This is a genomic window from Teichococcus aerophilus (assembly GCF_014490485.1).
Lineage (GTDB): Bacteria > Pseudomonadota > Alphaproteobacteria > Acetobacterales > Acetobacteraceae > Pseudoroseomonas > Pseudoroseomonas aerophila.
This window is the reverse complement of record NZ_JACTVA010000012.1, coordinates 1-95,238: the sequence shown is the minus strand read 5'-3', so window position 1 is coordinate 95,238 and position 95,238 is coordinate 1. Positions and strand designations below refer to the sequence as shown.

Annotated in this window: 77 protein-coding genes and 1 tRNA gene; 39 read left to right on the top strand and 39 right to left on the bottom strand. The window is 69.0% G+C overall.

The window, feature by feature from the left end; all coding sequences use genetic code 11:
- From IBL26_RS09365 to IBL26_RS09345, 5 genes are all read right to left on the bottom strand, one after another.
- Positions 1-634 (bottom strand): SH3 domain-containing protein (locus tag IBL26_RS09365; protein WP_194443553.1); only part of this gene is annotated, 634 nt, incomplete at its 3' end.
- Positions 635-799: 165 nt separating this feature from the next.
- Positions 800-1,339 carry a translation initiation factor IF-3 gene (gene infC, locus IBL26_RS09360; RefSeq protein WP_187784232.1) on the bottom strand — a complete coding sequence of 180 codons (540 nt, stop codon included), beginning with the start codon at positions 1,337-1,339 and terminating at the stop codon, positions 800-802.
- Between the two features lie 57 nt (positions 1,340-1,396).
- Complete coding sequence (gene thrS / locus IBL26_RS09355; RefSeq protein WP_187784209.1) at positions 1,397-3,349, bottom strand: threonine--tRNA ligase; 1,953 nt, start codon at positions 3,347-3,349, stop codon at positions 1,397-1,399.
- Positions 3,350-3,491: 142 nt separating this feature from the next.
- Positions 3,492-4,280 (bottom strand): CatB-related O-acetyltransferase, encoded by a 789-nt coding sequence (locus IBL26_RS25895; RefSeq protein WP_277817302.1) that lies wholly within the window; start codon positions 4,278-4,280, stop codon positions 3,492-3,494.
- Between the two features lie 191 nt (positions 4,281-4,471).
- Positions 4,472-6,217, bottom strand: coding sequence for a glucan ABC transporter ATP-binding protein/ permease (locus IBL26_RS09345; protein ID WP_187784207.1), 1,746 nt, complete (start codon positions 6,215-6,217; stop codon positions 4,472-4,474).
- A gap of 144 nt (positions 6,218-6,361) precedes the next feature.
- On the opposite strand from IBL26_RS09345, the gene IBL26_RS09340 reads away from it, so the two are divergent.
- The gene (locus IBL26_RS09340; protein WP_187784206.1) at positions 6,362-7,369 is read left to right on the top strand and encodes a Bug family tripartite tricarboxylate transporter substrate binding protein; all 1,008 of its coding nucleotides are present in this window, start codon (positions 6,362-6,364) and stop codon (positions 7,367-7,369) included.
- Between the two features lie 242 nt (positions 7,370-7,611).
- Here the strand turns inward: IBL26_RS09340 and IBL26_RS09335 are convergent, their stop codons facing one another.
- The 5 genes from IBL26_RS09335 to IBL26_RS09315 form a co-directional block, all read right to left on the bottom strand.
- Entirely contained in the window at positions 7,612-8,400 is a 789-nt protein-coding gene (locus IBL26_RS09335) for a class II aldolase/adducin family protein (protein ID WP_187784205.1), read from the bottom strand.
- A 411-nt stretch (positions 8,401-8,811) separates the two neighbouring features.
- Positions 8,812-9,726 carry a methyltransferase domain-containing protein gene (locus IBL26_RS09330; RefSeq protein ID WP_187784204.1) on the bottom strand — a complete coding sequence of 305 codons (915 nt, stop codon included), beginning with the start codon at positions 9,724-9,726 and terminating at the stop codon, positions 8,812-8,814.
- Between the two features lie 93 nt (positions 9,727-9,819).
- On the bottom strand, positions 9,820-10,935 hold the full coding sequence (locus IBL26_RS09325) for an ABC transporter ATP-binding protein (RefSeq protein ID WP_187784203.1): 1,116 nt from the start codon (positions 10,933-10,935) through the stop codon (positions 9,820-9,822).
- Complete coding sequence (locus tag IBL26_RS09320; RefSeq protein WP_187784202.1) at positions 10,932-11,720, bottom strand: class II aldolase/adducin family protein; 789 nt, start codon at positions 11,718-11,720, stop codon at positions 10,932-10,934. The genes IBL26_RS09325 and IBL26_RS09320 overlap by 4 nt, the downstream gene beginning before the upstream one ends.
- Positions 11,720-12,658 carry a 2-hydroxyacid dehydrogenase gene (locus IBL26_RS09315; RefSeq protein ID WP_367615399.1) on the bottom strand — a complete coding sequence of 313 codons (939 nt, stop codon included), beginning with the start codon at positions 12,656-12,658 and terminating at the stop codon, positions 11,720-11,722. Before IBL26_RS09315 ends, IBL26_RS09320 begins: the two co-directional genes overlap by 1 nt.
- Positions 12,659-12,938: 280 nt before the next feature.
- Here IBL26_RS09315 and IBL26_RS09310 point away from each other — a divergent pair, with 280 nt between their 5' ends.
- From IBL26_RS09310 to IBL26_RS09300, 3 genes are all read left to right on the top strand, one after another.
- On the top strand, positions 12,939-14,273 hold the full coding sequence (locus IBL26_RS09310) for an NAD(P)/FAD-dependent oxidoreductase (RefSeq protein ID WP_187784201.1): 1,335 nt from the start codon (positions 12,939-12,941) through the stop codon (positions 14,271-14,273).
- A gap of 215 nt (positions 14,274-14,488) precedes the next feature.
- Positions 14,489-15,961 (top strand): FkbM family methyltransferase, encoded by a 1,473-nt coding sequence (locus IBL26_RS09305; RefSeq protein ID WP_367615400.1) that lies wholly within the window; start codon positions 14,489-14,491, stop codon positions 15,959-15,961.
- A 14-nt stretch (positions 15,962-15,975) separates the two neighbouring features.
- The gene (locus IBL26_RS09300; protein WP_187784199.1) at positions 15,976-19,701 is read left to right on the top strand and encodes a glycosyltransferase; all 3,726 of its coding nucleotides are present in this window, start codon (positions 15,976-15,978) and stop codon (positions 19,699-19,701) included.
- Positions 19,702-20,112: 411 nt separating this feature from the next.
- On the opposite strand, the gene IBL26_RS09295 is transcribed toward IBL26_RS09300, so the two are convergent.
- Positions 20,113-20,943: a sulfite exporter TauE/SafE family protein gene (locus IBL26_RS09295; protein WP_187784198.1), complete on the bottom strand. Its 831-nt coding sequence runs from the start codon at positions 20,941-20,943 to the stop codon at positions 20,113-20,115.
- 77 nt (positions 20,944-21,020) lie between these two features.
- Between IBL26_RS09295 and IBL26_RS09290 the strand changes: the two genes are divergently transcribed.
- From IBL26_RS09290 to IBL26_RS09265, 6 genes are all read left to right on the top strand, one after another.
- Positions 21,021-21,779 carry a sulfite exporter TauE/SafE family protein gene (locus IBL26_RS09290; protein ID WP_187784197.1) on the top strand — a complete coding sequence of 253 codons (759 nt, stop codon included), beginning with the start codon at positions 21,021-21,023 and terminating at the stop codon, positions 21,777-21,779.
- Positions 21,776-22,492 (top strand): cysteate racemase, encoded by a 717-nt coding sequence (gene cuyB, locus IBL26_RS09285; RefSeq protein WP_367615398.1) that lies wholly within the window; start codon positions 21,776-21,778, stop codon positions 22,490-22,492. Before IBL26_RS09290 ends, cuyB begins: the two co-directional genes overlap by 4 nt.
- 3 nt (positions 22,493-22,495) lie before the next feature.
- Complete coding sequence (locus IBL26_RS09280; protein ID WP_187784196.1) at positions 22,496-23,347, top strand: LysR family transcriptional regulator; 852 nt, start codon at positions 22,496-22,498, stop codon at positions 23,345-23,347.
- A gap of 226 nt (positions 23,348-23,573) precedes the next feature.
- On the top strand, positions 23,574-24,011 hold the full coding sequence (locus tag IBL26_RS09275) for a DUF5991 domain-containing protein (protein ID WP_206684181.1): 438 nt from the start codon (positions 23,574-23,576) through the stop codon (positions 24,009-24,011).
- Between the two features lie 169 nt (positions 24,012-24,180).
- The gene (locus IBL26_RS09270; protein WP_187784194.1) at positions 24,181-25,407 is read left to right on the top strand and encodes an MFS transporter; all 1,227 of its coding nucleotides are present in this window, start codon (positions 24,181-24,183) and stop codon (positions 25,405-25,407) included.
- 3 nt (positions 25,408-25,410) lie between these two features.
- Positions 25,411-26,034, top strand: coding sequence for a trimeric intracellular cation channel family protein (locus IBL26_RS09265; protein ID WP_187784193.1), 624 nt, complete (start codon positions 25,411-25,413; stop codon positions 26,032-26,034).
- Between the two features lie 389 nt (positions 26,035-26,423).
- Here IBL26_RS09265 and IBL26_RS09260 read toward each other — a convergent pair whose 3' ends face one another.
- The 3 genes from IBL26_RS09260 to IBL26_RS09250 all read right to left on the bottom strand — a co-directional run bounded on the left by IBL26_RS09260 (position 26,424) and on the right by IBL26_RS09250 (position 29,980).
- Positions 26,424-26,846: a hypothetical protein gene (locus tag IBL26_RS09260; protein ID WP_187784192.1), complete on the bottom strand. Its 423-nt coding sequence runs from the start codon at positions 26,844-26,846 to the stop codon at positions 26,424-26,426.
- A 459-nt stretch (positions 26,847-27,305) separates the two neighbouring features.
- Positions 27,306-28,859 carry a M81 family metallopeptidase gene (locus IBL26_RS09255; protein ID WP_187784191.1) on the bottom strand — a complete coding sequence of 518 codons (1,554 nt, stop codon included), beginning with the start codon at positions 28,857-28,859 and terminating at the stop codon, positions 27,306-27,308.
- Entirely contained in the window at positions 28,856-29,980 is a 1,125-nt protein-coding gene (locus IBL26_RS09250) for a threonine synthase (protein ID WP_187784190.1), read from the bottom strand. The genes IBL26_RS09255 and IBL26_RS09250 overlap by 4 nt, the downstream gene beginning before the upstream one ends.
- Positions 29,981-30,034: 54 nt before the next feature.
- On the opposite strand from IBL26_RS09250, the gene IBL26_RS09245 reads away from it, so the two are divergent.
- From IBL26_RS09245 to IBL26_RS09235, 4 genes are all read left to right on the top strand, one after another.
- The gene (locus IBL26_RS09245) at positions 30,035-31,141 is read left to right on the top strand and encodes a M20/M25/M40 family metallo-hydrolase (protein WP_187784189.1); all 1,107 of its coding nucleotides are present in this window, start codon (positions 30,035-30,037) and stop codon (positions 31,139-31,141) included.
- A 234-nt stretch (positions 31,142-31,375) separates the two neighbouring features.
- The gene (locus IBL26_RS09240) at positions 31,376-31,582 is read left to right on the top strand and encodes a cold-shock protein (RefSeq protein ID WP_187784188.1); all 207 of its coding nucleotides are present in this window, start codon (positions 31,376-31,378) and stop codon (positions 31,580-31,582) included.
- 226 nt (positions 31,583-31,808) lie between these two features.
- The gene (locus IBL26_RS25890) at positions 31,809-31,934 is read left to right on the top strand and encodes a hypothetical protein (protein ID WP_277817301.1); all 126 of its coding nucleotides are present in this window, start codon (positions 31,809-31,811) and stop codon (positions 31,932-31,934) included.
- Positions 31,935-32,018: 84 nt separating this feature from the next.
- Positions 32,019-32,252 (top strand): hypothetical protein, encoded by a 234-nt coding sequence (locus IBL26_RS09235; protein ID WP_187784187.1) that lies wholly within the window; start codon positions 32,019-32,021, stop codon positions 32,250-32,252.
- Between the two features lie 174 nt (positions 32,253-32,426).
- Here the strand turns inward: IBL26_RS09235 and IBL26_RS09230 are convergent, their stop codons facing one another.
- Complete coding sequence (locus tag IBL26_RS09230; RefSeq protein ID WP_187784186.1) at positions 32,427-33,575, bottom strand: M20 family metallopeptidase; 1,149 nt, start codon at positions 33,573-33,575, stop codon at positions 32,427-32,429.
- 127 nt (positions 33,576-33,702) lie between these two features.
- Here IBL26_RS09230 and IBL26_RS09225 point away from each other — a divergent pair, with 127 nt between their 5' ends.
- From IBL26_RS09225 to pgi, 9 genes are all read left to right on the top strand, one after another.
- Positions 33,703-34,323 carry an LOG family protein gene (locus tag IBL26_RS09225; protein ID WP_187784185.1) on the top strand — a complete coding sequence of 207 codons (621 nt, stop codon included), beginning with the start codon at positions 33,703-33,705 and terminating at the stop codon, positions 34,321-34,323.
- The gene (locus tag IBL26_RS09220) at positions 34,320-35,246 is read left to right on the top strand and encodes a bifunctional riboflavin kinase/FAD synthetase (protein WP_187784184.1); all 927 of its coding nucleotides are present in this window, start codon (positions 34,320-34,322) and stop codon (positions 35,244-35,246) included. The genes IBL26_RS09225 and IBL26_RS09220 overlap by 4 nt, the downstream gene beginning before the upstream one ends.
- Positions 35,247-35,630: 384 nt before the next feature.
- On the top strand, positions 35,631-36,530 hold the full coding sequence (locus IBL26_RS09215; protein WP_187784183.1) for an alpha/beta fold hydrolase: 900 nt from the start codon (positions 35,631-35,633) through the stop codon (positions 36,528-36,530).
- A gap of 338 nt (positions 36,531-36,868) precedes the next feature.
- Complete coding sequence (gene ileS / locus IBL26_RS09210) at positions 36,869-39,715, top strand: isoleucine--tRNA ligase (protein WP_187784182.1); 2,847 nt, start codon at positions 36,869-36,871, stop codon at positions 39,713-39,715.
- On the top strand, positions 39,712-40,209 hold the full coding sequence (gene lspA / locus IBL26_RS09205) for a signal peptidase II (protein WP_187784181.1): 498 nt from the start codon (positions 39,712-39,714) through the stop codon (positions 40,207-40,209). The genes ileS and lspA overlap by 4 nt, the downstream gene beginning before the upstream one ends.
- On the top strand, positions 40,206-40,781 hold the full coding sequence (locus tag IBL26_RS09200; RefSeq protein WP_187784180.1) for a DUF3035 domain-containing protein: 576 nt from the start codon (positions 40,206-40,208) through the stop codon (positions 40,779-40,781). The genes lspA and IBL26_RS09200 overlap by 4 nt, the downstream gene beginning before the upstream one ends.
- A 191-nt stretch (positions 40,782-40,972) precedes the next feature.
- Complete coding sequence (locus IBL26_RS09195; RefSeq protein ID WP_187784179.1) at positions 40,973-42,385, top strand: M16 family metallopeptidase; 1,413 nt, start codon at positions 40,973-40,975, stop codon at positions 42,383-42,385.
- A complete protein-coding gene (locus IBL26_RS09190; RefSeq protein WP_187784178.1) occupies positions 42,382-43,641 on the top strand; it encodes a M16 family metallopeptidase in 1,260 nt (419 codons plus the stop codon). Before IBL26_RS09195 ends, IBL26_RS09190 begins: the two co-directional genes overlap by 4 nt.
- Positions 43,642-43,834: 193 nt before the next feature.
- A complete protein-coding gene (gene pgi, locus IBL26_RS09185; RefSeq protein ID WP_241749190.1) occupies positions 43,835-45,493 on the top strand; it encodes a glucose-6-phosphate isomerase in 1,659 nt (552 codons plus the stop codon).
- 209 nt (positions 45,494-45,702) lie between these two features.
- Here pgi and IBL26_RS09180 read toward each other — a convergent pair whose 3' ends face one another.
- From IBL26_RS09180 to IBL26_RS09165, 4 genes are all read right to left on the bottom strand, one after another.
- Positions 45,703-46,506, bottom strand: coding sequence for an ABC transporter permease (locus IBL26_RS09180; protein WP_187784176.1), 804 nt, complete (start codon positions 46,504-46,506; stop codon positions 45,703-45,705).
- Entirely contained in the window at positions 46,503-47,309 is an 807-nt protein-coding gene (locus tag IBL26_RS09175; protein ID WP_206684180.1) for an ABC transporter permease, read from the bottom strand. Before IBL26_RS09175 ends, IBL26_RS09180 begins: the two co-directional genes overlap by 4 nt.
- A gap of 151 nt (positions 47,310-47,460) precedes the next feature.
- The gene (locus IBL26_RS09170) at positions 47,461-48,618 is read right to left on the bottom strand and encodes an extracellular solute-binding protein (protein ID WP_241749189.1); all 1,158 of its coding nucleotides are present in this window, start codon (positions 48,616-48,618) and stop codon (positions 47,461-47,463) included.
- Between the two features lie 102 nt (positions 48,619-48,720).
- Complete coding sequence (locus IBL26_RS09165; RefSeq protein ID WP_187784174.1) at positions 48,721-49,764, bottom strand: ABC transporter ATP-binding protein; 1,044 nt, start codon at positions 49,762-49,764, stop codon at positions 48,721-48,723.
- 120 nt (positions 49,765-49,884) lie between these two features.
- On the opposite strand from IBL26_RS09165, the gene mutL reads away from it, so the two are divergent.
- Entirely contained in the window at positions 49,885-51,684 is a 1,800-nt protein-coding gene (mutL, locus tag IBL26_RS09160; protein WP_187784173.1) for a DNA mismatch repair endonuclease MutL, read from the top strand.
- Positions 51,685-51,987: 303 nt separating this feature from the next.
- Here mutL and IBL26_RS09155 read toward each other — a convergent pair whose 3' ends face one another.
- Positions 51,988-54,213 (bottom strand): M48 family metallopeptidase, encoded by a 2,226-nt coding sequence (locus IBL26_RS09155; RefSeq protein ID WP_187784172.1) that lies wholly within the window; start codon positions 54,211-54,213, stop codon positions 51,988-51,990.
- A 293-nt stretch (positions 54,214-54,506) separates the two neighbouring features.
- On the opposite strand from IBL26_RS09155, the gene IBL26_RS09150 reads away from it, so the two are divergent.
- Positions 54,507-55,505 (top strand): MBL fold metallo-hydrolase, encoded by a 999-nt coding sequence (locus IBL26_RS09150; protein ID WP_187784171.1) that lies wholly within the window; start codon positions 54,507-54,509, stop codon positions 55,503-55,505.
- A 489-nt stretch (positions 55,506-55,994) separates the two neighbouring features.
- On the opposite strand, the gene IBL26_RS09145 is transcribed toward IBL26_RS09150, so the two are convergent.
- Entirely contained in the window at positions 55,995-56,825 is an 831-nt protein-coding gene (locus IBL26_RS09145) for an alpha/beta fold hydrolase (RefSeq protein ID WP_241749186.1), read from the bottom strand.
- A gap of 295 nt (positions 56,826-57,120) precedes the next feature.
- On the opposite strand from IBL26_RS09145, the gene IBL26_RS09140 reads away from it, so the two are divergent.
- Together IBL26_RS09140 and IBL26_RS09135 are read left to right on the top strand one after the other, a co-directional pair.
- Positions 57,121-57,573: a MarR family winged helix-turn-helix transcriptional regulator gene (locus tag IBL26_RS09140; protein ID WP_187784169.1), complete on the top strand. Its 453-nt coding sequence runs from the start codon at positions 57,121-57,123 to the stop codon at positions 57,571-57,573.
- 55 nt (positions 57,574-57,628) lie between these two features.
- Positions 57,629-57,970, top strand: coding sequence for a DUF6525 family protein (locus tag IBL26_RS09135; RefSeq protein WP_187784168.1), 342 nt, complete (start codon positions 57,629-57,631; stop codon positions 57,968-57,970).
- Positions 57,971-58,225: 255 nt separating this feature from the next.
- Here IBL26_RS09135 and IBL26_RS09130 read toward each other — a convergent pair whose 3' ends face one another.
- A complete protein-coding gene (locus IBL26_RS09130) occupies positions 58,226-58,972 on the bottom strand; it encodes an IclR family transcriptional regulator (protein ID WP_187784167.1) in 747 nt (248 codons plus the stop codon).
- 147 nt (positions 58,973-59,119) lie between these two features.
- Here IBL26_RS09130 and IBL26_RS09125 point away from each other — a divergent pair, with 147 nt between their 5' ends.
- Genes IBL26_RS09125 through IBL26_RS09100 form a run of 6 tightly spaced genes read left to right on the top strand, consistent with a single transcriptional unit; the run spans position 59,120 to position 65,507 of the window.
- Positions 59,120-59,968 (top strand): MaoC family dehydratase, encoded by an 849-nt coding sequence (locus tag IBL26_RS09125; protein WP_187784166.1) that lies wholly within the window; start codon positions 59,120-59,122, stop codon positions 59,966-59,968.
- A 3-nt stretch (positions 59,969-59,971) separates the two neighbouring features.
- Positions 59,972-62,266, top strand: a complete 2,295-nt coding sequence (locus IBL26_RS09120; RefSeq protein ID WP_187784165.1) for a molybdopterin guanine dinucleotide-containing S/N-oxide reductase — start codon at positions 59,972-59,974, stop codon at positions 62,264-62,266.
- Positions 62,263-63,033, top strand: a complete 771-nt coding sequence (locus tag IBL26_RS09115) for a CoA transferase subunit A (RefSeq protein ID WP_187784164.1) — start codon at positions 62,263-62,265, stop codon at positions 63,031-63,033. Before IBL26_RS09120 ends, IBL26_RS09115 begins: the two co-directional genes overlap by 4 nt.
- Positions 63,033-63,746, top strand: coding sequence for a CoA-transferase (locus tag IBL26_RS09110; RefSeq protein ID WP_187784163.1), 714 nt, complete (start codon positions 63,033-63,035; stop codon positions 63,744-63,746). Before IBL26_RS09115 ends, IBL26_RS09110 begins: the two co-directional genes overlap by 1 nt.
- Before the next feature lie 37 nt (positions 63,747-63,783).
- Complete coding sequence (locus IBL26_RS09105) at positions 63,784-64,566, top strand: SDR family oxidoreductase (RefSeq protein ID WP_187784162.1); 783 nt, start codon at positions 63,784-63,786, stop codon at positions 64,564-64,566.
- A 5-nt stretch (positions 64,567-64,571) separates the two neighbouring features.
- On the top strand, positions 64,572-65,507 hold the full coding sequence (locus IBL26_RS09100) for a BKACE family enzyme (RefSeq protein ID WP_187784161.1): 936 nt from the start codon (positions 64,572-64,574) through the stop codon (positions 65,505-65,507).
- A 284-nt stretch (positions 65,508-65,791) separates the two neighbouring features.
- Here IBL26_RS09100 and IBL26_RS09095 read toward each other — a convergent pair whose 3' ends face one another.
- The 13 genes from IBL26_RS09095 to IBL26_RS09035 form a co-directional block, all read right to left on the bottom strand.
- The gene (locus IBL26_RS09095; protein WP_187784160.1) at positions 65,792-67,459 is read right to left on the bottom strand and encodes a long-chain-fatty-acid--CoA ligase; all 1,668 of its coding nucleotides are present in this window, start codon (positions 67,457-67,459) and stop codon (positions 65,792-65,794) included.
- A 71-nt stretch (positions 67,460-67,530) separates the two neighbouring features.
- Positions 67,531-68,307 carry an enoyl-CoA hydratase-related protein gene (locus IBL26_RS09090; RefSeq protein WP_187784159.1) on the bottom strand — a complete coding sequence of 259 codons (777 nt, stop codon included), beginning with the start codon at positions 68,305-68,307 and terminating at the stop codon, positions 67,531-67,533.
- The gene (locus IBL26_RS09085) at positions 68,304-68,684 is read right to left on the bottom strand and encodes a nuclear transport factor 2 family protein (RefSeq protein ID WP_187784158.1); all 381 of its coding nucleotides are present in this window, start codon (positions 68,682-68,684) and stop codon (positions 68,304-68,306) included. Before IBL26_RS09085 ends, IBL26_RS09090 begins: the two co-directional genes overlap by 4 nt.
- Entirely contained in the window at positions 68,681-69,994 is a 1,314-nt protein-coding gene (locus IBL26_RS09080; RefSeq protein WP_187784157.1) for a class-III pyridoxal-phosphate-dependent aminotransferase, read from the bottom strand. Before IBL26_RS09080 ends, IBL26_RS09085 begins: the two co-directional genes overlap by 4 nt.
- Before the next feature lie 504 nt (positions 69,995-70,498).
- Positions 70,499-71,968 (bottom strand): MocR-like pyridoxine biosynthesis transcription factor PdxR, encoded by a 1,470-nt coding sequence (gene pdxR / locus IBL26_RS09075; protein ID WP_241749185.1) that lies wholly within the window; start codon positions 71,966-71,968, stop codon positions 70,499-70,501.
- Between the two features lie 34 nt (positions 71,969-72,002).
- Positions 72,003-73,586 carry a hydantoinase B/oxoprolinase family protein gene (locus IBL26_RS09070; protein WP_187784156.1) on the bottom strand — a complete coding sequence of 528 codons (1,584 nt, stop codon included), beginning with the start codon at positions 73,584-73,586 and terminating at the stop codon, positions 72,003-72,005.
- Positions 73,583-75,583, bottom strand: coding sequence for a hydantoinase/oxoprolinase family protein (locus IBL26_RS09065; protein WP_187784155.1), 2,001 nt, complete (start codon positions 75,581-75,583; stop codon positions 73,583-73,585). Before IBL26_RS09065 ends, IBL26_RS09070 begins: the two co-directional genes overlap by 4 nt.
- Positions 75,584-75,742: 159 nt before the next feature.
- Entirely contained in the window at positions 75,743-77,296 is a 1,554-nt protein-coding gene (locus IBL26_RS09060; RefSeq protein WP_206684179.1) for an ABC transporter substrate-binding protein, read from the bottom strand.
- Positions 77,297-77,497: 201 nt separating this feature from the next.
- Positions 77,498-77,953: a MaoC family dehydratase gene (locus IBL26_RS09055; protein ID WP_187784153.1), complete on the bottom strand. Its 456-nt coding sequence runs from the start codon at positions 77,951-77,953 to the stop codon at positions 77,498-77,500.
- Entirely contained in the window at positions 77,950-79,674 is a 1,725-nt protein-coding gene (locus IBL26_RS09050; protein WP_187784152.1) for a dipeptide ABC transporter ATP-binding protein, read from the bottom strand. Before IBL26_RS09050 ends, IBL26_RS09055 begins: the two co-directional genes overlap by 4 nt.
- A complete protein-coding gene (locus tag IBL26_RS09045; RefSeq protein ID WP_187784151.1) occupies positions 79,671-80,516 on the bottom strand; it encodes an ABC transporter permease in 846 nt (281 codons plus the stop codon). The genes IBL26_RS09050 and IBL26_RS09045 overlap by 4 nt, the downstream gene beginning before the upstream one ends.
- Positions 80,509-81,525, bottom strand: a complete 1,017-nt coding sequence (locus tag IBL26_RS09040; RefSeq protein ID WP_187784150.1) for an ABC transporter permease — start codon at positions 81,523-81,525, stop codon at positions 80,509-80,511. The genes IBL26_RS09045 and IBL26_RS09040 overlap by 8 nt, the downstream gene beginning before the upstream one ends.
- 9 nt (positions 81,526-81,534) lie before the next feature.
- The gene (locus tag IBL26_RS09035; RefSeq protein ID WP_241749183.1) at positions 81,535-83,133 is read right to left on the bottom strand and encodes an ABC transporter substrate-binding protein; all 1,599 of its coding nucleotides are present in this window, start codon (positions 83,131-83,133) and stop codon (positions 81,535-81,537) included.
- A gap of 127 nt (positions 83,134-83,260) precedes the next feature.
- Here IBL26_RS09035 and IBL26_RS09030 point away from each other — a divergent pair, with 127 nt between their 5' ends.
- From IBL26_RS09030 to IBL26_RS09010, 5 genes are read left to right on the top strand one after another with little or no spacing between them, the layout of a single operon-like run.
- The gene (locus IBL26_RS09030) at positions 83,261-84,418 is read left to right on the top strand and encodes an acyl-CoA dehydrogenase family protein (protein ID WP_187784149.1); all 1,158 of its coding nucleotides are present in this window, start codon (positions 83,261-83,263) and stop codon (positions 84,416-84,418) included.
- The gene (locus IBL26_RS09025; RefSeq protein ID WP_187784148.1) at positions 84,415-85,200 is read left to right on the top strand and encodes an enoyl-CoA hydratase-related protein; all 786 of its coding nucleotides are present in this window, start codon (positions 84,415-84,417) and stop codon (positions 85,198-85,200) included. Before IBL26_RS09030 ends, IBL26_RS09025 begins: the two co-directional genes overlap by 4 nt.
- Before the next feature lie 10 nt (positions 85,201-85,210).
- Positions 85,211-86,353 carry an acyl-CoA dehydrogenase family protein gene (locus IBL26_RS09020; protein WP_187784147.1) on the top strand — a complete coding sequence of 381 codons (1,143 nt, stop codon included), beginning with the start codon at positions 85,211-85,213 and terminating at the stop codon, positions 86,351-86,353.
- The gene (gene hydA, locus IBL26_RS09015) at positions 86,350-87,729 is read left to right on the top strand and encodes a dihydropyrimidinase (RefSeq protein WP_187784146.1); all 1,380 of its coding nucleotides are present in this window, start codon (positions 86,350-86,352) and stop codon (positions 87,727-87,729) included. The genes IBL26_RS09020 and hydA overlap by 4 nt, the downstream gene beginning before the upstream one ends.
- Positions 87,726-88,715 carry a CobW family GTP-binding protein gene (locus IBL26_RS09010; RefSeq protein ID WP_187784145.1) on the top strand — a complete coding sequence of 330 codons (990 nt, stop codon included), beginning with the start codon at positions 87,726-87,728 and terminating at the stop codon, positions 88,713-88,715. Before hydA ends, IBL26_RS09010 begins: the two co-directional genes overlap by 4 nt.
- Positions 88,716-88,831: 116 nt before the next feature.
- Here the strand turns inward: IBL26_RS09010 and IBL26_RS09005 are convergent.
- The 3 genes from IBL26_RS09005 to IBL26_RS08995 form a co-directional block, all read right to left on the bottom strand.
- Positions 88,832-88,906 (bottom strand) — tRNA-Gln (locus IBL26_RS09005).
- Between the two features lie 24 nt (positions 88,907-88,930).
- A complete protein-coding gene (locus tag IBL26_RS09000) occupies positions 88,931-89,809 on the bottom strand; it encodes a 4-(cytidine 5'-diphospho)-2-C-methyl-D-erythritol kinase (protein WP_187784144.1) in 879 nt (292 codons plus the stop codon).
- Positions 89,806-91,494 carry a tetratricopeptide repeat protein gene (locus IBL26_RS08995; protein ID WP_187784143.1) on the bottom strand — a complete coding sequence of 563 codons (1,689 nt, stop codon included), beginning with the start codon at positions 91,492-91,494 and terminating at the stop codon, positions 89,806-89,808. Before IBL26_RS08995 ends, IBL26_RS09000 begins: the two co-directional genes overlap by 4 nt.
- 649 nt (positions 91,495-92,143) lie before the next feature.
- Between IBL26_RS08995 and IBL26_RS08990 the strand changes: the two genes are divergently transcribed.
- Positions 92,144-92,857, top strand: coding sequence for a Tat pathway signal protein (locus IBL26_RS08990; protein ID WP_367615397.1), 714 nt, complete (start codon positions 92,144-92,146; stop codon positions 92,855-92,857).
- Between the two features lie 528 nt (positions 92,858-93,385).
- On the opposite strand, the gene IBL26_RS08985 is transcribed toward IBL26_RS08990, so the two are convergent.
- Positions 93,386-95,008 carry an electron transfer flavoprotein-ubiquinone oxidoreductase gene (locus tag IBL26_RS08985; RefSeq protein WP_187784141.1) on the bottom strand — a complete coding sequence of 541 codons (1,623 nt, stop codon included), beginning with the start codon at positions 95,006-95,008 and terminating at the stop codon, positions 93,386-93,388.
- Positions 95,009-95,238: the final 230 nt, after the last annotated feature.

Sequence of the window (95,238 nt, the reverse complement as noted above, 5' to 3'; positions counted from 1 at the left end):
GGCCGTCCGGGCGGCCAGGGCCACCGCTCCATTGCCCGCCATGACCGGACGGGCCGCCATCCCGGTGGCCGAAGCCCGGCCCACCGGGCCCACGCCCGGGCGGGCCATGGCCATCCCAGCCAGGCCCGCCGCGCCAGTCGCGGTCGGGGCCGCCCCGCCAGTCACGATCCGGCCCGCGCCAGCCTGGGCCGGGGCCCGGCGGGCCGTCATGCCGCCAGCGGGGCGGCGCGTAGCCAACCCAGCGGTCGCGCTCCCGATAGAAGGGACGGCCGCGATAGTAGCTGTCCCAATAGCTGCCAGCGGCGAAGCCGATGATGGGCAGGCCGATGGCGGGGGCGATGCCGATCAATGGCTCCCGCCGCTCATAATAGGGGGCCTGCAGGTAGTTGCCGGGCAGCCAGCCACGGTCCCGCCCCACCATGGCATCGCACCAGCCATAGCCTTCCAGGCAACCCAGCACCTCCACCTGCACGCCAGGTTCCAGCAATGCGACGGCCGGATACTCGGTCGCGGGGCCGGAGCGCAGGCTGAGGCGGGTGGTGGTGAAAGCAGGGGCAGCCGAGGCCGCGGCCGGTAGCAGCATGGCGGCCAGGGCCAGGGCGAAACCGGATGGGCGAAAACGGCGGCGCGACATGGTTCGATCCTCCAACGCTCATCCATAGAACGCTGGAAATGGTGCCGATTTGCGGCAGCACCGGGGCCTAAAGATGGGCCCCCGAAAACGCCACCGCCCGGCCGGCCCACCGTGGAACGGAGGCTAGCCGGGCGATGAAAACCCGGATGGGTAGCGCGGCGGCCGTTATTTCGGCGCCAGCACCATGATCATCTGGCGGTTTTCCAGGCGGGGCATCTGCTCCACCTTCGCCAGTTCGCCCAGCTCGGTACGGATACGCTCCAGCACCTTCACGCCCAGATCCTGGTGCGCCATCTCGCGGCCACGGAAGCGCAGGGTCACCTTGACCTTGTCGCCCTCCTCCAGGAAGGACTTCGCAGAGCGCATCTTCACGTCATAATCGTGGTCATCAATGTTCGGGCGAACCTTGATTTCCTTGATCTCGACGATCTTCTGCTTCTTGCGGGCCTCGTTGGCCTTCTTCTGCTGCTCGTACTTGTACTTGCCGTAGTCGGTGATCTTGCAGACCGGCGGGACGGCGTTCGGGCTGATCTCGAGCAGGTCCATGCCGGCGTCATAGGCGCGCAGCAGGGCTTCTCGTGCGCTCATCACGCCGATCATTTCGCCTTCCTCGTCGATCAGGCGAACCTGAGGGACGCGGATGTCTTCGTTCACCCGCGGTCCGTCGCGGGGGGGAAGCTGGTTCGGAAGAGGGCCTCGGGCCAGAGTCGGCTCCTGTCACTGTGGGAACGAAATGCACGTCGCCTATTTATGGTGCAGCCGTCAGGCGACTGCAACATCCACAGGCTTCAAGTCGGGGGCTGCGGCCTCGGCGGCAAGGGTTGCCACCGCTTCGGCGAGCGTCAAAGTCACCTGCTCACGCCCCGGCAGCCGGCGCAAGACCACCTTGCCTTCCTCGGCCTCACGGCGGCCGATCACGGCCAGGACGGGCACCCGCTGCTCGATATGGTCAACCACCTTGCGGTTGATCTTCTCGTTGCGCAGATCCAGCTCGACCGAGAGGCCGGCCTTGCGGAAGGCGGCGGCCACCTCCTTGGCGAAGGGCGCTGCCTCGTCAACGATGGTGGCGACCGCGACCTGCACGGGGGCCAGCCAGAGCGGGAAGCGCCCGGCATGCTCCTCGATCAGGATGCCCAGGAAGCGCTCGAAGCTGCCCAGGATGGCGCGGTGCAGCATGACGGGGCGGTGGCGGTTGCCGTCCTCCCCCACATAGACCGCGTCTAGCCGCTCCGGCAGCACATAGTCTACCTGCAAGGTGCCGCATTGCCAGTCACGGCCAATGGCGTCGCGCAGCACGAATTCCAGCTTGGGGCCGTAGAAGGCGCCCTCCCCCGGGTTCAGTTCGTACTCGACGCCGGCCAGGCGGCAGGCCTCCTTCAGGCCGGCTTCCGCCTTGTCCCAGGATTCCTCACTGCCGGCGCGCTTCTCCGGGCGGTCGCTGAACTTCACGCGGAATTCGTTGAAGCCAAAATCACGATACACAGCGGCCAGCAACGCGACGAACTCGGCTGTCTGGGCCGGCACCTGGTCTTCGGTACAGAAGATGTGGGCGTCGTCCTGCGTGAAGGCACGCACGCGCATGATGCCGTGCAGCGCACCGGAGGGTTCGAATCGATGGCAGGCGCCGAACTCCGCCATCCGCATCGGCAGCTCACGGTACGAACGCAGGCCATGGTTGAAAATCTGCACATGGCAGGGGCAGTTCATCGGCTTCAGCGCCAGCATGCGGTCCTTCTCGGACTCGTCGTCGACGGTCGCGATGAACATGTGCTCGCGGTACTTCTCCCAGTGGCCGGAAGCTTCCCACAGCTTGCGGTCGACCAGCTGCGGGGTCTTCACCTCCTGGTAGTCGGCGGCATCCAGCCGGCGGCGCATGTAGTCCTGCACCGTGGTGTAAAGGCGCCAGCCCTTGGGGTGCCAGAAGATGCTGCCAGCCGCCTCTTCCTGGAGGTGGAACAGGCCCATCTCCTTGCCGATCTTGCGGTGGTCGCGCTTCTCGGCCTCTTCCAGCTGCAGCAGGTAGGCGTCCAGTTCCTTCTGGTCGCGCCAGGCCGTGGCGTAGATGCGGCTGAGCATGGCGTTGCGGTGGTCACCGCGCCAATACGCGCCTGCCACCTTCATCAGCTTGAAGGCAGCGCCGACATCGCCCGTGCCGCGCATATGCGGGCCGCGGCACAGGTCGAGCCACTCGCCCTGGCGGTAGATCGAGATCACCTCGGTCTCCGGCAGGTCGCGGATCAGCTCGGCCTTGTAGCGCTCGCCCTTCTCCTCGAAGAACGCGATGGCCTGGTCGCGCGGCCACTCCTCCCGCACGAAGGCGGCGTTGCGCGCGATGATCTCGCGCATCTTAGCCTCGATCTTCGGGAAGTCCTCCGGGGTGAAGGGCTCGTTCCGCGCGAAGTCGTAGTAGAAGCCGTTCTCGATCGACGGGCCGATGGTCACCTGAGTCCCGGGAAACAGCTCCTGCACCGCCTCCGCCAGCACATGGGCGGCGTCGTGCCGGATCATCTCCAGCGCCTCGGGGTCCTTGCGGGTGATGAAGCGGACCTTGGCGTCGCCCTCGATGGCGAAGGAGAGGTCGCGCAGCTGGCCGTCCACCTGCATGGCCAGCGCCGCCTTGGCGAGGCCCGGGCCGATGGCGGCGGCCACGGTCGTGCCCGTCACAGCCCCGTCGAACTGGCGGACGGACTGGTCAGGCAGCGTGATCGCAGGCATCGGTCGATATTTCCGTAAAACGGGGTCTCGGGGGCGCGGACCATGCGGGCCAGGGCCGGCGCCGTCAACGGATAAAGGGTTATGGGAGTCTTGCGATCCTCACGCGGCCTGGATGACCGCGGGCCCTCGCCTGCAGCGCGGATCAGTGCGCGAGCAGGGACGCGGCTTCCCCGACCGGGTCGAGCCCCGCCGCCTCGGCCGACCACTGGTCGATGCGCGCATGGAAGGCGGCGGTACTGTGGTGGGAGATCTCCCCCTGCCCGTTCACCTGCCCACCGGACATTGGGATCACCTCCAGCACACCGCTCGCCTGGCGTTCCTCCACCTGGCGGATGGCTGTGGCCACGTCCTGGAACGCCACGCCGGCCAGGCTGTCGGCGGTGTAGTCCCACCACCGCAGCCGCAGCAGGGCGACGATGGTCGCACGGTCGAACCGGTAGCGGATCACCCGGGCAGGAACGCCGCCGACGATGGCATAGGGCGGCACGTCCTTCGTCACCACCGCGCCGGCGGCCACGATGGCGCCGTGGCCAATGTGCACGCCTCGCATGACGATGGCGTTGGTGCCCATCCACACGTCGTTCCCGATCAGGGTGCGGGGCTTCAGCGGCGGCCGGGGATGCGGCGGCGGCTCCGCCAGCTTGGACCATCGATTGGCCACCCAGGCCTCACCATACTGGAACGGATGGGTGCTGAGCCAATCGACCGGGTGGTCGCCATCGCCGATCTCCACGCCCGTGGCCAGCGAGCAGTAGCGGCCGATCCCGGCCAGCCCCGCCAACAGCCGGCAGCGCGGGCGCACATAGGTATAGGCGCCGATCGGCCCCTTCATAGCGAGCTCGCCGGCCATGTTGACCGGGGCCTCGAAGATCACTGAAGCCGCGTTGGACATCTCGGCATCAGCGAGCAGCAGCACGCCGATCCTGGCCATGCTCCGCTTGTCCTGACGCCCGGCGCCATCGGCTGCCATGTGATCTCCAAAAATTGCTGCACCGCAATATAGGAGCCCAGGGCCGCCCGTGTCGATCTGCGTGGGGTCACGATAACCGGCGCCTTGGCCGGCCGATAAGCGCGACGGCCTGCCCGGTGACGGGCGGGCCGTCCAGGTCAGCCTGGCTGAGGCTAGGCCACCAGCGCCAGGGTGGGCGGCAACTGGCTGCGCACCAGGTCGGCGAAGACGCCGCCGTGGCGGACCAGGGTGTTGAAGTCGCCTCGCTCCACCACCTGCCCGGCATCGAACACCATGATCTCGTCCGCTTCGCGGATGGTGGAGAGGCGGTGGGCGATAATGAAGGTGGTGCGGCCGGCCATCAGCGCCTTCAGCGCCTTCTGTACCCGGGCCTCGGTCGCCGCATCCAGCGCGCTGGTCGCTTCGTCCAGGATCAGGATGGGCGGGTTCTTCAGCAGTGCGCGGGCAATCGCCAGCCGCTGCTTCTGCCCGCCGGAAAGCGCGCCACCGCGCTCGCCCACCAGCGTGTCGTAGCCCTGGGGCTGGCGGCTGATGAAGTCATGCGCCTCGGCCATGCGGCAGGCTTGCTCGATTTCTTCATCGGTCGCCTCGGGGCGGCCGACCAGCAGGTTCTCGCGGATGGTGCGGTTGAACAGCAGGCTGTCCTGGAACACCACGCCGACATTGCGGCGCAGGCTCTCCAGCGTCATGTCCCGCAGGTCCACGCCATCGATGGTGATGCGGCCCACCGCCGGGTCCCACAGCCGCTGCAGCAGCGCCATCGCCGTCGTCTTGCCAGCGCCGGTCTGGCCGACCAGGGCGACGCTGCGCCCGGCCTCGGCGGTGAAGCTGACGCCGGAGAGGGTGGCGACGGTGCCGGGATAGGCGAAGCCTACCTCCTCGAACCGCACCTCGCCCGTGGCACGGCCGAGATCGACCGCGTTCACCCGGTCCGGCACCGTGGTCTTGGCGTCGATGATGTTGAACATCTCCTCCAGCGCCGGGCGCTGGAACACCAGCCGGGCAACGAAGCCGACCAGCCCTTCCAGGCGGGAGATCAGCAGCATGGCGAAGCCCATGAAGGAGACGATCTCACCCACCGTCGCCTTGCCCTGGCTGTTCAGCCAGGCGCCGAGCACGAAGATGGCGATCACGCACAGCGTGCTGGCCGAGCGCGTCATGACCGACAGCACCGCCCACCAGTTCAGCACCGGGAACTGCCGGTCCAGCACCTGCTGCACGATGCCGGCGAACAGCTTCGACTCCGCCTCCAGCCGCGTGAAGGACTGCACGACCAGGATGTTGGAGAGCGTATCCTGCGCATTGCCGGCCAGCTGGGTGTGCAGCCCCTCCACCTGCGCCTGCGCCTTGTGGGTGCGGGAGACGACGAGGGCGGCCACGCCGCAGAACAGCACCACCAGGCCCACCAGCAGCAGGCCGAGGCGCCAGTTCATCATCAGGGTCAGCGGCAGCAGCAGGCCGGCGGTCAGCGCCGTCACCAGATGCTCGCGGAAGAAGGACAGCCACAGGTTGAACAGGTTATCGCTTCCGACCAGCATGACCTTCATCAGCCGGCCGGACTGCGTATCGCCGTGGAAGGCGGGCGGCATGGCCAGTACATGCTGGTAATAGCTGTGCATCACCGCCAGCCGGTTGCGGTGCGCCATCCGGTCCGCCAACAGCGCGATGGCCGCGCTGCAACCGATACCGGCCAGCCCCACCGCGCCCCAGACCAGCAGTAGCTCGAAGATACCGCTGCCCTGGCTGCCGGAGAGGACGTCCACCACCCGGCCGAACAGCACCGGCTCCATGAATTGCAGCCCGGCGACCATCAGCGCGGTGAAGGCGAGCCCGCCTGCCACTGCCCGATCCCGCCACAACAGCCCCAGAACACGCCCATAGATCCTGAAGAAACGCATCGATCCCGAGTCCCCGGCCGACCATGGGGATCTGGCCCCCACTCAAGCTGCTTGCAAGAGAACATGGGCTTGCGGCAGGAACAGGGCAGCCGGATCGCAATACGAAGGCAAACGACCCTCGGGATCCGGCAGAAGGAGAAGTCCATGCCGACACTGAATCGCCGGGCCATACTCGGCGCCGCCGGTCTGCTGCCTTTCGCCGGGATTCCCAGCCTTGCCCGCGCCCAGGCCAACTGGCCGACCCGGCCGGTGAAGTTCATCGTGCCCTTCACCCCCGCCGGCACCACCGACATCGCCGCCCGCATCCTGGCGGAGCGGCTGCACCACCGCCTGGGCCAGGCTTTTCCCATCGAGAACCGCGGCGGCGCCGGCGGCAATATCGGTTCCGACGTCGTCGCGAAGGCGGAGCCGGATGGCTACACCATCCTGATGCAGACCGTGTCCTCGGGCGCCATCAACTACGCGCTGTATGCCGGCAGCATCGGCTACAAGCCGTCCGACCTCGCCAATGTCGGGCTGCTGATCAAGGTGCCCAACGTCATCTTCGTGAACAACGACCTGCCGGTGAAGACGCTGCGGGAGCTGGTGGCGCTGGCCAAGGCCAAGCCCGGCACACTGAATATCGGCTCCTCCGGCGCCGGCACGTCCCTGCACATGACGGGCGAGCTGCTGAAGCTGGAGGCCGGTATCCAGCTGACCCACGTGCCCTTCCGCGGCGCCGGGCCGATGCTGGCCGAGATCATGGCCGGACGGGTGGAAGTGGGCGTGGACAACCTGCCCTCCGCCATCGGCCATATCCGCGATGGCCGGCTGCGGGCCCTGGCCGTGACCACCGCCACCCGCAGCGCCGCCCTGCCCGACGTGCCCACCACGGCCGAGGAAGGGCTGCCCGGCGTGGAAGCCACTGGCTGGTTCGGCGTCCAGGCCCCGGCCCGCACGCCCCGCCCGATCGTCGAGAAGCTGGGCGCCGAGATCAACGCCATCGTCCACGACCCGGAAACCTGGGCGAAACTGGCCGACCTCGGCGGCATGAAGCCGGACCTGACGCCGGATGGCGGCACCTCCCCCGCCGCCTTCGAGACTTTCGTCGCGGCGGAGGTGAAGAAATGGGCGGAAGTTGTGCGGCGCTCGGGCGCCAAGGTGGACGGCTGAGATCCGGCCAAAGGCTGGGGGAAGGAATTCCCCCAGACCCCCATCTTCTGTTTGCGAGTATGGGGGGTGGGGCCGGGGCGCGCCGGAGGTCCAGGACCTTCGGCGACGGAGGGTGCAGCCCGCGCTGCCTTTGGATTCTAATAGGGTGCCGCCACTAGCACCCTCACCTCTCCAAGCCCGAACCCAAGACTCGAGGAAAAAAGATGGGGGTCCGGGGGAACTCCTTCCCCCGGCCTTCCCTCTCAGGTGCGCCAGTCGATCTTGTCGCCCTCAATCAGGCGCAGCGCGCTCTGCCAGGCCCATTCGAAGTGGGCCAGCTTCTTCTCGCTCTCTTCCTTGGTCTTGCCATTGAACTGCGCGGCGGTCTTCAGGCGCACTTCCTCGGGCGGCAGGATCAGCTCGCTGCCGCCGGCCAGGGCGGCGACCTGGGCCTGGCAGGCGCGCTCCAGGTAATAGATCATGTTGAAGGCCTCGGGGATCGTGCGCCCCGTCACCAGCAGGCCATGGTTGACCAGGATCATCGCCTGGTGCTCACCGATATCGGCCACCAGCCGGTCCCGCTCATCCAGGTCCAGCGCCACGCCCTCATAGCCGTGATAAGCCAGGTGGCCGTAGAACTTCAGCGCATGCTGGCTGATCGGCAGCAGGCCGTGCTTCTGGGCGGAGACGGCGATGCCGGCGGCGGTGTGGGTGTGCACGACGCAGAACGCATCCTCCCGCGCCATGTGCAGGGCGGAGTGAATGGTGAAGCCCGCGGCGTTCACCGGCTTGGACTGCGGCTCGTCCTCGACCACATTGCCGTTCAGGTCGATCTTCACCAGATCGCTGGCGCGCATTTCGTGGAACAGCACACCGTACTTGTTGATCAGGAAGTGGTGTTCCGGCCCCGGCACCCGCGCGCTGATATGGGTGTAGATGAAGTCAGTCATCTTGTGGTGCGCCACCAGCCGGTACAGCGCGGCCAGGTCGCAGCGGACGCGCCACTCCTCTTCCGAGCAATTGATACGGCCAGGCGGCGTGGCGATATTCATCGAACCGAGATCCTCGTCTGAAGGCGGCGATGACAGACCCGCATGCTGCCCTGCGTCAATCGCGAAATGTCATGATCATGACAGTATCCTGGCCGGCGTGGCCGCTGCGGTGCTCGACCATCAGGCATAGGAGGCCGGGGAAAGAATTCCCCGGACCCCTTCTTTTCCTTTTCGAGTTTTTCGGGCGGGGCTTTTGAGAGGGTGTTCTTGGGAGACGGCTGGGTGCGCCGGAGGTCCTGGACCTCCGGCGACTGACGGTTCAGCCCTTGTGGCCCATGATTAAAATCATCAAGCAGCGTCCGCTCTCAGTCCTGAAGCGCCACGCCAAACTCGCAGAAATAAAAGAAGGGGTCCGGGGAATTCTTTCCAGGCCCTTCACTCCGGCAGATCACAGGACCACGAAGCAGCGCCTCAGCGCCCCCGGAACAGCGTGATCATCTCCCGGTCCGAGATCGGCGTCTCCCGCTTGCGGCCGAGGAAGTAGCAGGCGCAGGCGGAGTTGTAGGCGCTCTCGGTGCGGGAGAGCAGCGGGTCCAGGTAGCGCAGCGGGTAGGTGGCCAGCAGGGCCAGCATACGCAGGGCGGCGCGGACGCGGCGGCGGTCGGACAGGGCGGTCAGCAGGTTGCGGCCGAGATGGATGGCGGAATAGCCCGGCCCGCCGATCATGCCGCTGCGCAGGTCGTCGAACTGCCGGAACAGCCGCCGATGGCCGAGATAGGTGAAGCGGGTGAAGTCGTAGGCGCCCATATGCACCGGTTGCAGGAAGGGCGTGACGGCGTAGACGAAGCCTTCCGGCTTCAGCACGCGGGTGATCTCAGCCACCACGCGCTGCGGGTCGCACACATGCTCCAGCACCGCCTCGGCGAAGACGGCGTCGAAGGAAGCGTCGGGGAACGGCAGGTCGTGCGCGTCGCAGATGCAGGCGATGTTCTTGGCCAGGGCGACGTCGGTGTAGGTGACATTACCCTTCAGCTCCCGCTCGCCGGAGCCGATGACGAGAATCTCCGCATCCGGCTTCTGCGCCTGGATGATCTCCAGCGGATCGAAGCCCACGCCGGGCACCGGGGCCTCGGAAAGGCTGGTGGCGAAGCGGCGGTAGGCGCGCCGCAGCCCGGTGGTGCGGTCGGCGGAGCCTGCGTAGCCGCTGGCGCCTTCATAGCCCTGGCCGCCCAGGTAGTCTTCGGTGCGGAACACGCTGTTGGGCTCGTTCAGCAGCACCGGCACGCCATGCACGAGGGGGTAGTCCGCACCGCAGCCGGAGCAGTGCAGGCCCTGCGCGCTGGCAGCCAGGGGGGCACGGCACACCGGGCAGGCGAAGTTCGGCAAGGTGGGCTCTCCGGGGCAACGACAGCATGTTGTGTCGGCCCCGGACCATTACCTCACGATCGCGGAGCGTCAATGGCGATGAGGGGCCCCGCGTCACGCAGCGGCGGGCAGGTCCTCTTCCACCGGTACGGCGGCGTTGGCGGCCCAGCCCAGCCGGACCGGCAGACCCTCGGCCGGGGCGAAAGGCGCGTTCCAGGCCGGCAGGTTCACCCGCAGCGGGCCCAGATCCACCGTCGCCACTACCAGGGCGAAGCCGGCGCCCAGGTAGGACCAGCTCTCCACCGTGCCATCGACCATGTTCTCGGCGGTCTCGCCCGGTGCCAAGAGTGACACCTTCTCCGGCCGCAGGGAGAGCAGCACGTTGCTGCCCGCCGGCGGGCGAGCGGCGGCGGCCACGGCCAGCATGGTGGACCCGGCCAGGATGCTGAAGCCGCCCGCACCGCCCTCGGCCGCGCGCCCGTGCAGGAAGTTGGACTTGCCCAGGAAGTCGGCGACGAAGCGGGAGCGTGGCGCTTCGTAGAGCTGCGACGGGCTACCCTGCTGCACCAGCCTGCCATGGTTCAGGATGGCGATGCGGTCGGAAAGGCTGAGCGCCTCCTCCTGATCATGCGTCACGTTGACGAAGGTGCGGCCGACGCGGCGGTGCAGCGCCTTCAGCTCATCCTGCAACTCAGCGCGCAATTTCTTGTCGAGGGCGGAGAGCGGCTCGTCCAGCAGCAGCAGCGCGGGGTCGAACACCAGGGCGCGGGCCAGGGCCACGCGCTGCTGCTGGCCGCCGGAGAGCTGGCTGGGCTTGCGCTCGGCGAAGCGGGTCAGCTGCACCAGGTCCAACGCCGCGCGGACCTTCTCGGCCTGCTCCGGCTTGGGCATGTGGCGCACGCGCAGCGGGAAGGCCACGTTCTCCGCCACCGTCAGATGCGGGAACAGCGCGTAGCCCTGGAACACCATGCCGAAATTGCGCTTCTCGGGCGGCAGGGCCGTGATGTCGCGGCCATCCAGCAGCACCTGTCCCTCCGTCGGCTGCACGAAGCCGGCGATGGTCATCAGCAGCGTCGTCTTGCCGGAGCCGGAGGGGCCGAGAAGGGTCAGGAACTCGCCCTGCCCGACCGAGATGTTCACCCCTTCCGCCGCGGTGAAGGTGCCGTAGCGCTTGGTGACCCCACGCAGTTCCAGGGCATGCCCGCTCGTCCGTCCGCCCGCGGCGCTCACGCGCGGTAGTCCGGCTGCTCGCGGTCCATCTTGCGCTTCAGCGCCTGCCAGGGGAGCCAGCCCTTGACCGGGCTGTCCTTGGACTGGGCGCGGACGCGGGCGACCATCTCGGCCGAGGGCATGGACAGGGTGGCGCCGGTCGCCTGGGCCGCGACCTGGATGCGGCAGGCCTGCTCCAGGTAGTACATCCAGTAGAAGGCCTCGGCGACGGTGGCACCGATGGTCAGCAGGCCGTGGTTGCGCAGCAGCAGGCAGGGCTTGTCGCCCATGTCGCGCACCAGGCGCTCGCGCTCGTCCAGGTTATCGTCGGCGGCGATGCCTTCGTATTCATGGATGGCGACGCGGTCGGTGAATTCCATGCTCATCTGATTGAGCGGCAGGATGCCGCAATCGGTCGCCGCCACCGTCATGCCCGCCAGGGTATGGGTGTGCATCACGCATTGCGCCCGCTCGCTGCCCAGGTGCAGGGCGGAGTGGATGACGAAGCCAGCCGGGTTCACCGGCCAGCTCGTCTCCTGCGCCGGCTGCCCCTCGGCGTCCACCAGAACGAGGGAGGAGGCGGTGATCTCCTCGAACATCAGGCCGTAGGGGTTGACCAGGAAGCGGTGTCCCTCGGCCCCCGGCTCATTGGGCACGCGCACCGAGAGATGGGTGTAGACCAGGTCCGTCATGCCGAAATGGGCGAACAGGCGGTAGGCGCAGGCCAGGTCCTCGCGCAGTTCGCGCTCGGTGGCCACGCGGGTGGGGTCGGGGCGGACGGGCGGCAGCGGCGGCGGGGTGAGCATCAGTAGCCCCTCTCGGGATCGTAGACATTGGGCATCGGCAGGCCGGCCTCATGCGCCGCGATGGCGGCGGCGACATAGATGGCGCGGTCCTGCCGGTTGGCCATGGAGGCGACGTGCGGGGTGACCGTCACGGCCGGATGCCGCCAGAGCGGGTTTTCCGCCGGCAGCGGCTCCTGCACGAACACGTCCAGCACGGCGCCGGCGATGTGGCCAGAATCCAGCGCGGCGATCAGGTCGGCCTCCACCACATGCTGGCCCCGGCCGGCATTCACCAGCTGGGCGCCAGGCGGCAGCTGCGCCAGCAGGCGGGAATCGATCAGCCCGGCGGTCTCCGGGGTGGAGGGCAGCAGGCAGACCAGGATATCGGTGGTCGCCAGGAATTCCGGCAGCCCCTCCGCGCCCACGAAGCTGCGGACGCCGGGGATGTCCTTCGGGCTGCGCGCCCAGCCCTGCACCGGAAAGTTCAGCGCACGCAGCATGGTGGCGGCGGCGGCCCCCAGATTGCCCAGGCCCATGATGCCGACCCGGCGCCGCGGCGCGGAAGCCGGCGTCATCTTGTGCGCCCAGCGGCTTTCCGCCTGCGCCAGGGCGAAGTGGCGCGTCTCCCGCAACAGGCTGAGGCAGGACCAGACGATGTACTCGCCCATGCGCTGCACCGTCTCGTCGCCGCCCATGCGCACCAGCGGCAGGTGGCGCGGCCAGTCCGCCACCGCCGTCACGTGGTCCACGCCGGCGCCGGCGGAGAACACCGCCTTGAGGCCGCTCATCTGCGAGAGGCGGCCCGCATCGGGCTCCCACACCAGCACGTAGCGCACGTCCTCCGCCCGCACGGCGGGGTCGGTCCAGGACCGGACGTCCAGGCGCGGGTCGGCCGCCTTGAAGCAGGACTGCCATTCGGGGAGAGCTTTCTCTCCGCCGGACTTCACCAGGAGCAACACTCAGCCAGCCACTTTCCTGAAGGCGTGCGCCCGGTCGGCGCATGCGGGACACGCGAGAGCAGGCACACTGCCCAGGCCGCCCAGCCGGGTAAAGGCCCAGCCCGATGACATATGGCCGGTTTCCCGCCGCATGCCGGCCCTGGCCGACCGGGAAATGGTCACTCTGCCCAGCCGGACGGCATTTGCCGGGCCCACGCCGCCGGAAGGCGCGGCGCGGGGTCTTGCCAGATGCGCCACCCGGGGCAACCCTGGCCGCTTCCCTGCCCATGGCGTTGCCCCGATGACCCTGCCCGCTTCCCTCCAGGCCCCTGGCTTCGTCACCCGCCCCTATTGGTGGGATGCGGCGGAACCCCCGCGGCGGGAGAATGCCCTGCCGGCCCACAGCGCCGTGGCCGTCGTCGGCGGTGGCTATGCCGGGCTGTCCGCCGCGCTGACGCTGCGGCGGCTGGGGCATGAGGTGGTGGTGCTGGATGCCGAGCGGATCGGCTGGGGCGCGTCCTCCCGCAACGGCGGCGCGGTGTCGGGCGGCCTCAAGCTGGCCAAGACCGACCTGACCAAGAAGCATGGCGAGGCCCAGGCCAATGCCATCATGGAGACCGCCGCCGCCAGCTTCCCCTTCATCGAGGAGCTGATCGCGCGCGAAGGGATCGATTGCGACTACGTGCGCTGCGGCCGCTTCTCCCCCGCCTGGACCCCGGCGCATTATGAAGGGATGGCGGCGCGGGCGGCCCGGCTGGCCCAGCTGACCGGCCACCCGACCTACATGGTGCCGCGGGAGCGGCAGCGCGAAGCCCTGGGCAGCGACCACTATTACGGCGGCATGATCGCCGAGGGCGCCGGCAGCCTGCACCCCGGCAAATATGCCCGTGGCCTGGCCGAGGCCGCCGAGCGCGCCGGGGCGCTGCTGGTGGACGGCGTGCGTGTTTCCGGCATCCGGCAACAGGCCGGCGGCTTCCACATCGCCACGAGCCAGGGCGAGCTGACGGCCGATGCGGTGCTGGTGGCCACCAACGGCTACACACGCGGGCCGAACGGCGGCAGCGCCGGCGGCGCCATGCCCTGGCTGGCCAAGCGGCTGATGCCTATCGCCTCCTACATCATCGCGACCGAGCCGTTGCCGGTGGAGACGATCGAGCGGCTGTTCCCCCGCCGCCGCGTGGTCAGCGACAGCCGCCGGGTACTGAACTACTTCCGTTGCAGCCCGGATGGCAGCCGCGTCGTCTGGGGCGGCCGCGCCAGCTTCCGTGACGCGACGCCGGAGCAGGCGGCCCCTGCCCTGCATGCATCGATGACCACGGTGTTCCCGGAGCTGAAGGACATCCGCGTCACCCATGCCTGGAACGGCAACGTGGCCTTCACCTTCGACTTCCTGCCACATATCGGCGTGCAGGACGGCATCCACTACGCGGCAGGCTGCCAGGGCTCGGGCGTCGCGATGGCCAGCTGGATGGGCCATAACGCCGCGCTGAAGGTGGCCGGCGCCGGCAATGCGGGCTTCGCGCTGGATGGGCTGAACTTCCCCACCGTGCCGTTCTACGACGGCACCCCCTGGTTCCTGCCGGTGGTGGGCGAATGGTACCGCTTCCGTGACCGGCTGGACCGTCTGCGAGCCTGAAACGGGCCACAAGCCGGGCGCGTTATAGCAAAGGCATAGCTTGATACCGGTGACGCGGATGGGTTTTGCCTAATTCGGGTCACAAATTCAGGCTAGGTTGGCTATTGTAAAACCAGATTATTGCCCCTGCGTTAATCTTGCCCTGCTCGTTCGTGCAATGTTACGATAGTGCAGGAACTACTGCCTGTCGAAACTGTCATTTCATTGGGTTATGTATGCAACTGGCTTCGTCTGCACAAAATCAAGAAGACATCATGCTGTGGCGAGCGTTGCAACATGTTCAGAACGGTTTCTACATAGACGTGGGTGCAGCCGATCCTGTCGAGATGTCCGTCACCCGGGTGTTTTATGACCATGGCTGGCATGGCATCAACCTTGAGCCCAACGATGATTACTTTAATCTGCTTCAGGCGGCGCGGCCGCGCGACATCAACCTGAAGTTGGGCGCTGGGCAGGCTTCCGGCCAGCAGGTATTCCACAGCATTCCGGGGACCGGCCTCTCCACCTTCGACGCCGCCGTGGCGGCGCGCCACCGGCAGGATGGGTGGACCGTCACCGAACACACGGTCGAGACCCGCACCCTCGCCGAACTGTGCCGTCTGCACCGCCCGACCGGGCCGATCCATTTCCTCAAGATCGATGTCGAGGGCGCCGAGGCCGAGGTCCTGGCCGGCGCCGACTTCCAGGCCTTCAGGCCTTGGATCGTGCTGGTAGAAGCGACCGAGCCACTGTCCCAGGAACAGTCCCACGCCGCCTGGGAAGCCCACCTGACCACGCATGGCTATCAGTTCGTCTGGTTCGACGGCCTGAACCGCTTCTACCTGGCCGACGAGAAGATGGCCGAACTGGCACGGCATTTCCGCGTGCAACCGAATATCTTCGACGGCTTCGTGCCCGCGCCGGTCTTCCAGCGCCAGGCTGAGGAGAACTATAAGGCCGTGCTGGATGCGCAGGCGGCTCTGCATGAGGCGCAGGTGGCCCATTCATCCGCACAGACATCCTACCAGGAGGAGTTGGCGACCTCCCATGCCCGCTATGAGGCCGAGTTGTCCGAAGAACGGCAGCGCGCCCAGGCCGCCTGGCAGCGGATCAGCGAGACACTAAACCAGCAAAACCAGCGCGCCACCCAGTTGGAAAGCCGTGCCGCGACCGCGGAGAGGCTGGTCGCCACGTTCCAGGCCGAGCTGCATGAGCTCAGCCAGGCCAAGGCCGGCTTGGCGCAATTGCTGGCGAATGAGCAGCGCGCGGTCGTGGAAGCCCACCAGTCACTGCAGGCCGCCCAGGCCCGGCTGGCCGAGTTGCATGGCAGCACCTCCTGGCGCGTCACCCGGCCGATGCGAGTGCTGATCAACCTGATGCGCGGCCAGGTGAAGGCCAAGGCGCTGGCGCGTGAGGTGTTCCGGTGCGGCGTGCGGCGTGTCCTCGGCGCCCCCGCCGGCCGCCGGCTGGCGCAGAAGGCCCGCGCCACCGCCCCCGGCCTGGCCCAATGGTTCCTGTTGCGCTACCGCGCCTATGAGCAGAATGCCGCGGCTGTGCCTCCTGCCTACACCACCGACCCGGCCTCCTACCTGCCGGTCCCGATGGCGCAAGCCTGCACACTGGCTGTAGAGCTTGATCTGAGCGAGGAGGAAGCACGGCTGTACCGGTCCTTCGCCTCATATCGCCTGTCCCCTCAGGCGACGCGTTAAGGACGGACGAATCCATGCGGCTGGTTATCGATCTTCAGGGCGCCCAGGGCAGCAATCATGCGCGGGGCATCGGGCGCTATTCGCGGGAACTGGCGCTGGCCATGGCCCGGGAGGCGCGGGATCACGAGGTCATCGTCGCCCTCAACGGCACCTTGCTGGATACGGCGGAGAGCCTGCGCGCGCAGTTCAGCGACGTCCTGCCCGCTGCGCAGGTGAAGGTCTGGCATTCGCCGGCCGGCACCGCCACGATTTCCCGCTCCCCTCTGTTGGCCGGGGCGGAGGAAGTGCGCGCCCATTTCCTCGCGTCCCTCAAGCCCGACATCGTCCATGTCAGCAGTCTCTTCGAGGGCCTGGTGGATGACGCCGTGCCGCTGATGCCGCAAGGCGCGCCCCGGTTACCCGTGGTGGCGACCTGCTACGACCTGATCCCACTCATCCGCCAGGGCGAGTATCTGGACCCCGCCAAGTCACACCCCCAGATGGCGCCCTGGTACTATCGCAGCCTGCAGCAGGTGTTCCTTTGCGAAGGCCTGCTCGCCATCTCCGAATCCAGCCGGGACGAGGCGATCCGCTACCTGCCCTATGCGCCGGAGCGAGTGTTCAACATCCAGGCCGGCATCAGCGAGGCGTTCCGCCCCGCGCCGCTGGATGCGGCCGGCCGCGCGGCGCTGCTACGCCGCTACGGGCTGCGTGGCCCCTACATCCTGTTCCTCGGCGCTGGTGACCCGCGCAAGAACGAGGCCGGGTTGCTGGCCGCCTATGGCCGCCTGCCGCCGGCACTGCAGAAGCAATACCACTTGCTCATCGTCGGCCGGATCGACGAGGACCGGCTGCGCGTCACCGCCTCCAGCGCCGGCGTGCCGCAGGGCAATATTGTCGTGGCGCCCTTCGTGCAGGAAGAGGATCTCAACCCGCTCTACTCCGCCTGCTCGCTGTTCGTGTTTCCCTCGTTGCACGAAGGCTTCGGCCTGCCGCTGGCGGAAGCCATGGCCTGCGGCGCGCCCTGCATCGCCAGCAACACCACCAGCCTGCCGGAAGTCATGGGCCGGCAGGACGCGACCTTCGATCCGTCGGACGCGGATTCGATCGCCGCCCGCATGCGCGCGGTGCTGGAGAACCCGGAATTCCGGGCGGAACTGGCCGCCTTCGGCCCCGTGCAGGCCCGCCGCTTCACCTGGTCTTCCAGCGCCAACCGAGCGTGGGACGCGCTGGAAGCTGTCGATGCCCGCCTGAAGGCCGATGCTGTGCCGGACGTCACGCGGGTTGTCATGCCCAGGGGACCGCGCCCCAGCATGGCCTTCGTCGCACCCTTGCCGCCGCAACCCAGCGGCATTGCCGACTATAGCAGCGAGGTCCTGCCCGACCTCGCCCGCCACTACGACATCACGTTGGTCACGGAAGCCGATATCAGCGGCACCCGCCTGGGCTCGGCCTTTCCGCGCCTGAGCCCGGCGGCCTTCCAGCAGCAGGCAGGGCGGTTCGACCGCGTGCTCTACCAGGTCGGCAATTCCGAGTTCCATCGATTCCAGATCGAGACGCTGCTGCCGCAATGCCCTGGCGTCGTCGTGCTGCACGATGCGTATCTGTCCAATCTGGCCAACTGGCGGGCGCACACCCAGCACAGGCCGGATGATTTCCGCGCCGACCTGCTGGTATCCCACAGTTACCCGGCCCTGCGGCTGGAGTTGGAGCAAGGGCGTGACGCAGCAGTCGACACCTACCCCTGCGGGCTGCCGGTGCTGCGGAACTCCGTCGGTGTCATCATGCATTCGCGCCATGGGCGCGACGTATTGCAGCGCCATTTCGGCGAGCGGGCGACCAAGGACATCACCATCGTGCCGTTCCTGCGCACCATGCGGTCCATGCAGGACCGCACGGCGGCCCGGGTGGCCCTTGGCCTGACGCCGAATGAATGGGTGGTGTGCAGCTTCGGCGGCGTGACGCCGCACAAATGCCCGTCCCTGGTCATCGACGGCTGGCGCCGCTCCGGCATCGATGGCCGCCTGGTCTTTGCCGGCTCTCTGGGCGACATGCCCTGGAAGAGCGTCAACGATCCCGGCGCCGGCATCAGTTGCACGGATAGGCTGACGTCGGAGCAGTACAACCTCTGGCTGGCGGCAGCCGACATGGCGGTGCAGTGGAGGAAGGGTTCGCGCGGCGAATCTTCCGGCGCCATCACCGATGCGATGATGGTGGGGCTACCAACCATCATCAATCGGCACGGCACGGCGGCGGAACTGCCGGAAAATGTGGTGCTCGGCCTGCCGGACAAAGCCGATGCTACGGCACTGGCCGAGGCCTTGCGGAACCTGCGCCAAGATGCCCCGCAGCGACAGGCCCTGTCCAAGGCCGGGCGCGCCTATGTGGCGGGTGAGCTGAGCCCCGAGGTCGCCGCGCTGCACTACCGCGACGTCATCGAGCAGGCCTATGCCACCACCCAGGCCTGCCTGCTGGTCAAGGACATGGTGCCCTGCCTGCAGAAAGCGGCCACCGTGCCGGGGGGCGACATCGCCACATTGCGGGCGTTGTCCTCCAGCCTGCCCTCACCCTGGATCGGTGGCGGGCATCCGCGCATCCTGTTCGATATCTCGGAGCTGGCGCGGCACGACTACGGCTCCGGCATCCAGCGCGTGGTGCGGGAATTTGGCCGTAGGGCGCTGGAGAAGCCGCCCGCCGGCTTCCGCGGCGAAGCGGTCCGGATGCAAGGGGGCCGCCTGCGCAACACCTATGCGGCGCCACTGGCCTTCCTGGGCCATGCACCGCTGGGCATGCGGGAAACCCCCGCCGACGTGTATCCCGGCGACGTGCTGATCTGCGGCGACATCAACAGCCAGATGACCGACGAGGAATTCGCCGAGCTGCGCCGCCTGCGCCTGCAGGGCACGCGCATCCTGGTCGTCATCTACGACCTGCTGCCGATGCGGCATCCGCAGCTGTTTCCCGCCGGAATCACTGCCGTCCGCCAATGGTATACCCGCCTGCTCTCCATTGCCGACGGCGCGATCTGCATCTCCCGCTTCGGGATGGAAGACCTGGCGGCGTGGCTGGACGAGAATCCGTCCGAACGGGCGACGCGGCTGCCGCTGGGCTATGTGCATCTCGGCGCTGATTTCCGTGCCGCCGTGGTGGGGGACGAGATTTCACCCGCCGCGCAGGCAGCGCTGGATGCCGCCAGCCAGCGCCCGACCGTCATCATGACCGGCACGGTGGAGCCGCGCAAAGGCTACGTCCAGGCACTGGCCGCCTTCCAGCAACTATGGGACGCCGGCGTGGATATCGGTCTGACCATCATCGGCAAGCAAGGCTGGCAGATGGAGGAGTTCGCCGAACGCGCCCGTACCGCGACCGAAGCGGGCCGCCGCCTGCACTGGCTCTCCGGCTGCAGTGACGATGACCTACGGCGGATCTATCGCAGCGGCTGCGGGTTGCTGATGGCCTCCAACCACGAAGGCTTCGGGCTGCCGATCACCGAGGCCGCCCTGGCTGGCTTGCCCGTGCTGGCACGGGACCTGCCGGTGTTCGAGGAAATCGCCGGACCCAACGCCCGCTACTTCGGCGGGCAGGACCCGGCGGGCCTGGCCACGGCCCTGCGGGAATGGATGGAAGCCGGGTTCACCCCACCCTCCACCGGGCTCAAGCCGCTGGACTGGGACGAGAGCTACCGCCGCCTGTGCGACCTCATCGAAGGCCATTGGCACATGGTGTGGGAACCCAAGCAGACACCGCCGTCGCACCACTGAGCCCGCCGGGCGCGATTTGATGACAGGGGCCTGGGGAGAAGCTTCCCCAGGCTCTTTCTGTTTGGCCCGGACAAGGGCTGATGGAACGGCCTCGCGCAGCCGGGACGGAGAGCGGCGAGGAAGCGGCATTTCTGGCCGTCCCGACGCAACGTTGGCAGAAAGGCCGGGGAAGGAATTCCCCGGACCCCCTTCTCTTCTTTTCGAGTTTTCCGGTGCAGCTGCTGAAAAGTCAGTCTGTCTGGGACACCGCTGGGCGCGCCAAAGGTCCAGGACCTCCGGCGACTGACGGCTCAGTCCGTGTGGCCCATTTTTAAATTATCAAGGAGCCTCGGCTCTCAGCCCTGCAACGCCGACCCAGACTCGCAGACAAAAGAAGGGGCCCGGGGAAGCCCTTCCCTCCTTCTAAAAGCCTCATGTCACCAGCGCATAGATCATCCGTGCGGCGGTGATGGCCAGGAACACCGCGAAGGCGCGCTTCAGCATCAGCGGCGGGATGGTGTGGGCCAGGTGCACGCCCCAGGGCGTCGCGAGGATGGAGCTGGGGACGATCAGCGCGAAGCCGATCAGGTTGACGTAGCCCAGCGAATACGGCGGCAGGTCGTGCACGCCCCAGCCGCCATAGATGAAGCCGATGGTGGCCGGGATCGAGATGATCAGCCCGAACACTGAGGCCGTCGCCACCGCCGAGCGGATCGGTGTACCGAACATCGACAGGATCGGTACCCCGACCGTGCCGCCGCCGATGCCCATCATGGCGGAGACGGCGCCGATGAAGCTGCCGATGCCCCACAGGCCCGGCCCACGCGGCGTCTGCTCGCGGATTTTGAAGTCGACGCCGGTGAAGCCCATATTCAGCGCCACCAGCAGCGCAATGACGGCGAAGACGGCGGAGAGCGCGCTGCCGTGAAGCCAGATCGCCGCCACCGTGCCCAGCGCCACGCCGATGATCATGGAGGGCCAGATGGCGCGCAGCAGCGACGTATCGATCGCCCCCTTCGCATAGTGCTTGCGGGCGGAGACGATGGAGGTCGGGATGATGGTGGCCAGGCTGGTGCCGACGGCCAGCTTCATCTGCACCGCCTCCGGGATGCCGAACAGCGGCAGCACGTTGAACAGCACCGGCACGATGACGATGCCGCCACCGACGCCCAGCAGGCCTGCAAGAGTGCCGGAGACGATGCCGGTCAGTGCCATCGCCACGGCCAGGGCCGCGAGCCACATCGGGTCGGAAAGGTGTTGCATCAGGTTCAGGTGCCCTTGGCGGCTTCGGTTTGGACGTGCAGCATTGTCCTACACCCAGCCTCCGGTTCCGCAAGCCCGTGTCCCTCATCACCGACCCCTGGTTCTACGCGCTCGCCGTCCCGGCGCTGCTGATCACCGGCATCAGCAAGGGGGGTTTCGCCTCCGGCGGCGGCAACCTGGCGGTGCCGGCCATGGCACTGCTGGTGCCGCCCGCCCAGGCGGCCGCCATCACCCTGCCGGTGCTCTGCGCCATGGACCTCGCTGGGCTGCGGGCCTGGTGGGGCAAGTGGAACCGGCGGGAGATGCTGGCCATCATCCCAGGCGGCCTGCTGGGCATCCTGTTCGGCGCCTTCGTATTCGGGCTGATGAGCAACAATGCCATCAAACTGATGGTGGGCGCGATCAGCCTGATCTTCATCGCGCGCGGGCTGTGGGTGGCGCGGCACGGGCCGCCGCCGCCGGCCGCGCCCAACCGTGCTAAGGGCGGATTCTGGGGCATGGTCTCGGGCTTCACCAGCACGCTGGCGCATGCGGGCGGGCCACCGCTGGCGATGTACCTGTACCCGCTGCGGCTGCCGCGGGCGGAGCTTTCCGGCACCACGGTGGTGTTCTTCGGGGTGGTGAACTACGTCAAGCTGGTGCCCTATGCGCTGCTGGGGCAATTGTCCGCCACCAACCTGCTCACCAGCCTGGTGCTGCTGCCGCTGGCGCCGATCGGCGTGCGGATGGGCGTCTGGCTGCAGGGGCGCATCAGCGACAAGGTGTTCTATCGCGTGATCTACGTACTTCTCGGCGTTACCGGCATCAAACTGGTCATGGAAGGCCTGGGGCTGTGACCGCGCTGCCCGATTCCCGCATCCTCGGCGTGCTGGGCGGCATGGGGCCGTTGGCCAGCGCGCAGTTCATGCTGCGCCTGACCCTGCTGACACCGGCCGAGCAGGACCAGGACCACATCCCCGCCGTGCTGTGGTCCGACCCCCGGGTGCCGGACCGTACGGCGGCGCGGCTGGCCGGGGGCGAGGACCCGTTGCCCTGGCTGGCACGTGGCATCGCCGGCCTGCAGGCGGCGGGGGCCAGGGCCATCGCCATTCCCTGCAACACCGCCCATGGCTGGTATGACGAGCTGCGCGCGACGACCGAGCTGCCGATCCTGCACATCGTCGACGCCGCGGCGGAGGATCTGCGGCGCCAGGGCATCCATTCCGGCCGCGTCGGGCTGATGGCCACCGCTGGCACCCTGGCGATGCGGCTGTACCAGCCACGGCTGGAGGCGCTGGGCTACGAGGTGATCGTGCCGCCGCCGGCGGAGATGCAGAGCCTCGTCTCTCCCGGCATCGCGCTGGTGAAGGCGAACCGGGTGGCGGCCGCCTACATCCCGCTGGCCGAGGCGGCGCGCAACCTGCGGGACCGGGGCGCCAGCGCCGTGGTGCTGGGCTGCACGGAAATCCCGCTGGGTATCCTGGCCGGTCCCTATGCCGAGATCGGCGTGCCGATGGTCGATACCATCGATGCACTGGCGCTGGCGGCCATCGGCTGGGCCAAGGCTTAGCCCATGCGCGCCCCGGACCTGGACCTGGACCTGCTGCGCTGCTTCGTGCAGGTGGCGGAGCGGGGTGGGTTCACGCCGGGGGCCGCCGCACTCGGGCTGACGCAATCGGCCGTCAGCCTGAAGGTGAAGCGGCTGGAGGAGCTGGTCGGCAAGCGGGTGTTCGAGCGTACCAGCCGCAGCGTCGCCCTGACGCGGGATGGGGAGACGCTGCTGGCCTATGCCCGCCGCATGCTGGCGCTGAATGACGAGGCCGTCCGCCGCCTGGTGGCGCCGCCCATCGCCGGCCGGCTGCGGCTGGGCGTGGCGGACCACTTCGTGCCGCGCAACCTGGCGCCGATCCTGGCCCGCTTCGCCCGGGACTTCCCCGAGGTCCGCCTGGAAGTGGAGGTCGGCCGCAGCCACGAGCTGCGCGCGGCGCAGGAGCGGGGCGAGCTGGACCTCGTGCTCGGCAAGCGGCGCGATGGGGAGACCACCGGCACCCCGCTCTGGACCGAGCCGATGATCTGGGTCGCCTCCCCGGGCTGGAGCCCGCCGGAGGGCCGCCCGCTACCGGTGGCGATGCTGCCGCAGGGCTGCATGTTCCGCGACCGCGCCCTGGCCGCGCTGGCGCGCGCGGGGCTGGGGTTCGAGGTGGTCTATACCTCCGCCAGCCTGCTGGGGGTGGCGGCGGCAGCGCAGGCGGGGCTGGCCGTCACCGTGCTCGGCCGTTCCGGCCTGCCGCAGGGGTTGCGGGAGCATCCCGGCCTGCCGGCCCTGGGCGTGGCGGAGATGGCGGTGTTCGGCGATGCCGCGGGGCGCACGCAGCTGGTAGCGCCGCTGGTGCTGCTGATCCGCGAGAGTCTGGCCGAGGCCTGAAGATCAGGCCGGGTACGCTGGCAGCACCTGTCTGGCCGGCCGCCTGGCTGGAGCTTGCCAACCGCGCGCTGGCACAAAAGATCCCAGTCCTCCCCTGCCGACTCTCCGGATGACCGCGTCGGTCCCGGTTCGCGCCGCAAAGCGTGAATCCCGCTCATGGCCAAAACCTCCGATCATGCGGGCCCGCCCACGCCTACGAGCATCGAAGGAGACGCATATGCCCCGGATGGCATCCAGGATCGGGATGACGGCAATGGCGGCGATGGCCGGGCTCGTGCTGGCGCTGCCCGCGATGGCGGAACCCGTGCCGCCCGGCCACTACCGCTACGAGTGGGATGGCGGCCGCACCGCCGGTGGCACCGGCATCGTCGTCACCTACGACCTGACCCTCGGCCCGCGCGCCTGCCAGCTGACCGCGCAGGGCTTCCAAACCAACGAGGAGATCCGCTGCGAAGCCGTCAACACCAACGGCGCCACCACCGTCCGCTTCGTCAGCTACAGCGACGGCAAGGTGGTGAACCGCTATGGCGTGGCCATCTACAAGCCGGGGCAGGAATTGCTGCGGCTGCGGGCCGGCACCGGCGGCGTGCTGTTGACGGAGTTGCTGGCGCTGAAGCCGGATGAAGGCACCTTCCCACCGGCGGTCCGCTTCAAGCCGCTCTGAGGTCCCTTGCGGGCGCGCGCTGGACAGCACCCAGCCGTGGCCTTGGCCCTGGCGCTCCGGGGCCGGGCGCTACACGGCGCAACGCTTCATCCGGCCGTCCCGCGCGTTTGACAGGCCGGGGGGCCGGGCGCAGCCTGGATAGCAAAGCACGTTCGCCGAGGATACGCCCATGCCACCCCAGGGCACCGCCACCACGCCCGCCGAGCCGGATCGCGATTGGCCCATCATCGGGTTGATCGGCACCGGGCACTTCCTCTCGCATTTCTACATGCTGTGCCTGGCGCCGCTCTTCCCGATCTGGAAGGAGGAGTTCGGGGTGTCCTACACCACCCTCGGCTTCTCCATCGCCCTGATGAGCACCATCACCGCCGTGCTGCAGACCCCGGTGGGCTTCTTGGTGGACAAGCACGGCGCCCGGCGCTTCCTGGTTGGCGGCACGCTGCTGATGGCGCTTTCCATCTCCGCCATGGCCTTCGCGCCTAGTTTTTGGGCCATCCTGGCGCTGGCGGCGCTTTCCGGCATCGGCAACAGCGTCATCCATCCGGCGGACTACGCCATCCTGGCCGGCAGCATCAACAAGACCCGCATGGGGCGGGCCTTCTCCATGCACACCCTCACCGGCAATCTCGGCTTCGCCGCCGCGCCGCCCATCATCGCCGCGCTGGCGCTGGCCATGGGCTGGCGGCAGGCATTGCTGCTGGTCGGGCTGCTGGGCGTGCCGGTGGTGCTGACCATCCTCTGGCAGAGCCGCATCCTGCACGACCAGGTCAAGCCGCGCGCCGAGGCCGCACCCGGCACCGGCGCCAGCCTGTTGCTGAGCCGCCCGATGCTGCTGTTCTTCGTGTTCTTCTGGCTGTCCTCCATGGCCAGCTCCGGCTTTCAGGCCTTCGCCATCCCGGTGATGGAGACGCTGTGGGGCCTGCCTGTCGCCATGGGCTCCTACCTGCTGACCGGCTTCTTCACCGGCAATATCCTGGGTGTGCTGGCCGGCGGCTGGTTCGCCGACCGCTCCAAGAAGCATGGCGTCTTCGTCGTCGGGCTGACGCTGGTGGCGGTGGTGTTCATCCTGGCGCTGGGGGCCATCCCGATGCCCGGCATCATGGCCATCGTCGTCGCGGCGCTGGCCGGGCTGGCGCTGGGCGCCAGCCGCACCCCGCGCGACGTGATGGTGAAGGACGCGGCGCCGCCGGGGCAGATCGGCAAGGTGTTCGGCTTCATCTCCTCCGGCCTGCCGCTGGGCGGCGCGATGACGCCGGCCGTCGGCCTGCTGCTGGATGCCGGGCTGGCGCACTGGGTGCTGCCGATGGTGGCGGGGCTGCTACTGCTCTCCCTGCTCTGCATGGGCACCGCGCGGGGGGAAGCCCGCCGTGCCGCCGCCGCCCTGCCTGCGGAGTAGGCCTTGCTCTCCCTTTCCGCGCTGCTGGGCGCGCTGGGCTGGGCCGGCACGGCGGTGTTCGCCATGGCCGGCGCGCTCACCGCCTCCCGCAAGCAGTTGGACCCGATTGGCTTCGTGCTGATCGCCTGCGTCACCGCCTTCGGTGGCGGCACCATCCGCGACCTGGTGCTGGACCGCACGGTGTTCTGGCTGGATGAACCGGCGCTGGTGCTGATGGCCTCCGCCGTGGCGCTGGTGGTGTTCTTCACCGCGCATTGGGTGGAGCGCCGCTTCGTGCTGCTGCTGTGGGCGGATGCGGTGGGCATGGCGCTGTTCGCCGTGGTGGGGGCCGAGGCCGCCTACAGCCACACCGGCAATGCCTGGATTGCCATCCTGATGGGCACGATCACCGCCACCTTCGGCGGCCTGCTGCGGGACATGATCTGCGCCGAGCTGCCGCTGCTGCTGCGGAAGGAGATCTACGCGACCGCCGCCGCGGCGGGCGCCGCGCTGTTCGTGGTGATGACGGCGCTGGGCCTGCCCAACACCGTGGCGGTCTGCGCCGGCATGTGCCTGGCCTTCGCCATCCGCGCGGCCGCACTGGTCCGGGGCTGGTCGCTGCCCGCCTACACCGCCCGTACGAACTAGCGCCGACCGTCACACAAGCTGGGGCGGGGAGGAAGGTCAGAGGAAAGAAACCCCCTGAAACCCTCTTTTTTTCTGTCGGCTGGCGTCGGGCTTCAGGACCGGCAGGTGCGGGCCATGAGCAAGGTCATGGGTTACCTGGGCTGAACTATCGGCCTCCGACGCTCATGGAGCTTCGACGTAACCTCGCTCTGAGCGTAGAAGGGCTGACGCCGCCACGGCGGGCACCGAAAGACTCATAGAAAAATGGGGCTCGGGGGATTCTTTCGCCGGCCCTCCTGCCCAAAGGCTGCATGTCGATCCGTCCCAGGCCGTGCGCTGGACACGGTTGCCGTGGCACCGATGGGCAGCGGAAGGCGTTGCCGCAGCATCCGCGACCCGGCTGTCGGGCGTCAGGCACCCAGTTCGCGCAGCTTGGATTCGGCGACGGCGATCTGCCCTCTCAGCCGCTGCACCTTGTCCCATTCCCCATCATGCTCGGCGGCGGCGATGTCTCTGTAGGACCGCTCGATGGACCTGCGGAGTTCCGTGACCTCGGCATCGTGCGCGTCCTGCATGAAGCGGGCCATGAGGTCGTCGTCAGCGAGCAGGATGGCGTGGAGGCGCTCGACCTTCTGGCGATGGACGCCGAACATCCACAGCGAGACCGGGAAGGCCACCAGAAGAACCAGGAACAGGCTGAGCGAGTTCTCGTCGGTCTTGCCGTTCGCCCATTGCATCGCCATCCCGATCAGAGCGAGTGGCGTCAAGATGGCCACGATCAGGGACCAGTTCCTGATGCTGCTGGCCGATTGCATGTCCTTGTAAGTCGCCATCGGAATCTCCTTCGCAGGCCAGGATTCCATGCGACGGCTTAAGAAAATCTTGCCGCAGCGCAGGATCGAAGGATTTTCGTTCCGGCAGGCGGGGCGGAGTGCGCCCCGGTTAAGGCCAGTCGACATTCGGCTCAGGCGGAAGGGAAGCTCAGGGAAGGAATTCCCCCGCGCAAACGTAGACGTTGACGCCATCTTTTTCTGTCAGTTGGCGTGGGGCTTCAGGGCAGGCAGGTGCGGCCGTGGGAAAGGTCATGGGCCACCGGGCCCAACCATCAACCTCGGGCGTAACCCCACCCTTGGCCCGGAAAGGCCGACGCCGCATCGGCCACACCCGTAAGACTCGCAGAAGAAAGATGGGGTCCGGGGAATTCCTTCCCCGGCCTTCCTGTCCAACCTCGAATGCCGATCCTTCCTGAAGAAGGATGCATTCACCTCCGTTCACGCACCATGCTCTACGCCCTAGCCGCCCCAGCGCGTCTCCGGGTCCAACGGCAGCACCGGGCGCGGCAGCTTCTTCCATTCGAAGCGGTCCAGCACCGGAGAGGTCAGCCCAGGCACGTCGACCTCGATAATGCGCGGCGCGGAGAAGAACTCGTCGAAGCCGCCGCGGAAATGGCCACGGGACTTCACCACCAGCGCGCGGGCGCTGGCGATATCGATGCCCAGATGCTCCAGGAACACCGGGTCCGCGCATTGCGTGCGGCGGCTGACCACCACCACGGTGATGCCGCCCAGCGTCAGCGCCGCCGTCGGGCCCAGCTCGATGGCCGTGTTGGCGAAGATGCCGCGCCGCCCGGCCACCTTGCCGCCGGAGAGCGCCCGCACCGTGGCTGGCGCGCTGAACGGCTTGCTGAAGCCCTGCGCACCGCCCCGGTTGAAGCGGGCGGTGAAGCTGGCCCCCTGCCCCAGCGCATGTGCCTCCGCCGCCAGCTCCGGGTCGTGGATGATGCCGAACAGCGCATCCTGCACCCCGGCCTTATGGAAGGCCTCCAGGATGTACATGGTGTTGCCGCGCCCACCGCCGCCGGGATTGTCGGCGACATCGGCGAAGCACAGCGGCACCTCGCTGGTCACGGCGCGTTCCACCGCCTCGCGTAGCGAGGTCAGCTTCGCCACGAAGCGGGCGCGGCGTTCCCAGCTGGCGCGGGCCAGTTCGTCGGCCAGTGCCTCGCACGCCGCCTGGTCCGGGCCGGTGACGATGATGGCGAAGCCGTTGAACGGCGTGTCGCCATAGGCGAAGCCCGCCATGACGGAGACATTGGCCACCTTGGGCGCGCCCAGCACATTGGCCCGCGCCTGGCCGAGATTGATGATCTCGGCATACGGTCCCTCGGAGGTCAGCAGGCTGACGCTGGGGGCGACGATCGGCAGGCGGCGGAAGGCGCGATGGAAGCGCTCGCCCGCCAGCAGGCGGCGCAGCAGCGCGGCGGATTCCATGCCGCGTTCCCGCATGTCCAGATGCGGGTTGGTGCGGTAGCCGACGAAGGCATCGCAATCCCGCACCATGACGTCCGAGACATTGGCGTGCAGGTCGTAGCTGCACACCAGCGGCACGTGGGGGCCAAGGACCTCCCTCACCAGCGTCTGCAACGCGCCCTCGGGGTCATCCAGTTCGGTAGTCAGGCCGGCGCCGTGCAGCACGCAGTAGGCGCCGTCCACCTGCCCGCGCAGCGCCTCCAGCCCGGCGCGCCAGGTCGCCATCATGGCGGCGAAGGCGGCGTGTTCCACCGGGCCGTTCGGCTCGGCCATCGCCAGCAGGATCGGGCGCGGCTGCCAGGGGCCGGCCTTGTCCATCGCCTGGACGAAGCCGGGCATCTCCGCCAGCGCGCGGGGCGCCCGGCTGCGGGCATCGGCCAGGATCGCCTCGCCCTCCAGCCGCACGCGGAAATCCTCGGCGGTCGCGGCAGGGGCGAAGCGGTTGCACTCGATCGAGAAGCCCAGCAAGGCGATGCGTGGCCCGCCGGAGGGCGTGGCGGCCTGCGGCGGGGGCGCCGCCTCCGGCGCGGCCGTCACAGCTTCATGCCGATCAGCTGCGCGTGGCGCTGGGTGGCCTTCAGGCCGGTGCCGGTCAGTACCACTACCGTCGTCTCACCGGCCCGGATGGTGCCGGCGGCCAGCAGGTGGGCGAAGGCCGCCGCGGCCTGGGCGCAGGTGGGCTCCACATACAGGCCCTGCCGCGCCAGGCCGCGCGTTGCCTCGGCGATCTCGGCCTCTTCCAGCAGCACGGCGCCGCCACGGCTCTCATGCAGCACGCGCAGCACTTCCGGCGTGCGGATCGGCTGGGCGATGGCGGTGCCCTCGGCGATGGTGGGCTGCACGGCCTCCTGCGGCGCGTTCAGGAAGGCGCGGGCGATGGGGCCGCAATGCGCCGGCTGCGCCGCGAAGATGCGCGGCAGGCGGCTGATCTGCCCGGCGCGCAGCAATTCCCCGAAGCCGATACCGCAGCCGAGCACGTTGGAGCCGGCGCCGCACGGGACGATGACGTTGTCCGGCGCCTGGAAGCCCAGATCCTCCCACAGCTCGTAGGCCAGGGTCTTGGTGCCGTGCAGGAAGAACGGGTGCCAGTTGTGGCTGGCGTAGAAGATGTCCTTCGCCTGGGCCAGGGCCGCGTCGGCGCAATCCTGCCGGCTGCCGGGCACCAGGTCGATCTGCGCGCCGGCGGCACGGGACTGCACCGTCTTTGCCGGGCTGGTGGAATCGGGCACCAGGATCTTCGCCCGCATCCCGCCGGCGGCGGCGTAGGTGGAGATGGCGGCGCCGCCATTGCCGGAGGAATCCTCCAGCACATGATTCACCCCCTGCGCCCGCAGCAGCGAGAGCATGACGGAGGCACCACGGTCCTTGAAGGAACCGCTGGGCATGAACCATTCGCATTTGAAGCGGACCGGCGCGCCGCCCCACTGGCTGGCCAGCAGCGGCGTGCAGCCCTCGCCCAGCGTTATCGGCAGTTCGGGCGCGAAGGGCAGCGCGGCACGGTAGCGCCAGATGGAGCGCTCGCTGGCCACGATCTGCTCCCGGCCGATGCCGGGCAGGTCGGTCAGCAGCAGCGGCTGCCCGTCCGGGCCACACCAGCGCGGGGTTTCGAGGGGCCAGGTCTGGCCGGTGCGGGGGTCAAGATAGGCGGGATGCGTCATCGGGGCGTAACCCTGGCTTGCCGTGGGACGGCCCGCAAGGTGTAGTCGCATGTCATGAACACCATCGATCCCGTGGCCCGCCTGGCCGCCGACCTCGTCCGCATCGACAGCCGCAGCTTCGTCAGCAACAACCCCCTGGCGGACCGCGTCGTCGCCGAGCTGGCGGGGTTCGAGGTGGAGCGGCTGGACTTCACCGACCCGCGCGGCGTGGCCAAATGCGTGCTGGTGGCGCATCGCGGCCCGCCCGGCGGCGTAGCGCTCTCCGGCCACATGGACACCGTACCGGACACCGGCTGGGCGGATGACCCGTTCAGCGGCCGCATCGACCAGGACGGCGTGCTGCACGGCCTGGGCGCGGCGGACATGAAGGGCCCGCTGGCCGCCTGCATCGTCGCCGCCCGCACCCTGCCGGCGGATGCCCCGGCGACGCTGCTGATCACGACGGACGAGGAGACCACCAAGCAGGGTGCGCGGCTGATCGCGGACCGTTCCGCCCTTGCCCGCCGCGCAGCGCCGCGCGGCATCATCGTGGCGGAGCCCACCGGCATGGTCCCGGTCCGCGGCCACCGCAGCAACATCGACTTCCTGGCGGTGTCGGAAGGGGTGCAGGCGCATTCCTCGCTGGGCATCGGCCGCAACGCCAACTGGGCGCTGATCCCCTTCCTGGTGGAGATGCGGCAGATCCAGCAGCGGCTGCGCGACGATGCCAGCCTGCACGACGCCGCCTACGCGCCGCCCTTCTCCGACTTCAACCTGGTGCTGGACAATCATGGCGCGGCGGTGAACGTAACCGTGCCCGTGGCGACCGCGCGCATAAAATTCCGCTACAGCCGCAGCATCGACCCCAGCCCGATCGTGGCCGAGGTGCAGGCGGCGGCCGAGCGTGCCGGCATCGGGCTGACCGTCATCCGCCAGGGCCTGCCGCCGGAGACGGCGGCGGACCACCCTTTCATCCGCCTGGTGGAGAGGGCGACCGGCCATGCCGCCGAGACCAGGCCCTTCGGCACCGATGCCAGCGAACTGCAGGACATCGCCCCCTGCGCCATCCTGGGCCCCGAAGTGATGGACACGGCCCACAGCCCGCGGGAGCGTGCGCGGGTCGACCTGCTGGCCGCTGCGGTGCCAGTGTTCCAGAAGATGATGAATCCGGTCGACTTTTGAAAGATTCGGAAAAACTTGCGGACTGGCAGATGAGCCTGAGGTCGATTTCGCGGCCGGATAATAAAAGCTTGTATTACCGGTCCCGCAGGCCCATCTTGCTTCTCGTCAGTCTCGTTTGGTTTTCGGCCTTTCCTTCTTTCTCGTTCGAGTGAGCTTGGTGCCCGTTTCCGCGCGAAGTTGATCCTCCCCGCCGTGTGGCGGGCTGGAATCCTTAGTCATGAACGGAAATTCACCATGGCGATCGGCACCGTTAAGTGGTTCAACGCAACCAAGGGCTACGGCTTCATTCAGCCGGAAGATGGCTCCAAGGACGTGTTCCTGCACATCTCTGACGTCCAGCGCGCTGGCATGCAGGAGCCCCGCGAGGGCGACCGCCTGTCCTACGAGCTGCAGCGTGGCCAGCAGGGCAAGTTGTCCGCCGGCGACCTGAAGAACGCCTGATTGCTCGCGGGGGGCTCGCCCCCCGCGAACACGGCGAACGGGCAGGCACCCGGTGCCTGCCCGGGTCCTTGGCCCCCGGAACCTTCCGGGACGAGCCAGGACCTGAGACTGGCCTTCGCACCAGTCCGGACCTGCGATCCCGCCGGTCCATTATGATTTCAATTCGACTTCTTACTATGCGGGATGGCATCGGCAAGATGCTGCCCAAGAGGAAAACGTGTACTCAGTGTCTCATCAACTTAACGCCCCTTCCCCCTTTGCCGACAAGGCCGCGACCAATGCGCGCCCGGCCGAGACCACCGGCCTGACGCCGGCGGAGATCCGCCGGATCGTCCTCGACGTCTTGGGGTAAGCTGTTGGTCGTCTGGCGCGCGGGCCGCCAGACCTGGAGGTCCTCTCAAGGATCTCCGCCACTCTCGATCCGCCAGGACCGAACATGCCGCTGCACAGCTTCGCTATCGGACAGAGCCTGCTTTTCGTGCCTGGCAAGTTTGAGCCCAAAGGCTCCCACGGGACCTACACGATCCTGCGCCTGCTGCCGAACGACGCCGCTGACCGGGAATACCGCGTCCGCAATGATCGTGACGGGCATGAGCGCGTCGTGAAGGAAAGCCAGCTACGGGAACGGCCCGAAATGGACGACGCCGCGCCGCTGGCGGCCCAGGCGTGACCGCCACCGGCTGACACCAGCCGGAGGCGCCGGTCATTCGATCTGGCGCATTCACAGGGCATGTCCGCCGCAGCCGCTGCGGTGGGGTGCCCCGGTGCCAGCCGGTTTTCCGGCTGGGCGCCTGTCGTAAGGCCGGGGTGGCAATGCCCCGGCCTTTTGCGTGTCCGGTACTGCCTACTCCAGCGTCTCCAGCAGCTCGCACAGCACCGCCGTGCGCGCGGAGAGTTCTTCCCACAGGATGTGCTCGAACTCCGCATGGGCGCCGGCGCCGGAGCAACCCAGCCCATCCAGTGTCGGGATGCCCAGCGCCGCGGTGAAGTTGCCGTCGGAGCCACCGCCGCGATGCTGCTTCGGCAAATCGTAGCCCTGCCCCGCCGCGGCCGCCTTGGCCTTGGCGTAGAGCGCCAGGGCACCAGGCCCTTCCTCCATCGGCGGGCGGTTCATGCCGCCGGTGATGGTGATGGTGGTGCCGTCCGGCTGCTTTCCCGCCATCGCCATCACGGTGGCGACGATCCGCTCCCCATCCGCGACCGTCGCGACGCGGAAATCCACCTCGCAGCCGGCCTCGTTCGGAATGACGTTGGGGCGCGTGCCGCCCCAGATCGGTGCGACATTGGTGGTGGTGCCGCCCGGCAGGTCCACCAGCGCATGCAGTTGCGTGATCAGCCGCGCCAGGGACACCACAGCGCTGGCGCCTTCCTCCCAGTTGCCGCCGGCATGGGCAGCCTGGCCGGTGATCTTCACCACGAAGCGGCCGACGCCCTTGCGCGCCGTGACGCAGGCCTTGCCCGGGTTGCCGGCGGGCTCGGGGATCAGCACGGCGCAGGCGCGCTTCGCCTCGGCCTCGATCAGCGCCCGGCTGGTGGGGCTGCCCACTTCCTCGTCCGAGGTCAGCAGCAGCGTGATCGGCCGGCGCGTCTTGATGCCCTGGCGGAGAATTTCGCGCATCGAATAGAAGGCGGCGAAGCTGCCGGCCTTCATGTCGTAGATGCCGGGGCCATAGGCCTTGTCGCCCTCGACGCGGAAGGCATTCACCTTCTCCAGCGTGCCATGGTCCCACACCGTATCCATGTGGCCGGAGACCAGCACCGGCGCCCCGTTGCTGAGGGCCGAGGACGGCGGCGTGCGTGCCACCAACTGGCCGCCGAAGCCGTCCCGGCCGGGAATGCGCTCGACCACCGCGCCCACGGCGCGCAGCTCGGCCTCGGCCTTGTCCATCAGGCTGTCGATGGCGGCGGGGTCGGTGGTCGGGGTCTCATGCTCCACCCAGGCGCGCAGCTCCTCGAGCAATTGCTGGCTGGAACCGATCCGGGTGGCAGGCATGGGCAACTCTCCATCTTCAACGGGCTTGAGGTTGTGCCGCTGGTGCCCGGCCTTGTCCATCCAGGCCACCGGGTCTAATCCCAGCGGATAATCGCCTCCGCCTGCCCTGTCTTCGAACGGAGAGACCGTGACCGATTTCGCCCCCGACCAGTCCACCCAGCCGGGCCTCAAGCGCATCTGCGTGTTCTGCGGCGCCAACCCGGGCGTGAACCCCGCCTATGCCGATGCCGCCCGTGCGATGGGCGAGGCGATCGCGGCACGCGGGCTGGGCCTGGTCTATGGCGGCGGCAAGGTCGGGCTGATGGGCATCGTCGCCGACGCCGCCATGAAGGCGGGCGCCGAGGTGACGGGCATCATCCCCGAGGTGCTGATGCGGCGGGAAGTCGGCCACGGCGCCATCACGCACCTGCACGTCGTCGGCACCATGCATGAGCGCAAGAAGATGATGGCCGACCTGTCGGACGGCTTCGTCGTGCTGCCCGGCGGCGTCGGCACGCTGGAAGAGGCGGTCGAGGCCTTCACCTGGACGCAGCTGGGCATCCACAACAAGGGCCTGGTGTTCCTGGATACCGACGGCTACTGGCAGGGCATGGCCCAGCTGTTCGACCACATGGTGGCCAATGGCTTCGTGAAGCCGGAGCAGCGCCCGATCGCCAGCTTCACCGCGGACCCGATGGAAGCCCTGGACGCGCTGGCCGCTTTCAGTGCCCCCAAGGCCGACAAGTGGGTGGCGCCCTCCCAGCGATGACCCTGCTGCTGCGCGACTGGAGGGCGGTGCCGGAGGAAGCGCGCGGCGCGACCCTGGCGCTGGGCAATTTCGATGGCATGCATCTGGGCCACCGCGCCGTGCTGGCCGCCGCCCATGCCGGCAGGCCCGAACTGAAGCTCGGCGCCCTGACCTTCGAGCCGCATCCGCGCGAGCATTTCCGCCCCGAGGACCCGCCTTTCCGCCTGACCCTGCTGCCGGCGAAGCTGGAGCAGCTCTCCGCCCTCGGCTGCGCCTTCGTCCTCGCCCTGCCGTTCGATGCCACCCTGGCCGCCATGCCGGCCGACCAGTTCGTGCGCGATGTGCTGCACGGCGCGCTGGGCGCCAGGCACCTGGCCTGCGGCATGGATTTCGCCTTTGGCTACCGCCGGGGCGGCGACGTCGCCTTCCTCTCCCACCACGCCGAGCAACTGGGCATAGGCATCACCGTGGTGCCGCCAGTCTCCGATGCCGAGGGCCCGCTCTCCTCCTCCCGCATCCGGCGGGTGCTGCAGGATGGCTACCCGGAACGGGCGGCGCGCAAGCTGGGCCGGGTCTGGGAGATCTGCGGCCCGGTCAGCCATGGCGACAAGCGCGGCCGCACCATCGGCTTCCCCACCGCCAACGTGCCGCTCGGCCGCCACCTGGAACCCGCACGCGGCGTCTATGCGGTGCGGGTGCGGCTGGCGGATGGGCGCGTGGTGGACGGCGTGGCCAATATCGGCGCCCGCCCCACCGTGGGCGGGACGGAAAGCCGGGTCGAAGCGCATCTGTTCGATTTCGCCGAGGATCTGTATGGGCAGGAGGTCAGCGTCGGCCTCGTGGCCTTCCTGCGCGCGGAGAAGAAGTTCTCCGGGCTGCCGGAACTGACAGCCCAGATCGCGGCCGATGCGGCGTCGGCCCGGGAGATCCTGCGCGCGGGGTGATGGGGTGAAGGTGCATGAATTCCCCTGAAACCCCTTCTTTCTTTTCTGCGCGTTTGGGTTTTGTCTTTGCGACAGGGCGTGGCGCGCAATGGTTAAAATACTGATTTTTATTTAAAATCAAACTCATTGACTGGCGGAAGCGCAAAGCATCAGGCGTATCCACCGTCCCCTGCCCACTCCGGCGTATCATACCGTCCAAGCACCGCCGCCAGTCCTGAGCGATGAATAGAACTCGAAGAAAAAAGATGGGGGCCTGGGGGAATTCCTTCCCCCAGCCTTCTCTCCTACCCACGAGCCATCACGCGCTCTGGTGCTGACGCCCACCCCCGGAATGGCCCATTATTCCCCCACGGCGCCGGAGAGCGCCGGGGAGGATGAACCATCATGCTCAAGCAGATCGAAGCCGGTGCCCTGCGGGTGGCCTACCGTGAGCAAGGTGAACCGGATGGCTGGCCGGTGCTGTTGCTGCACGGCTTTCCCTACGACGTGCATGCTTATGACGAGGTAGCCCCCTTGCTGGCCGCCAGGGGCGCGCGGGTGATCACGCCCTGGCTGCGCGGCTATGGGCCGACGCGCTTTCTCTCGCTGGATACGCCGCGGTCCGGCCAGCAGGCGGCGCTGGCGGCGGACCTGCTGGCGCTGATGGATGCGCTAGCCATCCCCGATGCGGTACTGGCCGGGTATGACTGGGGCGGGCGGGCCGCCTGCATCCTGGCGGCGCTGTGGCCGCAACGGGTACGCGGGCTGGTCACCGGCGGCGGCTATAATATCCAGGACATCGCCGGTGCCAGCCGCCCGGCCAGCCCGGCGGCCGAGTTCCGCACCTGGTACCAGTACTACCTGCATGGGGAGCGCGGGGCGGCCGGGCTGGCACAGCACCGGCAGGAATTCTGCCGGCTGCTCTGGGGGTTGTGGTCGCCGGAGTGGCGCTTCGACGACGCGATCTTCGCCCGCACCGCCGCGGCCTTCGACAACCCGGATTTCGCCGCGGTGGTGGTGCATTCCTACCGCCACCGCTTCGGCCTGGTGGAGGGCGACCCGGCGGTGGAGCAGATCGAGCGCCAGTTGGCCGTGCAGCCGCCGATCGGCGTACCGACCATCAGCCTGGATGGCGGCAGCGACGGCGTGTCCGGCCCCGCCGGCAGCGAGCGCCATGCCCGCCATTTCACCGGAGGGTTTGAGCAGCGGACGCTGCCGCATATCGGCCACAACCTGCCGCAGGAAGCGCCGGCCGCCTTCGCCGACGCGGTGCTGGCGCTGGCGGAGGGCAGAAGCTCTCCCTGAAGGAGGGCCGGAGAGGCTGACCTGCGGGCGGCACCGTCGGCCGGGCCGCGAATGCGGCTCGCCGGGCGTGCGGCGCATCGGGGCCACCAAGGTGCCGCCCTGGCAATGGAGGGCATCGATAAAGATACCAACGAGTCGTTGAAGGGGGCCGGCGGTACAAGCCTGCTTGACCCTTGCCGCGCTGGGTCGCAAAACCCGGCGCATGGTCCAGATGCCAATCCTCGCAGGGGCGCGAATTATCCGCCCGGTCCTCTGACGAGAGGGCCGGGTATCCCGTTGCCGCGCTGCCTTACCTTCCCTGCCTGAAGCCCGCCCCCTCGGCGGCATGGACACCCCAGATGACCGACGCCTCCGACGCCCCGGCCCGCGACTATCGCGGGACCGTCTTCCTGCCCAAGACCCCCTTCCCCATGAAGGGCGACCTGCCGAAGCGCGAACCGGGCTGGCTGGAGCAGTGGCAGGCAAACGCGCTGTGGCAGGAGCTGCGCGAGCGCTCCAAGGGCCGGCCGAAATTCGTGCTGCATGACGGCCCCCCCTACGCGAACGGCCCGCTCCATATCGGCCACGCGCTGAACAAGACGTTGAAGGACGTCATCAACCGCGCGGCGCAGATGGCGGGCTACGACGCCGGCTACGTGCCCGGCTGGGACTGCCACGGCCTGCCGATCGAGTGGAAGGTCGAGGAAGAGTACCGCGCCAAGGGCAAGGACAAGGACAGTGTCCCCGTCCTGGAATTCCGCGCCGAATGTCGCGCCTATGCCCAGCACTGGCTGAACGTGCAGCGGGAGGAGTTCAAGCGCCTCGGCGTGTTCGGCGACTGGGCCAACCCCTACGTCACCATGGACTTCTCCTCCGAGGCGACGATTGCCGACGAGATCGGCAAGTTCCTGATGAATGGCAGCCTGTATCGCGGCCTGCGCCCGGTGATGTGGAGCCCGGTGGAGAAGACCGCCCTGGCCGAGGCCGAGGTCGAGTACCACGACCATAAGTCCGCCATCCTGTTCACTAACTTCCCCATCGTCTCGGCCGCCTCGCCGGACCTGGTGGGGGCCGAGGTGGTGATCTGGACCACCACGCCCTGGACCATCCCCGCCAATCGCGGCCTCGCCTATGGCGCGGAGATCGACTACGCGCTGGTGCATGTGGAAGGGGTCGAGGAAGGCTCCCTCCTCACCACCGGGCGCACGCTGATCGTGGCGCTGGCGCTGCTGCCGGGCTTCGCCAAGGAAGTGGGCATCGGCGCCCATACGGTGAAGCGCGTCTTCAAGGGCGCAGAGCTGGCCGGCGCCATCGCCGCGCACCCGCTGCGCGGCTGGGCGGCCGGTGCCCCCGGCTATGGCTTCGACGTACCGCTGATGGAGGGTGACTTCGTCACCACCGAGGCTGGTACCGGCGTCGTGCACATCGCGCCCGCCCATGGCGAGGACGACTTCGCGCTCGGCCGCATCCATGGCCTGCCCGTCACGGAATGCGTGGCGGATGACGGCACCTACACGACGCAGGCGCCCGGCTTCACTGGCATCCATGTCTTCAAGGCGCATGAGCCCGTCTGGGCCGCGCTGACCGAGATGGGCAAGCTGTCCGGCAAGGGTTTTATTACCCATAGCTACCCGCATTCCTGGCGGTCCAAGAAGCCGGTAATCTATCGCGCCACGCCGCAATGGTTCATCGCGATGGACGATGCGAACCAGATCCGGACGAAAGCGCTGGATGCACTGGCGAAAACGCATTTCGTGCCGGACCAGGGGCGCAACCGCATCGGCAGCATGATCGCCGGCCGGCCGGACTGGTGCATCAGCCGCCAGCGCGCCTGGGGCGTGCCCATCGCCATCTTCGTCGACAAGCACAGCGGCGAGCCCCTGCGCGACCCCGCCATCATGGAGCGGGTGACGCATGCCTTCCGCGAGGAAGGCGCCGACGCCTGGTACAAGCCCGGCGCCGCCCAGCGCTTCCTGGGCAATGACCGCAACCCGGATGACTACGAACAGGTGATGGACGTCGTCGACGTCTGGTTCGAATCCGGCTCCACCCACGCCTTCACCCTGACGCCGGAGCGGGACCTGACCTTCCCGGCCGACCTGTACCTGGAAGGCTCGGACCAGCATCGCGGCTGGTTCCACTCCTCGCTGCTGGAGAGCGTTGGCACCCGCGGCGTGCCGCCCTTCAAGGCCATTTTGACCCACGGCTTCGTCCTGGACGAGACCGGGCGGAAGATGTCCAAGTCGCTGGGCAACGTCGTCGCGCCGCAGGAAGTCACCAAGCAGTACGGTGCGGACATCCTGCGCCTGTGGGTGATGAATTCGGATACCGCCGACGACCTGCGCATCGGCAAGGGCATCCTGGCGCAGCAGGCCGAACTGTACCGCCGCCTGCGCAACACGCTGCGCTGGCTGCTGGGCAACCTCGATGGCTTCCAGGACGAGGAGATCCTCCCCCCCGGCATGTTGCCGGAGCTGGAGCGCTGGGTGCTGCACCGGCTGAGCGAGCTGGACACCCGCATCCGCCGCGCCGTGAAGGATTACGACTGGAACGGGGTGTACCCCGAGATCCACGCCTTCTGCGCCACCGACCTCTCCGCCTTCTACTTCGACGTGCGGAAGGACAGCCTGTACTGCGATGCCAAGGGCAGCCCGCGCCGCCGTGCCGCCCGCACCGTGCTGGCTGCGCTGCACCGCTGCCTGACCGCCTGGCTGGCCCCCGTGATGCCCTTCACCGCCGAGGAAGCCTGGCAGGCCCGCTTCCCCGACGCGCAGGACAGCATCCATCTGCAGCTGTTCCCCGAGATCCCGGCCGACTGGCGCGACGACGCGCTGGCCGCCAAGTGGGCCAAGGTGCGGGACATCCGCCGCGTGGTGACCGGCGCACTGGAGAAGGCGCGGGCGGGCGGCGTCATCGGCTCTTCCCTGCAGGCAGCCCCGGCGCTGCACCTGCCGCCCTCCGAGCTCGACCTGCTGCCGCCGGAAGTCTGGGCGGAGCTGTGCATCACCTCCGGCCTGGACCTCGTGGGCACGGACGCTCCGGCCGATGCCTTCACGGTGGAGGGCGTCCCCGGCGTCGCGACCGTCTTCGCCCCCGCCGCCGGGCATAAATGCGAGCGCTGCTGGCGCGTGCTGCCCGAGGTCGGGCGCTCCGCAAGTCACCCCACCCTCTGCCTCCGCTGCGAGGGCGTGGTGGAAGGCGCATGAGCCTGAAGCAGGGCCTTGGCATCGCCGCTGGCGTGCTGGTGGTGGACCAGCTCTCCAAGTGGTGGATCCTGGAAGGGCTGCGCCTGCCGGAGCTCGGCCGGGTGCCGCTGGTGGATTGGGGCGTGGTCGGCATGGATTTCGCCATGGTGTGGAACCGTGGCGTCACCTTCGGCCTGCTGGCGGGGGATGCGCCCTGGCACCGGGTGATGCTGGCCCTGCTGGCGCTGGCGGTGGTGGGCTTCCTGGTCCGCTGGCTGTCCCGCGCCCATAACCGGCTGACCACGGTGGCGCTGGGGGCGGTGATCGGCGGCGCCATCGGCAATGTCATCGACCGGCTGCGCTTCGGCGCGGTGGTGGACTTCATCGACACCTGGTTCGCCGGCTGGCACTGGTATGTGTTCAACGTCGCCGATGCCGCCATCGTGCTGGGCGTGCTGGCCCTGATGGCGGATGCCTTGTTCCAGCCCAAAACGACGAGTAAGGAAGCGCCATGACGCAGCCCAACCGCATCGCGGCGCGTGCCGCCGCCCTCTCCCTGCTTGTCCTGCCACTGCTGGCCGGTTGCGGCCAGGATACGGCGCGCAATCTGGGCTTCACCCGCGATGCGCCGGATGAGTTCAGCGTGGTCACCCGCGCGCCGCTCTCCCTGCCGCCGCAGCTGGGCAGCGACCTGCCCGTGCCGCGCCCCGGCGCCGCCCGCCCGCAGGAGCTGACCGGCGGTGCTGCCGGCGCCGCCATCCTCGCCCCGGCCTCCGCCTACGGTGTCGGCGTGCCGAGCGCGCCGTCCGCCGGCGAATCCGCCCTTGTCGCCCAGGCCGGCGGCGCGGTGCCGAACACCGTCCGCCGCCAGGTGGATTCTGAGAGCCTGCGGCTGGAGCAGCCGGACCGCAGCCTGGTGGACCGCCTGATGTTCTGGCGCGACGCACCGCCGCCGGGCACCGTGGTGGACCCGCAGCGCGAAGCACAGCGCCTGCGCGAGAATGCCGCCCTTGGCCGCGATACCGAGCAGGGCGAGACCGCCATCATCCAGCGCCGCCGCCAGGGCCTGTTCGAGAGCATTTTCTGAGCGGCATGACAGGACGCCCGGCGGCCCCCAGGCAACAGCCAGAGCCGCCGGACGAAGCCTTGGCGGGCCTGCCCGCCCCCGCGCCGGTGGTGCCACTGGTGGCCGACGTAACACCCGATACATTTGTAGCGGCCGCAGTCACGGACTTGGCCCTTGCACCCGGTGCCGAAAACGCAACATGGGAAGGCACCATGCCCCCGTTGACCCGCCGCGCCGCGCTGGCCGCCGCCGCCGCCCTCCCCGCGCTTGGCGCCTTGCCGGTCCTGCCGGTACAGGCGCAACCCGCACCCTTCACGCCACCGCCCGGGGAGAAGCCCCTGTTCGGCGCCGCCCTGTGGCACCTGCCCAACGGCCTGGCCGTGGTGCATGCCGAGAACCGGCGCGCGCCCGTGGTGGCCCAGTACCTGTATTACGGTGCCGGCGCCGGGGATGACCCCGCCGGCAAGTCCGGCCTGGCCCACTTCATGGAACACATGATGTTCAAGGGCAGCGCACGGGTGCCCTCCGGCGCCTTCTCCCGCCGCGTGGCGATGGAGGGGGGGCAGGACAACGCCTATACGTCCCGCGACGTCACCGCCTACCACCAGCATGTGGAAGCCAGCCGGTTGCCGCTGGTCGCGATGATGGAGGCCGACCGCATGGCCGGCCCCCTCTTCCCGCCCGCCGAACTGGAATCGGAGCGGCAGGTGGTGCTGGAGGAGCGCCGCCAGCGCACCGAGAGTACCCCGCGCGGCCGCTTCCGCGAGGAATACGACGCCGCCTTCTGGGGCCGCCAGCACTGGCGTGGCCGCCCGCTGATCGGCTGGGCGGACGAGATCGCCGGCCTGACGCGGGATGACATGCTGGCCTTTTTCGGCCGCTTCTACAGCCCGGCCAATGCCACGCTGGTGGTGGCCGGCGCCGTCTCCCGCGACGAGTTGGCCAAGGTAGTGGAGCAGGAATACGGCGGCATCGCCTCCCGCGGCGCCGCCTTTACCGATGTCTCCCGCGGCCGGGCGCTCGCGCCGGCCACGCCGCTGGAAGCCCGGCTGGTGAAGCACGACGCCCAGGTGCAGGAAGCCGCCTTCCTGCGCGGCTGGGTGGCCCCCAGCCTGATCTCCGGCGGTGCCGAGAGCCGCCATGCCTACGCGCTGGAAGTGCTGGCCCACCTGCTGGGCGGCGGCCAGGGCTCCCGCCTGCACAACGCGCTGGTGCGGGGCGGCCTCGCCGTCTCCGCCGGCTGTGGCTATGACGGCGACTCGGTCGGCACCGGCAATTTCGAGATCCAGGTGACGCCGCTGCGCGACACCGCTCCGCCCCGCCTGGAAGCGGCGCTGGAGGCCACCCTCTCCACCCTGCTCGACCAGGGCGTGACCGAGGAGGAGGTCGCCCGCTCCATCCGCCAGCTGACCGCCGGCGCGCTGCTGACGCTGGACAGCCTGGGCACCGCGCCGCGTATCCTGGGCAGTGCCCTGGCCGTCGGCTTGCAACTGGACGCCATCGAGTACTGGCCCGCCCGCATCCGCGCCGTGACGCGCGGCCAGGTGGAGGCCGCGGCCCGTGCCGTACTCTCCCGCCCCGGCATGACCGGCTGGCTGCTTCCAGAGGGAGTGGGCGGCGCATGAGCGACATCCCGGGTTTCTCCATGCCCATCCAGGTCGTCGAGGCTGGCGGCATCACCGCCTGGCTGGCCGAGGACCATTCCGTCCCCGTGGTCTCCGTCTCCTGGGGCTGGGATGGCGGCGCGGCGCTGGACCCTGCGGGGGCCGAGGGCACCGCGTCCATGGCGGCCTCCCTGCTCACCGAGGGTGCCGGCACGCTGGATGCCCTGGCCTTCGCCGATGCGGCGCGGGACGAAGCGGTCGGCCTCAGCTTCAGCGTCGACCGTGATGGCTTCGATGGCGGCTTTCGCGCCCTGCTGCCGGCGCTGCCCAAGGCCATCGAACTCGCCCGGCTGGCGATGACGGCGCCGCGCTTCGACGAGGAAGCGGTGCGCCGCATCCGTGCCCGCGCCATCGCCGGCGCCCGCCAGTCGCTGGAAGGACCGCGTGGCCGTGCGTCCCGCGCCTTCTGGGCCGCCGCCTTCCCTAACCACCCCGCCGGCCGCCCCGCCAACGGCACCGCCGAGAGCCTGGCCACCGTGACGGTGGACGGCATGCGGGAGATCCTGGCCCGCCAGATCCACCGGGGCGGGCTGCTGGTCGGCATCAGCGGTGCCATCACGGCGCAGCAGGTGGCGTCAATGCTGCCGGAGCTGTTCGGCACCCTGCCGCAAGGCACGCCGCCCACCCTGCCGAAGCTGCCCGATTTCACTGCCTTCGGCACCCAGGTGGTGCCGGTCGCTGCCTCCCAGTCCACGGTCCTGTTCGGCCAGCAGGGCCTGCCGGTGACGGACCCGGAATGGGAGACCGCGCAGGTGGTGCTGCGCATCTTCTCCGGCGGCGGCTTCAGCTCCCGCCTGATGAAATCCATCCGCGAGGAACGTGGGCTGACCTACGGCATCTATGCCGGGCTGGATTCCATGTTCGGCGGCGGCGTGCTGGTCGGCTCCGCCGCCACGGCCAATGCCAAGACGGCGGAAGCGCTGAGCGTGCTGCGCGCCGAGTGGAAGCGGATGGCGGATGGCGGCCCGACGCAGGAGGAGATGGACGAGGCCATTTCCTTCCTGACCGGCAGCCAGCCGCTGCAATTCACCGACAGCCGCCGCATCTCCAGCACGCTGCTGGCCATGCGCCGCAACAACCGGCCGCTGGACTGGCTGGAGCGCCGGCCGGAACGCCTGCGCGCCATCGGGCGGGACAAGGCGGCGGCGGCGGCCAGGCGCCTGCTGGTGCCGGATACGCTGGCCATGACGATCGCCGGGCAGCCGGAAGGGCTGTAGGCGCGGGATGGGGCGGGGCTCGCGCTCCACCCCGTTGTTCGCCTGTGCGATTCGGCTGCGCGGCGGCCTGCCGGCCCACTGTGACAGCGGCACGGAATCGGGGTAGAGAATCAGTCACGAACGCAGGGGGCGAGCCCTGCGTGATTCTCCTCCCGCCGCCTTCCGCGCGGCGGACCATCCAGGATGACGTATGATGCCGAGCCCGCGTGACGCTGCCTGGAGCCGCCTTGCCGCCCTGGCCCAACGGCCGGGCGCTGCCGCCATCGGCTCCCTGTTCTCGCGCGATGCGGACCGCTTCGAGAAGTTCCACTGGCAGGCCTGCGACATCCTGCTCGACCTCTCCAAGACCGCGATCGACGACGCCGCCATGCAGGCGCTGCAGGACGTGGCGAAGGCCATGGAGGTGCTGCCCGACCGTGACGCCATGGCGGCCGGCGAGCAGGTCAACAACACCGAGCGGCGCGCTGTCCTGCACATGGCGTTGCGCGCCCCCGCCACTGCCGGCTTCCAGGCCCGCCGCAACGATGGCGGGTTCGAGCCGGTGGGCGAGGAGGTCGAGCAGACCCTGGCGGCGATGGAGCAGTTTGTCCGTGCCGTGCATGCGGGCGACATCCGCAGTTCCACCGGCGAGACCTTCACCGACGTTATCAATATCGGTATCGGCGGTTCCGATCTCGGCCCCTTCATGGCGACCCGCGCGCTGTGGCACGAGGCCTCGCCGATGCGGCCGCTCTACCTGGCCAATGCGGATGCGCATAACTGGGAGCTGATCCGCCCGCGGCTGAACCCGGCGCGCACGCTGGTCCTCATCGCCTCCAAAACCTTCACGACGGCGGAGACGATGGCCAATGCGCGCGTGGTGCGCGGCTGGCTGGAGCAGACGCTGGGTAATGACGGGATGCGCCAGCACCTCGTCGCGCTTTCCACCAACCACAAGGCCACCGCCGAGTTCGGCGTGCCGGCCGATCGCGTCTTCGGCTTCAAGGACTGGGTTGGCGGCCGCTTCTCCCTGTGGTCGGCCATCGGGCTCTCCATCGCCCTCGGCTGCGGCTGGGATGATTTCGAGCAGCTCCTCGCCGGCGCCCGCGCCATGGACGAGCACTTCCTGGAAGCCCCGGCCGAGCGCAACCTGCCGCTGCTGTTGGCGCTGACGACGGTGTGGCACGTCAACGGCTTCGGCTTCGACAACCACGCCATCCTGCCCTACGACCACCGCCTCTCCCGCTTCCCGGCGCATCTGCAGCAGTTGGAGATGGAGAGCCTGGGCAAGCGCACCACGCGCGGCGGCCAGCCGGTGCCGCGCCTGACCGGCCCGGTCCTGTTCGGCGAGCCAGGCACCAACGCGCAGCATTCCTTCATGCAGTTGCTGCACCAGGGCACCACGCCCGTGCCGGCGGATTTCGTGCTGATCGCCAATCCCAGCCACCCTTACGCCGCCAACCACCGGCTGCTGCTGGCCAACGGCCTGGCGCAGGCGGAGGCACTGCTGCGCGGCCGCTCCGCCGACGAGGTGCGGGCGGAGATGACCGCCGCCGGCACCGCGCCGGACGAGGTGGAGCGCCTGCTGCCGCACCGCGTCTTCCCCGGCGACCGCCCCAGCACCACCCTGCTGCTGCCGCGGCTGGATGCCCATACGCTGGGCCAGCTGGTGGCGCTGTACGAGCACAAGGTGTTCTGCCTGGGCGCGTTGTGGGACATCGACGCCTTCGACCAGTGGGGCGTGGAACTGGGCAAGCAGCTGTCCACCTCCATCCTGCCAGAACTGATGCCGGAAGGGCGCGTCGGCGCACATGATTCCTCGACCGTCGGACTGATCGGTTTGATCCGCGCCTGGCAAGGGCTGGATGATTGAGGAAGGCCGGGGAAGGAATTCCCCGACTCTTTTTCGCTGCAGGATAGGCGGAGGCGCGGCTTCGGGCCCGTCAGCCTTCGCCAGTCTCCATGCCGGCCGTGGAACGGGACGCACGTTCCCCCCTGCCCGACATCCAAGCCACCCTGTGGCACCACGCCATCACCGGGAGTGCCGTGACGTGGCTGGCGACAGGCCGCCCGCCACCTGGGCTACTTGCCCACCCCGGCCAGTACGTCGGCGCGTAGAAAGCGCTGCACCACGGCCATGAAGACGATGCTGGGCACCAACAGGATCAGCGCGGTGATCGCCGCTACCTGCATGTTGCCACCGGCCGCCGCCGAGTAGAGCAGCAAGGGCAGCGTCCGCACATCCGGCGCGCCGACGAAGAACGACGCGGTGAATTCGTCGAGCGATTCCAGGAAGACGAAGATGGCGCTGGCGGCGATGCCCGGCGCGGCCAGCGGCAGGGTCACGGTGCGGAAGGCGGTCAGCGCGCCGGCACCCATGTTGCGCGCGGCCAGGACCGCATCGTCCTCCACCGCCGCGAAGGCGGCGGCGGCGATCCAGACGGCGTAGACCAACCCATGCGCCGCATGCACCAGCACGACGCCGAGCACGGTACCGTTCAGCCCCAGCGAGAAGAAAACGCGGGCGATGTTGATATAGACAGGCATGTTGGGAAATGCCTGCGGCAGCAGGAACAGCAGCAGAATCAACCCGCGCATCGGCAGCCGGGCGCGCGCCAGGGCCCAGGCCGCCGGGATGGCCACGGCCATGCAGGCCAGCGTGGCCAGCGCCGCGATCCAGATGGAAAGGCCGAGGCTCTCCATGGCCTGGCCTTCCGGCCGGAACACGCGTTCCCAATAGCGGAAGCCATACTGGCTGGGCAGCCGGTTGGGCCAGTACCAGGACTCGGCCACGCTCCACAGCAGCAGGTTCGCCACCGGGCCGAAGATGAAGCCGGCGAAGAGCACCAGCAGCAGGATGCGGGGCAGCCAGCGCCAGGCGCTCATTTCGCTTTCTCCGCCGCCGCCTGCCGCAGCCAGACCCAGGCCACCATCCCGGTCATCAGGCAGGCCAGGACGCCCAGGGCATTGGCGGTCGCGTAGTCGCCCAGCGAGTTGATACGCCAGGCCATCGGGATGGTCAGCATGGAAGGGCTCTGCCCGCTGATCATCAGCGGGACCGAGAGCACGCCCATCATGGTGACGAAGGAGAGGATCAGCGCCACGGTGATGTTGCGGGAGACCTGCGGCAGCACCACCCCCAGCAGCACCCTCAGGCGGCCGGCGCCCAGGTTCTGCGCGGCCTCGATCTGCGCCCGGTCCATCGCCGCCATGGCACCGGCGATCAGCAGCGTGGCGAAGGGCAGTTGCTTCCACACGAAGGTGATGACGATGCCGCGCCAGTCCAGGAAGGATTGCGCCCACATCTCCGGCATGCCGGCGCCGACCAGGGCGCTGTTCATCAGCCCGTTCTGGCCGAGGAAGCCACGCATGGACTGCCCGGCGACGATGAACGGGATGAACAGCGGCCAGCGGTACAGCCAGGCCAGCACGGCACGCGCCCTGCGGCTGCCGCCGAGCGTCAGGTAGCCGCCGATGGCGATGCTGCCAGCGCCGATCAGCGCGGTGGCGCAGCCGGTGATCAGCAGCGTGACCAGCATGTCGTTGCGGTACAGGCCGAAGGCGGTGCGGAAATGCGCCAGCGTCGGCCCGTCCGCGCCCATGAAGGCGCCCTGCACGGACAGCAGCAGCGGAAACAGGAAGAAGGCGCCAACCAGCAGAAGCGACGGCGCCACCAGCAGAAAGGGCATTATGTTCATCCGGGGAAGGGCCTGGCCCACCCCTGCATCGGCGCGGGGAAGGCCGTGGCCCTCCCCGGCCCGTGTCGGTCCGGTATGGATCAGTCCAGGCTGGTGCCGGCCAGGTTGGCTCCGGCCTGGCTGGCTTCGGCCTGGGGCGGCGTCAGTTCAGCACCACGCGCTCATAGGCTTCCTGGATGGCCTTGAAGAACTCGGCCTGCGGCATCGGCCGCGCGCCCTGCGCCAGCTGCTCCGGCCCGATGTCGCGGAACAGGCGGTTCCAGGTGGCCTGGTCCAGGTTCTGGCGCACATGCTGCGCATCGATGCCCGGCAGCCAGTTGAAGCGCTTGACGATGCCGTCCGCCTGCACCTGCGGGCTGGTCGCCAGCTCGATGAACTTGCGCGCCGCGGCCGCGTGCGCGGCCTTGTCCGGGATCACGTAGTACATCGGCTGGCCCGGCAGGCCGCTCTCCGGCAGCACCAGACGCATGGAGGGGTTGAGCCGCCCCTCCGCCTGCCAGGTGTAGAACATGTCCATCCACACCGGGCCCATGTCGATCTCGCCCCGGTTCAGCGCATCCAGCGTGCCGGCATTGCCGGGGGTGATGACGGCATTGGCGTTGAAGGCCTTCAGGCGCTGCAGGGCGGGCGTCAGCGCCCGCACTGCCTCGGCATTGAAGGGGCCTTCCAGCAGCAGGCGCTGGTCGGGGCCGAAGGCATAGGTCCAGCCGAAGACGAAGCCGACGCCGGCCATGCCGCCGCGGATGCCGTTATAGCCGAAGCGCTTCGGGTGCGCCTTGGCCCAGGCTTCCAGCGCCGCGAAGGTCTGCGGCACCTCGGTCACCCGATCCGGGTTGTAGGCGATGGCGACCTGGCTGTTGAACATCGGCATCACGTAGCCATCGACATCCTGGCCCAGCGCGTTGCTCGCCACCGCGGCCGTGGTCAGCGCACCGGTGGAGATGTCGGCCCGGTAGCGGCTCAGCAGCTTCTCGGCGACCATGCGGCCGGCCATCGACTGGTGCACCACCGCGACGTCGACATCGACGGCCGTGGCACCGGCGCGGCGCTGCGCCTCCAGCCGCTCCCAGATCCGCTGGCTGCCGGAATCGCCGGCGCCGGTGCCGACGGCGCGCACGCTCACGCCGGGGTTCTGCCGCTCGAACATCGGGCCGAGATAGTCGGTGATGTAGTCGACCATGTTCTGGTCGCCGGCCGTCATGACGTTCAGCGTCACGCGCTGCTGCGCGGCGGCGGGATGGGTGGCGAGCGGGGCGGCCAGGGCCGGCAGGGCGGCGAACAGCGTGCGGCGGCGCATCATGGTCTTGGACCTTCAAGAAGCGGACAGGTGGGTGCGGGCGTCCCGTGACGCTGGCTGGCTGCGCGCTTACGCCGCGCGCATGACCGCTGTCTGACGCTTGGGTTACGTCTGCGTGGCAGCGAAGACGTGCGCGGCGGCAGGCGGCACCAGCAGCCGCACGGCGCTGCCCTCGGCGGGGCTCCAGGCGGAGTCGGCCAGCACTTGCCGCCCGCTGGTCTCGATGGCGACGCGGAAGCCGCCGCCGGGATAGGTGACCTGGCGGGCCACGCCTTCGAACACCAGGCCGGGCGGCGGCGCCTCCCCCACGGGTAGCACCGTTGCCTCCTGCGGGCGGAACAGCAGGCGGGCGGGGCCATCCGGCAGGGCCACCGCCACCGCGCCGCCAGCACCGCCGCGCACCGCACCGCCGCCGGCCTGCACGGCCAGTTCGTTGGTCGCGCCCAGGAAGTCGGCGACATAGGCGGAGGCCGGGCGGGACCACAACGCCTCCGGCGGACCTTCCTGCGCGATCACGCCATCCCGCAGCAGCAGGATGCGGTCGGCCAGGGTCATGGCCTCCTCCCGATCATGCGTGACGTGGATGGCGGTGATGCCGAGCTGCCGTTGCAGGGCCCGCAGCTCATGCCGCAGCGTCTCCCGCACCCGGGCGTCGAGGTTGGACATCGGCTCGTCCAGCAACAGCAGCGGCGGCTCCACCGCCAGGGCGCGGCCGAGCGCCACGCGCTGCCGCTGGCCGCCGGAAAGCTGTGCCGGCAGCCGGTCCCCCAACCCATCCAGCCGTAGCAGCGCCAGCAGTTCCACCACCCGCGCGGCGATGCGCGCCTTGGCCCAGCCGCGCAGCTTCAGCCCGTAGCCGATGTTGCGCGCCACCGTCATGTGCGGCCACAGCGCGTAGGACTGGAACACCATGGCATTGCCGCGCGCCTCGGGCGGCGCATGGGTGATGTCGCGGCCCTCGACCCCGATGCGGCCCTGCGCCACCGGCACGAAGCCGGCAATGGCGCGCAGCAGCGTCGTCTTGCCGCAGCCGGAGGCCCCCAGCAGCGCGACGAACTCACTTTTCTTCACGGTCAGGTTGATCTGGCGCAGCACGCGGCTGGCGCCGTAATCGACGCAGACCCCTTCGACGGTCAGGGCGGATTGCATGCAGCGGGCCCTTATCGGAAATGCGGCGTCCAAGCTGTGAAGGATTGATGAAAGGCGCTGGCCGCCCGGCGCGCGCGGCCCTTCTGCCCACCCCCGCCGCCGGGGTATAAGCACGCTGCCATGAACGTCATCCGCCTGCTGCCCTCCACCACCGCCGACCGCATCGCCGCCGGCGAAGTGGTGGAGCGCCCTGCCGCGGCGGTGAAGGAGCTGGTGGAGAATGCGCTGGATGCCGGCGCCCGCCATGTCGCCGTCACGCTGGAGGGGGGTGGCCTGGCCCGCATCCTGGTGGAAGATGACGGGGCAGGCATGACTGCCAAGGACCTGGCCATGGCGGTGGAGCGCCACGCCACCAGCAAGTTGCCGGACGAGGCCACGCTGTTCGCCATCGCCACGCTGGGCTTCCGGGGGGAGGCACTGCCCTCCATCGCCGCCGTCTCCCGCCTCAGCGTCACCACCCGTACGCCGGGCGGCGACGCCTTCCGGCTGGAGGTGGAGGCCGGGCGGAAGGGCGAGGTCATGCCGGCCTCCGGCGCGCCGGGCACGCGCATCGACGTGCGGGACCTGTTCTTCGCCACCCCCGCCCGCCGCAAGTTCATGAAGACGCCGCCGACCGAAGCCGCCCATGCCGTGGAGGCAGTGCGCCGCCTGGCGCTGGCCTGGCCGGAAGTGGCCTTCCGCGTCGAGGTCGAGGGGCGGGAGGTGCTGAACCTCGCCGCCAGCGACCGCGTCGGCCGCGTCGCGGCCCTGCTGGGGCCGGAATTCGCCCGGGCCTGCGTGCCGGTGCACGGGCTGTGGAACGACCTAGCGCTGGATGGCGTGGCGGCGTTGCCCACCCACACCCGCGCCACCGGGGCGGAGCAGCACCTGGTGGTGAACCGCCGCCCGGTGCGGGACCCGCTGCTGCGCGCGGCACTGCGGGTGGCTTACCGGGACCTGATCGCCAACGGGCGGCACCCGGTGGCTGCGCTGTTCCTGGAGGTGCCGCCCGAGGCTGTCGACGTCAACGTGCACCCGATGAAGACCGAGTTGCGCTTCCGCGACGGCGGCGCGGTGCGTGGCGCGCTGATTTCCGCCCTGCGCCGTTCCCTTGCCGTCGGCGCCGGCACGGCCCCGGTGGCCAGCAGCGACATGCCGGAACCTGCCCTGGCCACAGCTGCCGAGCCGCACCCGACCTTGCCGCCCGGCTTCGCCGAGACCCCGGCCAACAATGGCTTCCTGGTCCCCGCGCCACGCCCCGGCGCCTGGCAGCCTGGCCTACGCCTGCCCGCCCCCCTGCCCGCCTGGCGCCCCGCCGAAACCGGCCTCCCCACCCCGCCCGTGGCGCATGACGACGATGCCCCGCTCGGCCGCCCGGTGGCGCAGTTGATGGACACCTACATCGTCGCCGAGGCGCCCGACGGCGCCATGGTGCTGGTGGACCAGCACGCGGCGCATGAGCGCCTGATGCACGAGCAACTGCGCGCCCAGTTCCTGGACGGCGCCGTGCGCACCCAGCCCCTGCTGCTGCCCGCCGTGGTGGACATGCCTGCCCTGGACGCCGCCCGGCTGGCGGAGGCCGCACCGACACTGGCAAGGCTGGGCCTGGAGATCGAAGGCTTCGGCGGTGGCGCCCTGCTGGTGCGCGCCATGCCGGCGCTGCTCGGCAACCCGGACCCGGCGCCACTGCTGCGCGACCTGGCCGCCGAACTGGCCGAGTGGGAAGAAGCCACGGCGCTGGACCGCAAGCTGGATGCCGCCATCGCCCGCATGGCCTGCCATGGCTCCATCCGCGCCGGCCGTCGCTTGAAGCCGGAAGAGATGTCGGCGCTGCTGCGGCAGATGGAATCCACCCCACGCGCCGCCACCTGCAGCCACGGCCGGCCGACCTTCCTGCGCTTCGGAAAGCCGGAATTCGAGAAGTTGTTCGGGCGGCGCTGAAGGGTTGCGTGCGGCGTTTTGGTTAGGGTCCGTACGCCTCACCAACGTGGAAAAGGCCGGGGAAAGAACTCCCCGGGCCCCTTCTTTTTTCTGGGAGCTTGGCGTTGCGCCTCAGGACTGAGAGCGGACGCTGCTTGGTATTTATAGGTGGGCCATAAGGGCTGAACGTCAGTCGCCTCTCAGGACCGCGCCCTCACCAGCCGCCCCAGAAAATCGAAAAAGTAAAAGAAGAGGTCGGGAAATTCTTTCCCCGGCCTGACCGCCTTCACCCAGCGTTGCAGCGCTCCACAAGAATGCGCGCTCTCAGCCCCACGGCCCTGGCGCTCGGATCATCGTGTCGTCCGCCGCGGGCTCCGCCTCCGCTGTCGCCGGGGTGGCCGCCCGGCGCTGGGCCAATTCCGCGCGGGCAATGGCGGCGCGCCAGTAGGTGCCGAGCAATTCGGCATAGGCAGCCGGCTTCAGGCCGCGCAGGCCGTAGCTGGGCAGGGTGACCGTGCGGCCGCTGGCATCGACCTTCGCGCGGCGGGAGATGCTGCGCGGCATGGGCCGGCCCAGCGCGATCAGGAATTCCAGGCGCAGGGCGTTGCCGGTGAACAGGGTGAAGTCGGCGATATCCAGCCAGGGCACTTCGTCGGCCAGGCCGGGGCTGCGGAAGCCGGTGGGGGTCAGTACCATGACAGGGCGGCGGCCGCGCCGGCGGAAAAACAAGGCGGCCACCAGCATCGGCAAGCCCGTCAGGATGATCATGCTGGAGAGCACGGTCTCGATCCCCAGCTCGGCGGTCAGCCACAGGGCCATGCCCACGGCACCCATGCAGACCAGGATGCCGCCGAGCACGAAGAAGACCCAGCTGGCGGCTGCGGTGTTCTCGAAGATCTCGCGCTCGTCCTCCGCCTGCACGGCGGCGGCCGCGCGTTCCAGCGCCTCGGCCACTGCCGCTTCGTGCTGTTGCAGGGCGCCGGCGAAATCCTCGGTCAGGAGGCGGCCGATGGCGCCGGGGTCGGCGAAGCAGGCGTCCAGCGCAGTGGGCTCGCCCGGCAGCACGGGGCGGGTGGCGTGCGCCAGGACCTCGGCATCCGGGCCGCTCGGCGTCAGCAGGCCCAGGGCGGCGATGCGCTGGCTGGTGGGCGGGTGGGTGTCGGTCGGGTGCGGCTGCTGCTCTTCCAGGTGGATGCGCGGGTCGTCCAGGCCGCGCTCGGCCGCCGCGCGCAGGATGGCGGGCAGCAGGTCGGCCGGACGGTTGGCGGGCTTCTCCGCCACCTCGCCGAGAATTTCGTGGATGCGCGGATGGATGGCGGAGCTGCGCAGCAGGGCGCTGGCCGCGGCCTTGTTGGAGGTCAACCGCGCGCCCACCGCGTCGGCGGCGAACTCACGCTGGCGGCTCCAGTGATGCACGGCGTGGTCGAACTGCTCCATGACGAACAGGCCGAGCATCATCGCCGGACGGGTCAGCACTAGGCTGAGGGCGTTGCCGTTCGCCTCGCTCTCCGCCACCGCCTCCAGGCTGCGGGAGACGCCGGCATAGATCGGCACGAAGCGGCGGCTGTACTCGGTATCCTCGCCGGAGAAGTGGCCGAGCTCGTGGCCGATGATCGCGGCAGCTTCCTCCCGGTCGGTCAGTGCCAAATGCGGCAGCGGCACGTGCAAGGTGCGGCCGCTGATGCGCCGTTCCTCCGGCCGCAGCACGATGTCGCTGGAGGTGACGAAGTAGCCATCGGTCAGGCCGACGACGATGTGCTCCGGCGGCTGCGCGTTGCAGCGGGCGGAGAGGTCCAGCACCGCGCGCCACAGGCCGGCGGCCTCGTCCCGGTTCACTTCCCGCCCCAGCAGCGGCAGCGGGTCCGGCGTGAACAGCCGCAATGCCTTGCGAAGCTGGCTGAGCGCGCCGAAGACCAGGATGATGGCGAAGATCCCGAACATCCCCGCCACCGCCATAAGCTTCACGTCGCCGCTGGAAAGCCGGCCGCTATGCCACAGCGCCGCGCCCTCAAAGCCCAGTACCGCCAGGCTGGCGGCGGCAAGCAGCACGATCTGCATGGCCATGTGGAAGGGCAGCGTTCGCCGCACCAGGTTGAAGCTGGCCAGCAGCCGGGCGCGGGAGGCACGGCCGGCGCGGCCCATCAGCACCGCCGCCAGCAGGCCAGTGGCCCCCAGCAGCGCCGCCAGACCGCCGGCCCACATCGCCACCGGCGGCAGGTAGCCGCGGATGCCGGCGACCATCTCTTCGGTCTCCAGCGCCTCCAGCCGGTCCTGCGCCCGCTGCAGGGTGTAGCTGGCGCTCATCGGCCGGCCCTGGTTGTCGCGGATGCGCGCCTGCGGGTCCCGCGCCGTGGCGGCCTGTAACCGCTCCACCGCCTGCTCCACCAGGATGCGCGTCTTGGTCTGCTGTTCCTGCAACTCGACCGAACGGCCCTGTTCCCAGTATCCGAGCGCGGCGAAGGCCAGCGGCAACAGCACCGTCAGCGCCACCAGCTTCGGCCCACGCCAGGAGAAGGACGAGGCTGGGGTGGAGTCAGGATAGCGGTCCATGGGCCTCTCCGCGCAGGGTGGGCAGCAAGCGGTGGCCGGGCCGGGGTGCCAGGAACCGTGGCGGAACTTGTTCGTCGGTGCCGGACCTTTGTCCAGACAACCGCCCCTTCAAGGCACCGTGAGCCCGAGCAGGCGCCTATCAATCAGCCGCGATCATGCCTGTGGCCGCCTGCGACTGTGGTTTTCACCGGGCAGAACCCGGCCTTAAATCGCGGCGCCACCCGCGCAAGCCCGGTGGCCAAGCGCCGCCGCAAAAGCTACGCCAGCGTGGAGAACCGCAGCGGACATAGACGATGCAGCCACCCCTGCCTGGCGAGACAACCGCCATCCTGCCCGACATGCGCTGGGTCCGCATGCCGCTGCCCTTCCCGCCGCACCACGTGAATTGCTGGCTGCTGCGCGACGGCGATGGCTGGCTGCTGATCGATGCCGGCGCCAACGTGCCCGGCGCCCAGGCGCTGTGGGACAGCATCTTCGCCAGCACGCTCGGCGGCGTGCCGGTCACGCGCATGCTGGCCACGCATTTCCACTACGACCATGTCGGCCTGGCCGGTTGGATGTGCGACCGATGGCACGCCCCGCTGCTGATGAGCCGGACCGAGTACCTGCTCTCCCGCATGCTGTTGGCGGAGGACCCGCAGACGCTAATGCGGCAGCAACAGGATCTCGGCCGCCGCGCCGGCGCGCCCGCCTCCTACCTGGAATACCTGGAGAACCGCCAGCCGCTGTTCCGGACCGAGGTGACGCCCCTGCCCCCCAGCTTCCAGCGCCTGCGGGCCGGTGACACGCTGCGCATCGGCGGGCGGGACTGGCTGGTGCAGGTCGGCCAGGGCCATGCGCCGGAAATGGTCTGCCTCTACTGCGCCGAGCTTGGCGTGCTGATCGGCGCCGACCAGATCCTGCCGCGCATCTCCCCCTATATCGGCGTGATGAGCTGGGAAATCGAAGGCGACCCGCTGGCCGATTTCCTCACCAGCAACCACAGCTTCCTTGACCTGCCGGAAGACACGCTGGTCCTGCCCTCCCACGGCGACCCCTTCACCGGGCTGCACAGCCGCATCGCCTGGCTGGACGAACACCACGCCGAACGCCTGGGCACCCTGGCCCAAGCCCTGGCCACGCCGATGACCGCCTACGAAGCCTCCCGCGTGCTGTTCCCCCGCGTGATGGAAGACAACCAGATCAGCTTCGTGCTGGGCGAGGGCATGGCGCATCTGCACCGCCTGATGGGCATCGGCGCGGTGGTGCGCGAGGCCGGAGCGGATGGGGTGGCGGTGTACCGGCACGTCTGAAGGGGGAGAGTGAAGGCCGGGGAAAGAATTCCCCGGACCCCTTCTTTTGCTTTTTCGAGTTTTTCGGGCGTGGCCGTTGAGAGGACGTCTTGTGAGATGGCTAGGTGCGCCGGAGGTTCTGGACCTCCGGCGACTGACGGTTCAGCCTGCATGGCCCAATATAAATATCATCAAAAGCGTCCGCTTTCGGAACAAATCGCAAAGATTAATTTTCAAGAAGAAAAGAAGGGGCCTGAGGAATTCATTCCCCAGCCTTCTCCCGGTCAATACCGAATGACGCTGCAGTCCACCAAAATCGGCAGTGCTGGGCGGATCAATAGATCGCAGTCATGCCCGCCGAAGCCATGCAACTCGTCGATGTGAGGTTACGGCACGATCGGCGCAGACGTTTCGCTGGAGGCACAGCAACCGCGAGGGATTGCGGTAGCCGTGCTCTCGGCTTTGTCTGGTTGGGCGGCCTGCAGGGCCCGTCACCTCAGGCCGTTATGCTCAGCCCTTGATGAAGGCCAGCAGGTCCGCGTTGATGGTGTCGGCGTTGGTGGTGCACATGCCGTGCGGCAGGCCGGGATAGACTTTCAGCGTCGCCTGCTTCAGCAACTTGGCCGAGAGCAGCGCGGAGTCTGAGATGGGGACGATCTGGTCGTCATCGCCGTGCATGACCAGCACGGGCACGTTGATCTGCTTCAGGTCCTCGGTGAAGTCGGTTTCCGAGAAGGCCTTGATGCAGTCGTAATGCGCCTTGGCGCCGCCCATCATGCCCTGCCGCCACCAATTGGCGATGACGCCTTCGGACACCTGGGCGCCAGGGCGGTTGAAGCCGTAGAAGGGGCCGGCGGGCACGTCACGGAAGAACTGGGCGCGGTTGGCGGCCAGGGCGGCGCGGAAGCCGTCGAACACCTCGATCGGCAGGCCGCCCGGGTTCTTGTCGGACTTCACCATCACCGGCGGCACGGCGCCGATCAGCACGGCCTTGGCCACCCGACCAGCACCGTGGCGGGCGACGTAACGGGCCACTTCGCCACCGCCGGTGGAATGGCCGATATGGACGGCGTCACGCAGGTCCAGATGCGCGGCCAGGGCGGCGACATCGGCGGCGTAGGTGTCCATGTCATTGCCGTTGTCCGTCTGGCTGGAACGGCCATGGCCGCGGCGGTCATGGGCAATGACGCGGTAGCCCTTGGACAGGAAGAACAGCATCTGCGCGTCCCAGTCATCGGCGCTCAGCGGCCAGCCGTGGTGGAACACGATGGGCTGGCCGGTGCCCCAGTCCTTGTAGAAGATCTGGGTGCCGTCGGGGGTGGTGATGGTGTTGCTGCTCATGGTCTTGCCTCCGGTGGGAATGGATACGGGCGCAGGCGTCGCGGCCTGCGCGGACGGGAATGGCAGGGCCGCCAGGCAGGCGAGCCCCAGGCTGGTACTCAGGATGTCCCGGCGCGATGGCGTGGCCGGTCCGTGCTGCGCGGATTGCATCTGAAGCCTCGTCGATATCGCGATATTTGTTATCGCGATATCGGAAACCTAGGCGGTATCTGTCTTCACTGTCCAGCAGAAACTTATCGCGATATCATTTATTGTGGTATCATCAGCCAACGATATCGGAACACGGAGCCAGCCCATGGCAGCCCGCAAGCCCCTGCCCCTCGACCATCAGATCTGCTTCACGCTCTACCGCACCAACCTGGCCATCAACCGCACCTACAAGCCGATGCTGGACGAGATGGGCATCACCTATCCCCAGTACCTCGTGCTCAACGTGCTGGGGGAGGAAGACGGCCGCACCATCGGCACCATCGCATCCCGCCTGGCCCTGGAGTCCAGCACAATCACCCCGCCGGTGAAGCGGATGGAGCAGGCCGGCCTGGTCCGCCGCCAGCGAAGCCAGGAGGATGACCGCCAGGTACAGGTCTGGCTGACCGAGCAAGGCCGCGCCCTGTTCACCCGCAGCCGCTGCCTGGGGGAGGCGCTGTCCGACAGCGCCGGGATGGACATGCAACAGCTCGAAGCCCTCAACCAGCAGCTCCGGGCGATGAATGCAGCGCTGGACCAGCAGCTTGGCCGCGGCGACTGACGTCGGCCCCTTCGCCGGGGCTTCCACGCTTATAATGATATGTTATAACATATCTATGCTGGCCATACGCACCCGACGCGATAACGACCTCACCCTGCGGGACACGCTCTGGCGCCGTCACCCGGGCGACGACTGGGCCGCCTTCGATGCGCTGCCGCCCGCCGTCCGCCAGCGGCTTAGCCAGCACGCCTACGATGGCTGGGCCGTGAACGCCCTGCTGCTCTGGCGCCAGCTGCGGCAGAAATACGCCTCCTCCACCCGGGCGGAGCGCCGGCTGCTTCGCTACCTCGACGAATGCGAGGCGCTGGAGCGGGATGCCTTTTCCACCGACTATCAACGCCGGCATGGCCTGCCCTTCCCGCACCTCGCCGCACGGGCGAGCACGTTGCGGGGGTGAGGGAGGAAGGCCGGGGAAGGAATTCCCCGGACCCCTTCTTTTTTCTGCGAGTTTGGCGAAGCGCTGCAGGACTGAGAGCGGACGCTGATTGATGATTTTAATAATGGGCCACAGGCTGAACCGTCAGTCGCCGGAGGTCTAGGACCTCCGGCGCACCCAGCCGTTCTTCAGGCCCGCCCCCTCAACAGCCACAGCCGGAAAAACTCGAAAAAAGAAAAGATGGGGCCCGGGGAATTCCTTCCCCGGCCTTCCCTGTCACCCCGCATACCCCAGCAACTGGGAGATCGTCCGGCTCGCCTCCAGGCACCGCGTGCGCAGGGCGGAGAGCTTGTCCTCGCACAGACGCGCCGTGGGCCCGGTGATGCAGAAGGCGCCGGCCACGACGCCGCTCGCATCGCGGATGGGTGCCGCGGCGCCGGCGATGCCGATCTGCCATTCGTCGCAGGATTGGGAAGCGCCTTCGGCCCGGATGCGTGCCAGGTCCTTGCGCAGTTGCGCCGGGGTCTGGATGCCGAATTCGGTGCGGGGGGCGAAGGCCTCGACAGCGGCGTCGATGACCGGTTCGGGCTGGAAGGCCAGCAGCACCCGGCCCATCGCCGAGTTGGCGATCGGCAGGCGGGCGCCGAGCGGGGAGAAGATCTGCAGCGGATGGCGCGAGTCGACCTTATCGATGATCAAGGCTTCCCGCCCCTGGACCACGGCCAGCATGGTGGTCTCGCCGGTTTCCTCAGCGGCCTGTTCCAGCAGCGGGCGGGCGGCGCGTGGCAGGCTGAGGCCGCGGACGACGCCGATGCCCATCTCCCACAGCTTCACCGTCAGGGCGTAGCGGGCGCCGTCTTCTTCCTGGCGCGCGTAACCGTGACGCACCAGCGTATCCAGCAGGCGGTACACCGTACTCTTGTTGATCTGCAGGTCCCGACCGAGTTGGCTGACGCCGACCGGGCCATTGGCCCCCGCCAGGGCCTCGATCAATTGCAGCGCCTTTTCAACCGTGACCGACATGGGCGGTTCAGGCGGCCTGGGCCAGGCTGGGGCGGTTCATCGGCGGGTCCTCGGGCAGAGCGTGCATGCCGTTTCAAATATAGGAACGGCGTTGCAAATGGAATGGGTTGGCTGCATGCTTCGCCTGCCGCCACAGCATAAGGCCGGATGATGCCGCTCGATCCCATGGGGCTCATGGCCCTCTCCATCCCGCAGCGCAACGTGGTTTATGCCGGGCGGGACAGCCTGATGTACGCGCTGACGGTGGGCATGGCAGCCAGTGGCGAGCCCGATGACCTGCCCTTCGTGTGGGAGCGGGAGCAGCGCGTCATCCCCAGCATGGCGACCATGCTGGCCTTCGACGATTCCTGGCTGGACGCGGCGGGCATCGACCTGAAGCAGGTGGTGCATGGCGGGCTGGACCTGCACTTCCACGCCCCCCTGGCGCCGGAGGGCGAAGCGCTGGTGGAGACCCGCATCGCCGGGCTGGACGACAAGGGTGCCGGCAAGGCCGGGCTTGTCTTTGCCGAAACGGTGCTGAGCCAGGGCGCCGGCCCCGCCTGCACCATCCTCTCGACGATCTTCGTGCGCGGCGCTGGCGGCTTTGGCGGCGCGGTGGGCGAGCAGGCGACCTTCGCGAAGGTGCCGGACGGTGCGCCGGACGTTACCTCCCAGGCCCAGACCGCCTGCAATCAGGCGCTGCTGTTCCGCCTGTTGGGGGACCGCAACCCGCTGCATGTGGACCCGGCCCTGGCCCGCCAGGTGGGGTTCGAACGGCCGATCCTGCACGGCGCCTGCACCTTCGGCATCGCCTGTGCGGAAGTGCTGCGCGTGTTCTGCGGGTTGGAGCCGGCACGGCTGCGCCGCTTCGCCGCGCGCTTCGCCGGCCCGCTCTATCCGGGGGAGACTCTGGCCTTCTCCTTCTGGCGGAATGGCAACCGCATCGCCTTCCGCGCCACGGCGGCCGAGCGGGCCGCCATCGTCCTGGATAGCGGCCTGGCCGAACTGGCGGATTAAGGGATGCCGGGGGAAGTGCCGCTGCTGTTCACCCATTGGGGCGCCTACCGCGCCACCGTGGCGGACGGCACCTTGCAGGAGCTGGAAGGGCTGGCGGGTGACCCCGACCCCTCGCCTATCGGCCGCTCCATTCCCGGCACGCTGCGGGACGAACTGCGCATCCACCAGCCGATGATCCGCGCCGGCTGGCTGCGGCACGGCCCCGCCAGCCGGGAGCAGCGCGGACAGGAACCCTTCGTGCCGGTGTCGTGGGAGCTGGCGTCGGCACTGGTGGCCGGCGAGATCCGCCGCGTCACGACTGAACACGGCAACAGCGCCATCTTCGGCGGTTCCTATGGCTGGGCCAGTGCCGGGCGCTTCCACCACGCGCAGAGCCAGTTGCACCGTTTCCTGAACGCCTGTGGCGGCTACACCTTCTCCGTCAACACGCACAGCTACGCGGCGGCGGAGGTGCTGCTGCCGCATGTCCTCGGCAGCCAGGACGGGCTGGTGGGCCGGCACACCCCCTGGGCGGTGCTGGAGCGGCATACGAAGCTGATGGTGATGTTCGGCGGCATGCCGCTGAAGAACACGCAGGTCTCCGCCGGCGGCGTCGGCCATCATGACGTGGCGGCGCATCTGCGGCGCTGCCGCGCGGCCGGCATGGAATTCGTTAATATCGGGCCGCTCCGCGAAGATGCGATGGCGGAGCTGGAGGCCGAATGGATTACGCCACGCCCCAACACCGACACGGCGCTGATGCTGGCCCTGGCGCATACGCTGTGGGCCGAGGGGCTGCATGATGCGGCATTCCTGGCCCGTTGCACCACCGGCTTCGACCGCTTCCTGCCCTACCTGACCGGCGCGGCCGACGGCCAGCCCAAGGATGCCGCGTGGGCCGCCGCCATCTGCGGCCTGGATGCCGGCGCCATCCGCGCGCTGGCGCGCCGCATGGCCGCCACCCGCACCATGATCGCCGTCGCGTGGTCCCTGCAACGCGCCGACCATGGCGAGCAGCCGCTCTGGGCCGCGGTGACGCTGGCGGCGATGCTGGGGCAGATAGGCCTGCCGGGCGGCGGCTTCGGCTTCGGCTATGGCGGCAGCAACCGCATCGGCCACGCGCCGCACCCGTTCTCCTGGCCCGCGCTGCCGCAGGGGCGCAACCCGGTGCGGGATTTCATTCCCGTCGCCCGGGTGGCAGACATGCTGCTGCACCCCGGCGCGCCGTTCGACTATGACGGGCAGCGGCGGCACTATCCGGAGATCCGCCTGGTCTATTGGGCCGGCGGCAACCCGTTCCACCACCAGCAGGACCTGAACAAGCTCGCCGCCGCCTGGAAGAAGCCGGAGACGGTGGTGGTGCACGAGCCCTGGTGGAACGCGCTGGCGAAGCAGGCGGATATCGTGCTGCCCTGCACGACCTCGGCCGAGCGCAACGATATCGGCATCGCCACGGGGGAAGCGCATCTCTTCGCCATGCGGCAGTTGGTGCCGCCGGTGGGCGAGGCGCGCAGCGACTTCGACATCCTGTCCGGCATCGCCACGCATCTCGGCCTCGCCGACGCCTTCACCGATAGGCGGGACGAGATGGGCTGGGTGCGCCACCTCTACGCCCTGGCCCGGCAGCGCGCCGCCTCGCACGAGCTGGCGCTACCTGATTTCGAGCAGTTCTGGCAGGACGGGCATATCCGCCTGCCACAGGCGGCGCAGGAGACCAGCCTGCTGCAGGCCTTCCGCGCGGACCCGGATGCTGCGCCGCTCGCCACCCCCTCCGGCCGCATCGAGATCTTCTCCGAGACCATCGCCGGCTTCGGCTATGCCGACTGCCCCGGCCACGCCACCTGGCTGGAACCGGCAGAGCGGCTGGACGGTACCGGGGCGCTGCTGCACCTCGTCTCCAACCAGCCTCGCACACGCCTGCACAGCCAGTACGACCATGGCGCCTACAGCCGCCAGTCCAAGGTTGCGGGGCGGGAGCCGGTGACGATGCATCCGGCCGATGCCGCCGCGCGTGGCATTACCGGCGGCATGCTAGTGCGGCTGTTCAACGAACGCGGCGCCTGCCTGGCCGGCGCGGTGCTGAGCGATGCGGTGATGCCCGGCATCGTGCAACTGGCGACCGGCGCCTGGTACGACCCGGCACCGGATGGGCTGGACCGCCATGGCAACGTCAATGTGCTGACGCTGGACAAGGGTACGTCCGCGCTGTCCCAGGCCCCCTCCGCCCACACGACACTGGTCCAGGTGGAGCCTTACACGGGCACGCCGCCCGCCACCCACGCCTTCCTCCCCCCGGAGATCCTGGAGCCGCGCCCATGACCGAAAGCCTGCAAGAGCTGGTTGCCCGTATCCCCGATGGCGCCATGCTGGTGGTGCCGCCCGACTACAGTGGCGTCGCCATCGCCGCCACGCGGGCGCTGGTGGAACGCGGCGTGCGGGACCTGCATGTGGTGGCCAGCCCGTCCTCCGGCATCCAGTCGGACCTGCTGATCGCCGCCGGCTGCGTGCGCACCATGGAAGCCGCCGCCGTGACGCTGGGCGAGTTCGGCGTAGCCCCCGCCTTCAACGCCGCCGTGCGCGCCGGCAGCATCCGCATGCTGGATTCCACCTGCCCCGCCCTGCATGCCGCGCTCAACGCCGCCGAGAAGGGCCTGCCCTTCATCCCGCTGCGTGGCCTGATCGGCAGCGACGTGCTGCGGCACCGGCCGGACTGGAAGACCATCCAGAACCCGTTCTCCGACACGCCCGACCCGATCGTGCTGCTGCCCGCCATCCGCCCGGATATCGCGCTGTTCCATGCCGCTGCCGCAGACCGCGAGGGCAATGTCTGGGTCGGCCGGCGGCTGGAGCTTTCCGTCATGGCCCATGCCGCCCGGCAGACGCTGGTGACGGTGGAGCGGGTGCTGGACACCTGCTTCTTCGACCGCGAAGAGCTGGTGCCCGGCGTGCTGCCCTCCCTCTACGTCACCGCCATCGCGGTGGCGGAGCGCGGCGCCTGGCCGCTGGGCATCGACGAGGAATATGAGCCCGACGCCGAGGCCCAGGCCCGCTACGCCAGGGGCGCGCTGTTCATGGAGACCGTCTGATGGATGCCGCGCTGCTGATCAACGCCATCGCCGAGTTGATCGGCGATGCCGGGCATGTCGCCACCGGCGCGCTCTCCCCCATCCCCATGGCGGCCTCGATGCTGGCGCGCCGGCGCTCCGGCGGCAAAATGCGCGTGACGGTGCTGGGCTCCCGCCGCAACAGCCGCTTCACCGGCGGTGCGAAGGAGCTGTTCGACAGCGCGGCGCAGGGGCGGATCGACGTCTTCTTCCTCTCCGGCGCGCAGATCGACGGCGAGGCCAACATCAACCTGCTGAGCATCGGCGACTATGAGAAGCCGAAAGTGCGCTTCTCCGGCTCCTTCGGCTCGCCCTATCTGTACATGCTGGTGCCGCGCGTCATCCTGTTCCGGCCGGAGCATGACCGCCGCGCTTTGGTGCCGAAGGTGGACTTCATCAGCGCCCCGGGCTGGAGCGAGCCGGAGGTCTACCGCCCCGGCGGCCCCGCCGCGCTCGTCACCGGCAAGTGCCTGTTCGACTGGCGCAAGGACGAACGCCGTTTCGCCCTGCGCAGCGCCCACCCGGGCGAGGACGCGGCCAGCATCCGCGCCGCCACCGGCTTCGACTATGCCGAGCCGGCCACCGTTCCCACCACCCCCGTGCCCGATGCCGCGCTGCGCGAGGAGATCCGCGATCTCGTCCGCAGCGAGGTGGCCGAGGTATATCCCCGTTTCGCCGAGGAATTCGCCGTCTGACGCGTTCCTCCCTGTTTCCCTCAGCAGAAGGTCCGTCATGACCGAGCAGGACTACTGGGCGCGCAAGCGCGTCCTCATCACGGCCGGCGCCGCCGGTATCGGCCTGTCGATGGCCAAGGCGTTTCTGGACAAGGGCGCGCGGGTCTGGGTCTGCGATGTCGCGGATGACAAGCTGGCGGAGGCGGCGGCGGCCCTGCCCGGCCTTGGCACGATGCATTGCGATGTGTCCGACCCTGCCCAGGTGGATGCCTTCGCCGCCGCCGCCGTCGCCGATATGGGCGGGCTGGATTTCGTCATTAACAATGCCGGCATCGCCGGGCCCGCCGCCCCGGTGGAGGACATCTCCACCGAGGACTGGGTCCGCACCCACGCCATCAACGTCAACGGCCAGTTCTTCGTCGCGCGCGCCACGGTGCCGCATCTGAAGCGCAATGGCTGGGGCGTGATGATCTGCATGGCCTCCGTGGCCGGCAAGTTCGCCTTCCCGCTCCGCTCCCCCTACGCCAGCAGCAAGGCGGCGGTCATCTCCTTCGCGCGCGGCCTGTCGGTGGAGCTCGGGCCGCACAAGATCCGCGTCAACGCCATCACGCCCGGCGTGGTGAATGGCGAGCGGATCCGCCGCGTCTTCACCGACCGCGCCGCCACCAAGGGCATCACCTACGAGGAGATGGAGCAGATCGCGCTACGCGCCGTCTCGCTCAAGACCGCCGTGGAGCCGGAGGAAATTGCTGAAATGGCGCTGTATCTCTGCTCGCCCGCCGCGCGCGCCGTCACCGGCCAGGTGATGAGCATCTGCGGTGGCCTGGAATATACGGAGTAAGAACGATGGCGAAGTCCCAAAAGGTTATCATCACCTGCGCCATCACCGGCGCCTCCCATACCCCGACCATGTCGCCCTACCTGCCGGTGACGCCCAGCGCCATCATCGACCAGGCGGCCGAAGCCGCCGAGGCCGGCGCCGCCATCCTGCACCTGCACGCGCGCGATGAAAAAACCGAGAAGCCGACCGGCGACCTGGACACCTGGTTCCACATCCTGCGCAGCCTGAAGCAGCGCACCAGCGCCGTGCTGAACATGACCACCGGCGGCAGCACCTTCATGAGCATCGAGGACCGGCTGGCCGCGCCGCTGGCCGCGAAGCCGGAACTATGTTCCTGCAACATGGGATCGATGAATTTCGGCTCCTACCCCATGATCCCGAAATACCAGGGCAAGTGGAAGCACGACTGGGAAGAGGGCTACCTGGAAGCCAGCCGCGGCGCCATCTTCCGCAACACCTTCGCGGATATCGAGACCATCCTCGACCAGCTCGGCGCCAACGGCACGCGCTTCGAATTCGAATGCTACGACGTCGGTCACCTCTACAACCTGGCCCATATGCTGGACCGTGGCCTGGTGAAGCTGCCGATGTTCGTGCAGTTGATCGTCGGCACGCTGGGCGGCATCGGCGCCGACCCGGAGAACCTGGTCTTCATGAAGAAGACCGCCGACAAGCTGTTCGGCGACAATTACCGCTGGTCCGTCCTGGCCGGCGGACGCCACCAGCTGAACATGGCGACGATGGCCGCCACCATGGGTGGCAATGTCCGCGTCGGCATGGAAGACAGCCTCTATGCCGGCAAAGGCAAGATGGCGAAATCCAATGCGGAACAGGTGCGCATCATCCGCGGCATCCTGGAAAGCCTCTCCCTGGAAATCGCTACCCCCAATGAAGCCCGCGAGATCCTGGGTCTGAAGGGCGGCGATCAGACGGAGTTCTGAGGGAAGTTGTTCTGGGAGAGACAGGGGAAGGCTGGAAGGAATTCCCCAGGCCTCTTCTTTTTTCTGCGAGTTTGGCGTCACGCCCCAGGACTGAGGGCGGACGCTGCTTGATGATTTTGAATATGGGCCGCGTGGGCTGAACCGTCAGTCGCCGGTGGTCAAAGACTTCCGGCGCACCCGGCCGTTTTTCAAGACCGCCCCATCACCAGCCACATCTGAAAAACTCGAAAAAAGAAAAGAAGGGGTCCGGGGAATTCTTGCCCCGGCCTTTCCAAGCCCAACGCTCAGGCCTTGGCCTTCTCCCACTCCGCCACCTGAAGGCTGCGCCAGTCGATCTTGTTGGTGCCGGAGCGTGGCAGGCTGTCCACGAACTCCACCAGCCTCGGCACCTTGTAGGCGGCCATGACGCTGCGTGCCCATTCCATCAGCCCGGCGGCGTCCAGCGCGGCGCCGGGGCGCAGAACGACGAAAGCCTTCACCGTCTCCCCGCGGTAGGAATCCGGTGCGGCGATGACGCAGCATTCCTGGATGGCGGGGTGGTGGTACAGCGTCGCCTCGCACTCGGCGGGCCAGACCTTGTAGCCGCTGACGCTGATCATCCGCTTCAGCCGGTCGACGGTATAGAAATAGCCTTCCGCGTCCACTCGGCCGAGATCGCCGGTGCGGAGGAAACGCAGCCCGTCCCGTTGCAGGAAGGCTTCCGCATTGGCGTCCGGCCGGTTCCAGTAGCCACGCATGACCTGCGGCCCGGCGATGATGATCTCGCCGACCTCGCCCACCGGCAGTTCCACCAGCGTCTCCGGGTCGATGATGCGGGAGACGGTGCCCTGGATAGGAATACCCATGCATTGCGGCTTCGGCCGGTCGGGCGGGTTGAGGTGGGTGGCCGCGATGGTCTCGCTGAGGCCATAGCCTTCGACGAAGCGCAGCCCCCAGCGGCGTTCCAGTTGCTCTGCCACGGCAGTGGGCATGGTGGAGCCGCCGCCGGTCAGCACACGCAGCGATGTGAAGGCCTTTTCGTCGAAGCCTGGCGCCGCCAGCACATCGACGACCATGGTGGGCGCCGCGCTCCAGACCGTGACGCCGTAGCGGGTGAAGAGCGGTGAGATCAGCTCCCGGTCCCACCGCGCCATGATGACGATGGTGGCGCCGGCGACGATGCCGCCATTCAGCGAGACCTGCATGCCAGCGACATGGAACATCGGCATAAAGCCGGTGACCACGGTGTCGTCGTCGTAGCGGTACCAGGCGGCCTGGGCGATGGCGGTGAACAATGTGGTGGCGTGGGTATGCGCGCAGGCCTTGGGCTTGCCCGTGGTGCCGGAGGTGTAGGGCATGACGCAAAGGTCGTCCTGCTCCGTATCATCCGGGCGGGGCGGCCGGGTTTCCGCCAGCGCATCCGCCCAGGCCACCACGTCGGGGGGCAGCTGCGCCGGCAGCACGCTTTCCGCCATCACCGGCGGCAGGCGGAAGGGCGGTGGCTGCGGGATCTCGTCGGCATAGCTGGCGAGGACAACGTGCCGCAGCGGCGCCGGCATCAGCGCGGCGAAGCGGTCCAGCAACTCGGCGCCGATCAATGCGATGCGGGCGCCGCTATCCTGGCAGAGATAGGCCAGCTCCGGCGCCATGTTCATCGGGTTCACCGGCACCACCACGCCGCCCGCGCGCGCGATGGCGTGGAAGCCGATGACGAAATGCGGCGAGTTCTGCATGTCCAGCAACACGCGGTCGCCCTTCAGCAGGCCACAGCGATGTTGCAGGAAGCCTGCCAGCGCTTCGACACGGCGGAGCAGTTCCGCGAAGCGCATCTCCGCGCCGTAGAAGACCAGGGCGGGGTGGGACGGCCGGCGGGCGGCGGAGGCGCGCAAGGCCTCGCCCAGGTTGCGCGGCAGGGGGCCGAAATCCTGCGGCACGCCGGCCGGCCAGAAGGGCGGTTCCGGCTGCTGCATCATGCGAAGGCCCTTTCTGCGTGTTTCTGATAGAGAAACGCGGTTTCAGATTGAGCCAGTATTGCGGCGCGGTCTCAGCCTGTCCAGCGCGGAGGCCGCTTCTCCGTGAACGCGCGCGGTCCCTCGGTCCGGTTGGCGGAATCCCGCATGCGGCGATAGGCGGGCAGCATGCCGCCCCGCATCTCCGCATAGGCGTCCCGTACGGAAAGATGCGCAGTGCGACGGACGATTTCCTTCGTTGCGGCAATGGAAGTCGGCGCGGCGGCGCAGATGGCGCGCGCCAATTCCAGCGCCGCATCCAGCACCTGCGCCGGCGGCACGACGCGGTTGACGAAGCCGTGCCGGTGCAGTTCCTCCGCCAGGGCCGGGCGGCCAGTCAGCAGCAATTCCATGGCCAGCATCGGCGGCAGCCGGCGCGGGGCACGGATGGCGCCGCCGCCTTCCGCCACCAGCCCGTGCCGGACTTCCGGCAGGATGAAGCGCGCGCCTTCCGCCGCCACGACCAGGTCACACGCCAAGGCCAGCTCGAACCCACCACCGGCCGCGGTGCCGTTGACGGCGGCGATCACCGGCTTCACCAGGTCCCACCGCTCCGTCAGGCCCATATAGCCACCGCTGCCGAAGCGGCTCTCGTCGTCCCGCCCGGCGACGAATTCCTTCAGGTCCCACCCGGCCGAGAAAAAACGCTCACCGCTGCCGGTAACGACGCAGGCCAGCAGCGCCGTCTCCCGCTCGAACCGGCTGAACGCCGCGTCGAGGCCGTCGCTCATCCCCTGGTCGATGGCATTCGCCGGCGCCCGGTCCATGGTGATGACAAGGATCGTGCCCTCGACGACCTCGGTGCGGATCATCCCGGCTGGGCCGCGTTGTCGTAGGCCCAGACCTTGCTGACGATCTTCCAGCCATCGGGGAACTTCACCAGCACCAGCTCATCCACGAAGCGGTTGGGCAGCAGGGCGTCGCGCACCCGCACATGCGCCGTAGTCGGGCTGGCGATGGTGGCGCTGACCACCGCGTCGTGGCGCGGATCGTTGCGGGAGGCCGGGGCGGCGCGGCCTGCCACGCGCACCATATAGCTCTCGAAATCCAGCGCGGCGGTGTTGCCGCCTTCGGCCGTGAACAGCTGCGCCTGCGGGTGGAACACAGCGCGGAAGCGCTCCACGCTGCCCTCGTACAACGCGTCGAAATAGCCCTGTACGGTGGCAAGGACCTGCTCGAGTTCAGTCATTCACTGGCGCCTTCCATGCTGCGGTTATGCTCGCGATCGGCAAGATCGAGGCTGCTGTCGAGAATGTCCAGCAACACCTCGGCCTCGGCATCCGAGATCACCAGCGGCGGCGCGAGGAACAGCGAGACCTGCTCCCCGCTGGTGCCGATCACTGCGCCGGCCTCCAGGGCCCGGGTGGCGACGCGGGAGGCCAGCGGCGATTCCGCCGTGTCGGCGCGCCAGTCCCGCCAGTCGGGGCCGTGCAGCTCCACCGTCCAATGCAGCCCCTGCCCCGCCACGCGGCAGACGCTGGGGTGGCGCCGGCCGATCTCCGCCAGGCGGCGCGCGAACAGCGCCTCCAGGCTCCGCACACGGTCCAGCAGCCCTTCGTCCCGCAGGATGCGCAGATAGGCGCTGACCGCCGCCATCGCCATCGGGTGGCCGCGCAGCGTGCCGTAATTCTGCCAGCTGCTGCCCTCCAGCCGCGCCACCATCTCCTTCGACAGCAGCACCGCCGCCACGGCGACGGAACCACCGCCAAGCCCCTTGCCCAGCGTAACGATATCCGGCCGGCTACGGCCGCCCTGGAAGGCGAATGGGCGCCCGGCGCGGCCCAACCCGGTCACCACCTCATCGGCGATCCACAGCGCGCCCTGCTGCCGCGCCATCGCCGCCAGCGCATCCTGATAGGCGGCGTCGTGATAGAAGCCACCCTGGGTGTAGTCGAGGATCACGGCGGCGGACCGTGCCAGCGCCGCCGGCGCCTGCGCCAACCTCGCATCCAGCAGCGGCACCGTCCCACCATCGCTGCGGTACAGCGCGCCGTCCGGCGCCGGCAGCACATGCACTGGCGCATTCGGGAACGGCTTGCGGGTGCTGCCCACCGCCGCCAGCCCGCCATGCCAGTGCGGCTGCACCGTCACATCCCGCGAGAGCCCGACCAGCCCGTGATAGGCCCGCTCCCGCGTCGCGATGTCGTGCCGCCCGGTCAGCGCCTGGGCCAGGGAGAGGGCAATGTCGTTCGCCTCGCTGCCGCTCAGGCAGAAGCGGACGGCGCCGGCCCAGTCCTCGCCCGGCAGGCCGATCTCGAACAGGTCCTCGGCCGCCTGGTCCCGGCCGGTCCAGTTCCAGCCCTCGCTGACCATCGGTACCCCGGCAGCCTCCCGCAGCGCTTCGATCATCCGCGGGTGGCCGTGGCCCAGGGGGCCGCCGGTATTGCTGCCATCCAGCACCCGCCGCCCATCCGCCAGATGGAAATACACGCCGCTGCCACCGACGACACGCGGCGCCTCCATCCCGGCATTCAGCCCCGTCCGCAGCAGCCTGCCCATCGCCCGCCCCTTCTCAGCTTTGTCACCCGAGACTAGGTGCGAGGTCCGGGGCGCAACAGCACCAGTTCGGGTGGAAAGCGCTGAGCCAGAGGGGGGGGCGCTTTCCTTTGCGGGCGCGGTGAAGGCCGGGGAAGGAGTTCCCCGGGCCCCTTCTTTTTTCTTCGATTCTGGCTGCGGACTTTGCAGGTGATGCGTCGGTATTGGGATGAATGATAGGCATATTGAGGGCTTCATGACGAAAGCCGTTGCTGACTGGCGGTGGGTTTGGTGGCCCTTCGCGCAGCGGGATTTGGCTCTTCCGAGTTAACCGATGTCTTGGAAGCGGCGTCGCAGCCTCTCACTGGCTGAAGCAGCAGCCTGTACCGGGCACCACCTGTATCTTTGGAACCACCTCACAACAGCCACGCCGGAAAAACCAAGGGAGGAATAGAAGGATCGAACCCATAGGTTTGACGGGCACTTCCTTCCCCGGCCTTCACCTCCCCACGAGATGCAAGCCGATCCTCAATCCCGCAACCGGGCAGCGACGGCGGCCAGGCGGGGCATGGCTTCTTCAGCCTGCAAGCGGCCATAGCCGATCACCAGGCCTTGCCGGTCAGGCTCGCCCAGATAGCACTGGGAGAGGGGCTGGATGAACTGCCCGGCCTGGCGGCTGCGGGCGGAGGCTTCGCGATCGGTCATGCGCGCCGCCATGCGCGGGGTGAACAGCGCGGTCAGGTGCAACCCGGCGGCGGTGGGCGCGACGTCGAGCTGTTCCGGCATCAGCGTGCGCAGGGCGGCTACCACCGCATCCTGGCGTTCGCCGTAGACCTTTCGCATCCGCCGCAGGTAGCGCAGCAGGTGCCCTTGCCGCAGGAACTCCGCCAGCGCCGGCTGCGCGGTGCCGGCGGTGTGCACGTCGATGCGCGCGCGGCCCCGGCCGAAGGCCTCGGTAAAGCCTGGGCTGGCCACCAGGTAACCGATCCGCAGGCTGGGCAGCATGACCTTGGAGAAGGTGCCGAGGTAGATGACGCGCCCGGCGCGATCGAGCGACTTCAGCGACGCCACCATGCTGTCCCGATGCCGGATCTCGGAATTGTAGTCGTCCTCAATGATCCAGCTGCCCTGGCGGCTGGCCCATTCCAGCAGTTCCAGCCGCCGCTCCAGCCCCATCGCCACGCCGAGCGGAAACTGGTGGGAGGGCGTGACCACCGCCAGCTTGGCCCTCGGCGCACGGCGGATGCCTTCGGCGACCACCATGCCCTTCTCGTCCACCGGTACCGGCACCAGCTTCGCGCCGGCGGCCTTCAGGCTCCAGCGGGCCTCGATGAAGCCAGGCTCCTCCACCCACACTTCGTCGCCGGGGTCGAGCAGCATGCGGCAGCACAGATCCAGCGCGCCGGAGCTGGCCGGGGTGATCGCCACTTCCTCCGGCCGGCACAGCAGGCCGCGCACAGCGCCAAGGAATTCCGCCGTAGCTTCCCGCAACGGCTGCCAGCCCAGCGGCGCCATGTCGATACAGGCGGAGCGCAGCGGGTTGTGCCAGCTCTGCCTCAGCAGCCGCGCCCAGATCTCGAAGGGAAATTCAGCAATGTCGGGCGTGCCGGTGCTGAAGGGGGAGGCCATGTCGAACACGTAGTCGGTTGCCAGCAGGGATTTCCAGCGGTCGGACATCCGCAGGCCGGCGTCGCGCTCATCCGGTGCCGGCGCTGCCGCCCGCGGCCGGGCGATGGCGGCGACACGGACGCCACCGCGCGGGACGGAGAGCAGGTAGCCCTCCGCATACAGCAGGTCGCAGGCCGCCAGCACGATGGCACGGGAACAGCCAAGTTCCGCCGCCATGTCGCGCGAGCCGAGCAGGCGGGTACCGGCCTGCAGGCTGCCATCCAGGATGCGAGCCCGCAGGTGCGCCGCCACCTGCTGGTACAGGGGCATGTCGGCGCCGCGGTCCAGATGCATCCCGGCCATCGACATGCGCCGGCCCGCCTGAGTCATGCCGCCCCCCTCCGGGCCGGGCGGCGCCATCGCGTCAGCCCGCCTCGGGGCTTCCATAGCCGCCGCCGCCGGAGCCTTCCAGCGTCACCAGGTCCCCCTGCCGCAGCAGCAGGTTGGCCTTGCCGGAGAGAATGGTGCGCTCCCCATCCCGCTCCAGCGTGATGCGGTAGGGCGCACCCGGCTCGCCACCCTGCAGGCCGAAGGGGGCCATCCTGGTCCGCTCCACGCAGGTGGTCAGCCACATGCTGGGGGCCAGCACGCGGTAGGAGCGGACGATGCCGTCGCCACCCTTGTGCCGCCCCGCGCCGCCCGAGCCCCGGCGGATGGATTGCTGCTCGATCCGGATGGCGTAGTTGGCCTCGATCACCTCGGCCGGGGTATTGGAAGTGTTGGTGAGATGCACGCGCGTGGCGGGGCAGCCGTCGCGGTCATGCCGCGCGCCCTCCCCGCCGCCATGCACCTCGTAGAGCATGCGCCAGGACTGGTCCGGCCGCGGCTCGGCGAAGGCCAGCAGGCCGGAAGTGGCGGGGCCGCCAGCGGAAAGCCGCTCGGGGATGATGTTCTCCATGGCGCGGAACATGGCGTCTACGATCCGCATGGAGGTCTCGTGGTTGCCGGCCGCCACCGCCGCGTTCCACCCGGGCTCGAGGATGGAGCCAGGGCGCGTGATGATGGTCAGCGGGCGCAGCGCGCCGGCATTCTGCTGCATCTCCCGCCCGCTCATGATCCGTGCCGCATAGGCGGCGGCGGAGCGGGCGATGAAGGGTGTGGTGTTGCAGAAATTCGCCACTCGGTCCGCGCTGCCGGAAAGGTCGATCGTCGCCTCGTCGCCCCGGATGTCGATCCGCGCATGGATGCGGGCGGGGCTGCCATCGGCGTTGCCGTCGTCGAGGAAATCCTCGCCCTCATAGGTGCCGTCGGGGATGTCCAGGATCGCCGCGCGCATCTCGGCTTCCGAGAGGTCGTGCAGGCGGACCATGGCGTCGAGGAACACCTGGGTGCCGTGCTGGGCGCAAAGCTCGCGGATGCGCCGCTCGGCCGCCTGGGTGGCGGCGATCTGCGCCTTCAGGTCGCCCTCGCAGGAGACGGGGTCACGCACATTGGCCAGGATGAAGTCCAGCACCGGCTGGTTCAGCCCGGCGGCGCTGGCGATCGGCATGGGCGGGATGCGGATGGCCTCCTGGAAGGTATCCACCGCCTGGGCCAGGTAGCTGCCTGGCCAGGTGCCGCCCACATCTGGCCAGTGCGCCAGGCTGAGCGCGAAGGCCACCAGCCGCCCCTCGACGAAGACCGGCCGGGCCACCTTCACGTCGTTCAGGTGGTTCCCGCCCAGCGCACCGAGATTGTAGATCAGCGCATCGCCTTCCTTCAGCGAGGCCGCCGGGCAGAGCTTCAGCAATTCCCGCACCGTGTAGGCCATCGCGCCGAGATGGATGGGGATGTCCTTCCCCTGCCCCACCAGCCCGCCCTCCGCATCCGTGATGGCGGAGGACAGGTCGCCCGCTTCCCGCAGCAAGGGCGAGCGGGCGGAGCGGGTCATCACCAGGCTCATCTCCTCGGCGGCGGCGGAAAGGCCGTGGCGAATCACCTCGACGACGAAGGGGTCCAGCGTGCTCATGCGGCGCTCCTGCTGAGAAAGAGGTGGCCGGCCGGGTCCCCCGCCGCCTGCCAGCCCGGCGGGACGATGACGGTGGACCACGCATCCTCGATGATCGCCGGACCCTGCACGGAACCCTGCAAGGTCTCGCGCGGCAGGATCGCGGTGTCCACCGCGCCGGTGCCGGGGAAGACGCAGCGTCGGGTGCGGGCCGGGCGTGGCGCGCGGCCGGCGCTGGGCCGGGCCAGCGCGGTGCCGGATTCCTTGCGCGCCTGCACGCGCAGGGATTCGATGACGCAGAGCTCGTTGGTGGCGTAGCCGAATAATTGCCGGTGCCGGGCGTGGAAATTCTCTGCCAATACGGCAGGGTCCAGCGGCAGGGCGAAGGGCACCGGGGTCGCCTCGCTCTGTCCGGCATAGCGCATCAGCGCCGTGTACTCGATGGCGATGTCCGCCTCGGCGATGCCGTTGGCGAGCAGCGGCCCGGTGGCCTCGGCCACCAACTCCTCCATGCGGGCATCGAACCCCGCATGGTCGAAGCCCGCCAGGGGCAGCCGCACCGTGCGCTGCTGCAGGAAGGAGAAATCGGCCGTCAGGCAGCCCAGGGCGGAAAAGGCGCTTGAAGCGGCTGGGACGATGACGTCCTGCAACCCGTACAGCTCCGCCAGCCCGGCGGCATGCATCGGCCCGCCACCGCCGAAGGCCAGCAGCGCGCAGTCCCGCCCGTCGACGCCGCGCTCCACCGTCACCCGGCGCAGCGCCCGCGCCATGGCGGCGTTGGCCACGCGCAGGATGCCGAGCGCCGCGTCCTCCACCCCCATGCCCAGTTGCTCCGCGATGGGCGAGAGGGCGCGGCGCGCCGCGGCGATGTCCAGCGCGATGGTGTCCCCCAGCTTCGCCTCGGGGTCCAGGTATCCCAGCACCGCATTGGCGTCGGTGATGGTGGCGCGGGTGCCGCCACGGCCGTAGCAGGCCGGACCGGGCTCGGACCCGGCGCTCTCCGGGCCCACCGCCAGCCCACCGGGGCCCAGCCGGACGATGGAGCCGCCGCCGGCACCGATCGAATGCACCGCCAGCATCGGCTGGCGCAGCGGCCGGCCGCCCATCATGCGGGTGTCGGTCATCTCCGCCACGCCATCGACGATCAGGCAGACATCGGTGGTGGTGCCGCCCATGTCGAAGGTCAGCACGCGCGGCCGGCCCAGCTCCTGCGCCAGGCGGGCGCTGGCGGAGACGCCGGCGGCGGGGCCGGACATCGCCATCACCAGCGGGCGGCGCTTGACCGCCGGCACCGGCACCATCGCCCCGGCCGAGTGGAACACCTGCAGCCCCGCACCCAGCGGCAGCTTTTCCTCCAGCTCCGTCAGGTACTCGACCGCGATCGGCATCGCCGCCGCATTGAATACTGTGGATGAGGTGCGCTCGTATTCGCGCGCCTCCGGGTTGATCTCGTGGGAGACGCAGAGATGCGGCACCGCCCCGGCCAGCCGCTCCGCCAACTGCTTCTCGTGCACCGGGTTGGCATAGGCGTGCAGCAGGGAGATGGCGACGCTCTGCGCCCCGCTCTGGCGCAGCCAGGCCAGCAGGCGCTGGATCTCCTCCTCCTCCAGCGGCTGCAGCACGGCGCCGGTATGGTCCAGCCGCTCCCGCACGCCGAAACACAGCGCCGGGGGCACCAGCGGCGGCGCCTTGGGCGGCACGTCCAGCCGGTACAGTTCCTGCCGCCGGTAGCGGCCGATCTCCAGCACATCCTCGAACCCCGCGGTCGCCACCAGCGCCACCTTGGGCAGCCGTTCCTCGACCAGGGCGTTGGTCACGCGGGTGGTGCCGTGCACGAAGCGCCGCACCTCGGCGGGGGAGAGCCCGACTGCCTCCAGCGCCTCCAGCATCGCCCGCACCGGCGCCTGTGGGCGGGACGGCACCTTGGCGATGCGCGTCTCCGCCGTGCCCGGCCGCACGGCGACGATATCGGTGAACGTGCCGCCGATATCGGTGCCGATATCCCAGATCCTCTGCACGCGCCCTCTCTTTCCTGCACGCGCATCCACCGCGGCTCGCTGCGACGGACACGTTCCAATGTTCGCTCGATCGCGCGAATCACGCCTTCGGTGCAGCCACCTCAGGCCATCGCGCCCTCAACTCCCCAACAGCCCACCGCATCGCGGCAAGGCGGGCAATCAACCCCGCCGCAGGTCGCGGTAATCGACCTGGCGGTGGAACCAGTAGGTGTAGCCACCGATGTCGCGCGCCATCGCCGCATCATGGTTCGGCTGCCACAGCATCAGTTGCGGCGCCTCCTGCGCCAGCAGCGTGATCATGCGCCGGCAGCCCGAGGCATACTTCGCCGCATCGGCCTCGAACCGCAGCGCCTGGGCTAGGTCGTTGATCTCGGCGTTGTTCCAGCTGGAGAAGTTCCAGCGCTGCTCGCCGGTGAAGTAGGTGCGGAAAAAGTAGTCGGTGGCCGGCAGCCAGGCGGTGCCGCTCTCGGCGAAGAAGGGCAGCCGCTTCTCCACCACCATCGTGGTCATCTGCGCGTCCGGCAGCTTCTGGATCGTCACCTGGATGCCGATCCGCGCCAGCGCTTCCTTGACCAGCGCCGCCATCGGTTCCGCCACCGGCGCCGCGCTGGCACTGAAGGAGAAGGTGGTGGCGAAGCCGTCCCGCAGCCCGGCCTCGGCCAGCAGGCGCCGGGCACGGTCCAGGTCGGTCCGCAGCGGCATGGGCTGCGGGAAGGCGGCATCCGGCGCCTCTGCCCACCCGGCGCCGAACAGGCCACGGCCACGGCCGAACAGCGCGGCCTGGAACATGTCCTCGTAAGGCATGGCAGCGGCCACCGCCTGCCGTACCCTGGCATCGTCGAACGGTGCCATCCGCGTGTTAAAGATGACGGCGTTGAAGCCGTTGGTCTGCGGGATGGAGACGATCTTCACCTTGCCGTCCCGCTCCAGCCCCGGCACGTCGCTGGCCTGCAGGTCGATGGCGAGGTCGGCATCGCCGCGCTCGATCAGGTTGGCGCGCGTCGCGGCTTCCGGCACTGTCTGGACGATGACGCGGCGGAAGAAAGGCAGCGCCCCGTCGGCCCCGTTCTTCCAGGCGTCGTTGCGCTTCAGCACCACCTGCTGGCCGGGCCGGTAGGTCTCCACCATGTAGGCGCCACCGCCGGCGGTGTTCTCCTTCAGCCAGGCCTGCGCCCAGGGGTCCTCGGCGGTGGCATGCTGCTTCGCCAGCCGGCTGTTGATCATCATGGCGAAGGGCACGCAGAGATTGGCCAGCGCCAGCCGGTCCGGCTTCTCCAACTGCACCTCGACGCTCCGCTCACCGACGATGCGAAACTGCCCCGCCTGGGTGAGCGAGCCGGAGGAAAGCTGCGTCGGCGCCAGCGACTTCGCCAGCACGGCACGGTCCAGCGACCACTTCACGTCCTCGGCGGTGACGGGGCTGCCGTCGTGCCAGGTGGCGCCGTCCCGCAGATGGAAGGTGAAGCCGCGGCCATCGGCGGCGCGGTCTACCTTGCCGGCCAGTTCGCCCCGGATGTCTTCCAGGTCGAACACCCAGGCGCCGCCGACCTGCTTCCGGCCGAAGGAGGCCAGGCGGTCATAGGTGCTCATCGCCAGGCCGTAGGTCTCGCGCGTGCCGCCGGGGATGGTGGGGTCCAGCGTGTTGATGGTACCGCCCATCACCTGCCGCAGCGTCTCGGCGCGCGACTGCGCCAGGGCGGGGCGCGGTGCCACGCCGCCCGCCCATGCCCCAGCGGCAGCGCCGATCGCACCCTTCAGGCCTTGCCTGCGATTGAACTTCATTGAGCAGCCACCCCCGGGTTGACCCGTGTCGGTGGCGCTTCTTCCCCGTTTGATCTTATTAAGCGGTGCTATGGGAAACCATGGGCCCTGGTCCATGACAGGTCCAGATCCCGGTCAAAGCGCTGAGCCAGATCACGCCGCCGGCCGGTTCAGCAGGATGACGGCGTGTTCCCCCGTCACCACCACCGTGCCATCCGCCTTCACAAGGGAGCCACGCTCCATCGCCACGCCACGGCCGGGCTTGGAACTGGGGCGCTTCTCCACCAGTTCCAGCCGCAGATGCACCTCGTCGCCCGGCTCCAGCGGTGCCAGGAAGCGCACCTTGTCCCAGCCGAGGGAGGCAATGACGCTGCGGTCGAAGCCGCCCATCCGCGCCTTCAGCCCCTCCACCAGCGCCAGCGCGAACAGCCCGTGGGCGATGCGGCCCTGGAAGCCGGCAGCGCGGGCGAAGCCGTCATCCATGTGCACCGGATGGTCCTCGCCGGTCAGGTCGGCGTAGCGGTCGATATCCTCGATGGTGATGCGGCGCCGGGGGCTTTCCAGCACGGTGCCGGGGTGGAAATCCTCGAACCAGATCTGCGCCGTCATGGCGTGGCCGCCTCCTGCAACTGCGGCAGGCGCGGGATGGCTGCCAGCAGGCTTCGGGTATAGGCATGCGCCGGGCGGTTGAAGACCTGCTCGGCCGGGCCGCTTTCCACGACCCTTCCCTTGTGCATCACCAGGATACGGTCGCACAGCAGCCGCACCACATTCAGGTCGTGGCTGACGAACAGCTGCGCCACGCCCTGCTGCCGCCGCAGCCGCGTCAGCAGCTTCAGCACCACCGCCTGCACGGATACATCCAGCGCGCTGGTCGGCTCGTCCAGCACCAGCAGGCGCGGTTCCACCGCCATGGCGCGGGCGATGCCAACCCGCGCCTTCTGCCCACCGGAGAGCTGGTGCGGATAGCGGTTGAGCAATTCCAGCGGCAGCCCGACCTGCAGGGCCGCCTGCTCCACCCGCGCCCGCAAGGCAGCGGCACCCTGGCGCGGCAGCAGCTGCGTCACCGGGTCGGCGATGGCATCGAACACGCTGAAGCGCGGGTTCAAGCTCTCGGTCGGGTCCTGGAACACCATCTGGATCTGCCGCCGCTGCGGCAGGCGGGCGAAGCGCCCGGGGGCGATGCCGTGGATCGGCGCGCCATCCAGCAGCACCTCGCCCGCATCGGGCTGGATCAGCCGGCTGATCATGCGGGAAAGGGTGGACTTGCCGCAGCCGGATTCGCCCACCAGCCCCACCGCCTCGCCCGGATGGATCACCAGGTCCACATCCGCCACCGCCTGCAGCCGCGCCACCTCCCGCCGCCGCCAGAAGGCGCGGGAGCGGGAATGGACGTAGCTCTTGCACAGGCCACGCACCTCCAGCACCGGGGGACCTCCCGGCGCGGGCGCCTGGGTAGGCAGGGGCGCGGGCGCCGGGAAGGGCAAGGTGGCGGAGGGCGCCACCGGCTCCTCATCCGGCGCCAGGGCCTCGATGCTGTCCACCGAGGATGGCGTGCTGCGCAGCAGTTTCCGCGTATAGGCGTGGCGCGGCCGGGCAAACAGCGCCGCCACCGGCGCATCCTCCACCACCTGCCCGGTCTGCATCACCACGATGCGGTCGCAGTATTCCGAGGCCAACGCCAGGTCGTGCGTGATCAGGACGGAGCCGACGCCGCGCGCCCGCACCGCATCCCGGAACAGGTCCATCACCGCCGCCTGGGTGGTGACGTCCAGCCCCGTGGTCGGCTCGTCCGCGATCAGCAGCTTGGGCGAGCACGCCAGCGCCATGGCGATGCCGATGCGCTGGCACATGCCGCCCGACAGTTCGAACGGATAGGCGGAGGCGCGCCGTTCCGGCTCCGCGATGCGCATCTGCCGCAGCGCCTCCAGCACCCGCGCCTCGATGATCGCGGCGGGCGCCGGGTCGTGCCGGGCGATGACATCGGCGATCTGCGCGCCGACCGGGCGGATCGGGTTCAGCGCGGTACGCGGGTTCTGGAAGACGATGGACATCTCCGCCCCGCGCAGCTGGTTCAGCGCCCCCTGCCCCAACCGCAGCAGGTCCCGCCCGCCGAACAGCGCCTGGCCGCCCGTCACGCGCGCGGAGGCCTCCAGCAGCCCCATCACGGAATAGGCCGTGACCGACTTGCCGGAGCCACTCTCGCCCACGATGCCCAGCATCTCCCCCGGCGCGAGGTCGAAGGAGATGCCGCGCAACACGGGCACGATGCCGTGCCGGGTGCGGAACTCGACCGAGAGGTCACGGACGGAGAGCAGGGTCTCGCTCACGTGCGGCTCCGTGGATCGACAATGTCGCGCAGGCCATCGCCCAGCAGGTTGAAGCAGAACACCGCCAGCATCAGCGCCGCCCCGGGGAAGGCCGCAATCCACCAGCGGCCGGAGACGATGAACTGCGCGCCCTCCGCCACCATGATCCCCCATTCCGGCGTCGGCGCCCGCACGCCGAGGCCGATGAAGGACAGCCCGGCCGTGTTGAGCACCGCCCAGCCCAGATTGACCGAGGCCTGCACCACCAGCGCCGGCAGGATGTTGGGCAGCAGGAACACCCGCAGGATGCGCGCATGGCCGGAACCGCCGACCCGTGCGGCCTCGATATACCCCATGTCCCGCCGGATGCTGGTCTCGGCCCGGGCCAGGCGGATGTAGAAGGGCAGGTTGATGACGGCGGTGGCATAGACGACGGAGGAGACCGAATTGCCCAGCGCCGCCACCATCGCCATGGCCAGCACGAACAGCGGGAAGGCCATCAGCACATCGGTGCCCCGGCTGCCCGCCGTATCCAGCCAGCCGCGGAAATACCCCATGGCAGCGCCGAAGACCGAGCCCACCGCCATCGACAGCAGCACCGCCGCGAAGGCGATGGCGAGATCTAGCCGCGCCGCTACGACGACGCGGGAGAACACGTCCCGCCCGAGCTGGTCCGTGCCGAACCAATGCGTGGCGGAGGGCGGTTGCAGCGCGCTGGCGGTGTTGGTGGCAATGGGGTCGTAGGGCACCAACGCCGGGCCGAGGATGGCGCAGCCCAACAGCAGGACGAGCATCGCCAACGCCAGCAGCGTCACCGGATTGCCGGCCAGGATGTAGCGCAGCAGTGCCAGCTTCTCACGCATGGAACAGGCCGGTACGAGGGTCGATGACCGCGTAGAGCAGGTCGATCACCAGGTTCACGAGAACAAAAATCGTCGCCATCAGCAGCATGAAGCCCTGCACCGGCGCGTAGTCGAGTGAGATGAGCGAATCGAGCGCGTAGGAGCCGATGCCGGGCCAGGCGAACACCCGCTCCACCAACACGTTGGCGCCGAGCATGTTGGAGAACACCATGCCCAGCGTGGTGACGATCGGCAGCAGCGCATTCCGCAGCGCGTAGGAGACGATGATCTTGCGCCGCCGCAGCCCGTTGGCGCGCGCGGTGCGGATGAACTCGCTGCCCAGCACGCCCAGCATGGAGGCACGCGTCATCCGCGCCAGCGGCGCCAGGGCGAACAGCGCCATCGTCACCGCGGGCAGCACGATCTGCCGCGCGGCGGCGGCGAAGCCCTCGGTATCGCCGGCCAGCAGCGTGTCGATCAGCAGGAAGCCGGTGATGCCGGGCGGCGGAATGGCGAAGGGGTCGATGCGCCCGATCGGCTCCGGCGCCGTACCGAGCTGGTAGTAGAAGATGTAGATCAGCAGCAGGCCACTGACGAAGGTGGGCAGCGAGACCCCCGCCGTGCTGAGCAGCCGGCAGGCGTGGTCGATCACGGAACCCGGCCGCAGCGCCGCCGCCACCCCCAGCGGCACCGCCACCAGGATGGCCAGCGCGAAGGCCACCAGCGTCAGCTCCGCCGAGGCCGGCAGCAGCCGCAGCAAATCCGTCGCCACCGGCTGCCCGGTGCCGACAGACTGGCCCAGATCGCCGCGCAGCAACTGGCCGGCATAGACCAGGAATTGCTGCCACAGCGGCAGGTCCAGCCCCAGCTTCTGCCGCACCGCCGCGATGGTCGCCGCATCGGCGGTGACGCTGTTGGCGAAGAACACGGCGGGGTCGCCCGGAAGCAGCCGCGTCAGGACGAAGGCCGCCACCACCACGCCAAACAGCGTCGGCACAACACCCGCCAGGCGCCGGAGCAGGAACGCCATAAAGCCGTCTCAGCCGCGCTTCAGGGTGCGCAGCTCAAGCTGGCGATGAAACAGGTATTTGTAGCCCTCCACCGAGGCCTGCATGCCGGTATCCAGCGCCGGCTGCCACAGCAGGATGATAGGGATGTCCTGCTTCACCAGCGCGATCATGCGGGAGACGTCGGCGTCATACACCGCCTTGTCGGTCTCGTAGCGGGTCTTGTCCACCAGCGCCTGGAACTCGGGGTTGTTGTAGCTGCCGAAGTTCCAGCGTGTCGGTCCATGGTAGAAGATGCGGAAGAAGTAGTCGGGGTCGGCAAAATAGGCCGCCGAGCCCTCGAAGAAGAAGGGCACCTCCTTCTTCTCCAGCCGCGTGCCCAACTGGCCGCCGGGCACCTTGTCGATGGTGACGCGGATGCCGATCTTGCCCAGCGCCTCCTGCACCAGCAGCGAGACCGGCTCCGCCACCGTGGCGAGGGAGAGCTCGAAGCTGAAGGTGGTGTCGAAGCCATTGGCGAAGCCGGCTTCCACCAGCAGCGCCTTCGCCTTCTCCAGGTCCGTGCTGTAGCCCAGCGGCTGCGGGAAGGCGGTGCCGTCAGCCTCCCCCGGCTTGCCACCGAACAGCGGCTGGCCGCGCTTGAACAGCGCCGCCTCGAACATCTGCTGGTAGGGCAGCGCGTAGGCCACGGCCTGGCGCACCTTGACGTTGTCGAAGGGTGGCTTGGCGCTGTTCATGCCGATGAACTGGAAGGCGCCGGCCATCGGCACGCCCACCACCTTCACCTTGCCAGCCTGGGCGATGGAAACCGCATCCTGCGGCGGCAGGTCCTGCACGATATCCGCATCCCCGCGCTCCAGCGAGCTGCGGCGGGATTGCGCGTTCGGCACCATCTGCCACAGCACACGGCGGAAGCCCGGCAGCGCGCCGCTCTTCCAGTTGTCGAAGCGGGAAAGCGTCAGGCTCTGCCCCGGCACATAGTTATCCAGCTTGAAGGCACCACCGCCGGCGACGTTGGTCTTCAGCCACTCGGTGGCCCAGGGGTCGGCCGCGGTGGCATGCGCCTTGGCGACCTTGGCATTGAAGATGACCGGGTAGGTGCCGGCCAGGTTCGGCAGGGTGAAGCGGTCCGGCCGCGGCGTCGTCACCCGCACCGTATGCGCATCCACCACCACGAACTGGTCGGGGCTGGTCATAGACCCGGTGCTGAACTGGGCCCGGCCGCTGGCGATGCCCAGCACCCGGTCCAGCGACCACTTCACATCCTCGGCCGTGACGGGGCTGCCGTCATGGAAGGTGGCGTCGCGCCGCAGATGCAGGGTGATGGCCGTCTTGTCGTCCGACACCTCGAAACGCTCGGCCAGCTCGCCCTCGATGGTGTAGTAGTCGAAATAGAGCGTGCCATCCGGCCGCGTCTGCGTGCCGAAGCGCAGCAGGCGGTCATAGGCATTCCAGTGCAGCTGGATGGCATTGCGGTTCACGCCGATGCCGATCGGGTCGAAGCTGTTGGGCCCGGCCTCGCTCAGCACGCGCAGGCTTTCCGCCCGGGTCTGCGCCTGCGCCCACCGTGCCGGCAGCAGGCCGCTCATGCCCAGGGTCGCAGCCACCGCACCAAAATCACGACGACGCATCGTAAATACTCCATTTCAGCGAATGGAAAATGTTTGATACGCGGCTTATGCCCCACCATTGACAGGGCAGGAAGCCCTCGGAAAATATGAAACAGCGTTTTTAGATTTGAAACAAGCGGAGATCCCCATGGATCTGGCGGTCGCGGATGATCTCAGCCTCCTCACCGACGGAGTACGCGCCTTCGTCGAAGCGGAGCTGCTGCCCCACGAGGACCTCGTCGAGACACTCGACGCCGTCCCGGACGAGCTGTTCCGCCAGATCCAGCAAAAGGCCCTGGCGGCCGGCTTCTACGCGCTGAACATGCCGGAGGAGCATGGCGGCGGCGGGCTCGGCGCCCGCGAACGCGCGGTCTGCGAGATCGAGTTCGGCCGGGTCAGCCGCGCCCTCGGCGTCATCTGCAACCGCCCGGCGCCGATCCTGAAGGCCTGCCAGGGCGACCAGATCGAGACCTACCTGAAGCCCACCATCCGCGGCGAGCGCTGGGAGTGCTTTGCTCTCACCGAGCCCGGCGCCGGCTCCGACGCCCGCGCCATCACCACCCGCGCGGTGCGGGATGGGGATGACTACCGCATCACCGGCACCAAGCAGTTCATCACCATGGCGCTGCGGGCGGATTTCATGATCGTCTTCGCCGTGACGGGCGTGGACGAGACGCCGCGTGGCCCGCAGAAGCGCATCACCGCCTTCCTGGTGGACAAGGCCACGCCGGGCATCGAGGTCTCGCCCATCGCCGTGCTGTCCAATCGCGGCATGAAATCGTGCATGATTTCCTTCGACGACGCCCGGGTGCCGGCCCGCAACATCCTGGGCGCGGAAGGCGGCGGCTTCGCCATCGCCAAGAACTGGATCTTTTCCGGCCGCGTCATGCTGGCGGCCAACTGCGTCGGCCTGGCGGAACGCGCCATGGGCATGGCCGCGACCTATGCCAATGAGCGCGTGGCCTTCGGCAAATCCATCGGCCAGTTCCAGGGCACCGCCTTCAAGCTGGCCGACATGGCGATGGAGATCCACGCCACCCGGCTGATGGTGCAGGATGCGGCGGCGAAGATGGATGCCGGCACCATCACCCAGCGAGAAGCCTCCCAGGTCAACCTGTTCGGCTCGGAGATGGTCGGCCGCGTCACCGACAACGCCTTGCAGGTCCTGGGCGGCATGGGCGTGACGAAGGAGCTGCCGCTGGAACGCTTCTGGCGGGATGCGCGGGTGGAGCGCATCTGGGAAGGCACCTCGGAAATCCACCGGGACATCATCTCCAAGGACGTGTTGCGGGAGTTCCGGGCATGAGCGAGGCCCCTTCCCGCATCAAGCTCGCCGAGAACGGGCCGATCCTGGAAATCACCTTCGATCACCCGCCCGCCCATGCCTTCGACCAGCGCGCCAGCCGCGACCTGAACGCCGCCTTTGCCCGGTTGCAGGACAGCCCGCATCTGCGCTGCGCCATCATCACCGCCACGGGGGACCGCATCTTCTCCGCCGGCTGGGATTTGAAGGCCGTGGCCGCCGGCGATACCGGTGAGGATTTCGGCGAATTCGGCTTCATGGGGCTCGAGCGCTCCCACCTCACCAAGCCGCTGATCGTCGCCATCAACGGCTTGGCGGTGGGCGGTGGGTTCGAACTCTCGCTGATGGCGCATATGATCATCTGCGCCCCGCATGTCGAATTCGCCCTGCCGGAATTGCAACGCGGCTTTATTCCTGAGGCCGGTGGGTTGTGGCGGGCGCTGCGCCGCCTGCCGCAGAACATCGCCTACGAGCTGCTGCTGACCGGCCGCCGCATGGGCGCCGAGGAAGGACTCCGCCTCGGCTTCGTCAACCGCATCGTGCCGCGCGAACACCTGATGGAGGCCGCGCGGGAGATGGCCGCGCAGATCGCCACCAGTGCCCCGCTGGCGGTGGAGGCCTTCCTCGAGATCGCCCACGCCACCGAGACCCTGCCCGACCAGGAGGCATTCGCGACAATGCGCTCCGGGCTGCCGGCGCATCGCCGCATGCGAGAATCGAATGATTTCCACGAAGGCCCCCGCGCCTTCGCCGAGAAGCGTGCCCCGCGCTGGACCGGGCGCTGAAAGGCCGACCATGGATTTCGACCTGAGCGAACAGCAGCTCGCGACGCGCGAGGCGCTGCGGAATTTCCTCAAGCGGGAATGCCCGATCGAGTATGTGCGCGAATGCGACGAGGCCGAGCGCTTCCCGTATGAACTCTACGCCAAGCTGGCCGAGCAGGGCTGGCTCGGCCTGCCCATCGCGGAAGAGTATGGCGGCGCCGGCGGCAGTTGCACCGACCTCGCCGCCTTCCTGGAAGAGTTCGCCGCGCATTTCGAGGCCGGCGCCAACATCTTCTACACCACCGTGGTCATCGCCACCGACGCCATCGGCCATTTCGGCAGCGAGGAGCAGAAGCGCGACCTGCTGCCGAAGCTGGCGCGTGGCGAGATCCGCTTCGCCTTCTCGCTCTCGGAACCCAATTCAGGCTCCGACGCCGCCTCCCTCCGCACCCGCGCGGTGCTGGAGGGCGATGAGTGGGTGATCAACGGCCAGAAGATGTTCTGCTCCTGCGCCCAGGTGGCGGACTACATCCTGCTGATGGCGCGCACGGATATCGATGCGCCGAAGCATGACGGCATCACCATGTTCCTGCTGCCGAAGGACACGCCGGGCGTCGAGATCCGCAAGCTGAAGAAGCTCGGCCTCAAGCCGATGGACCTGAATGAGATCTTCCTCACCGACGTCCGCATCCCCAAGGGCAACGTCATCGGCCAGGTCAACAAGGGCTGGCGCAACGTGCTCAAGACGCTGGATTACGAGCGCTGCTGCCTCTCCGCCGTCAATGTCGGCGCCGCGCAATCCTGCCTGGACAAGGCCCTGAACTACACGAAGGAGCGCCAGCAATTCGGCCAGGCGATCAGCCAGTTCCAGCTCACCCGCGCCAAGCTGGCGGATATGGAGATGGAGATCGACGCCTCCCGCCTGCTGCTCTACCGCAGCGCCAACCTGGTCGACCGCGGCATCCCCAACAACAAGGAATCCGCCGTCGCCAACCTGGCGTCCTCGGAAACCTATGTCCGTGCCGCGCTGAACGGCATGCGGATGATGGGCGGCTGGGGCTACCTGATGGAGTACGACATGCAGCGCCACTACCGCGATTCGAAGCTGTCGGAAATCGGCGGCGGTACCTCCGAAATCCTCCGCGTCGTCATCTCGCGCGAGATGCTGAAATGACCGCCGACCTGGTCATCGCCAACGGCACCGTCGCCCACCCCGCGGGGGTGGAGAAGGCGGATATCCTGGTGGGCGATGGCCGGATTCTCGGCCTGGCAGACCCCGGCAGCGGGCGTGGCGCACGCATGGTCGATGCCACGGACCACATCGTGCTGCCGGGCGGCATCGACCCGCATGTGCATTTCCTCATCGGCTTCATGGGGCAGCGCAGCGTCTACGATTTCTATTCCGGCACCGTCGCCGCCCTGCGCGGCGGCAACACCACGGTCATCGACTTCGCCCTGCAACGGCGCGGCCGCACCATGATAGACGGGCTGAAGCACCGCCGCGTGCAGGCGGACCGCCACGTCGCCACCGATTACGGCCTGCATCTGATCGCCACCGACATCAACCCGGCGACCCTGGCGGAAATCCCCGCCATCGTCGCCGCCGGCGCGTCCTCGATGAAGGTCTATACCGTCTATGAGAAGGAGCAGCTGAAGGTCGAGGACGGCCCGCTGCACGACCTCATGCGCGCGCTCGCCCCTGTCGGCGGCATGCTCGGCCTGCATGCGGAGAACGCGTCGCTGATCGACCACGCCATCGCCCGCCACCTGGCGGCGGGCGAGGTGGCGCCGCGCTTCCACGCCCTCTCCCGCCCCGGTTTGGCGGAAACCGAGGCGGTGCAGCGCGGCCTGCTTCTGGCGCAGGATGCCGGTTGCCCGCTGCACATCTTCCACCTGAATTCCGGCCCGGCATTGGATGCCATCGAGGCCGCGCAGGCTTGTGGCCACGCCGCCTCGGCCGAGACCTGCACCCACTACCTCGCCCTCACCGCCGAACAGTATGACCGCCCGGACGGCCACCTTTTCGTCATGAGCCCGCCGCTGCGCGATGCCGCGACGCAGGACCGCATGTGGGAAGGCGTGGCCAGCGGCGCCCTCGGCGCCGTCACCTCGGATGACGCGTCCTACAGCGCGGAAGCCAAGGCGCTCGGCGCCGAATCCTTCGACCGCATCGCCAATGGCGTCCCCGGCGTCGAGGCCCGCCTGCCCCTGCTCTACACACTCGGCGTGGAATGCGGCCGCATCACCCTGCCACAACTGGTAGAGGCCTGGAGCACCGGCCCCGCCCGCCTGTTCGGCCTGGCGCCGGAGAAAGGCAGCATCACCCCCGGCGCCGATGCCGACCTCGTGCTGATCGACCCACACACCCGCCGGCGCATGGGCGTGGACAGCCATTACGGTCCCATCGGCTACAACCCGTATGACGGCATGGACCTCACCGGCTGGCCCAGCATGACCATCCGGCGCGGCGAGATCGCGGTGCAGGACGGCGCCTTCCTCGGCAAGCCCGGCCAGGGCCGCTTCCTGGTCCGGCGCGGCCGCGACGCATGAGCCGCATTCCCATCACCCTGGTCACCGGCTTTCTCGGCAGCGGCAAGACGACGCTGATCGCGCAGTTGCTGACCCAGCCGGGCCTGGCCGGCACGCTGGTGGTGGTGAACGAGTTCGGCGTGGTCGGCATCGATCACGACCTGCTGGAAGCCTCCTCGGACGACACCATCCTGCTGGCCAATGGCTGCCTGTGCTGCACCATCCGCGGCAATCTGGTGGATACGCTGCTGGACGTGCAGGCGCAGGTGGCCGATGGCAGGCTGCGGGCCTTCGACCGCGTGGTGGTGGAAACCTCCGGCGTCGCCGACCCGGCGCCGCTGCTGGGCTTCCTGCTTAGCGACGCGGCAGTGATGGCGCGCTACCGGCTGGAACAGGTGATCGCCACCATCGATGCGGTGGCGGGCGCCGAGGCGCTGGAACGCCACCCGGAGGCCGACCATCAGGCCCGGGTGGCCGACCGGCTGCTGCTGACCAAGACCGACCTCGTCACCCCCGCCGCCGCCGACGCGCTGGCGGCACGGCTGCGCGGTCTCAACCCGGTCGCGCCGATCCTGCCGGTGCTCCAGGGCCAGATCGCGGCGGAAGAACTGCTCGGCCCCGGCTCGGCGCAGGACGCTACCGCGCCTTGCGGCCCCTTCTGCGGCGACCCGTCCCACGCCCACGAACACCACCATCACGCGGAACGCTTCAGCGCCACCGTGCTGCACGCCACGCAAACGCTGGAAGAAGCCGACATCGCGCGGATCGAGGCCGCGCTCCGCGCCTGGGCCGGACCACACCTGTTGCGCCTGAAGGGCATCCTGCCCCTGCGCGACGGCCGCGTGGCCATCCTGCAAGCGGCGATGATGGTGGTGCATCCAGCCGAATTCCAGCCCGGCCCGGCCCACGCCGCTGGCCGGCTGGTGCTGATCGTCGAAGGCCCCGCACCCGCGCCCTTGCTGCAGGCGCTGGAAGGCTTCGGGCTAGAGCGTGATGGCGTGGGGTAACATCGCCGAAAGCCTGAGTCACGCGACTAAACAACGGCATAGAGCATGCCGTATGAAGAACGAACGTGAACGCGGCATGTTTTAGGTTCGGCACAGGGATGAACGGGGAGAGGGACTGGTTGGGGCGCCAGGATTCGAACCTGGGAATGGCGGTACCAAAAACCGCTGCCTTACCGCTTGGCTACGCCCCACCGGTCAGCGCTGCTGAATAAGCGTCAGAAGGGGGCGCCGTAAAGCCCCCCTCCCCATCGCCACCACGCTTCCGGCAACATTCCTGCCCCCTGCCGCGCCTGTGCCGCATCGGCGAACAAGGCGAAGCAGGTGGCGCCGGAACCACTCATCCGCGCCAGCAGGCAGCCGGGCAGCGCCCGCAAGGCCGCCAACACCGCCGCCACCTCCGGGCACAGGCCGATCGCCGCGTCTTCCAGATCATTGCGGCACACGGCCAGATCCCGCGCCATCGTGGCGGCGTCGTCCCAGCCCTCCGGCAGCACCGCGCGCGGGGTGAAGCCGCCCCGCCGGGCTTTGAATACCGCCGGAGTCGGCAGCGGCAGGCGGGGGTTGGCCAGCACCAGGCCACAGGCCGGCAGGCGCGGCGCGGCGGAGAGCGTCTCCCCCACCCCCTCCATCCGCGCGGCGGCGGAAGCCACGCAGACCGGCACATCCGCCCCCAGCCGCGCCGCCAGCGCTTCCAGCCGGGCGGGGGCAAAGCCCACATCCCAGGCCGTGTTCAGCAGACGTAGCGCCGCCGCCGCATCGGCGGAACCGCCACCGATGCCGGAGGCCACCGGCAGGCATTTTTCCAATTCCAGCCGCCCGGTCGGCGGCAACCCGGCCTCCGCCGCGAGCAGCCGGGCGGCGCGCAGCACGAGGTTATCCGGTTCAGCCGCCAGCGCCGCGCCTTCCGGCCCCGCCAGCGTCAGGGAAAGCGCCTGGGCCGGCGCGTAGCCCACGCTGTCCGCCGCCCCGGCGAACACCACCAGCGAATCGAGCAGGTGGTAGCCATCCGCCCGCCGCCCGGTGACATGCAGGTACAAATTCACCTTGGCCGGCGCCGCTTCCGGCGCCGACCCGGCCTCACCTGCCGCCGTCACGGCTGGCCGGTCGGCTGGCGCTCCCGCAGCTTGGCGGCGATGCGGGGGGTTTCCTTCGGCTCCGGGTCCACCGTCACGGCGCGGCGCCACTGGAACACCGCCTCGCGCTGCCGGCCGGCAGCCCAGTAGGCATCGCCTAGATGGTCGTTGATGGTGGCGTTGCGGGATTCCAGTTCCACGGCCCGTTCCAGCCACTTCACCGCGCCGGGCAGGTCGCCCAGCTTGAACAGCGCCCAGCCCAGGCTGTCGGCGATGTTGCCGTCATTCGGGCGCAGCGCCATCGCCCGCTCCAGCATCTGGCGCGCCTCGGTCAGGTTCTCGCCCCGCTCCACCCACGTGTAGCCCAGGTAGTTCAGCACATAGGGCTGTTCCGGCGAGAGCTGCAGCGCCCGCTTGAAATCCGCCTCCGCGCGCGGCCACTGGCCGGAGCGCTCCAGCGCGATGCCGCGGGCATAGAGCAGCGGCCAGGTATTCGGCCCGTCCCCGGCGCGGGCGACGGCGGCGTCATAGGCCACGGCGGCCTCGGCATAGCGCTCGCGCGCCCGCAGCAAATCCCCCAGCCGGGCGGCGGGCTGCAGCGATTCGGGGCGCTCGGTGGCCAGGGCCTGCAAGGTGGCGATGGCTTCGTCCGGCCGGTTCATCCGGTCCAGCAGCGTGGCGCGGCGTACCACCACCACCGGGTACAGGGCGTCATCCTTCGGCACGCGGCTCAGCATGCTCAGGGCGCCGGCATAGTGCTGCTCGGCCATCAGCGATTCAGCGGCCACCAGCAGCGCCGGCACGAAATCCGGCCGCAGGCGCAGGGACAGCCGCGCCAGCAGCAAGGCCAGCTCCGGCGCGTTCTGCCCGCGCAGCGCGCCGGCCAGCGCCAGCTCCGCCTCCGCCATGCCCTCGACCGCGGAATTCACCGGGCGATCCTGCAGCATGCGGCGGCGTACTTCCGGCGTGCCGAGCATCGCGAGGTCGTCGCCCCCGGTCGAGATGCTCTCGACCAGCTTCATCGCCTCGGCTTCCTTGCCGGCACGGCCGAGGATGCCGGCGGCGATCTGCACCAGCCGCAGGTTCACCTCCGGCGAATGCGCCAGCGCCAGCCGCACCAGCCGCTCCGCCTCCAGCGGCCGGTTGCCGAGATCGGCGATCATGGCGCCATGCAGCGCCGCGATGGCGCTGGGGCGGTTGCCTTCCAGCTGCGGCCGCAGGGTGGCCATGGCGGCGTCGATATTGCCGCGCCCGGCCTGCACCCAGGCCAGCAGCAGCGGCTGCAGGATCTGGCTGGCACCCTGGCGCGGCAGGCTGCGCACCCGCGTCTCCGCCCGGTCCCACCGCCCCGCCATGGCGTCGGCGCCGGCCTGCAACATCGCCGCCAACTCATTCTCCGGCAGGCGGCGGGCAATCCGCACCGCTTCCGGGCGGCCATCCAATACCGTGGCCAGGAAGGCGCGGTTGATGACCTCCGGCTGGTCCGGCGCCAGGCGCAGCGCTTCCAGCAGGAAGTCGGCGGCGGCCTGGGTATCCGTCTCCGCCGCGGCGAAGCTGCCGGCGAGATAGGTGCCGGAGGCGGTCAGCCGTCCCGGCGGCATGGGGGTGGGCGTCGCCGCATCGGGCGCGCCCCCACTGGCGGCACAACCCGCCAGCAAAGCGGCGGCCAGCAGAGCGACACGGCGGGGAGAGACGAGAGCGACCATACGAGGACGTTAGAGCCTTTTGCCCCCTGCTGAAAACGCCCCGCTTTGTCACGCCGCGTGACATTGAGGGGTTTTCACGCCCCACCGGCCCGGCCGCCTTTCCGGCGATCCGCACCAACGGGCCCAACACGCGCGCCCGGCGTGCCGGATGGACCCGACGCGGCATCCGCCAACGCGAAGCCAGGCCACCGGAAACCGGTGCCTCGAAGCCGCCGCTCGCCCACCGACGGGCTGAGGCCGGCGCACGAACCCCGGACGGATGCCGGCCACGGACGCCACCGCCAACCCAGTGAGGCGGCCTACCGCCACCCAAACCCGCAGAACCAACTATTCGCGAGGAAGCGCCTGCCCTCTCCCCCCAACCTGCGGTCGAAAGTAACATGCGCTCACTGCATCGCCCGGTCACGCCGCGGCGAGGTTTCGCGACCAGCCATCCAGGAACAATGGCCGCCGCCGGAAGGCGCCCGCGTCATGATCCAACGTTAAGATTCTTACGGCACATAACGGCCAGGAGGACGCCGATGCAGAGACAGGACCGGCCCAAGCAGCACCCTGCCCGCATCCCGGCGCATCCGGACCAGCGGCACACCGCGCCCGCTGCGCCCCCGCCTGGCCTTCCCCCCTATTCGCCCACCGCATGGAGGACTTAGTGCGTTCGTTCCTGACCGCCCTCGCGCTGATGCTGATCGGCGCCACCACCCTCGCTGCCTCCCCCGCCATGGCGCAGAACCGCTTCTGGCTGGTGAACAATTCCGGCCTGACGATCGAGCGGGCCTATGTCTCCCCCACCCGCCTCTCCAACTGGGGGCCGGACGTTCTGGGCAACACCGTGCTGCCGGCCGGCGAGCAGGTGCGCGTCAACCCCGCAGCGCGCGACTGCATGCTCGACATCAAGGTTGAGTATGAAGGCGGCCAGTCGGAAGAGAAGCGCAGCGTCAACGCCTGCAACATCAGCCGCATCGTCTTCACCAACCCCTCCGGCCGCGCCGGCCGTGACGGCGGCGCCGGTGGCACGGTCGAGCAGCCGGGCGGTGCCGGCGGCACCATCGGCGGTGGCGGTGGCGCGGGTGGCGGCGTCGCCGGCCGCCAGGGCCGTGGCCAGCAGAGCGGCGACCCGTCCTTCAGCTTCGTCAACCGCAGCGGCGAGACGATCCAGGAGCTCTACGTGTCCAGCACCCAGCGTGACAGCTGGGGGCAGGACCGCCTGGGCCGCAACACCCTGGCCTCCGGCCAGGATCGCTGGATCGACCTGCCGAGCGATGAAGGCTGCTCCGTCGATATCCGCGTCGTCTTCAATGGCGGCCGCGCCCAGGAACGCCGCAACATCGCGACCTGCGACCGGGCGGAAGTCACCTGGCCCTGACGCGGCGCCCCGGGCCTGACGGCAACCGGGGCACCCCGCCGACGCCGGCCCCGCTGCCGGGCGTCCCACGGCGCTAACCCGCCCCCGCCTTCCTTGAAGTCCAATCACCGACAGGCCTGGGCCGTGCCCTGGCCTTCGGCGCTTTTTGTGCGCCGGGCTAGAAGGACGGCCGGGGGAGGAATCCCCTGACCCCATTCTCCATGTGCAAGCTGGCGGGCGGCGTTGACGGCGGCGGCGCGCAGGGCGTGGAGGAAGGTCAGGAAAGGAATTCCCCTGAAACCCCATCTTTTTTCTGTCAGTTGGCGTGGGGCTGCAGGGTCGGCAGGTATCCTGCGAGAAAAATCGTGGCCGCCGGGCTGAACCATCAGCCTCCGGCGCCCATGAACCTCCGGCTAAGCCCGGTCTGGGCCTCGAAGAGCTGAAACCCCACACCCAAAAAGCTCGCAGAAAAAAGATGGGGGCCTGGGGGAATTCCTTCCCCCAGTCTTCAAGCCTTCAAGCCACCCCGAACCTAGGAACCCGAGGGCCCTACATCCCGCCGATGTAGTTCGGGCCGCCGGCGCCTTCCGGCGTGCACCAGTCGATGTTCTGCTTCGGGTCCTTGATGTCGCAGGTCTTACAATGCACGCAGTTCTGCGCATTGATCACCAGGCGCGGCTCACCTTCCTCCACCCCCACGGCCTCGTACACCCCGGCCGGGCAGTAGCGGGATTCGGGGGAGCGGTAGATGTCCCAGTTCACCGGCCGCCATTCCGCCGGGTTCTTCAGCTTCAGATGCGCCGGCTGATCTTCCTCATGGTTGGTGTTCGAGAGGAACACCGAGGAGAGGCGGTCGAAGGTCAGCTTGCCATCCGGCTTCGGGTAGTCGATGCGCGGGCACTGGTCGGCCGGCTTGGTGGCGCTGTGGTCGGCGTGATGCGCCAGGGTCCAGGGCAACTTGCCGCGCGTCACCGTCTCCAGCGCCGCGTTCACCAGCCCGCCCCACATGCCCCACTTGGCGAAGCCGGGGCGCATGTTGCGCACGGTGCGCAGCTCGTCCCAGATCCAGCTGGCCTGCAGGGATTCGGGGTAGGCGTCCAGCCGCTCCGCCGGCGCATCGGACGCCAGGGCCGCCGCCACCGCCTCGGCCGCCAGCATGCCGGACTTCATGGAGGTGTGGGTGCCCTTGATCTTGGGCAGGTTCAGGAAGCCGGCGCAGTCGCCGATCAGCAGCCCGCCGGGAAAGACCAGCTTGGGGATGGACTGGAAGCCACCCTCGTTCAGCGCCCGCGCACCGTAGGAGATGCGCTTGCCGCCCTCCAGCATCGTGCGCACCGCCGGGTGGGTCTTGAAGCGCTGGAACTCGTCGAAGGGCGAGAGCCAGGTATTGGGATAGTCCAGCCCGATGACGTAGCCGATCGAGACCAGGTTCTCGCCCAGCATGTACAGGAAGGCGCCGCCATAGGTGTCGGACTTCAGCGGCCACCCGAGCGAGTGCCAGACCTTGCCGGGCACATGACGGTCCTTCGGGATCTCCCACAGTTCCTTAATGCCGATGGCGTAGGTCTGCGGTTGCACACCCTCGCGAAGGCCGAACTGCGCTTCCAGTTTCTTGGTCAGGGAGCCGCGGCAGCCCTCGGCGAACAGCGTGTAGGTGGCGCGCAGTTCCATGCCGGGCTGGTAGTTCGGACCTTCCTCGCCCTCGCGCGTGATGCCCATGACGCCGGCGACGACGCCACGCACCCGCCCGTCCTCGATGATGGTCTCGGAGGCAGCGAAGCCGGGATAGATCTCGATGCCCAGTGCCTCGGCCTTCTCGCCCAGCCAGCGGCACAGATTGCCGAGGCTGATGACGTAGTTGCCATGGTTGTTCATCTGCGGCGGCGTCGGCAGCTTGACCGCCTTGCTCTCGGTGAGGAGGAAGAAGCTGTCCTCGGTCACGGCGGTGGTCAGGGCCGGCGGTGCGTCGCGCCAGTCGGGCAGCAGCTCATCCAGCGCGCGCGGTTCCAGCACGGCGCCGGAGAGGATATGGGCGCCGACCTCGGACCCCTTCTCCACCACGCAGACCGACAGGTCGGGAGAGACCTGTTTCAGCCGGATCGCCGCCGCCAGGCCGGATGGTCCGGCGCCGACGACCAGCACGTCGAATTCCATGCTCTCCCGTTCGGTCATTCTTTGGTTCTCTTCCCAGTCTCTCGTGTCCCGCCCTGTTGGATTAGCCCGATCACGGGTTGCGCGGAACCCTGGGAACGGCCGATATGCGGGGGATGACTCCCCCCGCCACCGGGCCTGCCGACCCGCCCCCCGACGCCGCCGCGCTGCTGGCGGCGCTGCGGCTGCAGCTGGACTGGGGCGTGGACGAAGCGCTGGCGGAACAGCCGCTGGACCGGCTGGCCGCGCCG

Excerpts from the sequence above, each read along its gene's own strand:
- IBL26_RS09275 (WP_206684181.1), top strand. The coding sequence starts at position 23,574 with ATGGCATCCAGGATCGGGATGACGGCAATGGCGGCGATGGCCGGGCTC.
- IBL26_RS09080 (WP_187784157.1), bottom strand. The coding sequence starts at position 69,994 with ATGGGCAGGCTGCTGCGGACGGGGCTGAATGCCGGGATGGAGGCGCCG.
- mutL (WP_187784173.1), top strand. The coding sequence starts at position 49,885 with ATGAACGTCATCCGCCTGCTGCCCTCCACCACCGCCGACCGCATCGCC.
- IBL26_RS09100 (WP_187784161.1), top strand. The coding sequence starts at position 64,572 with ATGGCGAAGTCCCAAAAGGTTATCATCACCTGCGCCATCACCGGCGCC.
- IBL26_RS09085 (WP_187784158.1), bottom strand. The coding sequence starts at position 68,684 with ATGACTGAACTCGAGCAGGTCCTTGCCACCGTACAGGGCTATTTCGAC.
- IBL26_RS09055 (WP_187784153.1), bottom strand. The coding sequence starts at position 77,953 with ATGACGGCGCAGATCTGGTTCGAGGATTTCCACCCCGGCACCGTGCTG.
- IBL26_RS09270 (WP_187784194.1), top strand. The coding sequence starts at position 24,181 with ATGCCACCCCAGGGCACCGCCACCACGCCCGCCGAGCCGGATCGCGAT.
- IBL26_RS09150 (WP_187784171.1), top strand. The coding sequence starts at position 54,507 with ATGCAGCCACCCCTGCCTGGCGAGACAACCGCCATCCTGCCCGACATG.
- IBL26_RS09110 (WP_187784163.1), top strand. The coding sequence starts at position 63,033 with ATGGATGCCGCGCTGCTGATCAACGCCATCGCCGAGTTGATCGGCGAT.
- IBL26_RS25895 (WP_277817302.1), bottom strand. The coding sequence starts at position 4,280 with ATGGCCAGGATCGGCGTGCTGCTGCTCGCTGATGCCGAGATGTCCAAC.
- IBL26_RS09250 (WP_187784190.1), bottom strand. The coding sequence starts at position 29,980 with ATGACGCATCCCGCCTATCTTGACCCCCGCACCGGCCAGACCTGGCCC.
- IBL26_RS09235 (WP_187784187.1), top strand. The coding sequence starts at position 32,019 with ATGCCGCTGCACAGCTTCGCTATCGGACAGAGCCTGCTTTTCGTGCCT.
- IBL26_RS08995 (WP_187784143.1), bottom strand. The coding sequence starts at position 91,494 with ATGGTCGCTCTCGTCTCTCCCCGCCGTGTCGCTCTGCTGGCCGCCGCT.
- IBL26_RS09030 (WP_187784149.1), top strand. The coding sequence starts at position 83,261 with ATGGATCTGGCGGTCGCGGATGATCTCAGCCTCCTCACCGACGGAGTA.
- IBL26_RS09020 (WP_187784147.1), top strand. The coding sequence starts at position 85,211 with ATGGATTTCGACCTGAGCGAACAGCAGCTCGCGACGCGCGAGGCGCTG.
- IBL26_RS09175 (WP_206684180.1), bottom strand. The coding sequence starts at position 47,309 with ATGCCCTTTCTGCTGGTGGCGCCGTCGCTTCTGCTGGTTGGCGCCTTC.
- IBL26_RS09245 (WP_187784189.1), top strand. The coding sequence starts at position 30,035 with ATGAACACCATCGATCCCGTGGCCCGCCTGGCCGCCGACCTCGTCCGC.
- hydA (WP_187784146.1), top strand. The coding sequence starts at position 86,350 with ATGACCGCCGACCTGGTCATCGCCAACGGCACCGTCGCCCACCCCGCG.
- IBL26_RS09215 (WP_187784183.1), top strand. The coding sequence starts at position 35,631 with ATGCTCAAGCAGATCGAAGCCGGTGCCCTGCGGGTGGCCTACCGTGAG.
- IBL26_RS09335 (WP_187784205.1), bottom strand. The coding sequence starts at position 8,400 with ATGAATATCGCCACGCCGCCTGGCCGTATCAATTGCTCGGAAGAGGAG.
- IBL26_RS08985 (WP_187784141.1), bottom strand. The coding sequence starts at position 95,008 with ATGACCGAACGGGAGAGCATGGAATTCGACGTGCTGGTCGTCGGCGCC.
- IBL26_RS09125 (WP_187784166.1), top strand. The coding sequence starts at position 59,120 with ATGATGCCGCTCGATCCCATGGGGCTCATGGCCCTCTCCATCCCGCAG.
- IBL26_RS09345 (WP_187784207.1), bottom strand. The coding sequence starts at position 6,217 with ATGCGTTTCTTCAGGATCTATGGGCGTGTTCTGGGGCTGTTGTGGCGG.
- IBL26_RS09025 (WP_187784148.1), top strand. The coding sequence starts at position 84,415 with ATGAGCGAGGCCCCTTCCCGCATCAAGCTCGCCGAGAACGGGCCGATC.
- IBL26_RS09220 (WP_187784184.1), top strand. The coding sequence starts at position 34,320 with ATGACCCTGCTGCTGCGCGACTGGAGGGCGGTGCCGGAGGAAGCGCGC.
- IBL26_RS09070 (WP_187784156.1), bottom strand. The coding sequence starts at position 73,586 with ATGAGCACGCTGGACCCCTTCGTCGTCGAGGTGATTCGCCACGGCCTT.
- IBL26_RS09095 (WP_187784160.1), bottom strand. The coding sequence starts at position 67,459 with ATGATGCAGCAGCCGGAACCGCCCTTCTGGCCGGCCGGCGTGCCGCAG.
- IBL26_RS09200 (WP_187784180.1), top strand. The coding sequence starts at position 40,206 with ATGACGCAGCCCAACCGCATCGCGGCGCGTGCCGCCGCCCTCTCCCTG.
- IBL26_RS09310 (WP_187784201.1), top strand. The coding sequence starts at position 12,939 with ATGACCCTGCCCGCTTCCCTCCAGGCCCCTGGCTTCGTCACCCGCCCC.
- IBL26_RS09295 (WP_187784198.1), bottom strand. The coding sequence starts at position 20,943 with ATGCAACACCTTTCCGACCCGATGTGGCTCGCGGCCCTGGCCGTGGCG.
- IBL26_RS09320 (WP_187784202.1), bottom strand. The coding sequence starts at position 11,720 with ATGCTCACCCCGCCGCCGCTGCCGCCCGTCCGCCCCGACCCCACCCGC.
- IBL26_RS09340 (WP_187784206.1), top strand. The coding sequence starts at position 6,362 with ATGCCGACACTGAATCGCCGGGCCATACTCGGCGCCGCCGGTCTGCTG.
- IBL26_RS09115 (WP_187784164.1), top strand. The coding sequence starts at position 62,263 with ATGACCGAAAGCCTGCAAGAGCTGGTTGCCCGTATCCCCGATGGCGCC.
- lspA (WP_187784181.1), top strand. The coding sequence starts at position 39,712 with ATGAGCCTGAAGCAGGGCCTTGGCATCGCCGCTGGCGTGCTGGTGGTG.
- IBL26_RS09300 (WP_187784199.1), top strand. The coding sequence starts at position 15,976 with ATGCGGCTGGTTATCGATCTTCAGGGCGCCCAGGGCAGCAATCATGCG.
- IBL26_RS09305 (WP_367615400.1), top strand. The coding sequence starts at position 14,489 with ATGCAACTGGCTTCGTCTGCACAAAATCAAGAAGACATCATGCTGTGG.
- pgi (WP_241749190.1), top strand. The coding sequence starts at position 43,835 with ATGCCGAGCCCGCGTGACGCTGCCTGGAGCCGCCTTGCCGCCCTGGCC.
- IBL26_RS09165 (WP_187784174.1), bottom strand. The coding sequence starts at position 49,764 with ATGCAATCCGCCCTGACCGTCGAAGGGGTCTGCGTCGATTACGGCGCC.
- IBL26_RS09010 (WP_187784145.1), top strand. The coding sequence starts at position 87,726 with ATGAGCCGCATTCCCATCACCCTGGTCACCGGCTTTCTCGGCAGCGGC.
- IBL26_RS09180 (WP_187784176.1), bottom strand. The coding sequence starts at position 46,506 with ATGAGCGCCTGGCGCTGGCTGCCCCGCATCCTGCTGCTGGTGCTCTTC.
- IBL26_RS09260 (WP_187784192.1), bottom strand. The coding sequence starts at position 26,846 with ATGGCGACTTACAAGGACATGCAATCGGCCAGCAGCATCAGGAACTGG.
- IBL26_RS09040 (WP_187784150.1), bottom strand. The coding sequence starts at position 81,525 with ATGGCGTTCCTGCTCCGGCGCCTGGCGGGTGTTGTGCCGACGCTGTTT.
- IBL26_RS09280 (WP_187784196.1), top strand. The coding sequence starts at position 22,496 with ATGCGCGCCCCGGACCTGGACCTGGACCTGCTGCGCTGCTTCGTGCAG.
- IBL26_RS09035 (WP_241749183.1), bottom strand. The coding sequence starts at position 83,133 with ATGCGTCGTCGTGATTTTGGTGCGGTGGCTGCGACCCTGGGCATGAGC.
- IBL26_RS09240 (WP_187784188.1), top strand. The coding sequence starts at position 31,376 with ATGGCGATCGGCACCGTTAAGTGGTTCAACGCAACCAAGGGCTACGGC.
- IBL26_RS09130 (WP_187784167.1), bottom strand. The coding sequence starts at position 58,972 with ATGTCGGTCACGGTTGAAAAGGCGCTGCAATTGATCGAGGCCCTGGCG.
- IBL26_RS09045 (WP_187784151.1), bottom strand. The coding sequence starts at position 80,516 with ATGCGTGAGAAGCTGGCACTGCTGCGCTACATCCTGGCCGGCAATCCG.
- IBL26_RS09230 (WP_187784186.1), bottom strand. The coding sequence starts at position 33,575 with ATGCCTGCCACCCGGATCGGTTCCAGCCAGCAATTGCTCGAGGAGCTG.
- IBL26_RS09145 (WP_241749186.1), bottom strand. The coding sequence starts at position 56,825 with ATGAGCAGCAACACCATCACCACCCCCGACGGCACCCAGATCTTCTAC.
- IBL26_RS09190 (WP_187784178.1), top strand. The coding sequence starts at position 42,382 with ATGAGCGACATCCCGGGTTTCTCCATGCCCATCCAGGTCGTCGAGGCT.
- IBL26_RS09170 (WP_241749189.1), bottom strand. The coding sequence starts at position 48,618 with ATGATGCGCCGCCGCACGCTGTTCGCCGCCCTGCCGGCCCTGGCCGCC.
- IBL26_RS09155 (WP_187784172.1), bottom strand. The coding sequence starts at position 54,213 with ATGGACCGCTATCCTGACTCCACCCCAGCCTCGTCCTTCTCCTGGCGT.
- ileS (WP_187784182.1), top strand. The coding sequence starts at position 36,869 with ATGACCGACGCCTCCGACGCCCCGGCCCGCGACTATCGCGGGACCGTC.
- IBL26_RS09135 (WP_187784168.1), top strand. The coding sequence starts at position 57,629 with ATGCTGGCCATACGCACCCGACGCGATAACGACCTCACCCTGCGGGAC.
- IBL26_RS09090 (WP_187784159.1), bottom strand. The coding sequence starts at position 68,307 with ATGATCCGCACCGAGGTCGTCGAGGGCACGATCCTTGTCATCACCATG.
- pdxR (WP_241749185.1), bottom strand. The coding sequence starts at position 71,968 with ATGACTCAGGCGGGCCGGCGCATGTCGATGGCCGGGATGCATCTGGAC.
- thrS (WP_187784209.1), bottom strand. The coding sequence starts at position 3,349 with ATGCCTGCGATCACGCTGCCTGACCAGTCCGTCCGCCAGTTCGACGGG.
- IBL26_RS09105 (WP_187784162.1), top strand. The coding sequence starts at position 63,784 with ATGACCGAGCAGGACTACTGGGCGCGCAAGCGCGTCCTCATCACGGCC.
- IBL26_RS09140 (WP_187784169.1), top strand. The coding sequence starts at position 57,121 with ATGGCAGCCCGCAAGCCCCTGCCCCTCGACCATCAGATCTGCTTCACG.
- IBL26_RS09120 (WP_187784165.1), top strand. The coding sequence starts at position 59,972 with ATGCCGGGGGAAGTGCCGCTGCTGTTCACCCATTGGGGCGCCTACCGC.
- IBL26_RS09195 (WP_187784179.1), top strand. The coding sequence starts at position 40,973 with ATGCCCCCGTTGACCCGCCGCGCCGCGCTGGCCGCCGCCGCCGCCCTC.